The 111,498-nt window shown below is 43.8% G+C and carries 100 protein-coding genes, 1 other RNA gene and 1 pseudogene (1 of these 102 cut by a window edge); 79 read left to right on the forward strand and 23 right to left on the reverse strand.

Going from position 1 to position 111,498, the window contains the following annotated elements:
* Together EO132_RS05590 and EO132_RS05595 are read left to right on the forward strand one after the other, a co-directional pair.
* Positions 1-218, forward strand: the end of a protein-coding gene (locus tag EO132_RS05590) for a M48 family metallopeptidase (RefSeq protein WP_127136985.1). The gene continues 592 nt to the left of window position 1, outside the view; the window shows 218 of its 810 coding nt (coding positions 593-810); its start codon lies beyond the left edge, outside the window; the stop codon is at positions 216-218.
* A gap of 106 nt (positions 219-324) precedes the next feature.
* Entirely contained in the window at positions 325-1,656 is a 1,332-nt protein-coding gene (locus EO132_RS05595; protein ID WP_127136986.1) for an MFS transporter, read from the forward strand.
* 66 nt (positions 1,657-1,722) lie between these two features.
* Here EO132_RS05595 and EO132_RS05600 read toward each other — a convergent pair whose 3' ends face one another.
* From EO132_RS05600 to EO132_RS05615, 4 genes are read right to left on the reverse strand one after another with little or no spacing between them, the layout of a single operon-like run.
* Entirely contained in the window at positions 1,723-2,448 is a 726-nt protein-coding gene (locus tag EO132_RS05600; protein ID WP_127136987.1) for a head GIN domain-containing protein, read from the reverse strand.
* Between the two features lie 32 nt (positions 2,449-2,480).
* Positions 2,481-3,578, reverse strand: coding sequence for a DUF4097 family beta strand repeat-containing protein (locus EO132_RS05605; RefSeq protein ID WP_127137030.1), 1,098 nt, complete (start codon positions 3,576-3,578; stop codon positions 2,481-2,483).
* A complete protein-coding gene (locus EO132_RS05610; protein WP_127136988.1) occupies positions 3,559-4,119 on the reverse strand; it encodes a hypothetical protein in 561 nt (186 codons plus the stop codon). Before EO132_RS05610 ends, EO132_RS05605 begins: the two co-directional genes overlap by 20 nt.
* A gap of 2 nt (positions 4,120-4,121) precedes the next feature.
* Positions 4,122-4,679 carry an RNA polymerase sigma factor gene (locus tag EO132_RS05615; protein WP_127136989.1) on the reverse strand — a complete coding sequence of 186 codons (558 nt, stop codon included), beginning with the start codon at positions 4,677-4,679 and terminating at the stop codon, positions 4,122-4,124.
* Between the two features lie 217 nt (positions 4,680-4,896).
* Between EO132_RS05615 and lon the strand changes: the two genes are divergently transcribed.
* Both lon and cmk read left to right on the forward strand, forming a co-directional pair.
* Complete coding sequence (gene lon, locus EO132_RS05620) at positions 4,897-7,347, forward strand: endopeptidase La (RefSeq protein WP_127136990.1); 2,451 nt, start codon at positions 4,897-4,899, stop codon at positions 7,345-7,347.
* A gap of 49 nt (positions 7,348-7,396) precedes the next feature.
* Positions 7,397-8,101: a (d)CMP kinase gene (cmk, locus tag EO132_RS05625; protein WP_127136991.1), complete on the forward strand. Its 705-nt coding sequence runs from the start codon at positions 7,397-7,399 to the stop codon at positions 8,099-8,101.
* 5 nt (positions 8,102-8,106) lie between these two features.
* Here the strand turns inward: cmk and EO132_RS05630 are convergent, their stop codons facing one another.
* Together EO132_RS05630 and EO132_RS05635 are read right to left on the reverse strand one after the other, a co-directional pair.
* On the reverse strand, positions 8,107-9,210 hold the full coding sequence (locus EO132_RS05630; protein ID WP_127136992.1) for a serine hydrolase domain-containing protein: 1,104 nt from the start codon (positions 9,208-9,210) through the stop codon (positions 8,107-8,109).
* A gap of 185 nt (positions 9,211-9,395) precedes the next feature.
* Positions 9,396-9,776, reverse strand: coding sequence for a LysM peptidoglycan-binding domain-containing protein (locus tag EO132_RS05635; protein WP_127136993.1), 381 nt, complete (start codon positions 9,774-9,776; stop codon positions 9,396-9,398).
* A gap of 260 nt (positions 9,777-10,036) precedes the next feature.
* Between EO132_RS05635 and rpsA the strand changes: the two genes are divergently transcribed.
* The 8 genes from rpsA to ppk1 all read left to right on the forward strand — a co-directional run bounded on the left by rpsA (position 10,037) and on the right by ppk1 (position 17,991).
* Positions 10,037-11,872 carry a 30S ribosomal protein S1 gene (gene rpsA, locus EO132_RS05640; protein ID WP_127136994.1) on the forward strand — a complete coding sequence of 612 codons (1,836 nt, stop codon included), beginning with the start codon at positions 10,037-10,039 and terminating at the stop codon, positions 11,870-11,872.
* A gap of 116 nt (positions 11,873-11,988) precedes the next feature.
* Complete coding sequence (pyrR, locus tag EO132_RS05645) at positions 11,989-12,525, forward strand: bifunctional pyr operon transcriptional regulator/uracil phosphoribosyltransferase PyrR (protein WP_127136995.1); 537 nt, start codon at positions 11,989-11,991, stop codon at positions 12,523-12,525.
* 6 nt (positions 12,526-12,531) lie between these two features.
* Positions 12,532-13,458, forward strand: coding sequence for an aspartate carbamoyltransferase catalytic subunit (locus tag EO132_RS05650; protein WP_127136996.1), 927 nt, complete (start codon positions 12,532-12,534; stop codon positions 13,456-13,458).
* Positions 13,459-13,461: 3 nt separating this feature from the next.
* Positions 13,462-13,794, forward strand: coding sequence for a ribonuclease Z (locus EO132_RS05655; protein WP_127136997.1), 333 nt, complete (start codon positions 13,462-13,464; stop codon positions 13,792-13,794).
* Positions 13,791-14,702 carry a ribonuclease Z gene (locus EO132_RS05660; protein ID WP_127136998.1) on the forward strand — a complete coding sequence of 304 codons (912 nt, stop codon included), beginning with the start codon at positions 13,791-13,793 and terminating at the stop codon, positions 14,700-14,702. Before EO132_RS05655 ends, EO132_RS05660 begins: the two co-directional genes overlap by 4 nt.
* A gap of 65 nt (positions 14,703-14,767) precedes the next feature.
* Positions 14,768-15,415 (forward strand): pyridoxamine 5'-phosphate oxidase, encoded by a 648-nt coding sequence (gene pdxH / locus EO132_RS05665; protein WP_127136999.1) that lies wholly within the window; start codon positions 14,768-14,770, stop codon positions 15,413-15,415.
* A gap of 11 nt (positions 15,416-15,426) precedes the next feature.
* The gene (locus EO132_RS05670) at positions 15,427-15,915 is read left to right on the forward strand and encodes a SixA phosphatase family protein (RefSeq protein ID WP_127137000.1); all 489 of its coding nucleotides are present in this window, start codon (positions 15,427-15,429) and stop codon (positions 15,913-15,915) included.
* Positions 15,916-17,991: a polyphosphate kinase 1 gene (gene ppk1, locus EO132_RS05675; protein WP_127137001.1), complete on the forward strand. Its 2,076-nt coding sequence runs from the start codon at positions 15,916-15,918 to the stop codon at positions 17,989-17,991.
* A gap of 9 nt (positions 17,992-18,000) precedes the next feature.
* On the opposite strand, the gene EO132_RS05680 is transcribed toward ppk1, so the two are convergent.
* Entirely contained in the window at positions 18,001-18,582 is a 582-nt protein-coding gene (locus tag EO132_RS05680) for a MiaE family protein (protein WP_127137002.1), read from the reverse strand.
* A 95-nt stretch (positions 18,583-18,677) separates the two neighbouring features.
* Between EO132_RS05680 and EO132_RS05685 the strand changes: the two genes are divergently transcribed.
* The 7 genes from EO132_RS05685 to EO132_RS05715 are packed head-to-tail and all read left to right on the forward strand — an operon-like array spanning position 18,678 to position 25,427.
* Positions 18,678-19,523, forward strand: coding sequence for an EboA domain-containing protein (locus EO132_RS05685; protein ID WP_127137003.1), 846 nt, complete (start codon positions 18,678-18,680; stop codon positions 19,521-19,523).
* 4 nt (positions 19,524-19,527) lie between these two features.
* Positions 19,528-20,436, forward strand: coding sequence for a TatD family hydrolase (locus EO132_RS05690; protein WP_127137004.1), 909 nt, complete (start codon positions 19,528-19,530; stop codon positions 20,434-20,436).
* Positions 20,436-21,335, forward strand: coding sequence for a UbiA-like protein EboC (eboC, locus tag EO132_RS05695; protein ID WP_127137005.1), 900 nt, complete (start codon positions 20,436-20,438; stop codon positions 21,333-21,335). The genes EO132_RS05690 and eboC overlap by 1 nt, the downstream gene beginning before the upstream one ends.
* A 3-nt stretch (positions 21,336-21,338) precedes the next feature.
* Entirely contained in the window at positions 21,339-22,505 is a 1,167-nt protein-coding gene (locus tag EO132_RS05700) for a 3-dehydroquinate synthase (RefSeq protein ID WP_127137006.1), read from the forward strand.
* The gene (gene eboE / locus EO132_RS05705) at positions 22,502-23,689 is read left to right on the forward strand and encodes a metabolite traffic protein EboE (protein ID WP_127137007.1); all 1,188 of its coding nucleotides are present in this window, start codon (positions 22,502-22,504) and stop codon (positions 23,687-23,689) included. Before EO132_RS05700 ends, eboE begins: the two co-directional genes overlap by 4 nt.
* Positions 23,689-25,062 carry an alkaline phosphatase family protein gene (locus tag EO132_RS05710; RefSeq protein ID WP_127137008.1) on the forward strand — a complete coding sequence of 458 codons (1,374 nt, stop codon included), beginning with the start codon at positions 23,689-23,691 and terminating at the stop codon, positions 25,060-25,062. Before eboE ends, EO132_RS05710 begins: the two co-directional genes overlap by 1 nt.
* Positions 25,063-25,064: 2 nt before the next feature.
* Positions 25,065-25,427 carry a transmembrane 220 family protein gene (locus EO132_RS05715; RefSeq protein ID WP_127137009.1) on the forward strand — a complete coding sequence of 121 codons (363 nt, stop codon included), beginning with the start codon at positions 25,065-25,067 and terminating at the stop codon, positions 25,425-25,427.
* Here the strand turns inward: EO132_RS05715 and EO132_RS05720 are convergent.
* A pseudogene (locus tag EO132_RS05720) lies at positions 25,416-27,199 on the reverse strand (DNA polymerase III subunit gamma/tau). The gene EO132_RS05715 and the pseudogene EO132_RS05720 sit on opposite strands and share 12 nt — an antisense overlap.
* Before the next feature lie 107 nt (positions 27,200-27,306).
* On the opposite strand from EO132_RS05720, the gene rnpB reads away from it, so the two are divergent.
* Positions 27,307-27,630, forward strand: an RNA gene (gene rnpB / locus EO132_RS05725) — RNase P RNA component class A.
* Here rnpB and EO132_RS05730 read toward each other — a convergent pair.
* The 3 genes from EO132_RS05730 to EO132_RS05740 are packed head-to-tail and all read right to left on the reverse strand — an operon-like array spanning position 27,626 to position 29,719.
* Positions 27,626-28,165 carry an RsmD family RNA methyltransferase gene (locus EO132_RS05730; protein WP_127137010.1) on the reverse strand — a complete coding sequence of 180 codons (540 nt, stop codon included), beginning with the start codon at positions 28,163-28,165 and terminating at the stop codon, positions 27,626-27,628. The two genes, rnpB and EO132_RS05730, sit on opposite strands and share 5 nt — an antisense overlap.
* A 1-nt stretch (position 28,166) precedes the next feature.
* Positions 28,167-28,943: a DUF3822 family protein gene (locus EO132_RS05735; protein ID WP_235856388.1), complete on the reverse strand. Its 777-nt coding sequence runs from the start codon at positions 28,941-28,943 to the stop codon at positions 28,167-28,169.
* Between the two features lie 38 nt (positions 28,944-28,981).
* A complete protein-coding gene (locus EO132_RS05740) occupies positions 28,982-29,719 on the reverse strand; it encodes a hypothetical protein (protein ID WP_127137012.1) in 738 nt (245 codons plus the stop codon).
* A gap of 108 nt (positions 29,720-29,827) precedes the next feature.
* Between EO132_RS05740 and EO132_RS05745 the strand changes: the two genes are divergently transcribed.
* The 57 genes from EO132_RS05745 (at position 29,828) to EO132_RS06015 (ending at position 90,708) form a co-directional block, all read left to right on the forward strand.
* Positions 29,828-31,261: an ATP-dependent DNA helicase gene (locus EO132_RS05745; protein ID WP_127137013.1), complete on the forward strand. Its 1,434-nt coding sequence runs from the start codon at positions 29,828-29,830 to the stop codon at positions 31,259-31,261.
* A 24-nt stretch (positions 31,262-31,285) separates the two neighbouring features.
* Positions 31,286-31,858 (forward strand): DUF4126 domain-containing protein, encoded by a 573-nt coding sequence (locus EO132_RS05750; RefSeq protein ID WP_417935838.1) that lies wholly within the window; start codon positions 31,286-31,288, stop codon positions 31,856-31,858.
* Positions 31,859-31,898: 40 nt separating this feature from the next.
* Positions 31,899-32,612, forward strand: a complete 714-nt coding sequence (gene kdsB, locus EO132_RS05755; protein ID WP_205780321.1) for a 3-deoxy-manno-octulosonate cytidylyltransferase — start codon at positions 31,899-31,901, stop codon at positions 32,610-32,612.
* Entirely contained in the window at positions 32,603-33,307 is a 705-nt protein-coding gene (locus tag EO132_RS05760) for an HAD family hydrolase (protein ID WP_127137015.1), read from the forward strand. The genes kdsB and EO132_RS05760 overlap by 10 nt, the downstream gene beginning before the upstream one ends.
* Positions 33,307-34,434: an iron-containing alcohol dehydrogenase family protein gene (locus tag EO132_RS05765; RefSeq protein ID WP_127137016.1), complete on the forward strand. Its 1,128-nt coding sequence runs from the start codon at positions 33,307-33,309 to the stop codon at positions 34,432-34,434. Before EO132_RS05760 ends, EO132_RS05765 begins: the two co-directional genes overlap by 1 nt.
* A gap of 33 nt (positions 34,435-34,467) precedes the next feature.
* Positions 34,468-35,007, forward strand: coding sequence for a 1-acyl-sn-glycerol-3-phosphate acyltransferase (locus EO132_RS05770; RefSeq protein WP_127137017.1), 540 nt, complete (start codon positions 34,468-34,470; stop codon positions 35,005-35,007).
* A gap of 147 nt (positions 35,008-35,154) precedes the next feature.
* Complete coding sequence (locus EO132_RS05775; RefSeq protein WP_127137018.1) at positions 35,155-36,159, forward strand: amidohydrolase family protein; 1,005 nt, start codon at positions 35,155-35,157, stop codon at positions 36,157-36,159.
* 591 nt (positions 36,160-36,750) lie between these two features.
* The gene (locus tag EO132_RS05780; protein ID WP_036383457.1) at positions 36,751-37,080 is read left to right on the forward strand and encodes a hypothetical protein; all 330 of its coding nucleotides are present in this window, start codon (positions 36,751-36,753) and stop codon (positions 37,078-37,080) included.
* A 301-nt stretch (positions 37,081-37,381) separates the two neighbouring features.
* Positions 37,382-37,777 (forward strand): hypothetical protein, encoded by a 396-nt coding sequence (locus EO132_RS05785; protein WP_225604828.1) that lies wholly within the window; start codon positions 37,382-37,384, stop codon positions 37,775-37,777.
* Positions 37,778-37,895: 118 nt separating this feature from the next.
* Entirely contained in the window at positions 37,896-42,296 is a 4,401-nt protein-coding gene (locus EO132_RS05790) for a CusA/CzcA family heavy metal efflux RND transporter (protein WP_036383459.1), read from the forward strand.
* A gap of 18 nt (positions 42,297-42,314) precedes the next feature.
* Complete coding sequence (locus tag EO132_RS05795; protein ID WP_036383460.1) at positions 42,315-43,577, forward strand: efflux RND transporter periplasmic adaptor subunit; 1,263 nt, start codon at positions 42,315-42,317, stop codon at positions 43,575-43,577.
* A gap of 115 nt (positions 43,578-43,692) precedes the next feature.
* On the forward strand, positions 43,693-44,031 hold the full coding sequence (locus tag EO132_RS05800) for a P-II family nitrogen regulator (protein ID WP_036383461.1): 339 nt from the start codon (positions 43,693-43,695) through the stop codon (positions 44,029-44,031).
* 10 nt (positions 44,032-44,041) lie between these two features.
* Entirely contained in the window at positions 44,042-44,464 is a 423-nt protein-coding gene (locus EO132_RS05805) for a Fur family transcriptional regulator (protein WP_036383462.1), read from the forward strand.
* A 34-nt stretch (positions 44,465-44,498) separates the two neighbouring features.
* Positions 44,499-44,870 carry a SpoIIAA family protein gene (locus EO132_RS05810; protein WP_036383464.1) on the forward strand — a complete coding sequence of 124 codons (372 nt, stop codon included), beginning with the start codon at positions 44,499-44,501 and terminating at the stop codon, positions 44,868-44,870.
* A 27-nt stretch (positions 44,871-44,897) separates the two neighbouring features.
* Complete coding sequence (locus EO132_RS05815) at positions 44,898-45,116, forward strand: SHOCT domain-containing protein (RefSeq protein WP_036383466.1); 219 nt, start codon at positions 44,898-44,900, stop codon at positions 45,114-45,116.
* 42 nt (positions 45,117-45,158) lie between these two features.
* Positions 45,159-45,929, forward strand: a complete 771-nt coding sequence (locus EO132_RS05820; protein WP_127137019.1) for an AlbA family DNA-binding domain-containing protein — start codon at positions 45,159-45,161, stop codon at positions 45,927-45,929.
* A gap of 81 nt (positions 45,930-46,010) precedes the next feature.
* A complete protein-coding gene (locus EO132_RS05825) occupies positions 46,011-46,373 on the forward strand; it encodes a SpoIIAA family protein (RefSeq protein WP_036383471.1) in 363 nt (120 codons plus the stop codon).
* On the forward strand, positions 46,370-48,304 hold the full coding sequence (locus EO132_RS05830; protein WP_036383473.1) for a heavy metal translocating P-type ATPase: 1,935 nt from the start codon (positions 46,370-46,372) through the stop codon (positions 48,302-48,304). The genes EO132_RS05825 and EO132_RS05830 overlap by 4 nt, the downstream gene beginning before the upstream one ends.
* Before the next feature lie 79 nt (positions 48,305-48,383).
* Positions 48,384-50,372: a heavy metal translocating P-type ATPase gene (locus EO132_RS05835; protein ID WP_051947305.1), complete on the forward strand. Its 1,989-nt coding sequence runs from the start codon at positions 48,384-48,386 to the stop codon at positions 50,370-50,372.
* A 39-nt stretch (positions 50,373-50,411) separates the two neighbouring features.
* Complete coding sequence (locus tag EO132_RS05840) at positions 50,412-50,846, forward strand: Fur family transcriptional regulator (protein WP_036383475.1); 435 nt, start codon at positions 50,412-50,414, stop codon at positions 50,844-50,846.
* Positions 50,847-50,933: 87 nt separating this feature from the next.
* The gene (lpdA, locus tag EO132_RS05845) at positions 50,934-52,337 is read left to right on the forward strand and encodes a dihydrolipoyl dehydrogenase (RefSeq protein WP_036383477.1); all 1,404 of its coding nucleotides are present in this window, start codon (positions 50,934-50,936) and stop codon (positions 52,335-52,337) included.
* Positions 52,338-52,356: 19 nt separating this feature from the next.
* Positions 52,357-52,566: a hypothetical protein gene (locus EO132_RS05850; protein ID WP_036383480.1), complete on the forward strand. Its 210-nt coding sequence runs from the start codon at positions 52,357-52,359 to the stop codon at positions 52,564-52,566.
* A 43-nt stretch (positions 52,567-52,609) separates the two neighbouring features.
* Positions 52,610-53,410, forward strand: a complete 801-nt coding sequence (locus EO132_RS05855; RefSeq protein ID WP_036383482.1) for a cation efflux transmembrane domain-containing protein — start codon at positions 52,610-52,612, stop codon at positions 53,408-53,410.
* Positions 53,411-53,446: 36 nt separating this feature from the next.
* Entirely contained in the window at positions 53,447-54,358 is a 912-nt protein-coding gene (locus EO132_RS05860) for a cation diffusion facilitator family transporter (RefSeq protein ID WP_081894367.1), read from the forward strand.
* Positions 54,355-55,353 carry a sodium:calcium antiporter gene (locus tag EO132_RS05865; RefSeq protein ID WP_036383486.1) on the forward strand — a complete coding sequence of 333 codons (999 nt, stop codon included), beginning with the start codon at positions 54,355-54,357 and terminating at the stop codon, positions 55,351-55,353. The genes EO132_RS05860 and EO132_RS05865 overlap by 4 nt, the downstream gene beginning before the upstream one ends.
* 3 nt (positions 55,354-55,356) lie before the next feature.
* Positions 55,357-55,530, forward strand: a complete 174-nt coding sequence (locus EO132_RS19175; protein ID WP_164732281.1) for a hypothetical protein — start codon at positions 55,357-55,359, stop codon at positions 55,528-55,530.
* A 14-nt stretch (positions 55,531-55,544) separates the two neighbouring features.
* Entirely contained in the window at positions 55,545-55,721 is a 177-nt protein-coding gene (locus tag EO132_RS19180; RefSeq protein ID WP_162987829.1) for a hypothetical protein, read from the forward strand.
* A gap of 275 nt (positions 55,722-55,996) precedes the next feature.
* Positions 55,997-56,839, forward strand: coding sequence for a universal stress protein (locus EO132_RS05870; protein ID WP_036383490.1), 843 nt, complete (start codon positions 55,997-55,999; stop codon positions 56,837-56,839).
* A gap of 365 nt (positions 56,840-57,204) precedes the next feature.
* Entirely contained in the window at positions 57,205-58,275 is a 1,071-nt protein-coding gene (locus EO132_RS05875; RefSeq protein WP_051947306.1) for a di-heme oxidoredictase family protein, read from the forward strand.
* Positions 58,276-58,716, forward strand: a complete 441-nt coding sequence (locus tag EO132_RS05880; RefSeq protein ID WP_036383492.1) for a QcrA and Rieske domain-containing protein — start codon at positions 58,276-58,278, stop codon at positions 58,714-58,716.
* Positions 58,706-59,920 (forward strand): hypothetical protein, encoded by a 1,215-nt coding sequence (locus EO132_RS05885; protein WP_225604827.1) that lies wholly within the window; start codon positions 58,706-58,708, stop codon positions 59,918-59,920. Before EO132_RS05880 ends, EO132_RS05885 begins: the two co-directional genes overlap by 11 nt.
* Positions 59,921-60,127: 207 nt before the next feature.
* A complete protein-coding gene (locus tag EO132_RS05890; protein WP_203583825.1) occupies positions 60,128-60,286 on the forward strand; it encodes an ArsR/SmtB family transcription factor in 159 nt (52 codons plus the stop codon).
* Positions 60,273-61,754 (forward strand): efflux RND transporter periplasmic adaptor subunit, encoded by a 1,482-nt coding sequence (locus EO132_RS05895; protein WP_127137020.1) that lies wholly within the window; start codon positions 60,273-60,275, stop codon positions 61,752-61,754. Before EO132_RS05890 ends, EO132_RS05895 begins: the two co-directional genes overlap by 14 nt.
* A 25-nt stretch (positions 61,755-61,779) precedes the next feature.
* Positions 61,780-64,236 carry a multicopper oxidase domain-containing protein gene (locus tag EO132_RS05900; protein ID WP_127137032.1) on the forward strand — a complete coding sequence of 819 codons (2,457 nt, stop codon included), beginning with the start codon at positions 61,780-61,782 and terminating at the stop codon, positions 64,234-64,236.
* Positions 64,237-65,544 (forward strand): APC family permease, encoded by a 1,308-nt coding sequence (locus tag EO132_RS05905; RefSeq protein ID WP_036385867.1) that lies wholly within the window; start codon positions 64,237-64,239, stop codon positions 65,542-65,544.
* 131 nt (positions 65,545-65,675) lie between these two features.
* Positions 65,676-66,305, forward strand: coding sequence for a DUF3347 domain-containing protein (locus EO132_RS05910; protein ID WP_127137021.1), 630 nt, complete (start codon positions 65,676-65,678; stop codon positions 66,303-66,305).
* Positions 66,306-66,764, forward strand: a complete 459-nt coding sequence (locus EO132_RS05915; RefSeq protein WP_036385864.1) for a heme-binding domain-containing protein — start codon at positions 66,306-66,308, stop codon at positions 66,762-66,764.
* Between the two features lie 340 nt (positions 66,765-67,104).
* On the forward strand, positions 67,105-67,602 hold the full coding sequence (locus EO132_RS05920) for a YybH family protein (RefSeq protein WP_067035948.1): 498 nt from the start codon (positions 67,105-67,107) through the stop codon (positions 67,600-67,602).
* Entirely contained in the window at positions 67,602-68,303 is a 702-nt protein-coding gene (locus tag EO132_RS05925) for a PepSY domain-containing protein (RefSeq protein WP_067035945.1), read from the forward strand. The genes EO132_RS05920 and EO132_RS05925 overlap by 1 nt, the downstream gene beginning before the upstream one ends.
* 303 nt (positions 68,304-68,606) lie before the next feature.
* Entirely contained in the window at positions 68,607-69,164 is a 558-nt protein-coding gene (locus EO132_RS05930; protein WP_313790835.1) for a helix-turn-helix domain-containing protein, read from the forward strand.
* A gap of 204 nt (positions 69,165-69,368) precedes the next feature.
* Positions 69,369-69,593: a heavy-metal-associated domain-containing protein gene (locus EO132_RS19185; protein ID WP_161594393.1), complete on the forward strand. Its 225-nt coding sequence runs from the start codon at positions 69,369-69,371 to the stop codon at positions 69,591-69,593.
* 336 nt (positions 69,594-69,929) lie between these two features.
* Positions 69,930-70,268: a DUF305 domain-containing protein gene (locus tag EO132_RS19530; RefSeq protein ID WP_235855789.1), complete on the forward strand. Its 339-nt coding sequence runs from the start codon at positions 69,930-69,932 to the stop codon at positions 70,266-70,268.
* A 293-nt stretch (positions 70,269-70,561) separates the two neighbouring features.
* The gene (locus tag EO132_RS05945; protein ID WP_127137022.1) at positions 70,562-72,820 is read left to right on the forward strand and encodes a heavy metal translocating P-type ATPase; all 2,259 of its coding nucleotides are present in this window, start codon (positions 70,562-70,564) and stop codon (positions 72,818-72,820) included.
* A gap of 27 nt (positions 72,821-72,847) precedes the next feature.
* Entirely contained in the window at positions 72,848-73,057 is a 210-nt protein-coding gene (locus EO132_RS05950; RefSeq protein ID WP_051947607.1) for a heavy-metal-associated domain-containing protein, read from the forward strand.
* 25 nt (positions 73,058-73,082) lie between these two features.
* The gene (locus EO132_RS05955) at positions 73,083-73,352 is read left to right on the forward strand and encodes a DoxX family membrane protein (RefSeq protein ID WP_036383518.1); all 270 of its coding nucleotides are present in this window, start codon (positions 73,083-73,085) and stop codon (positions 73,350-73,352) included.
* Positions 73,353-73,962: 610 nt separating this feature from the next.
* The gene (locus EO132_RS05960) at positions 73,963-74,517 is read left to right on the forward strand and encodes an RNA polymerase sigma factor (RefSeq protein ID WP_036383520.1); all 555 of its coding nucleotides are present in this window, start codon (positions 73,963-73,965) and stop codon (positions 74,515-74,517) included.
* 155 nt (positions 74,518-74,672) lie between these two features.
* The gene (locus EO132_RS05965; protein ID WP_051947309.1) at positions 74,673-75,851 is read left to right on the forward strand and encodes a FecR family protein; all 1,179 of its coding nucleotides are present in this window, start codon (positions 74,673-74,675) and stop codon (positions 75,849-75,851) included.
* 65 nt (positions 75,852-75,916) lie between these two features.
* Positions 75,917-79,441, forward strand: coding sequence for a TonB-dependent receptor (locus EO132_RS05970; RefSeq protein WP_036383522.1), 3,525 nt, complete (start codon positions 75,917-75,919; stop codon positions 79,439-79,441).
* Positions 79,442-79,458: 17 nt separating this feature from the next.
* On the forward strand, positions 79,459-80,838 hold the full coding sequence (locus EO132_RS05975; protein ID WP_036386573.1) for a RagB/SusD family nutrient uptake outer membrane protein: 1,380 nt from the start codon (positions 79,459-79,461) through the stop codon (positions 80,836-80,838).
* Between the two features lie 205 nt (positions 80,839-81,043).
* Complete coding sequence (locus tag EO132_RS05980) at positions 81,044-81,931, forward strand: PIG-L deacetylase family protein (RefSeq protein ID WP_036383524.1); 888 nt, start codon at positions 81,044-81,046, stop codon at positions 81,929-81,931.
* Between the two features lie 47 nt (positions 81,932-81,978).
* Entirely contained in the window at positions 81,979-83,241 is a 1,263-nt protein-coding gene (locus EO132_RS05985; protein ID WP_036383526.1) for an MFS transporter, read from the forward strand.
* Positions 83,238-84,083, forward strand: a complete 846-nt coding sequence (locus EO132_RS05990) for an ROK family protein (RefSeq protein WP_225604830.1) — start codon at positions 83,238-83,240, stop codon at positions 84,081-84,083. The genes EO132_RS05985 and EO132_RS05990 overlap by 4 nt, the downstream gene beginning before the upstream one ends.
* Before the next feature lie 22 nt (positions 84,084-84,105).
* Positions 84,106-86,757, forward strand: a complete 2,652-nt coding sequence (locus EO132_RS05995) for an exo-rhamnogalacturonan lyase family protein (protein WP_036386577.1) — start codon at positions 84,106-84,108, stop codon at positions 86,755-86,757.
* Positions 86,758-86,843: 86 nt separating this feature from the next.
* Positions 86,844-88,274, forward strand: a complete 1,431-nt coding sequence (locus EO132_RS06000) for an SLC13 family permease (RefSeq protein WP_036383527.1) — start codon at positions 86,844-86,846, stop codon at positions 88,272-88,274.
* 200 nt (positions 88,275-88,474) lie between these two features.
* Positions 88,475-89,200, forward strand: a complete 726-nt coding sequence (locus EO132_RS06005) for a DUF6088 family protein (protein ID WP_036383530.1) — start codon at positions 88,475-88,477, stop codon at positions 89,198-89,200.
* Positions 89,197-90,171, forward strand: coding sequence for a nucleotidyl transferase AbiEii/AbiGii toxin family protein (locus EO132_RS06010; RefSeq protein ID WP_036383532.1), 975 nt, complete (start codon positions 89,197-89,199; stop codon positions 90,169-90,171). Before EO132_RS06005 ends, EO132_RS06010 begins: the two co-directional genes overlap by 4 nt.
* A gap of 162 nt (positions 90,172-90,333) precedes the next feature.
* A complete protein-coding gene (locus EO132_RS06015; protein ID WP_127137023.1) occupies positions 90,334-90,708 on the forward strand; it encodes a hypothetical protein in 375 nt (124 codons plus the stop codon).
* A gap of 297 nt (positions 90,709-91,005) precedes the next feature.
* Here EO132_RS06015 and ggt read toward each other — a convergent pair whose 3' ends face one another.
* The 10 genes from ggt to EO132_RS06065 all read right to left on the reverse strand — a co-directional run bounded on the left by ggt (position 91,006) and on the right by EO132_RS06065 (position 108,698).
* Positions 91,006-92,691 carry a gamma-glutamyltransferase gene (ggt, locus tag EO132_RS06020; protein ID WP_119647236.1) on the reverse strand — a complete coding sequence of 562 codons (1,686 nt, stop codon included), beginning with the start codon at positions 92,689-92,691 and terminating at the stop codon, positions 91,006-91,008.
* Between the two features lie 64 nt (positions 92,692-92,755).
* Positions 92,756-94,033 carry a M14 family metallopeptidase gene (locus EO132_RS06025; protein WP_119647237.1) on the reverse strand — a complete coding sequence of 426 codons (1,278 nt, stop codon included), beginning with the start codon at positions 94,031-94,033 and terminating at the stop codon, positions 92,756-92,758.
* A gap of 10 nt (positions 94,034-94,043) precedes the next feature.
* Positions 94,044-95,414 carry an alanine/glycine:cation symporter family protein gene (locus EO132_RS06030; RefSeq protein ID WP_119647238.1) on the reverse strand — a complete coding sequence of 457 codons (1,371 nt, stop codon included), beginning with the start codon at positions 95,412-95,414 and terminating at the stop codon, positions 94,044-94,046.
* A 4-nt stretch (positions 95,415-95,418) separates the two neighbouring features.
* Entirely contained in the window at positions 95,419-96,741 is a 1,323-nt protein-coding gene (locus tag EO132_RS06035; RefSeq protein ID WP_119647239.1) for an amidohydrolase family protein, read from the reverse strand.
* 12 nt (positions 96,742-96,753) lie between these two features.
* Complete coding sequence (locus EO132_RS06040; RefSeq protein ID WP_127137024.1) at positions 96,754-99,774, reverse strand: amidohydrolase family protein; 3,021 nt, start codon at positions 99,772-99,774, stop codon at positions 96,754-96,756.
* 28 nt (positions 99,775-99,802) lie between these two features.
* The gene (locus EO132_RS06045; protein ID WP_119647241.1) at positions 99,803-101,278 is read right to left on the reverse strand and encodes an aminotransferase class V-fold PLP-dependent enzyme; all 1,476 of its coding nucleotides are present in this window, start codon (positions 101,276-101,278) and stop codon (positions 99,803-99,805) included.
* A gap of 266 nt (positions 101,279-101,544) precedes the next feature.
* The gene (locus tag EO132_RS06050) at positions 101,545-102,462 is read right to left on the reverse strand and encodes an N-formylglutamate amidohydrolase (protein WP_127137025.1); all 918 of its coding nucleotides are present in this window, start codon (positions 102,460-102,462) and stop codon (positions 101,545-101,547) included.
* A gap of 65 nt (positions 102,463-102,527) precedes the next feature.
* Positions 102,528-103,925: a SusD/RagB family nutrient-binding outer membrane lipoprotein gene (locus EO132_RS06055; protein ID WP_119647243.1), complete on the reverse strand. Its 1,398-nt coding sequence runs from the start codon at positions 103,923-103,925 to the stop codon at positions 102,528-102,530.
* A gap of 12 nt (positions 103,926-103,937) precedes the next feature.
* Positions 103,938-107,441: a SusC/RagA family TonB-linked outer membrane protein gene (locus EO132_RS06060; RefSeq protein WP_119647244.1), complete on the reverse strand. Its 3,504-nt coding sequence runs from the start codon at positions 107,439-107,441 to the stop codon at positions 103,938-103,940.
* A 105-nt stretch (positions 107,442-107,546) separates the two neighbouring features.
* On the reverse strand, positions 107,547-108,698 hold the full coding sequence (locus tag EO132_RS06065) for a FecR family protein (RefSeq protein WP_119647245.1): 1,152 nt from the start codon (positions 108,696-108,698) through the stop codon (positions 107,547-107,549).
* A 115-nt stretch (positions 108,699-108,813) separates the two neighbouring features.
* On the opposite strand from EO132_RS06065, the gene EO132_RS06070 reads away from it, so the two are divergent.
* Positions 108,814-109,401: an RNA polymerase sigma factor gene (locus EO132_RS06070; RefSeq protein ID WP_119647246.1), complete on the forward strand. Its 588-nt coding sequence runs from the start codon at positions 108,814-108,816 to the stop codon at positions 109,399-109,401.
* 138 nt (positions 109,402-109,539) lie between these two features.
* Here the strand turns inward: EO132_RS06070 and EO132_RS06075 are convergent, their stop codons facing one another.
* Entirely contained in the window at positions 109,540-110,256 is a 717-nt protein-coding gene (locus tag EO132_RS06075) for a sulfite exporter TauE/SafE family protein (RefSeq protein WP_119647247.1), read from the reverse strand.
* Positions 110,257-110,376: 120 nt separating this feature from the next.
* On the opposite strand from EO132_RS06075, the gene EO132_RS06080 reads away from it, so the two are divergent.
* Positions 110,377-110,574 (forward strand): AsnC family protein, encoded by a 198-nt coding sequence (locus tag EO132_RS06080; RefSeq protein WP_127137026.1) that lies wholly within the window; start codon positions 110,377-110,379, stop codon positions 110,572-110,574.
* 2 nt (positions 110,575-110,576) lie between these two features.
* Here EO132_RS06080 and istB read toward each other — a convergent pair whose 3' ends face one another.
* Positions 110,577-111,308 (reverse strand): IS21-like element helper ATPase IstB, encoded by a 732-nt coding sequence (gene istB, locus EO132_RS06085; RefSeq protein WP_127136804.1) that lies wholly within the window; start codon positions 111,306-111,308, stop codon positions 110,577-110,579.
* Between the last annotated feature and the right edge of the window lie 190 nt (positions 111,309-111,498).

A 111,498-nucleotide genomic window follows, 5' to 3' on the forward strand; every position in this document is an offset into this window, starting at 1 on the left:
CGGACAGAATTGGATTGCAGATCATGGCCATAGCAGGATATGATCCGAGCGAAGCTGCTGAACTATGGAAACGTATGAAGGCAAACTCAGGAGGGCAGGCGCCACCTGAATTTTTAAGTACACACCCGTCCAACGATACAAGAATCAACAATTTGACGGCATGGGCCCCGGCTGCAAAACAAGAGGCACGTAAATTTGGGGTTACCTCTTTCAAATAGATCAATAAAACAATCAATGCATGTCACTTCGAGCCAAATGAGAAATCCAACCGATTAAAAGGGTTTTTCAAAAGGTTTCGAAGTGATATTTTTTTAAACGAACACTATGGTACAGACACTGGCCCTGAAAGGGAGCAAAAAACTGTTGAATGCATGGGCATTTTACGATTGGGCCAATTCAGTGTACAGCCTGGTCATATCCTCCGCGATTTTCCCTCTTTTTTACGGATTGCTGTTCAGGACGGCGGGCATTGAACAGGTCACGATTTTTGGTGGGGAAATTGCCCGGGCTCCTTTGATCAGTTATGTGACCTCTTTGGCGTTTGTTTTCATAGCCATAATAACACCGCTTATATCTGGGGTGGCGGATTATTTGGGGAACAAAAAAGTTTTCCTCAAGTTCTTCTGCTATTTGGGCGCCGCATCCTGCATCGGTCTGTATTGGTTCTCTTTGGAACATATTTATTTTGGACTTGCCTGTTATTTCTTTGGACTTGTAGGGTTTTGGGTCAGTTTTGCCATCAACAACTCCTATTTGCCAGATATCGCCTACCCAGAGCAGCAGGACGGTATAAGTGCCAAAGGATTTTCATTAGGGTATATCGGTAGTGTGATTTTATTGGTTTTCAATCTTTTTATGGTCATGGAGCCCGATTTCTTTGGAATAACCGATAGTGGGGGAGAAGTTGCAGAGATCAAGGCCATGAAGTATTCCTTTATCTCAGTAGGGATTTGGTGGGCCCTCTTCAGTCAGTATACCTTTAAACATTTACCCAAAGGGTACAAGCGGCAAGGAAAACGTCACCACATCATCCTAAATGGTTTCAGGGAATTGAGGTTGGTTTGGCATCAGCTGGGAGAGAATAGAAGGTTAAAGCGCTATTTGGGTGCTTTTTTTACCTACAGTATGGCCGTACAGACCATCATGTTGATCGCAACCTATTTTGGCGAGGAAGAAATTGTCTGGGGTTCCGATGATGAACGCACCATGGGATTGATCGTGAGTATTCTGCTGATTCAGATTGTGGCCATTTTAGGGGCAACGGTCACGGCCTGGGCCTCCAAAGCATTTGGTAATATAAGAACATTGGTCGTGATCAATGTCATTTGGGGGGTATTGTGCGTTTACGCCTACTTTCTGCAGACCCCTATGGACTTTTACATTGCCGCGGGATTCGTGGGGATTGTCATGGGGGGCATTCAGGCGTTATCACGTTCCACCTATTCCAAATTTTTGCCCGAGACCACGGATACCACTTCGTTTTTCAGTTTTTATGATGTCGCCGAAAAGATAGGCATCATCATAGGGACCTTTATGTACGGAATCATCTCCCAACTTACGGGAAGCATGCGCAATAGTACCATCTTTTTGGGACTGTTTTTTTTGATAGGCATTTGCTTGCTACTTCGCGTGAACAAAGTGAAAACATCCGGTTAACACATAAAAAAGCCCTGAGAATTTCAGGGCTTTTTCAGTCTTTGATTGATGATAAACTCAGTAATGTTATCCTTTGGTAATATCTCCAGAACCTGAAGATTTGGAATTGATTTTTTTAGGGTTGCCACGATAATGGATATCGCCGGAACCTGATACTCTCGCTTCGATGGACTGATTTGCGGTAACCTTGATATCCGCAGAACCGGAAACCGTTGCCTTTACAAAGTCCGCTTCAAGGTCATAGGCTTTAACATCGCCGGAACCGGAAACCGAAACCGTAAAGTCGGTAGCTCTGCCCGATAGGTTGATGTCGCCAGAACCGGATAACGAGGCATCCAATTCATCGGCCTCGATGGTCAGCGTTACATCTCCCGAACCTGACATGGCAGTGCTAAAGCGGTCAGCTCTTATGGTGGTTTTCCCCACAAGGTCGCCGGAACCGGAAAGACTTGCTCCATTGATGGATTCCACGGGCACGGTCACATGGATGCCATTTTTCCAGTTGGAAGGTCTAAGGTTCATGCCTTTTTCGACCTTGATGACCAGTTTACCGTTTTTTACTTCCGTTTTAATGTGCTCCAGCAAATTGGACTCTCCTTTTAGGGTAATTTCCCCTTCGGTACCGGATACAAGTTCCACATCGAACCACCCGGCCATGGCAACTTCGTCGTAGTCGCCTACGGAACGTTCAATGGTAACAACGTCGCCATTGCCTTTTACTTTTCTGCCCCATTGCGCGCAAGAAATGGTGATCATTCCCATTGCGAGGGTAAGCGTGATGAATTTTTTCATGATCTTGTGTTTAAATTGTTTTTGATTTGATGTTAATTCTGATAAAATGATATGCCCCCGTAGTCACTGGTAATGCTCACCCTGTTTCCAGAGTTTGCTTTTCCGTAGTAACCACTATAGTATTTTTCGGTTGATTTCTCCTTGCTGATATTGATTGCAAAATCATCTTTGCCACTTACCCCGGCATATTCGGTGGAAATCTCAAAGTCAAAATGGTAACCGGGATCGTAACCTATTTTGATTCCCGTATAATCCGTGCGAATCTCCACATTTCCGGCATCTGGCGCCAAACGGTCTATTTTTATGGAACCATAGTCGCTGGTAATGGCCACATTGCCATGTACATTGCCAAGCTTCACACCGATATAGTCTCCATTGCCATCTACGTTCTTTACGTTTTTCACATCAATGGAACCATAATCACTCGAATATTGAAGATTTTCCATTTCTTCCACTGTGGCATTGGTGTAGTCTGCCCTAATGTCTAGATTACCTGCTTTCTCAATGGTAAAGCCAGAGTAATCGGCAACGATTTCCGCACTGTTAATATAGTCAAAGGTGGACCTTGAGGTATAGTCAAACCGAAGCTCATTGTTGCGTCCGCGCAGTTCGCCTATTTCCAATTTACCGTAATCGCAGCTAATTTTGGCATGGCCGTCAACACGGTCCAGGATAATGCTTCCGTAGTCGTTGCTCAGGTTAACACTGTTCTTCACGGGCAATTTAATCGTATAATTTACCTGAACGCTTACTTTTTTGCGTTTTCCCCAGCTCCATCCCCAGCTGTTGCTGCGGTTTCCAAAATCCGTTCTGGCGGATACCATGCTGGAACTGTTCTCAAAATCAACATTGATTTCGTTCAATCGCTCCTTCACACGGTCTTCATCGTTGCCATTGGTTTTTACATGAACCTCTATCACCACGCGGTTTTCGTTCCAAGAAGTTATGTTCAGGTTCCCGTAGCTGTTATCGACTTTCAATAGGGCATCCGAGTTCACGTTGAACTCTTTTTTTATGGTTTTTTCCTTGGTATACCTGCCGTTCAGCTTGTCGCCGTCCACATGGGCGCTCGCAACAAGGGGAATCAAAGCCAAGGCGAAAAAGATGTATTTAAATGGTAAAGCTTTCATCATTCTGTGATTTTAAATTCTTAATGTTTTCTATTTGGCTCAAAACTTCTTTCAAAAGGTCGATTCGTGTTTGGAAATTGGTGATCATCGCACTCAAGATGATCTTGCTGTCTCCACCATTTACCAAATCTTGCTCAAGGGTTTGGTAATCTTTGTCCAACCGTTGTAGTTGTGTCAAGGTGTCATCCACCAATTGAGCGGTCTCAGGTGTTTTCTCTTCCTTGAGTACTTCTACCTGTTGCTCAATAAGGTTGGCGAAATAGAACTCGGTTTGGGAAACTTCCGGAGCTATTTTCACTACCTGTTGTTTAATGTTGGGCTGAGGTCCAAAGGCCTGATATCCCAAAATCGCCACCAAGGCTATGGATGCTGCAATGGACAAAGGTTTCCACCAAGAGGTTTTCTTTTTGTTCAGGGCAATGGTGCCCTGGCCTTGGTTCAATTTTTCCAAAAACCGTTCCTGGTGTCCGTTTTGTGGCTCCGCTACATCGAACTCCCCCTGGAGTCTCTCAAACAAACTATCTAAACTATCCTTGCTCATAACTAAACATTTACGGTCAACTTTTTTCTCAGGCTTTGTTTGGCCCTCGAAATCATGGTTCTACAATTAGCATAGCTAATGTTCATTATTTCACTTATTTCTTCGTAATCGTACCCTTCTATTAAATGTAAGGTCAAAGAAACTCTGTAATTGTCTTTCAAACTTTTCATGGTTTCCATCACTTTTTGAGCCTTCAGTTCTGAGTAACCATTTTGATCTGAAGCAACTCCATCATTATCTTCGACCTTGTACATTACATCATCCAAATCAGTAGCACGTTTTTTCTGCTGCTTTTTGTAATGATAGATACTGTTATTGATCACAATCCGCTTTAACCATGCTCCAAAGGCGACGTCTCCTTTAAAGGTGTGCAGTTTGGTAAATGCGCTCAGGAAGGATTCCTGCATCACATCCTCGGCCTCGGCAGTGTGTTTTACAATCCTAAAAGCGGTGTTGTACATTGCTTTGTAATACCGGTTGTAAATCTCTAGCTGCGCACTTTGTTTGCCCTGCATGCACGATTTGAGCAGTGTGTCAATATGTTCATTTTGTTGGCTCAAAAAATGAATGGTTTGTCTTATAGATTACCCAATTTACCATTTGTTACACTTTTTTCTTAAAATTTGATTTTTAATGGCACAGGAATTGCCAATTAATGGATGATAATAAGTCTTCAATTCGCTGTAAACACTGATTTTGAGGGTTTTTCGAAGGCTTGAATGTTGAATAAAAATATTGGTCCTTGGTCGATTCTGACAAAATGACCGAAAAGATGATATGGGAGAGATGAAAATTACCAAATTTGACAATATAGATCTACAGGGGCTTGATGAAGATGCGGAATTGATTCCGTTGTTGACCCCAGAGGACGAGGAACAGATGAACAGGGAGAGTTTGCCGGAAACCTTGCCGGTACTTCCCCTTCGCAATACGGTCTTGTTCCCTGGCGTAGTAATTCCGATTACTGCAGGGCGGGACAAATCCATTAACTTGATCAAGGATGCCAATAATGGTTCCAAGACCATTGGTGTGGTTTCCCAAAAGGATGAAAGTGTTGAAAATCCGGGACCAGAGGACATCAATACCATGGGAACCGTGGCACGTATTTTACGGGTGCTTCAAATGCCCGATGGGAACACTACCGTTATCATTCAAGGGAAGAAGCGGTTCAATATAGATGCCGTGCTTACCGAGAAGCCCTACATGACCGCCAAGGTCAGCGAAGCCAAGGAAGAGCGGCCAGATGAGAAGAGCAGTGAGTTTGAGGCCATCATCGATTCCATTAAGGAATTGGCCTTCAAGATCATCAAAGACAACCCGAACATTCCGAGCGAGGCCACTTTTGCCATCAAGAATATCCAGAGCAATTCGTTCCTGATCAATTTTGTATCGTCCAACCTAAATTTGGGGGTAAACGAAAAGCAACAACTTTTGGAAATGCCAAATCTTCAGGAAAGGGCTCTGGCCACCTTGAAGTACATGAACCAAGAGCTTCAAAAGTTGGAATTGCGCAACGATATACAGAGCAAGGTCCGTAGTGATATGGACCAACAGCAGCGTGAATATTTCCTACACCAACAAATGAAGACCATCCAAGAGGAACTGGGTGGACTGTCTTACGAGGAAGAGGTGGATGAAATGGCGGAAAAGGCCAAAAAGAAAAAGTGGAGCAAAAAAGTGCAGGAGCATTTCGAGAAGGAACTCTCCAAAATGCAGCGCATGAACCCACAAGTGGCCGAGTATTCCATCCAAAGAAATTATTTGGACCTGTTGTTGGATTTGCCATGGAATGAGTATTCCCAGGACAAATTCGATTTGAAACGAGCTCAAAAGATTTTGGATCGTGATCATTACGGACTGGAAGATGTAAAGCGCCGAATCATTGAATACTTGGCGGTCTTGAAATTGCGAAATGATATGAAATCGCCCATCCTATGTTTGTATGGACCTCCCGGTGTGGGTAAAACCTCCTTGGGGAAATCCGTGGCAGAGGCCTTGGGCAGGGAATATGTACGTATGTCCTTGGGAGGGCTTCGCGATGAGGCGGAAATCCGCGGACACCGAAAAACATATATTGGTGCCATGCCCGGTAGGATCATCCAGAGCTTGAAAAAGGCAGGGACCTCTAACCCGGTATTTATATTGGATGAGATCGATAAACTGGCCAGCAGCCATCAAGGAGATCCATCTTCGGCCATGTTGGAGGTGTTGGATCCTGAGCAGAACAGTGAGTTCCATGACAACTTTTTGGAGATGGGCTATGACCTATCCAAGGTCATGTTCATTGCCACTGCAAATAATTTATCCACCATACAGCCTGCTTTGCGAGACCGTATGGAAATCATCAATGTAACCGGCTACACCATCGAGGAGAAGGTAGAAATAGCCAAGCGTCACTTGTTGCCCAAACAGCTCGGGGAACACGGATTGGCCAAAAAGGATTTGAAAATCGGTAAACGCCAATTGGAAAAAATCGTTGAGGGATACACCCGTGAATCCGGAGTACGAAGTTTGGAAAAACAGATTGCCAAGGTGGTGCGCTACGCGGCCAAATCCATTGCGATGGAAGAGGAGTACAATGTAACCTTGACCAACGAGAATATTGAGGAGATTTTAGGCCCGGCTCGATTGGAGCGGGACAAATACGAAAACAACGATGTGGCCGGTGTGGTCACAGGCTTGGCCTGGACCAGTGTAGGCGGGGATATTTTGTTCATTGAATCCATTCTTTCCAAAGGAAAGGGAACCATGAACATTACCGGTAACCTTGGAAAGGTCATGAAGGAGTCGGCCACAATTGCCATGGAGTACATTAAATCCCATGCAGATGAATATGGCATCGATTCCAGCGTATTTGACAAGTACAATGTTCATATTCACGTGCCTGAAGGTGCAACGCCAAAAGACGGTCCAAGTGCAGGTATTACCATGCTGACCTCGTTGATATCACTCTTCACTCAGCGTAAAGTGAAAAAGAGCTTGGCCATGACGGGCGAGATTACCCTTCGTGGCAAAGTATTGCCCGTAGGTGGAATCAAGGAAAAAATCTTGGCGGCAAAAAGGGCACGCATCAAGGAAATCATCCTTTGTGCAGACAACAAAAAGGACATCGAGGAAATCAAGGCCGAATACCTTAAAGGGCTTACCTTCCATTATGTGACGGATATGAGCGAGGTAATCGATTTGGCCATTACCAAGCAAAAGGTAAAGAATGCAAAGTCACTTTAAATGATTCAGGTCATAACGGTGTAATACCTTTTCTGCCTATTTTTGGTGTATGGGAAAAATAACGATTGCAATTGACGGATATTCCTCTACGGGAAAAAGCACCATCGCCAAACGATTGGCTTCAACCTTGAATTATATTTATGTGGATACGGGTGCCATGTACCGTGCCGTAACCCTTTTTGCCCTGCAAGAAGGTGTCATTGATGAAAAAGGGGAATTGGACGAAGATGCGTTGGTAGAAAAGCTGTCCAAAATTCATCTCAAATTTGTACCCAACAAGGAAACTGGGCGTTCCGATATGTTTTTGAACGATGAAAACGTGGAACAAGAGATTCGGACCATGCGGGTTTCCGGTTATGTAAGCCGGGTGGCAGCAATCAAAGAAGTTCGTGAAAAGCTCGTCAAGATTCAGCAAGAAATGGGTAAGGACAAAGGTATTGTCATGGACGGCCGTGATATTGGCACCGTTGTTTTTCCAGATGCAGAGCTAAAACTGTTTATGACCGCTTCTCCCGAAACCCGAGCGACTCGACGCTACAAGGAATTATTGGATAAAGGGGAGGATGTTGCCTATGCCGAAGTGCTGCGTAATGTGGAGGAACGTGATCGTATCGATTCAACACGGACAATTTCGCCCTTGACCAAAGCCAAAGATGCCATTGAGTTTGACAACAGCGATATGGGATTGGAAGAACAGTTCGAACGTATTCATGATTTCTCACAAAGGGTGATTTCGAAGGTGAATAATGAATAGTATAGTTACAGAGTTTCCATAAGCCCAAAACAAAGTTGGTCAATATGTATCATGGGGTCGCCAAGTGCGGAAACGTTGGATAGTACAATGACCCCATTCTGGTTTTCTGTATTCATTACCAAGCAGGAGGTGTAACCACCTGTTCCACCATTGTGCCAAATCCAATTTTCGCCAGATGACCCTTTTCGCATGTGCCATCCCAAACCTATACTGGAAGTATCGCTCATAGTATGCGTCACGGTTCTGGTCAATGCCAAAGTTTTATTATCCTCCTGAAATTGCGCGATAACAAATTTGGATAGATCTTCTGCGGTGGAAATAATATCCCCTGCACCAGATAGCGAGGCCAAGTTCCAATTTTTCACAGGTCTTCCTTCAGAACTTTGTCCTTGGACTAAAAAAGTGGATACCTTGTCGCTCCCAATAGTGCTGTTGGACATATGGTACCTTGAAAAGATGTTTTCTTGAAACAATTGGAGTAAAGGTTTGTTGCCAATTTTTGATAAGGTATGGCCTAATAGTCCAGCTCCAACATTGGAATACTCGTATGCGCCATCTTCATCAAAAGACAATTCCATTTCATTGGCCAAATAGTATTCCAATTCGTCTACATCATAACTGGAAAATGGATCTTGGTTGGAGATATCGAAGACCAGGTTTGATGGCATCCTTGCAAGACCTGAGGTGTGGTTGGCCAATGTTTTAAAGGTAACTTCTTGCCCTTCATTAAACTCAAAATTGTAATATGGATTGATGGGGTTGTCCAGTTGTACTTTGTTTTCCAAAACAAAATCGGCAAGTAGCGTGGAAGTGAACACTTTTGTGATCGAGCCGATTTCGAAAGCATTTTGATGGTTTTGAATGGTAAAAATGGAATCGTTCCTTTTTTCTGCGCCGTAATACATCACATTGCCATTTTCTATAAAGGCGAATGCAAGTTGGGTATTGTTAGGGAACACCTTGGAATGATTAAAGATCAGTTCGGATTGGGCCTGTGTGATACTTTCTTTACCAACGGTTTGATTGTTGACCGTTTTATTGTTTTGCGAATTTCCACAGCCAAAAAACAAGAAAAGAATGAACGAAAGTAGTAAAATGGAGTTTTTCATGGTTTTTTCAGGTAAAGACCCGTGCTATTTTATGATTTTTGGAAAGTTTGATGATTCATTGGTTCGTTTGAAATATTGGTTCCTTACATTTTTGGACGATGGTTTTCAAAAAACAAAAAACGCCCGATCGGGCGTTTTTTATTCTATCAGTTGTATGTTCTCGACTACGCTCGAACTGACGACTGTTACAAATTCGGAATTACCAACACCTGATCAGGGTGAATCACGTTCGGATCCTTCAGGATATTGGTGTTCGCATCAAAAATCTTGGTGTACTTCATTGGGTCGCCGTAGTAATGCTTCGCGATCTTGCTCAACGATTCCCCACTCTTTACCGTATGTCTATGGTACACGGAATCATCTTCCACGGTAATGTTCGCTTTGATATCGGATGGTTTTTCCCCTCCGATCTCTTTGATTTTGTCCCAAAGGAGATTCTTTTCGTATTGGGTCTTGGTCATTCCCTTTATCTTTAAAACGTCGCCTTCAACGTTGACATCGCCGTTTTTCACTTCCAATTCCTCACCTAAGTCTAATACAGGTTGGTATTTTGCCTTTACACTCATAATACTATTATTTTACAGTTAACAATTAGAAGTTTCAAGATAGGCAATCTGCCCATAATTTGCCATTAAATAATTGTAATACTTTTTTTGCGTAAACCTTGTGTGTAGGCTTTGTATATCAATAATTTAATTGTATTTTTGCACCCCTTTTGGCAAGGAGGCAAGAGAAAAAGGGAATTTAGAAAATCAATTTAAAACCACTTCCGCGGTAATTGTTCAGCTCTTGTAAAACGTGGAATACAAATTTTAATCAGCAAAGCATGGCTGAAGAAAAACAAAACGTTGAGGTAGAAGAAACTGCCGCAGCACCAGTAGTAAAAGAAGCAAAACAGCCCGAACAAGACCCTCAGGAATTTCTTGAAAACTTTGATTGGGACAAGTACGAAGAAGGAATTGAGCGCGTTGACGACAACAAGCTCAAGGAATTCGAAACACTTGTAGAGGAAAACTTTGTGGACACTGCCGATGAGGAAGTAGTGGAAGGAGAAGTTGTTCACATGACAGACCGTGAGGCTATCATTGACATCAATGCCAAGTCCGAAGGTGTGATTTCCTTGAATGAGTTCCGTTACAATCCCGACCTAAAAGTTGGCGATAAGGTAGAGGTACTTATAGATATCCGTGAAGACAAGACCGGTCAGTTGGTATTGTCTCACAGAAAAGCAAGAACCATCAAGGCGTGGGAGCGTGTCAACAACGCACACGATAAAGAAGAAATCGTTACTGGATTCGTTAAATGTCGTACCAAAGGTGGTATGATCGTGGACGTATTCGGAATCGAGGCGTTCTTGCCAGGTTCTCAAATCGATGTGAAGCCTATCCGTGATTACGATCAGTATGTAGGTAAGACCATGGAGTTCAAAGTAGTGAAGATCAACCACGAGTTCAAGAACGTAGTGGTATCGCACAAAGCTTTGATCGAAGCGGACATCGAAGAACAGAAAAAAGAGATCATTGGCCAATTGGAAAAAGGTCAAGTATTGGAAGGTATCGTGAAGAACATTACATCTTACGGGGTATTTATCGACCTTGGAGGTGTGGATGGATTGGTTCACATTACCGACCTTTCTTGGAGCAGAATCAACCACCCGAACGAGGTTGTGGAGCTAGACCAGAAATTGAACGTGGTTATCTTGGACTTCGATGATAACAAGTCTAGAATCCAGTTGGGTCTTAAGCAATTGGAGAAACACCCATGGGATGCCCTTGGTGATGAGATCAAAGTAGGTGACAAAGTAAAAGGTAAGGTAGTTGTGATCGCTGATTACGGTGCATTTATCGAAGTTGCCGAAGGTGTTGAAGGTTTGATCCACGTTTCAGAAATGTCATGGTCTACGCACCTAAGGTCTGCACAGGACTTTGTTAACGTAGGTGACGAAGTTGAAGCCGTTGTATTGACCTTGGATAGAGAAGATCGTAAAATGTCGTTGGGTATCAAGCAATTGACTCCTGACCCATGGACCGATATCACATCCAAATATCCTGTTGGATCAAGACATAAAGGAATCGTTAGAAACTTTACCAACTTTGGTGTATTCGTAGAGTTGGAAGAAGGAATCGACGGTTTGATCTACATTTCCGACCTTTCTTGGACCAAGAAAATCAAACACCCATCCGAGTTTGTTACCGTAGGTGACACTTTGGAAGTGGAAGTATTGGAATTGGACGTAGAAGGACGTAAATTGAGCCTTGGTCACAAACAGACCACAGAGAACCCTTGGGACAAGTACTCCGAGGAGTTTGCTGAAGGTACAATCCACAAAGCTGCCATTGCAGAGGTTGTTGACAAAGGAGCTACTATCAACTTCAATGAGGATATCGTTGGATTTGTTCCACAACGTCACATGGAAAAAGAAGACGGCAAGAAACTTGTAAAAGGTGAAGAGGCCGAATTCAAGATCATCGAGTTCAATAAGGATTTCAAAAGAGTTGTGGCTAGCCACACTGCCATCTTTAGAGAGCAAGAAGATAGAAATGTGAAGGCTGCTGCCAAGAAAAGAGCTGCATCCAAAGATGAAGCTGCTCCGACCCTTGGGGATGCCAACTCAGCATTACAAGCATTGAAAGACAAAATGGAAGCCGATAAGAAAAAGTAATCGGACTTTTCAATGATACGAAGCCCCGCTGGAAACAGTCGGGGCTTTTTTTATGTCACGAACATTTTAAAGAATTGCTTACTTTTGTATTCAACCGAGTTGGACGCACACAGCATATGAGTCAAAAAGTTCTGCTTACTTCAAAGGAAATCAACATCATACTGCACCGGTTGGCCTGTCAGCTAATGGAAAATCATTTGGATTTCAAGGATACCGCACTAGTTGGTATTCAGCCCAGAGGCATTTTTTTGGCAGAACGATTGGTAAAGATTCTCAAAAAGGAATACAAGATCAAACATATTGACCTTGGTTCCTTGGACATCACATTTTTTAGGGACGATTTTGGACGGGGAGAAATCCTCAAGGCCAATTCCACACAAATGAATTTTTTGGTGGAGGACAAAAAAGTAGTGTTCATTGATGATGTGCTTTACACCGGAAGAAGTATCCGAGCGGCCCTGACCGCCATCCAATCCTTTGGAAGACCGAGCAATATAGAACTCTTGACCTTGATCGATAGACGTTTTAGTCGACATTTACCCATACAGCCTACCTACCGTGGTAGACAGGTGGATGCCATAAACGAGGAAAAGGTCAAGGTGATGTGGGAAGAAAACGAAGGGGAAGATAAAGTATATTTAGTAAGCAAATAAAAGATAATGAGCGAGTTAAGTGTAAATCACTTGTTGGGGATAAAGTATCTGAACAAAAAGGATATATCGCTCATTTTTGAAACGGCCGATCATTTCAAGGAAGTGATCAACCGTTCCATAAAAAAAGTGCCCACCCTTAGGGACATAACCATAGCCAATATCTTTTTTGAGAACAGTACCCGAACAAAACTATCTTTTGAGCTGGCGGAAAAACGACTTTCCGCCGATGTGGTGAACTTCTCGGCAGGGCAATCCTCCGTGAAGAAAGGGGAAACGCTTATCGATACAGTGAACAACATCCTGTCCATGAAAGTGGATATGGTGGTCATGCGACATCCTAACCCTGGAGCTGGTATTTTCTTGTCACAACATGTAAAGGCATCCATTGTAAATGCAGGGGATGGTGCACATGAGCACCCAACACAGGCCCTTTTGGACTCCTTTTCCATCCGTGAAAAATTGGGGGATGTTGGCGGAAAGAACGTGGTGATCGTAGGGGATATTCTGCACTCACGAGTGGCACTATCCAATATCTTCGCCCTAAAACTACAAGGGGCCAATGTTAAGGTCTGTGGTCCAAAAACCCTAATTCCCAAACATATTGAATCCTTGGGGGTGGGAGTGGAAACGAACCTCAGGAAAGCCTTGGAATGGTGCGATGTGGCCAATATGCTCCGTGTTCAGAACGAGCGGATGGATATCAGTTATTTTCCTTCCACACGAGAGTACACACAACAATTTGGTGTAAACAAGGAACTTTTGAACAGTCTGGACAAGCAGATAGTGATCATGCACCCGGGACCCATCAACCGGGGTGTGGAAATTACCAGCGATGTGGCCGATTCTGACCAGTCCATTATTTTGCATCAGGTAGAAAACGGTGTGGCCGTACGTATGGCCGTACTGTACCTATTGGCATCAAAAATTAAGTAAGAAATGATTTTCGACAAAGACGGAACAACGACCATAGTTTTCCAAGAGAACACGACCCTGTCCGGTTTTTTGGAGAACCTCAATAAGGCGTATCCAAAACTCAAGCATGACAATATTGTCATCAACCTTTTTTCTTTTGATCAACTGGGGATAGATGACATTTTGGAATTTCTGGATCTTTCCAATACCCATAAAACAGCAGGGCAATCCTTTGTTTTAGTGACCGATAAGTTGAGCTATGACGAAGTTCCTGATGAGATAAGTGTTGTGCCTACTATTCAAGAAGCCAAAGATCTTATCGAAATGGAGGAAATAGAACGCGACCTTGGAATATGAAATTGACCGTACTAGGTTGCTATGCCGCTACACCACGAACATTTACCAACCCTACTTCGCAGGTACTTGAAATCAAGAACCATCTTTTTTTGATTGATTGTGGTGAAGGGACCCAGGTGCAGCTTAGAAAATATAAGGTCAAGTTTTCCAGAATCAACCACATTTTTATATCACATCTGCATGGAGACCACTTTTTTGGTCTACCGGGGTTGATATCGACCTTTAGGTTGTTGGGCAGGGACAAGGAACTGCATATTTATGGCCCAAAGGGCATCAAACAAGCGATTACTTTATTCTTGAAGTTAGGGGATTCATGGACCAATTATCCGTTGATATTCCACGAATTGGAATCCAAGGAATCCGAACTTGTTTTTGAAGATGACAAGGTGACCGTACGAACGGTACCCTTGATTCATAGGGTGTACACCAATGGATATTTTTTTGAGGAAAAGGAAGCTCCCAGAACGTTGGATATAGCCGCCGCAAGAAAATTCGGTGTGGACAAGAGCCAGTTCAACAATATAAAGAAAGGCGTGGATGGAGTGGATCGATCAGGAACGGTAATTCCAAACAAAAAGCTTACGCTGGATCCTCCCGAACCCAAAAGCTATGCTTTTTGCAGCGATACCATCTACAACGAAGCCGTTTTACCCATCATAAGGAATGTTACCGTGCTGTACCACGAATCCACTTTTTTGGATTCCGAAGAGCATCTTTGTGAAAAAACAAAGCACTCCACTTCCAAACAAGCCGCACAAATCGCCAAAAAGGCCAATGCAAGCCTACTGATTTTGGGACATTATTCCACACGCTACAAATCCATAGAGCTTTTTAAAAAAGAAGCTGAGGAAGTTTTTCCAGTAGTGGAATTGGCCGATGATGGCAAGGTGTTCGATTTTGGAAGCTGAAAAATTACAATACTTTTACAAACTCCTTACTTTGAGGAGACCCTATTTTTGCCGAACTTCACATCATGCAAAAAGACCTTGGTGATTACAGAAAATCTTACGAGAAAAGCGAGTTGACCGAAGCATCGGTCAAAGAGAACCCCATGGAACAATTTCAAAAGTGGTTCCATGAGGTCGAGGCCTCTGACGGGGTGGACGAACCCAATGCCATGACGGTCTCTACCTTGGGATTGGATGGTTTTCCAAAAAGTCGCGTCGTACTGATGAAGAAGTTCACTTTTGAAGGCTTTATTTTCTACACCAATTACCAAAGTGAAAAGGGAAAGGCCATCGAAGCGAATCCTTCGGTTTGCCTGTCCTTTTTTTGGCCGAACATGGAGCGCCAGGTCATTATAAAGGGTACTGCGGAAAAAATCGCGGAAAACCTATCCGATGGTTATTTTGAATCCCGTCCGCATGGCAGTCAATTGGGTGCCGTGGTCTCCGAGCAGAGCGAAGTGGTTCCGTCCCGTGAACATTTGGAGGTCAAGTTGAAGGAACTTGAGCAAAAATATGAGGGAAAGGAAGTTCCAAGGCCTGAACATTGGGGAGGGTACTTGGTGCGGCCCGTTTCCATAGAGTTTTGGCAGGGACGCCCCAATAGACTGCATGACAGGCTTCGGTTCTCCCTACAGGAGGATTACGATTGGAAAATAGAACGTTTGGCACCATAAATCCCTAAAAGATGAAACAATTGATACTGATGAGACATGGGAAATCCTCTTGGGATTACGATGTCTCCGATAAAGACAGGCCGTTGAAGCAAAGAGGTATAAACGATGCCCATTTGGTGTCCAAGACCTTTGGACTGCATGCACCCCCCATCGACTTTATATTTTCCAGTCCTGCCAACCGTGCTTTGCACACCAGCATGATTTTTGTGAGAAACCTAGAGTTTGATATGTCCAAGTTCTTGATTAGCAATGCTCTTTACGACTTTTCGGGCAATAGTGTGGAGCAATTTGTGCAAAAGTTGGACAACGGTTTGGATACCGTTGCCATTTTTGGACATAACTATGCCTTTACGTCACTTGCAAATACTTGGGGAGATCAGTATATTGAGAACGTTCCCACAGCCGGACTTGTCCACATTACATTTGGTGTGGACGATTGGGCCAAAATAGCAGAGGGGACCACCAAGCAAATGGTCTTTCCAAAACACTTGAAAAAATAAATGGTAAAAACAACGAACGAATATATAAACAGGGAAATCAGCTGGCTGCAATTCAATGCCAGGGTATTGCAAGAAAGTAAAGACCATAGGGTTCCCCTGATTGACCGCTTACGGTTTCTAGGGATTTTCAGTAACAACTTGGATGAGTTTTTCAAAGTACGCTACGCTACAGTAAAACGTATTGTTGACGCGGGAAAAACAGGTAAAAGTGTATTGGGCGGCGAAAGGGCAAAAGATTTGCTGGAGGAGATTACCAAGATCGTGATCGACCAGCAAGCCCGTAGTTTGGAGATTTTCAAACAGATCGATAAAGAGCTTCGCCAAGAAAATATTTTCATTATAAGGGAAACCGAAGTCAACGAAAGTCAGGCTGAGTTTATTCGGGACTATTTTTTCAAAAAGGTAAATCAAGAGTTGATGACCATCATCTTGAACGACCTTGCCGAGTTTCCGTTGCTGAAGGACACCGCGGCTTATTTAGCTACAAAGATCGTGATGAAAAACGGGTCCGGAAAAGGAAAACACAACCGATATGCCCTTATTGAGATCCCAAAGGGAATAGACCGCTTTGTGGTATTGCCAAAGGAAGGTGACAAAAACTACGTTATCATACTGGATGATTTGATTCGTTTTTGCTTGGATAGCGTGTTTACCATGTTCGATTTTGAATCCATCTCCGCTCATATGATCAAGATTACACGTGATGCTGAATTGGATATCGACAATGATTTGAGCAAGAGCTTTATCGAGAAGATATCTTCCAGTGTGGAGCACAGAAAAATAAGTGATCCCGTGCGATTTGTATACGACAAGAGCATCGACAAGGACACGCTACAGTTCCTAAAGGAAAAAATGGACATCATGGATACGGATAGTGTGATTCCAGGTGGCCGTTATCACAATAGACGGGACTACATGGGCTTTCCAAGTTTGGGGCGCCAGGACCTCATGTACGATAAAATTGAACCGCTACCTGTAAAGGGCCTCAGTATGAAAGGGAGTTTGCTGGATATGATAGCCCATAAGGACTATATGATCTACGCCCCGTACCATACTTTTAGTTATGTGACCAAGTTTTTGCGGGAGGCCGCCTTGGATCCCCAGGTGCGTAGCATAAAAATTACCATTTACCGCTTGGCAAGCGATAGCCAGATAGCATCAGCCTTGGTCAACGCGGTTAAAAACGGAAAACAGGTCACCGTTCAAATCGAGTTGCAGGCAAGGTTCGATGAGCAGAACAACATCGAATACGCCAACTATCTTCAGGATGAGGGGGTCAACCTGATTTTTGGTGTCCCTGGTTTAAAGGTCCACAGTAAAATCTGTTTGGTGGAGCGCGAAGAGGATGATAGAATCAAACGATATGGTTTCATCAGTACCGGAAACTTTAACGAGTCGACCGCAAAGATTTATACCGATTACACCTTGTTCACGGCGCATCAAGGGATTTTAAAGGACATGAACAAAGTCTTTGGTTTCTTTGAGACCAATTACAAAATCAACAAATACAAACATCTGATCGTATCCCCACATTATACCAAATCGACTTTTATGAAGTTGATCGATAAGGAGATTGCTTTTGCCAAAGCGGGAAAGGAAGCTTATATCAAGATCAAGATGAATAGCCTTACTTCGTATAAGATGGTGGACAAGCTTTATGAAGCCAGTAGGGCAGGGGTGAAGGTTCAAATGATCGTAAGGGGTATTTGCTGTTTGATTCCCGGTGTGGAGGGGATGAGTGAGAATATCGAGGCCATTAGTGTGGTCGATAAATTCTTGGAACACCCAAGATTGTTCATTTTCGGCAATGATGGCGATGCTAAAATCTATATTTCATCAGCAGATTGGATGACACGTAACCTGGATTTTAGGGTAGAGGTAGGCTGTCCTGTTTACGACCCGGATATAAGACAGGAACTGCTCGATACCTTTGAGATTTCTTGGAAGGACAATTCCAAGGCCAGGGTGTTCTCCGCAAAACAAGACAATGCCTACAGAAAGAGAGCAAAAGGAACACCTGAATTAAGGTCCCAATTTGCCATGTACGATTATTATAAGGAGAAGCTTGAGGATTAAAAGTATGCACTAACCGTGCATGGTTTCTTTTTTTCCGAGTTCTTTCATCAATTGGGCTTCGTAGTCCAAAAGGTCGTTCCATTTTTGGTCCACTTCCTCTTTGTTGCCGTATTTACGGGCAAATTTCAGGAACATGGTATAGTGGTTGGCTTCGCTGACCATGAGGTTTCTGTAAAACTCGGAAAGTTCCTCATCGTCTATTTCCTCGGAAAGCAATCGGAAACGTTCGCAACTGCGTGCTTCAATCAAAGCTGCGTATAGGAGTTTGTGCACCAAATGCGTTTCCCTACTGCCACCCTTTGGGAAAAATTTCATCAATTGGATAACATATTCATCCTTACGCTCACGGCCCAAGACCCAGCCACGTTTGATGATTTTGTCATGTACCATGTTAAAATGACCCATTTCCTCACGTGCAAGAGCGGTCATTTCCTTGACCAATTCCGATTTCTCAGGGAACCCGATAATCAGGGAAATGGCCGTACTGGCAGCTTTTTGCTCACAGTAAGCATGGTCGGTCAAAATTTCTTCGATGTTCTTTTCAACGATATTGACCCATCTTGGGTCGGTAGGTAATTTAAGGCCTAACATGGTGCTTGTTTTTCCGCAAAGATAATCCGATAGGATTAAATAAATTCGTCTAAGCCCGCTATATTTGTAAATCAACAGTTTTTAGTGGATACCTTATGACCAAAACCCCAAAAGACTTTCTCTCCGATATTCTTGAATTAAACGTGCAAGGGCCCGAATTCCAATGGTTGACGGGCACTGCGGCAAAGATTTCGGAATCAAGGAGCAAAAAGGATTTATACATTTCATATAGCTTATGTACTTCTAAAATTCATGATGAGCCGATTTCTGATTTTGGCTCTCTCGATTTTGGATGGAAAGAGTATCTGGAAGTGCAACAGGCCTCTACCTTGGAGCTGTCCAGAATATTTCTCCTCTCTTCGGTGTTGGAGGCCACAGATGAGTTTTTGAAACCTGTGCAGCAATTGATTCAGATTGCGGACAAGACGGAGCTGGAGACATTTCTAAAATTTTTGGTCTTGTTGCCAAACCCGGATGATTTTAAGTTTGCTGCGGTGGAAGCGCTCAGGACCAATATTGCGACGGTTTTCAATGCCATTTCACAATACAACCCTTACCCTTCCCGATACTTTACCACCGCGGAGTGGAACCAAATGTACTTGAAGTCCGCTTTTATGGAACAGGATTTGAAAAAGATACCCGAAGTGGATGAAATGGCCAATAAGGATTTGGCACGGATCATTTCCGATTATGCGCATGAAAGATGGGCGGCATCAAGGGATATTGACCCCATGTTTTGGCGACCTGTATCCAATTTTTTGGAAGATAAGCTGGTGGATGACATAGAACGTCTGTTCAAAAGTGATAAGGAAAGAGAGCAAAAGGCAGCAACTTTGGTATGCTACCATTCCAATACTGATGAAGCCAAACAACTACTCGAAACATACGACACCTTTCTGCCAAAAGTGGAACAGGGAGATATAACCTGGAAAAATTTATAATACCATGGATGATAAACTAATGATAATAGACCCACACGTTCACATGACCTCCAGAACTACGGATGATTATGAGGCCATGGCTGCAGCTGGTGTGGTCGCTTTGATTGAACCGTCTTTTTGGTTGGGGCAGCCCCGGACACAAGTAGGTTCATTTCAAGATTATTTCAGCAGCCTTGTAGGCTGGGAGCCGTTCAGGGCTTCACAATTTGGAATAAAGCACTATTGTACCATTGGACTCAACTCCAAAGAGGCCAACAACGTGCCTTTAGCCGAGGAAGTAATGGAATTGCTGCCATTGTACCTTCATAAGGAAAATGTGGTGGCCATTGGGGAAATTGGTTACGATGACCAAACCGAGGCCGAAGACCGCTTTTTTAGAGAGCAATTGGAACTGGCCAAGGCATTCAATATGATGGTTCAGGTGCACACTCCACATAGGGACAAAAAGGCAGGGACCATCAAAAGTATGGAGGTATGTCTGGAACATGGCATTGACCCAGGTATGGTCGTGATTGACCATAATAACGAGGAAACCGTTAAAGATGTTTTGGACCGAGGATTTACAGCGGCATTTACCATCTACCCCAAAACTAAAATGGGCAACCAGCGAATGGTGGAAGTCGTCAAAAAATTCGGTAGTGATAATATTATTGTGGATAGTTCAGCGGATTGGGGCGTGAGTGACCCCTTGGCAGTGCCGAAAACAGCGAACTTGATGCTCCAGAACGGAGTGGCTCGGGAAGATGTGGTAAAGACATGCTACCAAAATGCTTTGGATTTTTTCGGCAGATCTGGAAAAATGAAAGAGGAACACTGGTTGACCCCAGAGGCCATTGACCAACGAAAACTGTTCAATGATAATAGTGTGCTACGTGGTCAAGAGCCAAAGGTGGAGGACAACAAAATCGTTTAATGAACCCACGCTTGAAGGCATATCTACAACTCTGCAGGCCTGCCAATCTGCCTACGGCCGCGGCCGATATCCTGGCAGGAATGTCGATATCTGGCCTGTTTGCCGGTTTGGGTGTTTTTGAATTGCCGATCGTGGACTTGCCGCCATTCTTCATGTTGATTATGGCTTCTGTGTTTTTATATGCGGGAGGTGTAGTGCTCAACGATGTGTTTGATGTGGAAATTGACAAAATAGAACGCCCGGAGCGACCTATTCCGAGTGGGGTAGTTCCGTTAAAAATGGCAGGTCTATTTGGTTCCATCTTACTTTTAGTTGGTATTTGTTTGGCTTTTTTGGTGAACAGGGACTGCGGTTTGATTTCCATTTTGTTGGCATTGGCCATTTTAAGTTATGATAAATTCGCAAAGCATCATGCATTTCTTGGACCTCTTAACATGGGAGTGTGCAGGGGATTGAACCTGCTGATGGGTATTTCCTTGTTGAACACTACCGAAAACTGGCCCTATGTGCTTGTCCCTATCGTGTTTATATTTGCCGTGACCATGATAAGTCGCGGAGAGGTACACGGAAAGAACAAGGGCAATATATTACTGGCCGGTCTACTCTATGTGGTAGTACTAATTGGCGTTTTTTATTTGCATCAAGTACATGCAAATGGCGACCTTTGGTATATGATGTTTTTGGGGCTCTTTGCTTTTATGGTTTTCAAACCTTTGATCAAGGCCTACCAAAGCAATACACCGGGAAATATTAAAAAGGCCGTTAAGTCTGGCGTTTTGTCCATTATTTTATTGGATGCTGCCCTAGCGGTTGCACATGCCAATATTATTCTGGGAATAGTAATGCTATTACTGTTGCCATTATCCATATTTCTGGCCAAACAATTTGCAGTTACCTAGTTTATGAACAAAAATTTACCCACCATACGGCAAGAGTTTCAGGTAAAGTATAGCTATCAGCTGCGTTTTACCCAGCATTTATTTGCGACAGAGAATCCAATGTTTAAAGATATATTGGCGGAATACCGTCCCAATCATCCTGTTAAATGTCTTTTTGTGATCGATCAAGGGGTGTTGGATCATCATCCGAACCTTGGAGAGCAAATAAAATCCTATTGCAACAACCATAAAGATCAGATTCAGTTTACTGATTTCATTGCGGTTCCCGGAGGGGAACAAAGCAAAAAGGACCAGTCCAGTGTGAATCAATGCCTAAAGGCCATCAACGATAATGCGATTTGCAGACATTCCTTTGTTGTCGCCATCGGTGGGGGCGCCGTAGTGGATATGGTCGGGTATGCCGCGACCATTGCCCACAGGGGTGTAAAGCTTATAAGGATACCGACTACCGTTTTAGCGCAAAATGATGCTGCGGTAGGAGTAAAGAACAGTGTGAATGCCTTTGACAAAAAGAACTTTCTCGGTACTTTTTCAGTTCCCCATGCCATTATTAACGATTTGGAGTTTTTAAAGACCTTGGATCAGCGTGATTGGGTGGCTGGGATTGCTGAGGCCATCAAAGTAGCTCTGATTAAAGACAAACATTTCTTTGAATATATTGAATCCAATGCAGAAGCTTTGGCGAACCGGGAAATGGAACCGATGGCTTATCTGATTCATCGCTGTGCGGAACTGCATATGGAGCATATCGCCGAAGGAGGGGATCCTTTTGAGAGCGGTTCATCCAGACCTTTGGATTTTGGCCATTGGTCTGCCCATAAACTGGAATATATGACCAATTATAGCTTACGTCATGGCGAAGCTGTGGCGATAGGAATGGGAATCGACATGGTCTATGCCGGTGTAACAGGTGTCTTGGAAGATGACTTGGACAGGGTTTTGAGCGTTATCAAAAAGGTAGGCTTCTCATTGGAAGTTCCATTTGAAAAGGATGAGGATATCAAAGAATTACTCAACGGAATTGAGGAGTTTCGTGAGCATTTGGGAGGAGAACTTACCATTCCATTGATTCCCAAAATCGGAACAAAAACCGATGTCCACAGCATCGATTATCCAAAAATGGAAAAAGCAGTCCGAAGCTTCATGTACAAACCGCAAAACTCTATATGAGGATTAAGCAAAAATATCAGCTGACCTATTGCACAAATATCCACGCAGGTGGCGATTGGGAAGAAACATTTACGAGTTTAAAGCAACATCTGCCAAAAATAAAACACTCCGTCTCTCCCGACCAAGCTTTTGGTCTAGGGTTACGATTGAGCAGTGCTGCTAGTTTGGAACTGGACGAAGGACAACTTCAGGGGTTCAAAGATTGGCTTGCGCAACAGGACTGCTATGTATTTACCATGAACGGGTTTCCTTATGGAAATTTCCATGGCGAGCCCGTTAAGGATCAAGTCCATGTGCCTGATTGGACCACAAACGAGCGGTTGAACTATACCCTAAGGCTATTCAAGCAATTGGATTTTTTAGCTCCTGAAGGCATGGAATGTGGCATTTCCACATCTCCCGTTTCCTATAAGCATTGGTTTGATAGTGAAGCGGAAAAGAAAGAAGCCTTTGCCAAGGGTGCGGACCAAATGGTTCGAGTAGCTTTGGAATTGTTCAAAATTGAAAGGGCATCCGGTAGGTACATGCACTTGGATGTGGAACCTGAGCCCGATGGTTTCTTGGAGAACACGCAAGAAGTACTCGATTATTATCAAGATTACTTGATACCAGAGGCTAAAAAGGCCTTTGAACCCTTTCAATTGGGTCCTGAAAAGGTAGAAGAGCTGCTCAAAAGATATATTACCGTCTGTTACGATGTATGTCATTTCGCATTGGCCTACGAAGAACCGGGTTGGACCTTTGAAAGGTTCAAGGCGACCAACATCAATGTTGGGAAAATTCAAGTCAGTGCAGCCCTGAAGATTATCTTCAACAAGGATAGGGAAGAGGAGCTTTGGGACACCTTGGCCGAATTCAATGAACCCGTTTATTTGCATCAGGTTACCGAAATGGAGGATGGAAAAGTAAAAACATACAATGACCTACCTGTTGTTTTGGAGAAGAAGGCGCCATTTCGTGAGTTGCGCTCCCATTTTCATGTGCCCATATTTTTGAAGGACTACGGACTGCTTCAATCCACACAAGACCAAATTGAAAAGGTGTTGGAGTATTTGGAAAGTAACTTTGTAAGCCATCATATTGAAGTGGAAACCTATACGTGGGACGTTTTGCCGAACGAACTGAAAGTACCGATTACAGAGTCCATTGCGAGGGAGCTGGAATGGATGAAATCAAGATTATAATGAAGAAGACCGTTGTTATCAACATTGTTGGGCTTACGAATAGATTGATAGGGGAGCATACACCCTTCATAAAATCATTTCTGGAAATGGGTAAGAATGGTGTTGTCAAGCCTGTGCTGCCTGCTGTTACCTGTTCTGCGCAAAGCACTTATTTAACAGGTAAATGGCCCACGGAACATGGTATTGTTGGCAATGGGTGGTTTTTTAAGGAGGAATTGGAAGTCAAGTTTTGGCGTCAGGGAAATCCTTTGGTACAATCCGATAAAATTTGGGACGAGTTGAAAAGCTTGGATTCAACCTTTACCTGTGCCAATATGTTCTGGTGGTACAACATGTACAATACGGTTGATTTTAGCGCTACTCCGAGACCTAACTATTTGGCCGACGGCAGAAAAATACCGGACATTTATACCTATCCTGCTCAACTAAGGGATAAGCTCCAGGCGAAGTTGGGGACCTTTCCCTTGTTCAAGTTCTGGGGCCCGAAAACCTCCATAGCGTCAAGTAGATGGATTGCAGATGCCACCATGGAAATGGACAAGGACCACGACCCGACCTTGACCTTGGTGTACTTACCCCACTTAGATTATAATACGCAACGCCATGGACTGAATTTCGATGTCCTGCGGAAGGATTTAAATGAAATTGATGTGGTGGTCAAAGATTTGGTGGAATATTACGAGGCGCAATCAGCAAATGTGATTTTGTTGTCGGAATATGGAATTACCAATGTATCCAATCCAATCCACATTAACAGGTACCTCAGAAAGAAAGGATATTTGGGAATTCGGGTAGAAAGAGGTTTGGAACTGTTGGATGCAGGTGCTAGTGACGCCTTTGCGGTGGCGGACCATCAAATTGCACATGTGTATGTCAAAACATCCACTGATTACCAAAAGCTACACGACTATTTGAATACGATTCCTGGGGTGGAAAAAGTCATTCCAAAGAATGAACTGGAAGCGAATCATTTGAACCACGAACGTGCTGGGGATTTTGTGCTTGTTGCTGACAAGGATAGTTGGTTTACGTATTATTTTTGGGAAGATGATGCCGTGGCGCCCGATTACGCAAGAATGGTGGATATCCACAAAAAACCGGGATATGATCCCGTGGAGATGTTTACCGATCCCAAGGATAAGCTCATTATGCTTAAGGTAATATGGAAACTCATGAAAAAGAAGTTGGGCTTCAGAACAGTGTTGGATATTATTCCGTTAAAGGCTGAGTTGGTAAAAGGGTCACATGGAAGAATACCTGAAGATAAGGAGGATTGGCCTATTCTGGCGACCAACAATACGGACGGATTGTCCAAAAAGGAGCTAGTGGCAACAGAAGTTTATGATGTACTTAAAAATCATGTAATTCAATAAATATGGAAACGTTCTTCAAAATTTTCGCGCTTGTTTTCACCCTCTTGTTCGGATATGCCATAGTGGTGCAGTTCAACGATCCAGATGCCTTAAAATGGATTCTCATTTATTTGGCTGCTGTGGTAGCATCAGTACTTTTTCTGCTGAAGAAACTTAAAACTATTGTATATTTTTTACTGACGATTTTCTTTTTGGTACTCTTCGTGGTCTATTGGCCCGAAACCTACGAAGGCGTACAATTGGACCATGGTATGAAAACCGTGAATATTGAAGAAGGGCGCGAGTCTTTGGGGTCTTTGATTGCGGCGGTGGTAATGTTGGTCTATGGATTGAGAACCCGTTTTGTGAACAGGTCAAAAATCTAAATCAAATTCTTGTCGCAGTAAATCCAGATTTGGGTTTTTCTCCCGTAGCTTTTCATACTTTTCCTCGGGGGTAAAGGCAAATTTTTTGGCAACCTCTTCATTTACCGTAATGTAAAGTGAAATGGAGTAGTTGTTCAGTTTTTGTTTCAGGTAATCGAGCATTAGGCTTTGTTCCCGTTCAATTTCCTTTTTCATGGTACCGTTGGGAAGCTCTATCCAAATGGTATTCTCATTTTTGAGTTTGGGCACATCCGTTTGGAGGTTACTTGCCAATATTTTTCGGCCTTGTTTTTCCAATTGGTGTACGAAATCGTCCCAATGCTGTTGCATTACTTTCTCTTCAAAGGCGTCTTTGGGCAAGTCTTTTTCATCAATGCTGGGAGACTTGGTGTTCTCATGGGCCTTTTTGACCTTGATACTCGATAGCGAAAGTCCAGATACCCTTTTTTCAGATCCTTTTATTTCAATCTTTTTGGGCTGGTACGATTCTTTAGGTTCGTTGATTCGTTCTTTTTCAGGCTCTTTTGTTTTCGGAGCAGCAATCTCTTGGGAAGATTGCGTTGCTGTAGCTGCTGGTATTATCGCCCCTTTTTCTTCGGTTGTAGGTAGTGTAGTCGCCGAATCTTTATTTTCAGGGGGTTCTGTGCCGTTTGTTGTGATGGTCTTTCCTTTGAAAAAGGAAGCGGGTATTATGAAATCAGCTTTTTTTTTTCTCCATCGAAAGTGATGGAGGCCAATTTCATAAGGGTAAGCTCTACGAGCAATCGTTGATTTTTGCTTGTCTTGTATTGCAGGTCGCACTCGTTGGCCAAGTCAATGGCCTTTAACAGAAATTGTTTTGATGCTTTTTTTGCCTGGTCTTGATATTGTTTGGTTACATCTTCACCTACCTCGAGCAAGTTTAAGGTATCAGGGTGTTGGCATACCATCAAATCCCTGAAGTGTGATGCCAAGCCAGTAATGAAATGATGACCATCAAAACCAAGGGATAGAGTTTTGTTGAACAGGATCAACAATTCGGGAATGTTGTTCTCCAGAATCAAATCGGTTGCCGAGAAGTAAATGTCGTAATCAAGAACGTTGAGGTTTTCCGTTACGGCTTTTCTTGTCAATTCTTTTCCCGAGAAGCTTACTACCCGGTCAAAAATAGAGAGGGCATCGCGCATGGCGCCATCCGCCTTTTGGGCTATAATGTGAAGTGCACTCTCTTCAGCTTCGATACCTTGTTGTTCGGCAATATGTTTTAGGTATTCCGAAGCATCCTTTACCGTGATGCGCTTAAAATCAAAAATTTGGCATCGGGATAGGATGGTGGGTATAATTTTATGCTTCTCCGTGGTGGCCAAGATAAAAATGGCATGTTTTGGAGGTTCTTCCAAGGTCTTCAAAAAAGCATTGAAGGCCGATTGTGAGAGCATATGGACCTCATCAATAATATAAACCTTGTACTTGCCTGCTTGCGGAGGAATGCGTACCTGATCTATCAAACTCCGGATATCGTCCACAGAGTTGTTGGAGGCCGCATCCAGCTCAAAAATATTGAAGGCAAAATCCTCATCTTCCCGTTCCGTCCCGTCTTGGTTGATCTTTTTGGCCAAAATACGGGCACAGGTGGTTTTGCCCACACCTCTTGGACCGCAGAACAACAGGGCCTGGGCCAAATGATTGTTCTCGATGGCATTGAGCAGGGTATTGGTAATGGAAGACTGGCCCACAACATCCTTGAATGTCTGGGGTCTATATTTTCTAGCTGATACTATAAAAGGTTCCAATACTCGGGAAAATAGAATTACTACAAATATAAAAATAGGAAGCGGCAAACTTGCCCAGAAGGGAACACTTAGGCCGTTTTTTATTAACAATTGGAGTACCTTTGTGCACAGCAGGCCACCTTATCGCTGCAAGTATGGACAACCATGCTTGAAGAGGAAAGTCCGGACACCAGAGTGCGGCATAGCGGGTAACGCCCGTCCGCCGTGAGGCGAGGACCAGTGCAACAGAAAGCAAGTACAGTTCGGCTGTAGTGAAATCAGGTAAACTCTATGCGGTGAAACGTCATGTAAACCAATGTTCGAGGGCTGCACGCCCGAGTTGGAGGGTAGGCGGTTGGAACACTTGGGCAACCATTTGTCTAGATAAATGATAAGGAGTTCCCAAAATTAATTTGGGATGCACAGAATCCGGCTTATGGCCTGCTTTTATTCTATTTCAAAAAAACTGAAAATACTTCCGCCATATTTCCGTTGTTCTGAAAATTTTGGATGTTCGGAAAGATCAGTGTGCTCGGAGTGCTCTATGATCAAAACGCCATCTTCCAGTAACAGTTCTTTTTCAAAGACAAGATTGGCGATTTCCAAAAATTGTTCGGTTTCAAAATCATAGGGCGGGTCGGCAAAAATAAGGTCGAATTTATCCGCACTGCCCTGCAAGTATTTGAATACCTCCGATTTGATCGTGTTGATGGAAAACCCCAGCTCTTGTGCCGTTTTTGAAATGTAACGAACGCATCCTTGAAAACCATCAACTGCTGTGATGTTTTCCACCCCGCGTGATGCAAACTCATAACTGATGTTCCCTGTTCCTGAAAAAAGGTCGAGTACTTTGATTTCATCAAAATAGAACCTATTGTTCAGAATATTGAACAGGGCTTCCTTTGCCATGTCCGTGGTGGGGCGTACGGGAAGCTTTTTTGGGGCAGTCAATCTTTTGCCCTTGTATTTTCCTGAAATGATTCGCATTCTAAAGAGCGCTTAAAATCGAGAAATCGATGCTTTCGTTTTCCAACTGTTCCAAAGGAAAGGAAGGGTTGCTGGGCACAAAAACAGCAATGTTTTTGATGTATTTGTAGCAAAGCTCATAAATCGGGTCGCCCTCTTCCACGGCACCAAAAAGTTTTAGGTGGACTTTTGCCAAGTCTACTTGCAATTGTTCCAAACTGAAAAGTAAATAATAAAGGAAATCCTCTTTGTTCTTGTACTCGAACTGATTGTAAAAGAGGAGCTTTTTATCGGATATGACCATCATCTCCATCTCCCGCTCGGATACTTGAACGTAACAAACGGATTCGGTCGTGGTTCTACTTTGATTCAATAAAGTGTTGATGAGAACGGTGCCGCTATGCTTGAACTCAAACTCTCCAAAAAGCTCGAAAATGTAGTTGTTTATATTGGTGTACGGGATGTACACATTTACGATTTCCTGATTGGGAATCTCATCGTAGGCGATAAGATCGTTTGCCATGATCTTGGCATTGAACTTTAAATAGTTTGGTAGTTCTTCTTTGTTGAAAAGTGGCTTGGGCACCAAACTGAACATATTGTTTTTGTGTATGACCAGGACTTCGGAGAAATTTCTGCCAATCTCCCCTTGCTTGCTCAACTTCTCCTTGAGTTCCTTGAGCATCAGGTAGGGGGTAAGTTGTGTTTTGAAATTTACCCGTTCAAAGGCAAGGATCTTGTTGGTAATGGTATCCAGTACACAAAAAGAAAGTCCATTCAAGCCAGCTTGAATGGACAATTTTCTATGAGTGCTATTTGATTCGTTCTGTGCTATAGCTAGTTCTTCTTTTTCCTATCGTAGATAGGTGGCCAGTTACCGTTTGTGCTAACTTCGGTCAAGGAACCAACTTTGATCTCATCTCCATTAACCTCTTCCACGCTCTGGTAAGCTTTCTCTTTTTCAAGCAAGTCTTCCGGCTGGTCGTAAAGAACAACATCTTTCTTCACTTTGGCCTCAAAAACAGGAGCATTGTAACCGCTCTTTTCAATAATGTCCGCCTTCATTTCAAAGGTTTCGTTATTCTGAGCGTATGGTACATTCATCATGGATTTGTATCGGTCATCAGCACCAAATAGGGAATCCTTCACCTTAACGGTCCCCAAAGTATCAATGATGATGGTGTCCTGTTGCATATCAATTTGATAAGCTCTATCATATCTCATAAACGAAGAATCGCGCTGAGTGGTAATCGTATAGTTGCCCGTGTCGATAAATTTGATCAAGCTTTCAAAATTGCCTGCGTATTTTCCGTTTACGGTTTTGTAAGCTTCTTGGGAATCCCTGATGTCCTTCAGTTTGTTGATTACTGCGGTGAATCTTTCGTTTCTTACTTTATTGAACTTGATAGGGGCATTGATGGAATCGTATATTTTATAACCAAGGTAAATACTCAAGATTCCGAATAAAATTACAAGAACTGGCTTTACTTTTTGAGGTAAAAATCTATCGATCAAGAAAACAAGCCCTATGGTCACAAGGCATATTAATACAACAATAAGAATTAAGTTTAACATATCTGATACTGTCTTTCAAAAGTTAATTTAGTGGTTACAGACAAATCTACAATATTTTTTTTATTGGAAAACTTTTTGCTTTAAAAAAGACCGCTATATTTAGTGCTCATGAAGGATTTTAACGCACCTGGATTTTTAAGGATTTTAACCGAAAAATTTCCCCATCAACCTACCGTAAAGCAGGGACTGGCACTTAATAAGCTGGCTAACTTTGTTTTAGAGGGCAAAAAGGACGATGTGTTCCTGCTCAAAGGGTTTGCTGGAACGGGAAAAACAACGCTCGTGGCCACTTTGGTGAGCAGTCTATGGAAAGTGAAAATGAGTTCCGTTTTGATGGCACCTACGGGCAGAGCGGCAAAAGTAATGTCCGTTTATTCGGGAAACAAGGCTTTTACGATTCACAAAAAGATATATTTTCCAAAGAAGCAATCGGGTGGGGGAATCCAATTTGTATTGGCCCCGAACAAGCATCGCAACACGGTTTTTATTGTGGACGAAGCTTCCATGATTCCTGATGCACCTTCGGATTCCAAACTGTTTGAAAACGGGTCTCTTTTGGACGATTTGATGTACTATGTCCACTCGGGCCATAATTGCAAATTGATTTTGATCGGCGATACCGCCCAGTTGCCACCGGTAAAATTGGAGTTGAGCCCGGCTTTGGATGAAAACCGTCTTTCCTTAAATTATAATAAGGAAGTGGAATGTTTGGAATTGGACGAAGTGATGCGGCAATCCGATGATTCCGGAATCCTCCATAATGCCACCAACCTTAGAGAGCAATTGCAATCGGAATTTTTCGATGACTTTAAATTTGACCTGCAGAGATATACCGACATTGTCCGTCTCATTGATGGCAACGAAATCCAAGAAGCCATTGATTCGTCCTACAGTGAAAACGGAAAGGAACAAACGGCCATCATTGTTCGGTCCAATAAAAGGGCCAACCTCTACAATCAAAATATAAGGGAGCGTATCCTTTTTCTGGACAACGAAATTTCCGTAGGCGATTATATGATGGTGGTCAAAAACAACTATTTCTGGCTGAAACCCAATTCCGAAGCGGGTTTTATTGCCAATGGCGACATTATAGAGGTATTGGAACTTTTTGCCATTAAAGAACTATACGGATTCAAATTTGCCGAGGTAAAGGTAAAAATGGTGGATTATCCCAATCAAAAGCCTTTTGAGACCGTATTGCTATTGGATACCATTACCGCTGAAACGCCTTCACTTTCCTATGAGGATGGGAACAAGCTCTACCAAGAGGTAATGAAGGATTACGCCCACGAAAAATCCAAGTACCGTAAGTTTTTGGGCGTGAAGAACAACCGCTTTTTTAATGCCCTACAGGTCAAGTTTTCATATGCCGTTACCTGCCACAAATCCCAAGGGGGTCAGTGGGACACGGTTTTTGTGGAACAGCCCTACTTGCCCAATGGTGTGGACAAGGATTATCTCAGATGGCTCTATACAGCAGTGACAAGGGCTGAGCGAAAACTCTATTTGATAGGTTTCAAGGATGATTTTTTTCTTGACTAGGAAAAACCTATTTTAGACATCAGCATGAATATTGAACCGGATACCATAATAAGTTTATTCCTCGGAATAGGACTGGCGGCCTCCACAGGTTTTCGCGTCTTTCTCCCGCTTTTTGCACTTAGCTTTGCGGCCTATATGGGAGTTTGGGACCTGAACGAAAACTGGCAGTGGATCGGTAGTCTCACTGCCTTGATCACCCTTGGGGTGGCAACCATCGTTGAGATTTTCGCCTACTTCATTCCTTGGGTGGATAATGCCTTGGATGGAATTGCACTTCCCTTGGCAGGAATCGCGGGTACTGCAGTGGTCGTGTCAACAGCGGCCAATCTAGATCCGGTAGTGACCTGGTCCTTGGCCATTATCGCAGGTGGAGGAACCGCAACAGCAATTAAAGGGGGAAATGCCGCAGGAAGGTTGGCTTCCACGGGAACGACCGGGGGATTGGCGAATCCTTTGGTGTCCACAGTGGAGACAGGTGCAGCCGTAGCGGTGAGCACGGCATCCATTTTGGTCCCGCCCATTGCTGCGATTCTGGTCATCATCATATTGCTGATCATATTCAGGATTTACAGAAAGATCAGGCCCAAGGCCAAATAGAAGTTTATCAACCAAAAAACGACAAGTGAAGATAATTTCCATGATTCCCGCCCGCTATCAAGCCTCTAGGTTTCCGGCAAAACTAATGCAGGACCTTGGCGGCAAGCCTGTGATTGTGCGCACCTACGAAGCGGCAGTGAACACAGGACTTTTTGATGAGGTGTACGTGGTAACCGACAGTCCCATAATTTCCGATGTGATTCAGGGAATAGATGGCAAGGTGATCATGAGCAAAAGAACCCATGAGAGTGGAAGTGATAGAATCGCCGAAGCCGTTGAGGATATGGATGTGGATGTGGTGATCAATGTGCAGGGCGATGAACCCTTTATCGATGCCGAAAGTTTGGGGAAAATCATTCAAGTTTTCAAAAATGATACCGGAAGGGAAATTGATCTTGGTTCCCTGATGACGCCAATTACCGATTGGGATGAAATAGCAAACCCCAACACGGTAAAAGTCATTGTGGACAACCAAGGCTTTGCACTTTATTTTTCGCGTTCCCCGATTCCTTATCCCCGTGACAAGGAAGTCGAAGCAACTTATTACAAGCATAAAGGGGTTTATGTGTTTAGAAAACGAGCACTGATGGACTTTCAAAAGTTACCGATGTTGCCCTTGGAGGCCAAAGAAAAAATTGAGGCGATACGCTTTTTGGAATACGGAAAAAAAATAAAAATGGTGGAAACCCACGTCACGGGCATCGAAATCGATACCCCTGAAGATTTGGAACGCGCAAGAAAAGTATGGAAGTAGATTTCTCCAACATAAAGACCATTGGCTTTGATGCGGATGATACCCTTTGGGTCAACGAAACCTATTTTAGGGATACCGAGGAAAAGTTCGCTGAGCTTTTGGAAGGTTATGAGACCAAGAACAAGATAGACCAAGAGCTCTTCAAAATGGAAATGGACAATTTGGAGACCTATGGTTATGGTATCAAAGGTTTTATGCTTTCCATGATAGAATCGGCTTTGGACCTTTCCAACAATAAGGTCCCGCAAGAGACCATAGGGGAAATATTGAACCTCGGCAAAAGGATGATTTCCCACCCAGTGGAACTATTGGAAGGAGTAGAGGAAGTCCTCTCCCAATTGATGGGCAAGTATCGATTGATCGTGCTCACAAAAGGTGATCTATTGGATCAAGAACGGAAACTGGAAAAGTCCGGATTGTCCCAGTATTTCCATCATGTGGAAGTTCTGAGCGATAAAAAAGAAAGTAATTACAAGAATTTGTTGGAGCATTTAAATATAGATGTCAATGAGTTTTTGATGATAGGAAATTCCTTAAAGTCGGATGTATTGCCTATCTTAAACATTGGGGCGAAAGCCGTGCATGTGCCGTTTCATACCACATGGGCCCATGAGATGGTTTCGGAAGACGAAGAGGTGAACAACCATCTTAAATTGAACAGCCTCAAGGATATTTTGAAGTATTTGGACAACTAATGAAGACAGACAATAATTTGAAGAAGCAAGAAACAACCTCAACCCATAAAACTACGTTCAAGAACTTTCCCATGGTGCCCAGAGTAATTTTTGGTGCCGGATGTTTCTCGCAACTAGGGGATATTTTGTTGCCCATGCGCAAGAGTTCGGAGGCGCCATTTATTTTTTTGGTGGACGATTTCTTCGAGAACGAGGAGTTTTTGGCAAAGGTACCGTTGATGTTCAACGATGAGGTCATTTTTATATCGGCGGAAGAAGAGCCAAAAACAGCTCAAGTGGATGCCCTGGTGGCCAAAATCAGGGAAAAATACAGCGAATTGCCCTCTGGGGTAATCGGTATTGGCGGTGGTACGCTGCTCGATTTGGCCAAGGCCGTTTCCATCCTTTTGAACAACAAGGGCTTGGCGAAGGATTATCAGGGTTGGGATTTGGTGAACAAACCGGCCTTGTATCATGTCGGGATTCCTACCATTAGTGGAACCGGAGCCGAGGTTTCCAGAACGACCGTACTTTTAGGACCGGAAAAAAAACTGGGCATCAATTCGGACTTTACACCTTTTGATCAGGTGCTGTTGGACCCTGATTTTAGTACAACTGTTCCCAAAGAACAATGGTTTTACACCGGAATGGACTGCTTTATACATTGTGTGGAGTCTTTGACCGGTACTTATCTGAACGCCTTTAGCCAAAGCTATGGCGAAAAGGCCATGGAGCTCTGCAAGCAGGTGTTCTTGGAAGATATAACTCCAGAAGAATCCAGGGATAAGTTAATGATGGCCTCTTGGCATGGAGGAATGAGCATTGCCTATTCCCAAGTGGGTGTGGCACACGCCATGAGCTACGGACTTTCCTATCTTTTGGGTATAAAGCATGGTATTGGAAATTGCTTGGTTTTTCAACATTTGGAAGAGTTTTACCCCGATGGAGTGGCACTTTTCAATAAAATGATGGAAAAGCACAATATAACATTGCCAAAAGGAATTTGTACCGATCTTACTCAAAACGACTTTGATATTATGGTGAATATCTCATTGGGTTTGAAGCCTTTATGGGAAAACGCCTTGGGCAAGGATTGGAAAACCATAATGACGCCAGAGCGTCTTCAAGCGTTGTATCAAAAAATATAAGATTCTTCCTGATCTATCAGGTTCGCAATAAAAATGCAATCGCTGGCCAAATTCATCTATTTTAAACTACTGGGGTGGAAACTCGTAGGTAGCTTTCCTGACTTGGATAAATGCGTGGTCATCGTGGTACCGCATACACATTGGTTGGATTTCTTCATGGGCCTGTTGATACGGAAGGTCATCAACAAGGAAATCAACTATATTGGCAAAAAGAGTCTTTTTAAACCACCCTTTGGTTGGTTTTTCAGGTGGACGGGAGGAGCGCCAGTAGATCGATCTAAAAAATCCAATACAGTGGACAGCATCGTCCAAATTTTCAATTCCCGAAACGTATTCCGGCTTGCCTTGGCACCCGAAGGAACAAGAAAAAAAGTGGAACAGCTCCGAACAGGTTTTTATCATATTGCCAAAAAGGCCCAAGTACCCATTGTGATGGTTGCTTTTGATTTTGGCCAAAAGGAAATCAAAATAGGGGAACCATTTTTCACAGTGGACAATCAAGAAAGTGACCTCCAGAAAATCAGGGATTTCTATAAAGGTGTAAAGGGCAAAGTTCCCGAATACAGTTATTAAGGAAGAATACCTGACCATTTTGAATTCCATAAAATTTCACAAAAAGACTGATTTCCAATGGTAAGAACAGTTGATTGCAATGGTGTTGGCAGTGTTTTATTTAGATAAATCCATTAAATTGACCCATTATTAACTAACAAACCACTTATGAAAAATTCAACCCAACAATTCATTGGAAAAGCTGCACTTGGCTGCCTTTTGTTATTTTCCTTTGTTTTTACTGCAAATGCACAAGAATCGAAGAAAAGATTGCCCATTATTGATGTACATGTGCATGCCATGGGAGGTAATCCGAATGCCTCTCCAATGTGCCCCTGGTTTTTGAAGGACATGCCCGGGAGTGGTCCTAACCAAGAACCACCGTCCTTTATGAACACTGATTGTATTTCGCCCTTGCAACCAGCTAGGAGCGATGCTGAAATGGATGCGGCCATACTCAGGGCAAATAAAGAATTGAACATCACTATGGTAGTTAGCGGTGATGCTAACGCAATTCACAGATGGCATAAAGCTGCTCCTGACCATATCATCCCGTCCTTGGGTATTAGCAATGCCGATCAGATGACTGTAGAGGCGTTCAGGGACTCCCTGTCCACAGGTTTTTACAAAGTAATGGGAGAGGTAGCTCCGCAATATCAAGGCATGTCCCCAAGCGATATGTCGTTGGATGAATATTTTGGTGTTGCTGAGGAATTGGGAATTCCGGTCGGAATACACATGGGAACTGGAGGTAATGGCATGGCCAACATTAATAGGCCCGAGTACAGGGCGTCTTTGGGGCAACCTTTTTTACTGGAAGATATGTTGGCAAGACATCCAAAATTGAAGATTTGGGTAATGCATGCCGGTTACCCAATGGCCGACCAAATGATAGCGCTCATGGGTGCCAATGCTTATGTATATGTGGATTTGGCTGGTTTTATCTGGTCGTATCCGTTGGAGGAAATCCATGCTTATCTAAAGCGATTGGTTCAGGCTGGTTTTGCCAAAAGAATCATGTATGGAACCGATTTGATGATTTGGCCTGAGCTATTGGAAACTTCCATTGAGGTTATTGAAAGCGCCAATTATCTATCCGAAGAGCAAAAACGGGATATTTTCTTTAACAATGCTGTTAGGTTTTTCAATTTGGATGCTTCAAAATTTGAATAAAAATATATTCAAGTAAATCATTGCCCAAGGAAAAAGGCTTGCTGTTCAGCAAGCCTTTTCTATATCAGGGAAGAAGATTGTTTATTCCTTCATGCTGTGGAATACGTTCTGTATATCGTCTATTTTATATTAAATAACTGATATTGATTTAACTGTATTTAATTATATTTTTATTAGTTCGATATTAGTTCGATTTCGAGAGGTAATTCTAATGAGTGATTACTTTATTCTCACCAATGATAATCAAAATTTCAAAGAGATTGAAGTAATGCGGGGCATTCATTTGCAAATATACACAGGGGAAAACCACAGTTTTTATGTGGATTTCCTGTAATGGGGTCTCAAATAAATTTTCTAAATTGGAAAACTCCCCCATTTTAAAAGCCACTCAAAATGAGGTGTGTGTATTTCTTACCCTAAAATTGGCTTCCCTAATTTTTTGAATATTTAAAAATTACCGAATATGAAAGCCACGTTCCACTCTTATTTCTCATTTTTTGCTTTTTTTCAGTACCAATTTCAGCTCAATATGGACGGTTTACAGAAGAAGAAAGACTTCGCGAACTCAGGAAAAATAGCGAACCATTACGTTTGCTTGTAGAGGATATCCGTAGGGCGGTTTACCCAAGCGAAAAGGACTTGGACGACTGTCTACCTCCTTTTACAAGTGGAACAATAACCCTTGAAGGGGCATCAGAAGGCGAGGCGGGAATTGAATTAAACCTAGTTCTGTTTAAAATAACATCAAAAAAGAACAAAGGGAAAATAAACAAATCTGTAATAACTTTTGTAAGGCACACGATTTGTAGTCCATTGATGGATAAAGTGAGAGATGGAAGCACGGAGAATTTTAATATTATTAGAAATCTTATTGTCTTATTGTTCAGCCTTTTCAGTTTATTAATTTTAGTGACTATTTGAAACCTTACCCTATTTTTGAAGTTCTTTTGTAACCCAGTCGCACGTAATCATTGTTATATTTGCAATTTGAAATTTTTGGCAATCATATTATAAATATATTTCTTGGCACTCAATTTTATGTCTGATATCTTACGATATAATATATATATATGACCTATCCTATGGAAAGCCTATTTCGCCCTCAAAAGATTTATGGATCTGCAGAATAACTAGTTTTTAGTGCTTCATGAAACCTTTTATCCCTGCTTTCAAGTTTTTGCACAACCTGTGCATCGATTAATTCTTACCTTTGTTGAAATTTATGAAAACACTTTTTTCCATATCAATGTCGCTATTATTCTTTTTTCAGGGAATTAGTATTGATATGGACTTTTGTGGACCCATTAAAGAAATTTCAAGCATCCTAATCCATTACCAAGACCATAAAGTTTATGGTGACTCTTTCCTTGAATATGTAGTTGAAGATTACTTTGGTAACGTAGCAAAAGCTGAAAGGCACCATAATGACTCTGGTAAGCAGAAAACACCAATCCATTCCCATCAGCAATGTTGCCACCCTTTAGTATTAATTATTGCGAACAACAATTCGGCTTTAATTAATCTATTAAAGTTTGAAGGGAAAGAACAGTTTAACTTATATAAAGTAAACTTCACTTCCAGATATTTGGAATCGCTTTTCCAACCACCTAAAGTATAATTCAGTTTTTTTAAGGATAGCTATATCCTTACGTGATGCTTTTCAAAATAAGCATCACATTATAAACGCATTGTATCTCATTGCATTGCGATGTTTAAACTGAATTAATACTTTTACTATGATTAACAAAATCATTTCATTTTCCATTAATAACAAGTTTATTATTGGGCTCTTCATAGTGGCACTGGTAGGTACGGGCATTTGGTCTATGGCCACTATAAATCTGGGTTCTGTCCCCGATATTACCAACAACCAAGTACAGGTTATTACAGTAGCCCCAAATTTAGGTACTGAGGATATTGAACAATTTGTTACCTATCCTGTAGAATTGGCAATGGCCAACCTTCCTGACGTTATCGAGCTGCGTTCGGTATCTCGTTTTGGGCTGTCCGTGGTTACCATTGTTTTTAAGGACGAAGCAGGCACCTATCTTCCCCGGCAATTGGTGCAAGAAAAATTGACCGAAGTCGCCGGGGAAATTCCCGAAGGTTTTGGTACGCCTTTTATGGCACCCATTACTACGGGTCTGGGCGAAATATTCCAATACACCTTAAAGGTAAAAGAAGGATACGAAGATAAATACGATGCAATGGAACTTCGTACCATTCAGGATTGGATTGTTAAACGCCAAATGGCATTAGTGCCCGGTGTGGTCGAGGTCAATGCTTTTGGGGGCTATGTGAAGCAGTACGAAGTGGCCATAAACCCTGACAAACTAAAAAGTTTTGGCATTACCATGGGGCAGGTTTTTGAAGCCCTTAAGGTGAACAATGCCAATACAGGCGGTGCCTATATTGAAAAAAACCATCAGGCCAACTTTATCCGTGGCGAAGGTTTGGCCAGTAGCCTTGAAGATTTGGAAAATACGGTGGTTACTACCCAAAATGGAACACCTGTTCTGGTACGTGATATCGCTCAGAAAGTGGGCTATGGGAATCAGGTACGTTATGGGGCGTTTACCCAAGATGGCCACGAATCCGTGGGAGGTCAGATTTTGATGTTAAAGGGAGAAAGCCCAAGTAATGTGATCAATAATGTAGAAAAACGAATTGACGAGATACAAAAATCGCTTCCCGAGGGCGTTTATATTGAACCGTTCTTAAGCCGTGCCGAACTTATAGCCAGGACCACAAGTACGGTAGAGAAGAACTTGATTGAAGGTTCATTGATTGTGATCTTTGTGCTTGTACTGCTCTTGGGGAGTTTACGTGGCGGATTGATTACCGCTTCGGTAATCCCGTTATCATTACTCTTCGCATTTATCCTGATGAAACAGTTCGGCGTATGGGCAAATTTAATGTCCCTTGGTGCCATCGATTTTGGGATTATCGTGGATGGTGCGGTCATTATCGTGGAAGGTATGGTATTGCATATCCATCAACGGATGAAAAAATCAAAAGCAGCGATAGGTCAGGCCGAAATGGACGAAATGGCATACGAATCGGGAAGTACGATGATGAACTCTGCCTTTTTCGGTCAGCTTATCATTCTTATCGTATTTACACCAATCCTTTTCCTTACCGGAGTTGAAGGAAAAATGTTCCGTCCCATGGCATTTACCTTTGGTTTTGCCGTACTTGGGGCGATTATCCTATGCCTTACCTACGTACCTATGGTTTCGGCCTTGTTCCTGAAACCTGCAAAAAACCAGGACCATTGGTTTGCCAAATTTGAAAATAGTATCGATAGGTTCAGTGATAAAATCATGGCAGGGTTGAACAAAGCCTATAAGCCATTGCTGTCGTTTGCATTGCGTTTTAAGGCTGGTATTGTTTTAGGGGCAGTTGCTTTACTGGCAATCGCAGGATTTATATTCAGCACTATGGGTGGTGAATTTATCCCAAAGCTGGATGAAGGCGATATTGCCATGCAGGCCCTGATAAAACCGGGCAGTAGCCTTACCGAATCCATTGAAGCTTCAAAAAAACTTCAGAACTTGATAAATGAATTTCCCGAAGTGAAGACCATGATCTCGAGGATCGGGGTGGCCGAAATCCCTACCGACCCCATGCCCATGGACATTGCCGATAGTTACATCATCCTTGAAAAGGATAAGAGCAAATGGACCAGTGCGGAGAGCAAGGAAGAACTCATAGAAAAAATAAAGGAAAAGATTTCGGTTATCCCGGGGGTGAACTTCGTGTTTACCCAACCCGTAGAGCTCCGTTTCAATGAACTGTTGACGGGTGTCCGGGAAGATGTTGCCATCAAGATCTATGGTGAGGACCTGGATGTTCTGGCCGAAAAGGCACAGGAAATGGCGGCAATCATACAAACCGTAGATGGCGCTGGTGATGTACGGGCGGAAGCGACCAGTGGCCTGCCACAGATGACCGTTGTCTATAACCGGGCAAAGATGGCGCAATACGGGGTTACCATTGACAAGCTCAACGATTATGTGAGTGCCGCCTTCGCAGGGGAATCGGCAAGTGTCATATTCGAGGGCGAAAAGCGCTTTGACGTGGTCATCCGTCTGGCCGAGGACTATCGAAAGGATATCAACAACCTTAAAAATCTGTATATAGACCTGCCCAGTGGTAACCAAGTGCCCCTAAAGGAATTGGCGGACATCAGCTATAAACCCGGGCCCATGCAGATTTCCAGGGACAATACCTACCGGCGAATCTATGTGGGGGTAAACGTTCGGGGCAGGGATGTCAAGTCCATGGTCGAGGAGGTTCAGCAAAAGCTCGATGCCCAGTTGAAACTGCCCCCGGGGTATTATATAACCTATGGCGGTTCTTTTGAGAACCTTCAAAGGGCGACCGACCGATTAATGATCGTAGTGCCTATTGCACTGTTCCTAATTTTCATATTGCTCTACTTTGCTTTGAGCTCGTTCTCACAGTCGGTAATGATTTATATGGCAGTACCCCTGGCAGCCATTGGTGGCGTGTTTGCCCTTTGGATACGGGGAATGCCATTCAGTATTTCCGCAGGAGTCGGATTTATCGTGCTTTTTGGTGTTGCAGTATTGAACGGACTGGTACTGATAAACAAATTCAATGATTTAAAAGAAAGTGGTATGACAAATTTAAAAGACAGGATCTACGAGGCAACCCACGAGCGCTTGCGCCCTATATTGCTTACGGCAACGGCGGCCATTATGGGCTTTATCCCAATGGCGATTTCTACTTCCGGTGGTGCAGAAGTGCAGCGACCATTGGCAACCGTTGTTATTGGTGGCTTGATTACGGCAACCTTTTTAACATTGGTGGTAGTCCCGGTACTTTATAGTTGGTTGGAATCCCGTAAGGAGCGTAGAAATAATGGTGACGATACGGGTTATATCAAAAAAAGCCAAGCCATCATTCCAGTTTTATTGTTGGTTGGAGGATTTTTATCATCTGGTAACCTATCGGCCCAAAACAATCCCATCGCTCAAACCTTGACTTTAGATGAAGCTATAGTAATGGCAAGGGAAAATTATCCCACCCTAAAGGAAGGACAAGCGTTCATAGACAGGGAACAGGCCTTGAAGGGCACCAGTTTTGACCTGGGCAGCACGTTTCTATATGCCGGCAGGGAAGACCAAGGCCTGAATCAGGGAAATCTGCGTACCTTCGGGGTACAACAGGGCAACATTGACCTGCTCTCCGGGTTTTCAAAATCCAGGTTCTATAAGGAACGCACCAAGCTGGGCGAGAAATTCTATGACCTTAGTGAGCAGCAGCTGGTACGGGATGTGATGCAGGCCTATTATGAGATTGCCTACAATAAGGCCCGCCTGAAGCTTGCCGAGCGGCTGGACAGCATTTATGCCGATTTTGAAAGCGCGGCCAAATTAAGGTACGATAGCGGTGAGACCGGAAAACTCGCCTATATTTCGGCTACCTCGGAGTACCAACAAATACAGGTGTTAAAGCAACAGTCCTATGATGATATCGAGATTGCCAAAAGGGCATTGAAGCAATATCTGGGAATCGATGGTTCCATTGATACGATGGATGGGCCTTATGGGATCATAAACCCAATATCGGTTGTGGACACTTTGGATATAAGCAATAACCCGTTGCTGCAATTCGACCTTCAGAACGCTGCAGTGGGCAAAGCGAACGTAAAGGTCGAAAAATCCCAGTTCCTGCCAAAGTTCAGCCTGAGCTATGACAATCTCAAGTATAATGATGTTACGGGGTTCAATGCCTATCAGGCGGGCATCAGCATCCCTTTGTGGTTCCTTCCGCAAAAAAATAGGGTAAGGGCGGCCAAGGCAGATGCCATGGTGGCCGAAAACCAGTATTTGACACAAAAGGCGACCACCGAGAGCCTGGTCTCCCAACTGTACAAAGCCCAGGACAAAACGTTGAAGTCGTTGAGGTACTATGAAGAAGCGGCACTGCCACTGGCAGAGGAACAGTTGACCACTGCCGAACTGGCAAACAAGGAAGGTGAGATAGACTACATTAGCTATATCACCATCCTCAACAGTGCCATCAACATCAAAATAAACCATTTGGATTTCATCAACCAATATAACCAACAGGCCATTGAGATACAATATCAATTGGGCAATCTATAATCTTAAAAAGAAAGAAAAATGAAGAATATACTATTAGTTAGTACCGTATTATTGACACTTATGTTTCTGAGCTGTAACGATGCCCCAAAATCCGAGCTTGGGCATAACGAAACGGAAGGCGTATCAAAAACCGAAGCACCTGGAGAAGATGCGCACGGAGAAGAGGGTCACGACGAAGAAGAAGGTGGCCACGAAGGGGAAGAAGGGGAAGAAGGTGTTGTTGAACTTACAAAACAACAGGCCGAAACCATCGGTCTGGAAACGAAACCTCTGGAGGAACGTAATTTAGGGAACAACATTAAGGTAACAGGAACACTCGAACTCTTCCCACAGGACAGGGCAAACATTAGTCCCTTTATTGGTGGAAATGTTAGCTCGATCAAGGTAGTACCGGGCAACATTGTGCGCAAGGGACAGGTGTTGGCCTATATAGAACACCCGGATATCATCGCCATGCAACAGGAATACCAGGAAAAGAATGACGAACTGGTATTTTTAAAGCAGGATTTTGAGCGCAAAAAGACCCTCTATGACAAAGGGGTTTCCTCTGGCAAGGAATTCCAAATGGCGCAATCCAAATTTCGTTCCACCACTTCCAGTGTAAACGGCCTAAAGTCCAAACTACGCTTGTTGGGACTGGACCCTTCCAAAGTGGCCGAAGGGGAGATCTATTCTGCCATCCCCATTATTACGCCCATTAGTGGCTATGTGGGCGAAGTAATGGTAAGCCTGGGCGATTATGTGGCCCCACAATCCAAAATGTTCTCGATAAGCGATAATTCGAAAATCTATGTCAATTTCAAAGTATATGAAAAGGACATCAAGCAGGTCAAGGAGGGACAACAGATTTATTTTTCAACAGCCTCAAAACCTAATGAATTGTTAAAGGCCACCGTGCGTTCCATAGGGCAGACGTTTGAGAGCGATCCGAAGGCCATAGAGGTATTGGCAGATATCGAGAATAAAGACAAGGACCTTTTGCCCGGAATGTATGTGGAGGGAAGAATTGTACAAGGAGAAAAATCAGGCTTTGCTGTTCCCGAGGAAGCTATTGTCCAGGAAGGTGAACAGTCTTATATCTTCATCATGGATGAGGATGAAGAACCTGTTGAAAATAAAATGAAATATAAACGCATCCCCGTGAGCACGGGGGTCAACGATCTGGGGTTTGTTGAAGTTAACCTGCCTGCAGGAACACCCGAAAATATCAAAATAGTAACAAATGGGGCCTATACTCTTTCTTCAGAAATGGTGAAAGGCGAATTGGAGCACGGACATTAATTCTCTAAAAATCAAGGATTTTGATTCCGAGTTTGTTTATCGACTTAATTTAGTTAGTTAAAAATTAAAGAACAGGCTCGGTTCAAAATCGATTAAAAATTTAAACATTTTAAAAATGAAAGAAATAAAAGCATTTGTTAAACCGAACAGGATACAAAGGGTCATCGAAGCCCTTAGCGATAAAGGTTTTAAAAGTATGACGCTTTCACAGGCGGAGGGTACTGGAGCATTCAAAGCAAAAGGCGCGAAGCCCTCATTGGATTTTCACGTAACCGATAGTCCGGTGGTAAAAGTGGAGCTGGTATGTCAAAATGAAGAAGCACAATCGGCAATCGATATTATTACGGAAAACGGTAAAACGCCCGACCCAGGGGACGGTATCATCTATTTATCGGATATTGAGGATGCCTTCCAGATCAAAACGGGGGAATCCTTAAAACGGTACGACCTCTGACCCATCGCACATGGAAAAAATCGTCAAAAAATTGGAGAGCAAGGGAATACGACCCACCCCGATGCGTCTGTTGACCTATAAAAAGTTACTGGAAAACGAGGTGGCCATCAGTTTGGGCGAATTGGAGAGTTTCTTCGAGAAGTCGGAAAGGAGTACCCTTTTCCGGACGATGAAAACATTTGAGGAAAAAGGCATCGTACATCAAATAGAGGACGGTACGGGCATTATGAAATATGCGCTCTGTGAGGAAGACTGTGAATGTGAGGTGGGCAACGACCTGCACCTGCATTTTCATTGCACCCGGTGCAACGAGACCGTTTGTTTGACCGACCGTAAAATCCCGCAGGTAAACCTGCCCCAAGGATATATGGCAGAGGATATCAATCTGGTCGTAACGGGAGTATGCAATAAATGCAATGGCAATTTGGAGTAACCTTTAAGGACAATAATATCAAAAGAATACGACGATGATAGCAATCTATAAAAAAGACCAAATCTTATATACCATCGCAGATCAAGAGCTGGATGCCGATGATGGGGCGACCTTAGTCAAGGCCCTGAATGAACATTTGAAAAGCAATGAACTGCCCGCTTGGTATATGGAAATGGAGCCTCGCAAAAAAGGAGTGAAGAAAAGCAGCGGTGAGAGGTTGGATATTTCCTTTCCCGAAGAAGCACGGCTTAAGAAAATAGCCTTGGTGGGCGAAAAAACATGGCAAGAACGGTTTACCGAATCGCTATTGCCGTTTAGTGAAGCCCACATAAAATATTTCGGACCTGAAGATGGAAACATGGCCAACAACTGGCTCGAACAAACAAGCAATAGCAATAGTAACTGAAACATGAATCTTTAAATCTAGAAAATTATGATGGACGATTGGTATTTTGGGGGAATGCACTGGATATGGTGGGGGTTATGGATAATCCTCATCTTCTGGATATTCCTGATTCCCTACCCCACACCGGGACAGAAAAACAGAAAGGACAGGGCAATGGAAGCCCTGAGGGAGCGGTACGCCCGCGGCGAAATCGACGAAGAGGAGTTTGAGAAACGCAAGACGTTCCTGTTAAAGGACAAAAAATAACAGTGTTTTGCTTTTGACCGAACGACCATAACACCGTTATCTATGCAAAGAAGAAAAATAGGGATATGGCTTTTGGCAGGCTTTGCCTTTGGGGTCTTTATACTGCAACCCTTGGGCCTATCCCTTTTTCTCTTTGACCGGTCGGGCGATTCCGGTCACTGGCCAAGCTATCTTGGCGAGGCTTTTGAAACCGTATGGGGTTTTACCGATGTTGACCAAGTCCTTAAAAACCTGTTGTTCGGAATATTGGGAAGCAGCCTTGCCTTGATGGTCTTTTTCAGAAAAAAGATTTTTCAACTGAACAGGAAACGGATCGATGGGCAAACCCTGCTGGAACTCATTAAAAAAGGCGAGAATGATTTGGTGGAGTTCAAATCAAGTCTGCGATGGGATTTACGTCAATCCAAAGTGAATAAACAGTTGGAATTTGTAATTATCAAGACCATAGCGGGTTTTATGAACACCAACGGTGGTAATTTGCTTATAGGAGTAGACGATAACGGCAACATCCTCGGTCTAAACCAGGATTTTGACACCTTGAAAAAACCGGGTACAGATGGTTTTGAGCAATACCTGATGCAGTTGATATCTTTAAAATTGGGAACCCATTTATGTACGGCTGTAAATGTATCTTTTTACAGATATGGAGAAAATGACGTGTGCTACATAGAAATAGACCCGGCCAAAACACCAGTCTATCTAAGTCAAGACGGGAGGTCACGGTTTTATATTAGAACGGGCAACGGAACGCGCGAACTCGATTTGCCCGAAGCCATCTTGCACTTAGGAAAAGAGAAGGCGCTTTATAATTAAGAAAAGTAAGTGTAGGCCAATGGATATTTGCACATACAACGCACTAATATTTTAAATAGATTAATATAAAGATATACAAATATGTTACAGATAATAAACTTAGAACAAGAACATCTTATTGCCGCTAAAATCAGCGGGAAACTTACGGAAAAGGATATGGAAAAGATGCATCCGCTTATCCACAACATCATAGAAAAAGGGCATAAAGTGGATTTCTATTTTGAAATGGAAGATTTAAAAGGCTATACCCTTAAAGGCTTTTGGGAAGACCTAAAGATTGATTCGGCTCATTTGGGAGATTATGGCAAGATGGCCTTTGTGGGCAATAAAAAATGGCAGGAATGGGCCGCGAAGGCAACTGATTTTTTCATAAAGTCTGAAGTTAAATTTTTTGATAGTAAAAATAAAGAGCAGGCAATGACCTGGGTCTCAACAAAAGGATGAAAAAGAAAAAACTACAGCTACGGGAGCTAAAAGGGAAACAGTCCACTGTAATTTCAGCAACCGAAAAAAAGCTCAAAACCTATTTACCGGCAATTTTCAGCTTTGTGATGCTCATAGTTGGTATTGCCATTGACTATTTCGATGCCTTTCCTTTCTTTAAGGGATGGGTCAGGATTGTGTGGTACACGGTGGCTTACATCCCTGTTGGCTTTCCCGTCATCAAGGAGGGATGGGAAAGTATTAAAAATGGCGATTTCTTTACAGAATTTTTCCTGATGTCCATCGCAACCTTGGGAGCATTTGCCATAGGCGAATATCCAGAGGGCGTTGCCGTGATGTTGTTCTATGCCGTGGGCGAACTGTTCCAAAATGCTGCCGTAAACCGTGCCAAAGGAAACATTAGGGCACTTCTGGATGCACGACCGGACGAGGCATTGGTCTATCGTAATGGGGACTTCGTTTCCGTCAATCCCGAAACGGTCAATATTGGCGAGAAGATACAGGTACGGGTGGGCGAAAAAATCCCATTGGATGGCAAACTGCTATCAAACAAAGCATCGCTCAATACAGCTGCCATTACTGGCGAAAGCAAACCCGACACCATAACACAGAACGAAAAAGTCTTTGCGGGAAGCATCAATCTCGACGGTGTCATCGAAGTAGAAACCACCAAGAAATTCAAGGACAGTTCCATCGCCCGTATTCTGGAGATGGTACAGAATGCCACGGCCCGGAAATCAAAGACCGAATTATTTATTAGGAAGTTTGCACGGATTTATACGCCCATCGTGGTTTTCCTTGCTATCGGACTCACTTTGTTACCATACTTTTTTGTCGATGAATATGTGTTTAGGGATTGGCTATACCGAGCTTTAATTTTCTTGGTGATTTCCTGCCCTTGTGCCTTGGTCATTTCCATTCCACTGGGCTATTTCGGCGGTCTGGGTGCGGCATCGCGCAACGGAATCCTGTTCAAAGGTGCATCCTTTCTCGATGCAATGACCAAAGTGAATACTGTGGTGATGGACAAAACCGGAACCGTTACCAAAGGGGTCTTTAAGATTAAGGAAGTGATAAATACATCCGCTTTTGCGGAAGTGGAATTTATGAAATACCTGATGGCGATGGAAGAACAATCTACCCACCCCATTGCAAAGGCAATTCTGGAATACAAAGCGGACGGTACTGATTTTAAGGCATCCGAAGTTTCTGAAGTTGCCGGTAAGGGATTAAAGGGCACAGTCAACCATAAGCAGGTCTTGGTCGGCAACAAAGCATTGATGACTTCCAATAGTGTTGATGTTCCACCTGAAACCGATGTGATAGTCGAATCTATAGTGATGGTCGCCATCGATGGAAAATTCGCAGGCTATGTGACCATTGCCGATGAACTTAAGGAAGACGCGCATCACACCATTCAACAGATTCGGGTGGCCGGAATAGCTAAAATCATAATGCTCTCTGGAGACAAGGATTCCATAACCCAACAAGTTGCCAAGGAACTGAATATTGATTGGGCCAAAGGCGGCTTGCTACCCGAAGATAAGCTCAACGAGGTCGAAAAGCTCAAGGAACAACCTGAATCCACGGTAGCATTTATGGGCGACGGCATCAACGATGCACCCGTGCTCGCAGCCAGTGATGTGGGTATTGCAATGGGTGGTTTGGGCAGCGATGTGGCCATAGAGACCGCAGACGTTATCATCCAGACCGACCAGCCGAGCAGGATGGCCCGAGGAATCCAAATTGGACGCTCAACACGCCGTATCGTATGGCAAAATATTGGTCTTACTTTTGGGGTAAAAGGGATTTTTCTCATTTTGGGTGCCATCGGTTTGGCTACGATGTGGGAGGCTGTGTTTGCCGATGTAGGTGTTTCGTTCGTTGCCATTCTCAATGCAATACGTTTGCAAAAAATGAATTGGAAATAGCAAAAATGTTAACCTTTAACAAATTACAAGCCCAAAACTGGATTAAATCTTAATTAACGATAACAAAACCATTAATAATATGAAAGACAAGGAAAAACACAGCAAAGACGATGGCCACAACCACGACCACGGCGGCATCTTCGGCAAAAACACCGAACTCTATTTTGCTATTTTAAGCGGGGTCACACTAATTACGGGTTTCCTATTGGAGAAATTTACCGGGGTTTCAGAAAACATTCCTTTTTGGCTCTATATTGCGGCCTACTTTTTCGGTGGCTATTTTACCTTGAAGGAGGCCATCGTCAAGATTTCCAAGGGCGGATTTGAAATCGATTTCCTGATGCTGGTCGCAGCTGCAGGAGCCGCCTATTTGGGCGAATGGGCAGAAGGTGCCTTGTTGCTGTTCCTGTTTAGTTTGGGTCACGCACTGGAAAACTATGCAATGGGCAAGGCCAAGAAATCCATTGCAGCGTTAACAGACCTTGCGCCTAAAACCGCACTATTAAAGAAGGATGACGATACCGTTGAAGTCGGTATAGAAGAGTTACAGATAGGTGATACTATCGTGGTACGCCCCAACAGTAAAATATCTGCTGATGGTGTTATTGTAAAGGGCAATAGTAGTATAGACCAGTCACCCATTACCGGGGAAAGCGTTCCAGTGGACAAAACACCAATAGAAAATCCCGATAAGGAATATACAGCAAAAAGCGATATTCCCGACGAGAACCGTGTATTTTCAGGAACTATCAATGGCAACAATACCCTCGAAATAAAGGTGATTAAAGAGGCAAAAGATTCTACCCTCAACCGCTTGGTCACTATGGTTCAAGAGGCCCAGGACCAAAAATCGCCCACACAATTATTGACAGACAAGTTTGAGCGGTACTACGTGCCATCGGTAATCTTATTGGTCATAGTATTAAATTTTGCTTTTTTGGTCATCGATGAAACGTGGAATGAAAGCCTGTACCGTTCCCTGGCGGTACTTGTGGCAGCCAGTCCTTGTGCCCTGGCCATTTCTACGCCATCTGCTGTATTGAGTGGTGTGGCAAGAGCAGCACGAGGCGGGGTTTTGATAAAAGGCGGTCGCCCCTTGGAAGACTTAGGGGTACTTACCGCTCTCGCTTTTGACAAAACGGGAACACTTACCGAAGGAAAACCAAAGCTTACCGACGTCGAAAGTTTTGGCAGTATAGATAAAAAGGAACTGTTGGAAATCGCGATTGCGGTTGAGGAACTGAGTGACCATCCCCTGGCAAAGGCTGTTGTAAGGGATGGGATGGAGCGGCTTGGGAAGGACACCAAAATTCCCGATGCCGATGATTTGGAAGCCGTACAGGGCAAGGGCATAAAGGCAAACTATCAAGGGAATTCCATTTACATAGGCAACCTTGAGCTTTTTGAGGATATTGATAAAGGTGTTCCCAGCGATGTATCAGAAAAGGTAAGAGCGCTTGAAGGGGAAGGAAAGACCACGATGCTAATAAAAAGGGGCAATGAATTTATAGGGATGCTGGGGCTAATGGACACGCCACGGGAAAAAGCCAAGGAAACCCTTGCCCAACTAAAGGAAATAGGCATCAAGAAAATGATAATGCTTACCGGCGACAACCAGAAAGTAGCCGACGCTGTAGCCGAGGAAATCGGTTTGACCGAAGCTCGCGGAAGTCTGCTTCCCGAAGAAAAAGTGGAGGCCATCAAAAAACTTGCGGAACAGGAAAATAAACTGGCAATGATAGGTGATGGGGTCAATGATGCCCCTGCTATGGCAAACAGTACCGTTGGTATTGCAATGGGTGCGGCGGGAAGCGACGTGGCTTTAGAGACCGCAGATATAGCACTAATGGCAGACAAACTGGAAACCTTGCCTTTTGCCATCGGTTTGAGCAGAAAAGCGAAGGCGATAATCAAGCAAAACTTATGGGTTAGCTTGGGGGTTGTTGCCCTTTTAATTCCTGCGACCATAATGAGCTGGGCAAGTATCGGCATAGCCGTGGCGGTTCACGAAGGCTCTACGTTGGTAGTGGTGGTCAATGCATTGCGTTTGCTCGCCTATAAAAAATAAATCCAATAAAGGAGATTGCCTTTGAATCAAGATTAAAAAATGAACAAAACGGAAAAAATATTGTCAAGTCACGGTATTCGCCCTACTCAAATGAGGTCCAAGATATACAGGTATCTGAGAAGGAAGCAAAGTGCCGTGTCCTTTTCCGATTTAAAAAAGGTCTTTGCCGAAAAGAGCGAAACCAATAAGACAGCAAACAGAACGACCTTTTATCGCAACCTTAAGATTTTTGAGGAGAAGGGACTTATTCATCAGATTAATGATGGAACCGGAGTGGCAAAATTTGCAATTTCTGATGAAAACGTTAAAGGTAAATATGGTTCGGATTTACATCTGCATTTTCATTGTACCGAATGTAAGAAAACAATCTGTTTGCCAAATAAAATACCGGAAGAAAGTTTACCAAGTGATTATAAAATAAACGATGTCAACTTGGTATTAAAAGGGATATGCGTGAAATGTAAGGAAAAATAACAGGTGGGAGTTCCAGAACTTTGAACCCTTGCGCCCAAGAGGCAAGTTCAAGGTTCTTCCACCTTATTTAACCAAAAAAATACAATTATGGAAAAATATGATATAACAATTATTGGTTCCGGTCCAGGTGGCTACATGTGTGCCATACGTGCTGCACAACTGGGCTTTAAAGTGGCCATAATCGAAAGGTACAGTACCCTTGGCGGCACTTGCCTTAACGTGGGTTGTATCCCTTCAAAAGCCTGGCTGGAAGCATCGGAACATTACCACAAGCTCAAACACCAATTCGAGGATTTCGGCATTGATGTCAAGGAGGCGAATGTAGATATTGTAAAAATGAACCAAAGGGTTCAAGACGTCGTGGGGGAAATCATCAACGGGGTAGCCTACCTGATGAAAAAGAACAAGGTTACCGTTTATGAAGGCCACGGAAACATCAAGGACAAAAACACCATTGAAATTAAGGGCGAGGACAAAACACAAACCATAGAAACCGATAAAATGGTCATCGCCACCGGGTCAAAACCTGCATCCTTGCCCAACATAGAAATAGATAAAAAAAGGATTATTTCCTCTACGGAAGCGCTTGCCCTTAAAGAAATCCCCAAACACTTGATGGTCGTTGGAGGTGGTGTCATTGGGGTCGAGATAGGTTCGGTTTTCGCCAGGTTAGGTTCAAAGGTTTCCATCGTAGAGTATTTTGATGGGCTTATTTATACAATGGACAAATCCGTAGGGCATCAATTGTACAGGTCCCTAAGAAAACAAGATATCGAGTTCTATCTGGAACACAAGGTCACAAAAGCTGTGGCAGCAGATGATAAAGTAACCCTTACGGCACAGAACAGGAAAGACGACAAGGAAATGCAGTTGGAAGGCGACTATTGCCTGATGGCCATTGGGAGAAAACCTTTTACATCAGGCTTGGGCCTTGCAAACGTGGGAGTGGAAACCAACGAAAAAGGACAAATAAAAGTAGACGATAACCTGGAAACCAATGTAAAAGGGGTCTATGCCATTGGAGATGTAGTCCGAGGTGCGATGCTCGCCCATAAGGCCAGTGAAGAAGGTGTTTTTGTGGCCGAACGCATTGCGGGACAAAAGCCGCACATCAATTATTCCCTCATACCAAACATTGTCTATACACAGCCCGAAGTAGCCGGCGTGGGACTTACCGAAGAGGAACTTAAAGAAGCAGGAAGGGCTATAAAAACGGGCACGTTTCCCTTTAAGGCCAATGCACGGGCCAAGATAAGTATGGACACCGATGGCTTTATAAAAGTGATTGCAGACAAGGAAACCGATGAAATTTTGGGCGTTCATATGATAGGTCCGCGCATAGCCGATAGTTATACGGAAGCTGTCGTGGCGATGGAATTCAGGGCAGCGGCAGAGGATATTGCCAGAATGTCCCACGGACACCCCACATTTTCAGAAACCTTTAAGGAAGCCTGCTTGGCTGCTACCGAAGACAGGGCGTTGCATATATAAAATTATAAAAAAAACGAAGATGAAGAAAATTCAAAAACTAACCCAAGAAATCAACGAATTGACCCTAAGGATTGAACACGAATATCCCGAACTCTATCGGTATTTGGATGAGAACCCCATAACGATTCCCGTAGATGATGAAGCAAAACCGACCATTAAATCGTTCGCTGATTATTTGGAGAGCTTAAAATCGATTTTGGAAAAATATATGGAATCCCATAGTAAGTAAAGATTTAAAAGACCAAACGTAGAATTTAATACAGATTATTTAAATGTCCACTATAAACAAAAGCACTTTTAAGGTAAGTCAAATGGATTGCCCTTCAGAAGAACAGATGATACGGATGAAACTGGAGTCAAATCCTCAAATCAAATATCTGGACTTTGACATTCCGAATAGGAAATTAGATGTGTACCATCAAGGGAATGCCCAAGAAATAAACGTGGAATTGGGTGCATTAAAGTTGGGGGAAAAACTTTTGGGAACAGAAAAGGCGGAAGCACCTAATACTGAAGATGAGACCAAACAAAAGAAGATACTCTGGTGGGTCTTGTACATCAATTTTGGTTTTTTTGTTATCGAAATGACTACGGGTTGGATTTCTTCCTCGATGGGTCTAATTGCCGATTCACTGGATATGCTGGCCGATTCCATTGTATATGCATTGAGCCTTTTTGCCGTAGGCGGCGCTATTTCCAGAAAAAAGAAAGTGGCGAAATTCAGTGGCTATTTTCAGATGGCGTTGGCCCTGCTGGGATTTTCGGAAGTCGTGAGAAGGTTTTTGAGTAGTAGCGAAACCCCTTTGTTCCAATGGATGATTATCGTTTCCATTTTCGCCCTTATCGGCAACCTCGTTTCCCTATGGTTGATAAACAAGGCCAAAAGCAAGGAAGCGCATATGCAGGCAAGTGCCATCTTTACCTCAAACGACATTATTGTGAACGGCGGGGTAATACTGGCAGGGGTGCTGGTTTATTTTTTAGACAGTAAATGGCCCGATTTGGTCATAGGCGGTATTGTATTTGCCTTTGTGATGCGTGGGGCCATTAGAATTTTAAAATTGTCCAAATAACGTATTGGGAAGAAAAGAAATAGCAAAAGAAAGATTTTGGAAAGGAATCCAAATGCCATATCCCGAATAGGACTCAAAACTACCCTCGTAGGTATTTTGATCAGTGCATTATTGGCATTGATCAAAGGTTTGGGCGGGGTGTTCGGGCATTCTTATGCCCTTATTGCCGATGCGATCGAATCCGGGGCGGATGTGCTGACATCCGCACTATTATGGGCCGGGTTGAGATGGTCGTCAAGGCCACCGGATGAAAACCATCCCTACGGACACGGTAAGATAGAGGCCCTGGTGGCGGTGGGTATTGCCATAGCCCTAACCATTGCAGGTGGTATAATCATAAGGGACAGCATCGACCATATTCTGGTACCCCACAAAACTCCTGCACCCTTCACACTCTTCATACTGGTATTTGTTGTCCTCACGAAAGAGGCGTTGTATCGCTATGTCATGAAAACAGGTGATGAAATCAATAGTTCGGCCGTCAAGGCCGATGCATTTCACCATAGGAGTGATGCCATTACGTCGATAGCCGCTTTTATAGGGATTTCCATAGCATTGATCGGTGGCGAAGGGTTTGAGATAGCGGATGATTTCGCGGCACTCATTGCAGCGGGCATTATTCTGTTCAATGCCTATAAAATAGCTAGGTCATCGGTAAGGGAGTTGCTGGACGAAGCTGTGGAGCCCGAATTTCGAAATGAGGTTATCCGACTGGCCGAAGCCGTTCCTGAAGTGGTAAGGGTAGAGCGCTGCCATTCCCGAAAGATGGGAACGGCCTTTCATATCGATATGCATATTTGGATCGATGGGGAATTAACTGTGACCGAGGGCCATGATATTGCACACAAAGTAAAGGAGAGATTGTTCAGGTCATATTCCGAGATACTTGACGTGCACATCCATATCGAACCTAGCAAAGAGAGAAATGTTAAAATGACAGAATTATGAACATATGGCCATGGGTACTCGTTTTGGGCCTAGCGGCCTGGGCAGCACACTGGGGTGCGGATCGATTGTTGACTCCTTTAAAGTTGCTCCGCAAGCAATGGGGGCTTACCGCATCCGCTGGAGCCGCTTTTCTTGCCCTTGTAACGGCCAGTCCTGAAGTTGCCATCAATATAACCAGTGCGGCACGGGACGTTTCCGATATTGGCCTGGGCAACTTATTGGGTTCCAATATTATTTCCATTCCCTTGATGGTGACCATAGCTTATTTTGCTTCCAGGAAACAATTCAAGAACAACAAGGAACATCAAGAACATCTTGATAAAAACATTCTGGCGTTGAACAAACGTTCGGTTTCCGTACTGTCCCTTCCTTATCTGGGCATTATCGCCCTTGTGGCCATTTTAACTCTGCCAAAGCCCTGGCGTGGCCTGCAACCTGTGGACGGGTGGATTATGCTGGCGGCCTATGCTGCGTTCTTGACCCACGCAATCATAAAAGGCAAGGAAAAGGGCAAAAAAGTAGAATGGAACAAAAAACAGGTCTGGTTATCGATTGCCGGGGCCTTTGCGATAGCAGTTGGCGCTTTTTTCATAGTGAAGGCGACCGAAAATATTGTTTCTGCCCTAAATATTTCTGAAATCGTGGGAGGCCTTTTCATCACGGGCATAATGACCACGGCACCGGAAATATTCAAGACCTGGAGCGTGGTAAAAGGGGGCGAGGTGACAGCGGGCACCACCAGTGTTATTGCAGACAATGCCGTAACGATGACGGTGGCATTTTTTCCGCTGGCTTTGGTAACCACCCCCATTGAGGACTTTGAACTGTTCTGGGTCAACCTGGCCTTTGTCGGGCTTATGCCACTGCTTTACACACTATTTGTGCATCAAAGCAAGGAACTGCACGGTTTCTCTCGTTGGCAGATTTTTGTATTTGATGCGGCATATATAGTTTATTTACTGGTCATGGTTTTTTACGTGTTAAAACTTTTTTGATAGATGAAAGACGAACTTTTTAAAGATTGCTCGATGAGGCTCAATATGCTGGATGAAAACATCCACAAATTGGCCGTAAAGTATGCTAAAGAATACTATACGACAAACCAATGCTCCAAGGAGGAAGCCCTTGAACGCGGCATTGTAAAAGCAGAGATGGAAGGGCGAAAGCTCTAAAAAAAGTATACAATATGGACTGGACATTTGAAGATTTCAAAACAAAACTTGATGGCCTACAGCCGTCAGTTCGGAAGAAGGCCCTCAAAATTGCACAAGAATTGGTAAAGGAGAATGGGTATTCTCGTGAGAAGGCCATTACGGAGGGAATCAAACGTGCAGAAGAATGGTTTTATGACCTTAGGGGATAGCATTGGTGCGTTGATTTTAGTAAAGCACAGTATAATATGTCACGGGAAAGAAGAAAGCGGAGACTAGAGGAAAAAAAGGGGAATTCAATAAACAGGAAAGTAAGAACCAGAAAGGAGAAAGGGTATTGCTTGTTGGTTTTTGTGGCAATGTTCCTTGCGGTGCTGACAATTGCCTTTTTAGATGCCATTCTATATGGTTTTTACCTGCTTTTCAATTGAATAATTAAACCTAAAAAGAAAGATTAATGAAGTCAAATCAATAAAAACAAAATGATATGAAAGATAAAGGAATTTTAATACCCGTAGATTTCACACAGGTTTCAGAAAATGCGGTGAGCTACGCAATTGGGCTAGCACAAAAATTGAAATCAAAACTGGTTTTTGTCCACGCCTATTCAGTGGCATATCCATCCGGTACGCCCATCGGGATGGCAACTATGGCACACAATGTAACAGATACCACAGCATCACAAGAAAAACTCAATAAAGAAAAATTGGATAAGTTTCTAAGAGGCTTTCCTGAACTGGACAAGTTGGAATTTCAAGCAATTGTCGGTTTCGGGGCAACGGTCGATGTGATTTCTGGCCTGGCTAAGGAAATGAATACCAGTCTTGTCGTTATGGGTACCAAGGGCACGGCTTCGGGATTTGATGAAATTTTTATTGGAACCGTTACCGAAAAGGTGACACAAAAGGCGCCTTGTCCAGTACTGGCCGTACCTGAAGATGCCAGCTATACTGCATATAAGCGTATCGGGGTCGCAGTGGATACGGATAGTATGGATAATAGAATAGATTTTGAAATATTGTCCAGATTATTGCAAAACTATAATGCACAGTTGCACTTTGTACATATAGCGGACAAACAGGAAAGAGTGCCGGAGAAAGCATTTATTCGTGAAAGATTTGGCAAACTTCTTGTACCTAAGCAATGGTTCTTTACAGTTATCGAGGAAGACAAACCCGAAGAGGGTATCGATGAATTTTTGACTGAAACCCCAATAGACCTATTGGTTTTGCTTTACAGGGAACACGGATTTTTTGAGGCACTTTTCAAAAAGGGGCTAAGAAAAAAAATGCTGTATGCCTCCAAGGCCCCACTGCTGATAGTTAAGTAGCTTTTCTACCTATGTGATACTCTAGTAAATATTAGGTATAGCTTACTATGCGAAATTATCGTGCTCATTCTGGGCGCAGGTGGATTGGCTACCATGTGGGAAGCAGTCTTTGCGGATGTGGGCGTGGCGTTATTGGCGATTTTTAATGCGGTGCGGTTGCAGCGGATGAAGTGGGCATAAGCCCATAGTAAATATCGAAATATAAATTTTCATTCTGGCCAACCGACATTTCCCACAGTACGGGATTTTCATAATTAAATCAACAAACCCTTTAAGGTTTAACCACTTCTTTATTGAAGAATTTTACATCTATATTTAGACTTATCTAAAAATATATTTTATTTGGAATAAATATCATTATAGTAATGTCTAAAATCATTCATTTCTTTATTGGCCTGTCTTTAATCGCTCTATTTGGCTGTGAAAATTTGGGTCCGGAAGAACCTATGGAATTTGAGCTGTTGGACGGGCCATTGGACGGATTGTCCTTAAGCGAGCAACAACTGTTTTTAGCAGGGGATATAGCTTTTAACGATGATGTTTTCACGGTTGAAAAAGGTCTTGGCCCCTTGTTTGTTGGCACCAGCTGTGCAAGTTGCCATTCAGGGGATGGCAAGGGTCATCCTTTCAATCAACTAATCAGATTCGGTAACAATGACTTGAACTTACCCTCGATGTTATCCTTCGGTGATGGCAGGAACCAAATTCAAAATAAAGCCATACCGGGTTTTGAACCGGAGACCGTGCCTGAAGGCTTCCCATTTTCCATTTTGGTCGCTCCGGCGGTAACGGGATTGGGTTTGTTGGATGCTGTCCCTGACGCGAATATTTTGGCTCTCGCAGACCCTTCTGATGCAAATCAAGACGGTATTAGTGGAAGACCTCACTACAATATTCCTCCTGAATTCACCAAGATTCGGAATAATAGTGTTCCCCAGGGCAACAATTATATCTTCAGGTTTGGAAAGAAAGCGGGTAGTTATGATTTGTTGCACCAAAGCGTCAGCGCATATAACCAGGACATAGGGATTACATCTCTTTATGACCCCATTGACCCGTTCAGTGGACTTGAAGAGGATCTTGAAATTAGTACCCAAACCTTGAACGATGTCGTTTTCTACCTTAAAACCTTAAAAGCACCAATTCCCAGAAATCAAACAGACCCCGATGTCATTGCTGGAAAAGAACTCTTTGAATCGGTACAATGTGCTGTCTGTCACACACCCACGTTGACCACAGGATTTTCCCCAATTGAATCGTTATCCTTTAAGGAATTTCATCCCTACTCGGATTTGTTGTTACATGATGGAAGGGCTTCGAGTATTGAGGAGGCCATTGAATTGCACGGCGGTGAGGCCGATAATTCAAAAGCCCAGTATTTGTCCCTGACCCCAAAAGAAAAATCACAACTGATAAAATTCATTAATTCCCTATAAGTGCATAGAAAAGATTTTATTAAACAATTTGGATATCTGATAGCAGTCCTGCCAGCTTCCTCCGCTTTACTCGGTAGTTGCGCAGGCCTGTATTATGCATCCTTCGTTGAAGAAGGGGGAGTGCTACGAGTTTCAAAGGGGGAGTTTCAACAGGTGAAAGGGGGAAAGCAGATTGAACGTGATTTTGTGGTCATCCAGAGCGATTCCATGCGATACCCCATCGGAATATTCAAAACACAAAACAGTAATTATCTGGCCAGTTTGATGCAATGTACCCATAGGGGCTGTGAACTCAACATTGGCGGCGGCATATTCAACTGTCCATGTCATGGCAGTGAGTTCGACCGTTCAGGCAGGGTTTTAGAAGGGCCGGCCGAAGAAAACCTAAAATCATTTGAAACAACCGCCGATAATGAAAATATCTATGTGCATGGTTCGTAAAATATATGCAGCCCTTGCTTTAATGAACATTTACGTTTTAACCCTTAGCTCGCAAACTAGCGACAGGGACAGTATTAAGGAATCGATGAATATGGATGCGGTTTATGACCGTCCTTTTCTAACTTTCGATAAATTTCCAGTCAATCTGGGCGGTTATCTAGAGGCGAACTCAATCTACAGTATTGAGGACGGATTGTCCGAGGGGCTTTCTTTTCAGGCCCGAAGATTGACCCTTTTTGTCTCGGCTTCTATTTCAAAGCGCATTAAGTTTTTGACCGAATTGGAATTTGAAAACGGGACAGAGGAAATTGCCATTGAATTCGCCTCCATGGACATTGCTTTGCACCCCTTGTTGAACCTTAGGGGAGGCATCGTACTGAATCCAATAGGTTCCTTTAATCAAAATCACGACGGACCAAAATGGGAGTTTGTCGAGCGGCCAGATGTCAGCACCAATTTGTTGCCCGCCACTTTCTCCAATGCCGGATTTGGGATATATGGAAAGGCATATAAGGAAGCTTGGACCTTGGGCTATGAAGCATACCTCACCAATGGCTTTGATACAAGCATTATAGATAAAGAGGGAGAAAGAACATTTTTGGCTTCGGTCAAGGAGAATTCCTCGCGATTCGAGGAGAATTTTAGCGGAAATGCGCTCCTCAATGGAAAGTTGGCCATTAAGCATAGAAAATTAGGGGAATTGGGCATTTCTTATATGGGTGGGGCCTACAATAGGAAAGAAGTTGACGGGCTTCAGGTTGATACACAATCAGGGAGGGTAGATGTTCTTGCCCTGGATTTAAATACTGCCATTAAAAAAACGGGGACAAGGTTTATCGGTGAAATGGCCTACATATGGGTCGATGTTCCGGACACTTTTACCCAGCAGTTTGGTGATCGGCAAGTTGGTTTTTTTGTGGATATTGTCCAACCGGTACTAAAGACCGAAGTATTGGACTGGGAAAATGCCGTACTCAACCTGTCGCTCAGAACGGATTATGTGGACTACAACATTGGCAGGTTTGCCCAGACCAATACGAATGTTGGGGATGATTTATTCGCAATTACACCTGCAATAAGCTTTAGGCCCGCACCACAGACCGTTCTAAGGATCAACTACAGATACCAGTGGCAACAGGATATTCTCAACAATCCTGCCTCAAGAACGGCCACATGGTATTTTGGATTCAGCACCTATTTTTAATAAAATATTTTACATAGCTACTTTGATTTAATATCGGGTAGAATGTATTTAAGTAAAGTGTAATTTTGGAAGAGCAATGGTGGAGAATATTATTTTAGTATTTGCTTAAATAATTATATTTTTTTCAAAAACAATACTATGGCACTTGAATTAAGTTGAGCACGCGACGAGGCCGACCAAAAGCAGCTAATACGTTGTCGCGAAACCTTGGGAACAAACTCAGAGACAATTGTCGAAATCAGCAAAGTGCTAGCCCTGGCCGGTAACGAAACTCGGTTAAAGATACTTTTCTGGTTGAACGAGGAAGGTGAGCTTTGTCCCTGTGATTTTGCCGATATACTTGAAATGAGCGGTGGAAGCGGATGAACGATCGATCTATTCCCAATCTTCCCATATTCCCGGGAGGGTGGAACGGCTAATGGTGAATTTTACAGGGGAGTACATCAAGCAGGGGCAGATCATCGCCTATATTTATTCCCCTGACCTGGTCACTGCACAAGAGGAACTTTTTGAAGCAAGAAAGGTGGCGGACACCCAACCGCAGTTTTTTAATGCCGCCAAGGAAAAATTAAAAAACTGGAAGCTTTCCGACAACCAAATCGCACAGATACTTCAATCCGGGACCGTTAAGGAGGAATTGCCGATACATGCCGATGTTTCAGGCTACGTTACCGAAAAAATGGTAAACCTTGGCGACTATGTCAACAAGGGCAAGGCATTATATCAAATTGCCAACCTGAACAGCGTTTGGGTATTGTTCGATATTTATGAGTCCGACATGCCCTGGGTAAGGAAAGGCGACGAAGTGGTCTTTACCATACCCTCCCTCCCGGGCGAAAATTTTAAAGGCAGGATTTCCTATATCGACCCGGTGATCAATCCCATGACTAGGGTTGCCAAGGCCAGAATCGAGATCGGGAACACCGGTTTAAGGTTAAAGCCGGAAATGTTCGCTTCCGGAACCGTGAAAGCAAAACAGCCCATTGCATCAGAAGCGATAACCATTCCTAAGTCGGCAGTGATGTGGACCGGGGAACGTTCTGTGGTATACATCAAGAATACCACGTCCAATGGGGTGAATTTTGTGTTGCGCGATGTCACCTTGGGACCATCGTTGGGAAATGGTTTCATTGTCAAGGAGGGTCTGCAAGAAGGGGATGAGATCGCGGTAAATGGGACCTTTAGTATCGACGCGGCGGCCCAATTGGCCGGGAAACCGAGCATGATGAATCCTGAAGGTGGGCCCGCCATGACGGGACATAACCACGGAGGAATGAAGATGGGGGATGACAAGGGTACAGGCGGTAGCGATCATTCGGATATGGATATGGGCGATGTCAAACAGGAAAGTAAAACGGACCATTCCGACATGGACCAGCGAATAGCGGCGACAGGGATATTTCAGAACCAATTGAAACAGGTGTTGAGCGCCTACTTGGAGTTAAAGGATGCGCTTGTCAATGATAATGCCGCCAAGTCCAATGCCGCTGCAAAAAAAGTGTTGTCGGCCTTGGAACATGTGGATATGAAACAATTGACGGACAAAAAGGCGCACGACCATTGGATGACGATCTCGAAGGAAATCTCCAATTCGGCGAATTCCATTTCAAAGAAATCGGATATCAAGGCGCAACGCGATCATTTTAAACATCTGTCCGCCCATCTATCCAAAGGTGTCAAGCTTTTTGGGGTCGATCAAAAGATATACGAACAATTTTGCCCGATGGCCGATAACAACAAAGGTGCCTATTGGTTGAGTACGACCAAAGAGATCAAAAACCCCTATTTCGGTGAGGCTATGTTGACCTGTGGTGAAATCACCGATGAAATGTAATTGAACAAATGTAAATGAATGAATGATGAAAATATTGAAATCTAAAATCTTGTTTTTTGTCCTAACTGCCTTGACGACCCATGTTTTTGGGCAAGTGGGGACAAATGGTGAGGACAGAAAAGAGGAAGGTAGACCCGTTCGGGAATACAATCTTGTACTGGAACAGAACAAATTGACCCTCGGTGGGGTCACTGCCGATGCAATGACCATCAATGGGAGTATTCCGGGACCGGTCTTGGAATTCAACGAGGGTGACCTCGCCCTGATCAACGTGACCAATAAGATGGATGTGGAAACCTCCGTACACTGGCATGGATTGATCTTGCCCAATTTTTATGACGGGGTTCCCTATTTGACCACACCGCCCATAGAACCTGGCACAACTTTCCAATATCGGATTCCGATCAACCAATCAGGTACCTATTGGTACCATTCCCACACCATGCTGCAAGAGCAAAAGGGGGTGTATGGCTCGATACTGATCCATCCCAAGGAAAAGACGTTGGACTACGATAAGGATTTGGTCGTGGTGCTCTCCGATTGGACGAACGAAAAGGCCATGAACGTGCTCCGAAACCTTAAACGGGGAAACGAGTGGTACCAGGTCAAAAAAGGGACCGCGGTGCCCTTGAGCAGGGTCATCAAGGAAGGTGCACTAGGTGCACAACTCAAATTTTGGCGAGATCGTATGGAAGGAGCGGATATTGCGGATATCTACTACCCCGCATTTTTGACCAATGGGAAAACATTGGCCGAATACCCTGATTTCAAACCAGGGGAAAAAGTGCGGCTCCGGTTCGTCAATGCCTCTGCCTCCACCTATTATTGGATGGATTTCGGTGGCGGTAACCCCATGGTGGTTTCCGGGGATGGTGTCGATGTGGAGCCTGTTTCCAAAAGTCGTTTTCTTTTTGGCATTGCCGAGACCTATGATGTCATCGTGACCGTTCCTGAAGGCACTTTGGAGGTAACGGCCACGGCACAGGACGGCTCCGGGCATACCTCGTTGCATTTAGGGCAGGGAACGCTTTTTCCCGCAACGACCATCGATAGGCCCGACAAAGTGGCGATGATGAAACAAATGGCCCAAATGGACATGAAAATGGGAGCTCCGGCAATGGCCGGCAACAAGAAGAAAAATACACCCGAATATTTGATGCAAAAGTATGGGATGCAGATGGACATGAAGGATGGCAGCATGGATATGGGTATGCACAATGGGATGTCGATGGATAAGACCGAAATGAGCGGTCAAAAGGATAAACCCATTGCGAAGATGGATGATAAAAGGCCTATGAATGCGAATGAAGATCATAGGCACATGGAGATGGATAAAAAGATGGGGGATATGGCAGGAATGGAAAAGGATTCAACGTCAATGAAATCCACCGGACATAAGGACAAGATGGAAAACCCTATGGTTCAGACTATGCCAATGATGCAGAAAGACACTTCAGCTTTTGATTACGATACCCGTAAAACGTATTTCAACTATGACTTCTTAAAAGCAAAGGAAAGTACTACCTATAATGCCGATCTGCCCGTCAATGACATTCTGTTGAACCTGACGGGAAATATGCAACGGTATATCTGGAGTATGAACGGTGTGCCACTTTCAGAAACCGATAAGATCAAGATCAAAGGTGGGGAAGTAACCCGGATCACCCTCAACAACCTGACCATGATGCACCATCCGATGCACCTCCATGGGCATTATTTCAGGGTCATCAATGAGAATGGTGAAAAGTCACCCTTGAAACATACGGTCAATGTGCCGCCCATGCAGAAAGTGGTCATCGAATTTTATAATGAAGAGTACGGGGATTGGTTTTTCCACTGTCATATCCTCTACCACATGATGGGGGGCATGGCCAGGGTTTTCAGTTATGATACCCCAAGGGATCTGAGGATGAAGGATTTTCCTGTTCAAAAGTTGGTAGATGAAACTGACCATTATTATGCTTGGGGTGCTGCCAGATTGGGTTCCAATTTTAATGAACTCTTCCTTGTTTCAAGTAATATCAGGAATGAATTTGGGGTACGGGCAGAATTTGACTACGACCAAAATGCCGAGGTGGAAGTCAATTATAACAGGTATCTCAATGACTGGGTACGGGTCTATGCAGGGGTGAACACGGAAACCTCCATCCCTGATTCCTATGACCGTTTCAATACAGTGGGACTGATAGGGGTCAAGTATTTTACCCCATACCGCTTTAATATGGATGTGAGTATGGACCACCAGCTGCGTCCAAGAATAAGGTTGGATAGGGAACTATTGCTTTTTCCCAGGATTTTCCTCGAGGGGGAATATGAATTTCGGGCCGATTTTGGATGGGTCAACGATTTGGGGAATTCATCCTATGAAAGTGAGACCCAATGGCTGGTAGGGGCCTCCTATATCCTTTCACGTAATTTTTCAATCCAGGCCAATTACAACAACCGATATGGTTGGGGCGGAGGCCTGCTAGCCCGTTTTTAAATGGCAGAATACAAAAAAAATAGCCTGAGTCTGACCAATACCATTGCTTTGGGAACCGGTGTGATGATCGGTGCGGGAATTTTTGCGCTCTTGGGTCAGGTTGCCGAACTCTCCGGCCAATGGTTTCCCTTTGCTTTTTTAATCGGGGCAGTCATCTCAGGTTTCAGTTCCTACACCTATGTCAAAATGTCCAATACCTACCCCTCTGCCGGGGGCATTGGCATGTACCTCAAAAAGGTTTACGGTAAAACGGCCTGGACCGCTACCGGTGCACTGCTGATGGCCCTTTCCATGGTCATCAATGAGAGTTTGGTGGCCCGGACGTTCGGGACCTACGTATTGGAGCTTTTTGATGTGGAGTCGAAAGGATTCTGGCCCCCGATCCTTGGGGTATTGTTGTTGATCACAGCCTTTATTGTCAATGTGATGGGAAACAAAGCTATCGGGGGATCGTCCTTGGTCATGGCCATACTAAAAATCGGCGGGATAGCGGTTTTTGCCATTGGTGGCCTTTGGGCAGCTGGATTTACCTTTGATCAGGTCGTTCCTTCCCAGTCCTTGACCGAGCATTCCCTGGTGGATTATTTGGGGGCATTGGCACTGTCGATATTGGCCTATAAGGGTTTTACCACCATTACCAATAGTGGGGATGAGATCGTCGATCCCAAACGTAACGTGGGACGGGCCATTGTCATTTCTTTGGTGATATGTACCCTGGTCTATCTCATGGTGGCATTTGCGGTCTCTTCCAATCTTTCCATCCAGGAAATCATTGCGGCCAAGGACTATTCGCTGGCCGAGGCATCCAGACCCGCTTTTGGAAAATATGGGGTCTGGTTCACCGTTGGTCTGGCGATCATATCCACCGTTTCCGGGGTCGTTGCCAGCATTTTTGCCGTTTCCCGGATGACCACCATGCTCACTGAAAAGGAATTGATACCACATCGACATTTTGGGATTCCCGGGGACATACAGAAACATATGTTGGTGTATACCGTGGTGATTGCCATAGGGCTCACCATGTTGTTCGATCTGAGCCGGATCGCTGCATTGGGGGCCATCTTTTATTTGATCATGGATATCGGGATCCATTGGGGGGTCCTAAACAATCTACGAAAGGAAATCGGTGCAAATCCCATTATCCTCATTACGGCCCTTGTGCTGGATGTACTGGTGTTGGGCGCCTTTATTTGGTCAAAGGCCGGTAGTGATCTTTTGGTGGTCATTGTTGCCCTGGTATTGATGGTGCTTATTTTTTTCGGGGAACGATTGTTTTTGGGGAAAAAGCGTACGGTCGAGGAAGAATAAGGGCTGAGTGCCTGCGTGGGAGAAATGGAAAATTAGATGAAAAAATTAAAATAGTAACAATAATAGGGGATAATACAAAAATGCTTACCCCGGGCAATCAAAACGAGGAATTAATCTTAAAATCAATTACAATGAAAAGAACAACAGTTACATTAAGTACAATTGCCATTGCGCTTTTGACCATTACCGTGATTTCCTGTAAGGACGGTAAGAAGGAAACAAATGACAAGGAAGGAGCCCATATGGAGATGGGAACGGAAGAGGGCCATCACCATGAGAGCTCTGCGGGGGAAATGGACCACGGGACCATGGACCATGATATGGGTTCGTCCGATGCACAGGGCACATCTGTGATCGATAGCTACCTCCAACTGAAGGATGCCCTGGTGGCGGACAATAAGGATGAAGCGGCCAAATCGGGCCAAGCCTTGGCCAGTGCCTTGGGCAGCTTTGATATCAGCGTATACGATGAACAGCAACAGAAGGAGCTGTCCGATATCATTGAAGTGGCCAAGGAACATGGGGAGCATATCGCCAAAAGTGATATCGGTCACCAACGGGAACACTTTGAGGGACTGGGCAAGGATATGGTCGATTTTATTGCCATAACCGGGACTTCCAAAACCTTGTACCAACAATTCTGCCCCATGTACAACAACAACCAAGGAGGAACGTGGCTCAGCGCAAGTAGCGAAATCCAGAATCCATTTTTTGGAAGTAAGATGTTGACCTGTGGTAAGGTGCAAAAGGAAATCAATTAAATGAAAGTACTGAAAATCATAGTATTGGTAGTGCTGTTGGGATTTGTGGGCATCCAGTTTGTGCCCACAGATCCCAACTTGAGCGATGTGGTTCCCGATACGGACTTCATGTCGGTGAACCAGGTTGCCAAGGATATCGAACACGATTTGCGGGTATCTTGCTATGATTGCCACAGTAACAACACCCAATACCCGTGGTACAATAAGGTCCAACCCATCGCCTGGTTTTTGGAAGAACACATAAAAGAGGGAAAGGAAGAACTCAATTTCAATGAATGGGGCGACTATTCGGATCGAAGAAAAAGGAGCAAACTAAAGTCCATCGCAAGTCAGATCGAAGACGATAAGATGCCCCTATCTTCCTATACCCTGATCCATAAGGATGCAAAATTATCGGTGGAAGAGAAAGAACGGATATTGACCTTGGTAAATGATCTAATGGAAGAATTGGATAATTGAAAATGACATGGAAATTACCCTAAAACCGGGACAAACGATATTGCTATTGTTGTTGGTCATGTCCGGTTACTATGAATGAGGAAATAAAGTCCTGAAAGGGAAGGGAACACCCAAAGTTGATTGGTTGGTGAGTTAGTTAGTTAATCGTTCCCTTCCCTTGTCAGGCACTAATGGAAAAAAAGGATGAAAGATTGTTGTCGTGACAATGGACCTGTGCAGCCGAAAAAGGCCATTTTAAAAAAATGGTTGGCCCATATCCTATATGGGATCGTCATTTCGATTGTCCTGGGAGCCTTTATCATACAATATATACTAACCTAAACAATGTTAAAACAAACCAATGAAACGTATTACTTTACAGATTTTTCTAATGGCCGTATTTCTCACAGGGACAAGCTTTGGCCAAACAAACCCTAACAAGGAAAACCTAGACCAGGACAGGGCCGCTGTGCTGCGGATAATGGAAAGCTACAAGGAGGCCCTGCAAAATTTGACCACGGAAGGCACCTTGGAGCTTTTTGCGAAAGATTCCGAAGTTTTTGAATCCGGGGGCGTGGAAGGCACCTATCAACATTATCTCGACCATCATATAGGTCCAGAACTTGGACATTTCAACAGTTTTAGGTTTTCGGATTATACCATTGAAGTGAAGGTGGAGCTACCCTTTGCCTTTACTACGGAAAGCTATGTCTATACCATTGGCCTAAAATCGGAAAATGGAGGTGAGGCCAAAACAATCAGCAGAAAAGGGGTTGCCACTGCCATCCTTAAAAAAACGGATGGGGAATGGAAAATTGTAAAGATGCATAACTCCTCACGGAACAACGGGAAGAACTAATGGTCGGAAGAAAAACATCGATGAAGGTCAGAAAGATACATAGATATCTTGGCCTATTTATTGGGATCCAGTTCCTAATGTGGACCATCAGTGGACTATATTTTAGTTGGACGGACATTGACGAGATCCATGGAGATCAATTCATCAAGGAGCATCCGGACCAGTCAGAATTTGGGAATTTAATTGCTCCCAATGGACACGGGAACGTTAAAATCAAATCTTTGGAAATGAGAAATATAGGGGGAAGTCCCTATTATTGGATCAATGGTGGGGTTTTGATGGATGCACAAACGGGGGAGATCAAAAAGGGTATCGATGAACAACAGGCCTTGGCCGTTGCTTCACAGTATATGTTGCCCGAACTTAAGGTCAAAAGTGTCGAAAGACTCACCCAAACAGGTGGGCAGCACGAGTATCGTGGACGTCCATTACCGGCCTATGTGATCACCTATGAAACGGATGAAAACCTTAAAGCGTATGTCTCAGAGACCGATGGGTCGTTTCAACGTGTAAGGTATCGGTCCTGGAGATGGTTCGATTTTTTGTGGATGACCCATACCATGGACTATGAGGGACGGGACGATTTTAACACCATGGTTTTACGGATTTTTTCCCTGATGGGATTGATTACCGTTTTGAGCGGATTCTTGTTGTGGTATGTCAGCTCACCAACGATCAGAAAATTATGGAAAAGGCGATAGTTCAAACACATTGACATACTTATTTGGCAAAGGACTCCTGTTAGGAGCAAATAGTTGACTATTGTGCCAGTTGAACCATTTTGGGAAAAATGAGCGAACTTAGGAGGCAAAGGCGAAAGAAAAAAAGGGGTCTGGCGAAAAAGAAACGGGATCCGGCCAAGAATAGAAAGGAAAAAAGAAAGAAAATCCTTGGCATATTGGCCTTGATATTGATCGTTATATTGGCAGTGGTCGTCATTTTTTTGAAGGCCCTGTGGAAATTCACTGCATGATATGGAAGTTGGGTCCAGTAAATCGAAAGATGTGTTGTACATCAAAAACATGGTCTGTCCGAGATGCATCATGGCCGTCAAAGGTATTTTGGACGATGAGGGCATTCCCTATATGAATGTGTCGTTGGGTGAAATAACCCTCAATGGGAAAATCACGCCTGAAAAACGGGAAGGTCTCAACGAACGACTTGAGAAAATTGGATTTACGATCATCAACGATCGTAAAGGTCAGTTGATAGAACAGATCAAAAACCTAGTGATTGAGGCGATACACTACACCGGACCCATGGAAAAGGTCAAATGGCCCGAATACCTTTCCGATGGATTGCATCTTGACTATAAGTATCTTAGTTCGCTGTTTTCCGCGGTGGAAAGCATTACCTTGGAGCAATATATCATCAACCAAAAGATTGAAAAGATCAAAGAGTTTCTTGTTTATGACGAATTGGGCTTAAAGGAAATAGCGTTTCAATTGGACTATAGCAGCGTTGCCTATTTAAGCAACCAATTTAAAAAAGTTACTGGAATGACACCTACACAATTTAAGAAAAGTGCCATACAAAATAGAATATCGCTTGATGATATTTAACCTCTACCATTAAGGGCGCAATACCTTTCCAAGGAACCAGCCTCCTAAACGCTATTTAAAAAACACCTTTCTTCGCAAATGGGTCAAGGTTTGTTTTTTTTCAAACAACGCCCTTATACAGAAAGTGTTACTTTTCCCATACGTGTTGGAACCAACATTGTTGATTCTAGGTGTAAAATTGTTAAAATAAAAAATGATCACAACATGAAAAGAAGATACCAAATAGAAGGAATGACTTGTGATGGCTGTAGGGGGCACGTTGAAGAAGCTCTTTTCAATGTGGCCGGTGTAGCCGATGTAGCGGTCGATCTAAAAAACGCAGAAGCTACAGTGGAGTCGCAATTTGAGGTCCCCCTTGAAAAGCTACAAAAGGCATTGGAAAATAAGGGGGGTCAATATAAAATACAAGCGATGAACAAAGCCAATTGAACCGATATACGATAACTGGAACAGGTAAATTGTCAGGCCTACAATTGGAATGGAACAATTCAATACTCGAAAGTCAAGGAATAATCACAATAACCAGATAAAATTTGCACAATGGAAGATAGTCAAAGGAAATCCAATAATTATTTAAAGTTTTTTGCGATGATTGGTACTTCAATGGTCGCCATGTTTTTTTTAATGTACACCCACTCATATCAAATCATTGATCATTTTTGGTATAGTGAGACTAGATTTTTCATGACTTTGATCATGGGGGGATCGATGATCATTATTATGCTACTATATATGCTACAGATGTATAAAGACCGACGCAAGAACATGTCAATATTAGCCTTGGGTGTTTTGTTGATTGCAGGTGGGATATGGCTGGTCAGGAGTCAGGTTACCGTTTCAGGAGTCGACTACATGGAAGGAATGATACCCCATCATTCCATTGCTATTTTGACCAGTGAACGTTCTCAAATAAAAGATGTCAGGGTACGGGAGCTTGCCAATGAAATTATCAAGGCACAACGCAGGGAGATAATGGAAATGCAGTGGTTGATAAACGACATCAAGGAAAATGGAATAGTGGAAACCGAAGCAGGAAAAGAAAAGCGGCCTATTCCTAAATTCGAGGGATCTCTTAGGGAAGAAACAAAGAATCTGGCCGAATGAGAGGCGATTATTTACTACCAATATTCTTGTTTTGCCCCAAGTTCACTACAATGGTTTGTCCTATCGAATATATTCTAAACTGATCGGGGCAAATTCTCCAAAAAAGATTGACGTGGGCGAACCTGATTTCATAGATGTTGCCGAATTCTATAAACCACTCACCAATTATAAGTACTTGACGAGGAAAGATAAAAGTTGATTTTTCGGAAAATTCTACAACTCTTTCAGTAAATAACGTAACAGTGCATTTTAGGTCTATTCTGAAATTTGTACCATACAAATCGGAGTAGAAAATGGATGCAATCGATATTATTGAGGACACCGAAAGGAAACCGAAGACGGTGTCAAAAAAATCTTTCCCGGTCACTGGAATGACCTGTGCTGCCTGTGCATCCAGCGTGGAATCCATGCTAGGCCATACGGAAGGGGTCTACAATGCCAGTGTCAACTTTGCCAATAGTACGGTCCTTGTGGAGTATGACAGTGCTATGGACCTAAGCGATCTTCAAAATGCGGTACGTCAAATCGGTTATGATATAATTGTGGATGCCGAGGATCCTACCGAAGTACAGGAAGAGCTTTCGAAAAAGCATTATGTATCCATAAAAAAGCGAACCCTTTGGTCCGCTATTTTGACACTTCCCATTTTCCTTCTGGGGATGTTTTTTATGGATTGGGTCCTGGGTAGGTGGATTTCGTTGGTACTTGCCGTTCCTATTCTGTTCTGGTTTGGCCGAAGTTTTTTCATAAATGCCCTCAAACAGGCCAGATTCGGTAAGGCCAATATGGATACCTTGGTCGCACTCAGTACGGGCATTGCCTTTTTGTTCAGTGCATTCAATACCTTTTTTCCTGAATTTTGGCTCAGTAAAGGCATGGAACCCCATGTATATTATGAGGCGGCCACAGTGATCATCACCTTTATTTCATTGGGGAAATTATTGGAAGAAAAGGCGAAATCAAATACATCCTCCGCCATAAAGAAATTGATAGGGTTGCAGCCCAAGACCTTAAAGGTGATAGCAGATGGGGAGGAAAGGGAAATCCCTATTTCTTCGGTCAAGGTAGGTCAAACGATATTGGTCAGACCGGGAGAGAAAATCCCTGTGGATGGAACGGTGTCCAAAGGAAGTTCCTATGTTGATGAAAGTATGATCACAGGCGAACCCGTCCCTGTAGAAAAGACAAAGGATGAAAAAGTTTTTGCCGGTACCGTAAACCAAAAAGGAAGCTTTCAGTTTGTAGCTGACCGGGTGGGAGGGGAGACCCTTTTGTCCCAGATCATCAAGATGGTGCAGGAAGCACAGGGGAGCAAGGCGCCCGTACAAAAATTGGTGGACAGGATTGCCGGTATTTTTGTTCCCGTGGTAATGACGATTTCACTGGTGACATTTATCACCTGGATGTTCCTGGGGGGTGAGGACGCTTTTACCCATGCACTGTTGACCGCAGTTGCCGTATTGGTAATAGCTTGTCCCTGTGCGCTGGGTTTGGCAACCCCCACGGCCATCATGGTGGGAATCGGCAAGGGGGCCGAACACAATATCCTCATCAAAGATGCGGAAAGTTTGGAGTTGGGTTACAAAGTAAATGCCATTGTCCTGGATAAAACGGGAACCATAACAGAAGGAAAGCCAATGGTGACCGATATGGTCTTTGCGGACCATGTGACCGATCACAGGGCCCTGGAGCAAATTTTATATGCCATGGAAGGGCAGTCCGAACATCCCTTGGCTGAAGCCGTGGTCTCCTTTTTAAAAAATAGAAAGGTAAATCCGGTCGAAATTTTGAACTTCAATAGTATTACAGGAAAAGGTGTTCGCGCTGAGGCATTGGATGGAACCCTATACCTTGTGGGCAATCATAAGTTGATGGTCGAAAAAGGAATCGCCATGGATGACAACCTGGGGCACATGGTCGAAGGGTTAGAGCAGGAGGCCAAAACGGTCATATACTTTGGCGGTGGAGGCAAGGTAAAGGCGATTTTGGCCATTATGGATAGCATAAAAAACTCCTCAAAGGAAGCCATACGGGAAATGCAGGGGAATGGTATGGAAGTTTACATGATGACCGGTGATAACAAGATGACAGCCGAAGCCGTATCACAACAGGTAGGTATCAAAAGCTATGAAGCCGAAGTGCTCCCATCAGAGAAAGCTGATTTTGTGAAAAGGCTTCAAGAAAGTGGAAAGGTGGTCGCTATGGTGGGCGATGGTATCAATGATTCGCAGGCACTTGCCCAAGCAGATGTCAGCATCGCCATGGGCAAAGGGTCCGACATAGCCATGGATGTCGCGAAAATGACCCTGATCACCTCTGATTTAAATGCGATTCCCAAAGCGCTGAAGCTCTCCCATAAGACCGTTATAGGTATAAGACAAAATCTTTTTTGGGCCTTTATATACAATATCATTGGAATTCCTATAGCTGCAGGGCTGCTGTATCCGATCAATGGATTTTTGTTGGATCCGATGATAGCTGGTGCCGCTATGGCCTTTAGCAGTGTATCGGTCGTATTGAACAGTTTGAGACTTAAAACAATTAAACTTTAATAATTCTCTAATTTAAAATTGATGAACATGAGTACATTACAATTCAAATCAAATATTAAGTGCAGTGGGTGTGCCAATACCGTAAAACCATTTTTGGATAAGGTGGATGGCGTGACCGATTGGTCGGTTGACTTTGCCTCCCAAGACAAATTATTGACCGTTCAGACTACAAGTGCCACGGAAGAGGAAATTACCTCTGCCGTTGAATCGGCTGGATATCATTTGACCAAGAAATAAAGGAATGTCCAGAAGAATATATTAAATGGTTCGAATAGGATTGGGGGTTACCTTAATCCTATTCGGGTTGGATATGTTTTTTGAACTTCTTCCGCACAACCAAGTGATGATCAAAGAATTTGTGTTCGCTTGCCATGGGCTGCTGACCAATGAATTTATAATGTCCATGGTAGGTGTTGTCGAACTTATATCCGGAATATGCTCGATTATTGGAAGATGGATAATCGTTGCACTATCGGTCATGGTCTCCATTGCTTTTGGAATCCTTGGTTTTAACTTTAAGGTTGATATATAGCCTTTTTATTGATATTTTATAACCATTGGGGTTGCCATATCCCAAACCTCTTTAGAAGACACGGCCGTAATTGCTTCGTCCCTATCTCATAACTTGCACACATGACGATATAGGTCGTGTTAAAAATCAAGCTGAACTCCCTTTAGGAAACCGATGTGTGTAAGCCATGATCAATCTTATTCCGGAGTTGTACATCCAAACACAATAGTAGGATTTAGTTCATCTACAATTCCAATGCTTTCGGTATAGGGTTACAGTAAGCTAATTGGTGAAATGGGTAATAGGGGAATCAAAGCTCCTCTTCATATTTTTTTAAAAAACAAATCATTTAAAGATTTTTTTATAATTTGTTAACGTTTTTTGGTATTTATTCTATTGGTCACTTCAGATCAAAGAATTGAAATAAGGAGCTTATACAGCTTCCCTTTATTAAAAATAGCCCAAGATTGTATTGGGGGATTTTTATGTAACGGCACTTTTTCGTTTGAGATAAAGGTAGTTCATGCCACTTTGCTTGAACTACCGCTACGTTAAGAGCGTGAGACAGGTATTGGTGATACAATGGAAGTATTCCCAATGGTCGCGCGCTGAATGACCAAGACGAAAATATATGGACCAAAAAAAATACAGTGATGAACATCTTCTTGTTGAGCAGCTGAAAGAAGGCTGCCAAGAAGCCTATGGATACCTTTTTGGGATATACCATAGAGAACTGTGCAATTACATGACGGTGGTCTCTGGCAGTACAAGGGTCGCCGAAGATATAGCCCAACAAACTTTTATTAGGTTATGGGACAACAGGGAACGGTTGGTTGTCCAAGAAAACAAACTAAAGCATTACATCTTCAAAATAGCCTACCACCTCTTTATAGACTCAAAACGGAAAAAGAAAAAGGAATTTGAGTTGTTGGAGAGTCTCAAACAAGAAGCGTATCTGGAAGTTGCAGATACCGATGCTTCACTTTTTGAGGAACGATTGAAAAGAGTGGAGACCGAAATAGAAAACCTCCCCGAACAGTGTAAGCGGGTCTTTATAATGAGTAAAAAGGAAGGCCTTAAATACCAAGAGATCTCCGAGAGACTTGATATATCCATCAAAACTGTTGAAGTGCATATGGGCAAAGCACTGAAAAGACTTAGGGCCCAACTGACCATTTTCTTCTAAAAACCTCTCTGTAGGTTCATTTTCCCTGAATTGTTCCTTCTAAAGTTTCAGGGCAAAAAAAGCATACTCCATAATTTTTGTGTTAAAAAAATAAATTCAGGTAAGGGTTTTTTGAAAAACTGCGTCTGTTTTATAAAAGAGATAAATTTTCACCGATGACCAAGTTCGATATAAGAAGAACTATTACAAGATACATCAACCAGGAAGCTACCCAAGAAGAATTGTCAATGTTGTATGAGTGGGTAAAAAAGGGGAACAACCAAGAAGTGTTCAAAAAGTATGTTCAGGCAGATTTCCTGATAAATTATCAGAACAGATCTTGGAAGTCTGAGGAAGCCTTCAAAAATTTCTTGGAAACCATAAAAGAGAATGACTCCAAAAAGGTAAGGTCATTGTTGGTACGCGGAGATATGTGGAAATATGCGGCTGCCATAGTGGTAATTGTATCCACATCCTTGTTTGCATTGCTATACAGTACTCCGCAAGAGGATATGACTCCTCGAGTGGACTTAAATATGATAACGTTGCAATTGGAGAATGGTGAAGTGTTGAATCTAGACCCAAGTGCCAATGGAACGATTAAAAGCAAAAAGGGAAATACTGTTTTTTCTTTGGTAGAAGGAGTACTCACCCAAAAGAATGGAACCAAAGGGAAGAAAGTGGAAAAAAACAATGTACTGAAGATCCCTTATGGGAAAAAGCTCTCGGTAACCCTACAAGATGGTACCGTGGTCATGTTGAATTCGGGGTCTACATTGAGCTATCCGGCTAGTTTTTCCGGGAAGGACAAAAGAGAGGTGTATTTGCAGGGAGAAGCCTTTTTTGAAGTGGCCAAGAACCCGGAACAACCGTTTTTTGTCAAAACCAATACAATATATACCCAAGTGTATGGTACAGTGTTCAATGTATCCGCTTATACAGAGGATGGAGTGGCGGAAGTGGTTTTGGTAGAAGGCTCGGTAGGAGTTGGGGAAGTTGATGTAAATACCTCCAAAACCCCACAAATGCTAAAGCCCTCACAAAAAGCTTCAAAGCTACTTGATGTGGAGAGTGGTTTTGTTGTGGAAGATGTGGATGTTTCTTCATATGTGTCGTGGACCAAAGGCATATTGACCTTTGAAAACGAGGCGATGTCCAACATTATAAAAAAGCTGGAGCGTCAGTATAACATACGGATTATAAACCAATTTGAAGAATTGGGTGAGCGAAGATTCACGGGAATGTTCGATGTGGAGGACATAGACCGGGTTTTGAAAACAATTCAGACCCATACCCGCTTCAGCTATCAAAAAGAAGGAAAAACAATAACAATAAAAGAACCTAACAAACAATAGTGCTTATGATTTGAAGAACCAGTAGACCAAAAAACGAATACTTAACTAACTAGACTAAAAGAATTATGAAAAAAACCAAAACTATCCATGCTTTGTCGCCAAAGGTCGGTAGAAGAATATTATGCTGTTTTTTCTTACTGTTTATATTCGGCCATTTGAAAGCGGCATCATGTACGCAAGAGGATATTGTTGCCATAAGCTTTGAGAATACGAAGCTAGGGGATGTATTTGAAATGATTACAGAATCAACCGGATACAAGTTTTTCTATGAAGCTTCCGATGTTGACCTGAACCATAAGGTATCCATATCCCGCAAAGACCTTTGTGTTGAAGATTTCATGAAAGAACTTTTCAAGGATACGGACCTGTACTTTGAGGTGATCGCAAGGCAAATTGTGGTGAAGCACAAAGACAAGGGGCCACTGCCCAATTTAGTTCCCCAGAAAAGAATTGATGCACCAAAGCCGCAGTCCAACCTTTCGGGTACGGTTCTGGACGAAGCAGGTATGCCCTTGCCGGGGGCAAGTATTGTGGCCAAAGGGACCACAGTGGGTACAACTACCGATTTTGACGGGAAATTTACCATTACATTGCCAGCAGGTGTTACCGAAATCCAAGTAACCTATATTGGGTATAGACCCAAAGAAGTGAATGTGGCAGGACAGACCTCCATCACGGTTTCCATGGAACAGGATGCCGCTGCCCTTGAAGAAGTTGTGGTAGTGGGGTATGGAACATTGGCCAAAACCAAGGTGACAGGTTCTGTAGTCTCCATTACCCCAGAAACCATTGTTGAGGTTCCCGCACTGACCCCGGAAGGTGCCCTGATCGGCCAAGTTTCCGGTGTGCAGGTACAGGAAGTCTCCGGTGAACCAGGAGCGGCCCCTAACATTAGGGTGCGTGGTTCAGGTTCTATTTCTGCGGGAAACGACCCATTGTTTGTTGTGGACGGAATCCCTATTTCGCGTAACCTTACCTCATCAAGTCAGTTGGGAGGTGTTGCCAATAGAAGGGCTACGTTCCAACCCCCGACCATTAATCCATTGGCTACGCTAAATCCAAATGATATTGAATCCATTCAAGTACTCAAGGATGCAAGTGCCGCAGCTATTTATGGATCTAGGGGAGGTAATGGGGTTCTTTTGATCACCACCAAGAAAGGGTCCAACTCTGAAGAAGGAGTATTTTCTTTTGATTCTTATGTGAGCATACAGTCCGTTGCCAATAAGTTGGATTTGATGAATGCCCAAGAATTGATAGACTATACTACGGATGCCAGGAACAACAATTATCTGGCCTCTGTTGATGGAGCTTCCATCAATGATCCCATAGGACCCGGAGATAGAGGGAATGCCAACTACGAACTACCGGAATCCTTTGTTAACTGGGATGGTACGGATACTGATTGGCAAGACCTTATCTTTAAGACCGGGATAGTTCAGAGTTACAATTTTTCATACGCATCACCGGTAAGGAACAAGACAAGTTTTTATGTATCCACGGGCTATTTTTCCCAAACCGGGGTTATAGATAAGGCGAAGTTTGAGCGGTACTCCGTACTGCTGAACCTAAATTCCCAACTTGCCAAAAAGTTGAACTTGGATGTAAGATTGGCCCCGACCGTTACCGAAAACCAACGGGTACCGGCATCTTCACCTTATTTTGCCACGCCTCCAGGTATCGTCTATTCAGCCATAGTGCATTCTCCAACAGTGAGTCCATACAATCCTGACGGTACCATAAACCAACTGAACAACCAATCCTATTTGGGAGGTGGGACCACAACGGCAAGTAATCCTTTGGCAATCATCGAAGCCGTGGATGACCAAATATTCCAATTTCAGACAAGGGGAAGCCTTGCATTGACTTACGATATTTTACCGGAGTTGAGTTTTAAGACCTTCGGAGGGGCATACATTAATTTGTACAATCAGGATTTTTACCGTGCCAACACATTGTTGTACAGAAATTCGGCGGATGGTAACCCGTATGGACAGGCATCATCTTCCACAGAGACCAATTGGCTTTGGGAGAATACCCTCAATTGGAAAAAGGAATTTGGAGACCATTACTTGGATGCTGTTTTGGGATATACCGCCCAAAAGGACAATTTGACATTGAAACAGGTATTGGCCAACAACTATCCGGATGATTTGGTTCCCACCATCAGTGGGGGACAGGTGTTTGGTGGCACCTCTGTAAAGGAACAGTGGTCGTTATTGTCCTCTCTATTCAGGGTCAACTACAGTTACAAGGACAAGTATTTGTTTACCGGTACGATTCGTTCCGATAAATCATCCAGATTCGGAAAGAATAACCAAACGGGATATTTTCCTTCTTTCTCGGTTGGATGGCGATTGAACGAAGAATCGTTCTTGGTCGGGTCAGAAACCGTTTCCGAGCTAAAACTTAGATTGAGTTGGGGGCAGACGGGTAACTTTGAGATTCCCAATTATGGGGCCGTTGGCCTATTATCCCCCCAAAACTATAACTTGGGAGGAAATGAAATCAACGGTTTGGTCCAGAGTACCATTCCCAATCCCAATCTGACTTGGGAGAAATCGGAACAGATTGATGCAGGTATTGAACTGGGATTGTTCAACAATCGAGTTTTTCTTTTGGCCGATTACTACGATACAAAAACCAGAGATTTGTTGTTGAATGTTGCCATTTCCTCGGTATCTGGGTTTGAAACTACGTTGAGAAATCTTGGTGAAGTACAAAACAGGGGATTTGAGATTGCGTTGAGCACCAAGAATTTTGTAGGAGATTTTACGTGGAATACGGATATCAATTTTTCAACCAATAAGAATGAAGTGCTTTCGCTCAATGAAGGAAACGAACCCATTTATTCTTCAGGTAGTGCCGGTGTACGCCACGTAACAAGGGTAGGAGACCCGATAGGAAGCTATTACGGATATGTAGTGGACGGTATATACCAATCACAGGCAGAAATAGATAGTGCTCCCCTGGATACCCAGGCTCCTGATCCAGGTGTCGGTGATTTCAAGTTCAAGGACATTGATGGGGACGGAGAGATCACTCCAGATGATAGAACGGTTACCGGGAGTTATTTTCCGGATTTTACCTGGGGGGTAAACAATAGGTTCAAGTACAAGAACATAGATTTGAGCTTCTTGATCCAAGGAGTCGAAGGGAATGAGATCTTGAACCTTACCTCAAGACATATGAAGAACGGGGAGGCCAATTTTAATTCCTATGCCATTTTCAATGAACGATGGAGGTCGCCTTCCGACCCTGGGAACGGGTCGATTCCACGGGCGGACAGAGAATCTGGAAATCATGGAAATAACAACAGACCGTCTTCTTTCCAAGTAGAGGATGGGTCGTATATCCGATTGAGGAATGTGACCTTGGGTTATACATTGCCAACCAATAATCTTTTTGGAAGCAACATCCAGAAACTTAGGTTCTATGTTACGGGAACAAATCTTTTTACGATTACCGATTACCTTGGTTACAACCCAGAGGTGAGTAGTATTACCACGAACAGTTTAACCCCGGGCGAGGATTATGGAGCATTTCCATTGACCAAATCCTTTACCCTAGGAGTAAACTTAAAGTTCTAACCTAAAAAATGGAAAACATGAAACGAGTTCTATATATAATACTATGCACGGTTCTATTCGCCGGATGTAGTGAAGACTTTACCGACCTTGCACCAGTATCCAATAGGAATGAAGCCGATTTCTATAATTCTGCGGATGATTTTGAAGTGGCCATCAATGCAAGTTATTCAGGGCTTCAAAGCACAGGAATTTATGGAAGGGGGTATTGGACCATGTTCGAGATGCGAAGCGATAATACCGATCAAGGTCCGGATGCCACAGGGTTGGCACGTCAATACACCGAAATCAATTCCTTTACCGAAGATGCGTTGAACGAGCAGATTACTTCCGCATGGAGTGAATCGTACAAGGTGATTGCCAATTGCAACGTGATTTTGGAACGGATACCTAATGTGGAAATGGATGCCTCCCTAAAGAACAGGGTCACAGGAGAAGCACTGTTCATTAGATCATTGGTGTACTATCATATGGCCATCGGTTTTGGAAACATCCCTTTACAGCTTACACCATATATCTCTGGGGAAGAGCTGACACAGGTCGACCAAAACACGATTTTGGGACAATTGGTCACGGACCTGACCGCGGCCGAAGATGCCTTACCGGTTTCTTACTCGGGCAGTGAAGTGGGAAAAGCAACAAAGGGAGCGGCTGCTACTCTTTTGGCCAAGGTATTGCTGACCTTGGGTGAAGATTCTGCTGCTGAAACGGTACTTCGGAGAATCATAGCCAATTATGGATATGAACTGCTTCCAGACTATGCCGATTTATGGGGTGTGGCCAATGAGAACAATGCGGAATCCATTTTTGAGGTGCAATACATCAGTGGGGGGATTGGACAAGGAAGCCTTTTTACCAACGATTTTTCACCCAGTACCGATTTGCAAACAGGCTCAGGATTTGGGCGAAACCGACCTACGGTTTCCATGTTGGAGGCATATGAGGACGGTGACCTTCGGTATGATATATCGATGGGGGATTCTTATGTGGATTTGGAAGGAGAGACCATAGAAGCTAGGTACATCAAAAAGTACCGATCTGATTTGGCAATTGAAAACGATTCCGATACCAACTTTGTGGTTTTTAGATATGCAGATGTACTTCTTATGCTGGCCGAAGCATTGGGGGAAACACCCGAAAGCTATGATTTGATCAATGAGATTAGGAATAGGGTAAATCTTCCCGATATTGATGCCTCCACTCCAGGAACCTTCGAAGAAAAACTATTGCAGGAAAGAAGAGTGGAGCTTGCTTTTGAGAACCATAGATGGCCAGATTTAAAACGCTTTGGTATGGTGGATAAAATCCAGGATGCTGAACCCTTCATCACCGGGACAAGGGAGTTTTTCTATATCCCACAACGTGAGATGGACATTAACCCAAATTTTGTACAGAACTAAGCAATGACTTTGATTACGTTATAATGTGTTTTCATTATTTAAGTTAGTTTGATTGGTAGCGCCCCAAAAGACCATGAATCCCTACTTATGATGCTATGGGTGCCATTGTCAAAAAGGACAGGGGTCCGTTTCATAAAGTTGCTTTAAAAGAATCGACCAAAATCACAATTATTAAATTTTTAAGGAACCTAATATAGATTATACGATGAGAAAATTAATGATGGCAATTTGCCTTTGCTTTGCCTTTGCAACCATCCAGGCACAAGAAAAAAAAGTACTCAATATTATAGCCATTGGGGCACACCCTGATGACTGTGACTCAAAATTCGGGGGTACTGCAGCACTCTTTGCAAAAATGGGCCACAATGTGAAATTTTTGGCGTTGACCAACGGAGACGCAGGCCACCAAAGCATGGGAGGAGGGCCATTGGCCAAAAAGCGCAGACAAGAGGCCAAGGATGCGGCCAAAGCTTTGGGTATTGCGGAATACGAAGTTCTGGATAACCATGATGGGGAGCTGTTTCCCACTTTGAACGTTCGACTGGAGGTAATCCGAAGAATACGTGGCTGGAACGCTGATATCGTTTTAGGGTTGAGACCCAATGATTATCATCCCGATCATAGAAATGCAGGTTCCGTTGTACAAGATGCAGCCTACATGAACATTGTGCCCAACGTAGCTCCGGACACACCACCCCTTAAAAAGAATCCAGTTTTTCTATACATGAGCGACCACTTTAAAAAGCCATACCCATTCCAAAAAGACATTGCGGTGATAGTGGATGATGTGATCGATACCAAAGTCAAAGGTTTGGCGGCCCACGATTCACAAATGTTCGAATGGTTGCCATGGACCAATGGAATGGACCTTGCCACCATTCCCAAAGGAGAAAAGGAAAGACTGGCATGGCTGAAGGACAGATGGATGAACAGAAAACCCGATGCCGGCACTTTGGAAGTCGTAAAGAAGTGGTATCCCAACGTGGATGTCTCCAAAGTAAAGCAGGTGGAGTTCTTTGAGATTTGCGAGTATGGAAAACAACCGACCGAAGAAGAAATCAAGGAATTGTTCCCCATGCTGGGTACAGAATAGGAGTGGACCAATATTTGGAACCCCAAGATTAAAATAACCAACCAAAAATGGAGCACAACAAGGCCACAACCAAAAGATATTTTCACATCATTGGGTTGGTAATGATCGTATTCTTTGTAATATCCTTCATCACCAACATACTGAACTCCATAATAGTGGATGTTAAGGGTAGTTTTGATCTAAGTCTGACTTTGACAGGCCTACTGCCATTTACATTCTTTATCGCATATGGGATCATGTCCATACCTGCAGGGTTCCTTTCCGAAAGGTTTAGTGAGAAGACCTTACTGTCCGTATCCTTTCTGGTAATGGCCATTGCCTCTATGGGCTTTGCCCTTACCCCACAGTACAGCGTGTTCAGTATTACACTATTTATACTGGGTTGTTGTATGGCGGTCCTTCAGGTCATTATTAATCCCATGTTACGCGTGGCCGGAGGTGAGGAACATTTTGCCTTCAACTCGGTACTGGCGCAATTGGTGTTTGGGTCAGCGTCTTTTTTAAGTCCTTATCTCTATAAATACTTGGTGAACAAGGAAGAGGTTTCCAACGATATGATTGCAGACATGTTGCGGGGATGGGTGCCTGAGGATTTGCCTTGGGCCTCGCTCTATATTGTGTTTGCCGGAATATCCCTTTTGTTGTTTTTCTATGTTTTTTTTACCAAATATCCAAAGTTTGAAAAGACTGAGGAGGAAAGGGCAGGGGACAAAAGCTCCTATTGGGATTTATTGAAAAACAAATGGACCTTACTGTATTTTATAGGGATGTTTTGTTATGTGGGTACGGAACAAGGTGTTGGAAATTGGATATCCCAATTCTTATCCGAATACCACGGACTTGACCCACAAACCACAGGAGCTGACACTGTATCCTATTTTTGGGCCATGTTGACGGTAGGATGTCTGCTGGGCCTTCTATTGTTGAAGTTTATGGATAGCCGGAAACTGTTGATTTTCGCAACATCCATAACCATAGTCTGTCTTATTTTGGCCTTGACAGGCTCATCCCAAATGGCATTGATAGGTTTTCCAATGGTAGGATTCTTTATTTCGGTAATGTATTCCATTATAGTTTCATTGGCGCTCAACTCGGTAAAGGAACACCATGGTTCGTTGTCCGGAATTTTATGTACCGGTATAGCAGGTGGGGCGGTCATTCCATTTATGGTAGGGGGGCTGGGTGAAATGTTGACCCTGAAATCTGGAATGTTTTTTCTGATACTGCCCTTGGCATTTATTCTTTCCATCGGCTTTTGGGCCAAACCCTTGGTAAATAATAAGACGATAAGCTTAAAGAAGGAACAGTGAAAGGGATTGGAGCAGAGGTTCTTGGGGTTGATATAGGTGGAACTAAGATCAAATCGGGCAGGGTGATGGGAAACAGAATAGTGGATACCCATCTCATTGAAGTAAATCGAGATGATTCAGAGGAAATTGCCCTCAATAAGGTGTTTGGGGCCATTGATGAGCTTATGACTGATTCAATTCGAGCCATAGGTATAGGTGTTCCCGCGGTAGTAGATCCAGATTCAGGAATGGTATATGATGTACAAAACATTCCATCTTGGACAAAAGTTCCTTTGAGAAGAAAAGTTCAAGATCGGTACAATGTGCCTGTCCATATTAACAACGATGCCAACTGTTTCGCGTTGGGCGAGAAGCATTTTGGGAAAGCCATGGGATATTCGAATTGTGTAGCGCTTTCATTGGGAACAGGATTGGGTATGGGCATTTTGGTGGATGGAAAGCTATACAATGGCGTACTGTGCGGAGCGGGGGAAGTAGGTATGATTCCTTATAAGGATGGGATTATGGAGCATTATGCAGGTAGTTTTTTCTTTGATGAAAAATACGGGGAGTCGGCCAAAGCCTTATTCAGGAAGGCCATGGATAAAGATAAGTTAGCTCTACAGGCGTACAAGGAATACGGAGTTCATCTAGGAGAAGCCATCAAGGCCATTCTTTATATGTATGCTCCCCAAGCCATAGTCCTTGGCGGATCCATAAGCAAGGCATATGCGTTTTTTAAAGAATCGATGCATGAAACCTTAATTTCATTTGCTTATCAAAAACAATTGGAACAAACAAAAATTGAAACATCAGACTTAATGGATGCTCCCATATTGGGCGCGGCTGCATTGTGTCTGTAAAATGTATAATCGTATTGCACAAATGAGAATACTAGCTTTAATATTACTTACATGTTTTTTGCTTAAATCCTGTGGGACCCCAGAAAAGGGCAAGCAGGTCAACATTACCATAGAGAACAATAAAGAAGGTGCACCAATAACCCTTGGAATTCCTTTTCCAAAAGGTACACTCCATTCGGTGGACCATCTACGTCTGTTGACATCCCGAGGTACTGAGATTCCTTGTCAAACCACAGAAGTGAGCAATTGGGGGCCAACCGACGAAAGTGTTAAATGGGTATGGGTTTTCTTTTTCTCCGAAAAAGACTCAGAATACATATTGGAATATGGTGATTCTGTAATACCCATACTTCCCAAAGAAAAGATTGTTTCCATGAACAACATGCGGCCCCAAGGTGGGATAGAGGTGAATACAGGGCCTTTGTCCTTCTCCATACATAAAAAAGGGAATGGTTTTTTGGATGAAGTGTTTTTGGATTCCAACAAAGATGGAAAGTTTGATAAGGAGGAGCTCATTGTTTCTTCACCAGGAAAAAATAGGGGTTCTTTTCTCGATCTTTTGGATGATGCCGGAATAGATACTTCGAAAGCGGTGATAAATGAGGTGTTCAGGGAGAAAGGATCTGGCCCGATGCACAGTATATTCCGGATAGAAGGAACCTATACCTATAGCAGATCGGATAACAATCTGTCCCCTTTTACCATTTGGTTGCACGCCTATGCGGGAAAAAGCTACATAAAAGTTTTGCATACCATGACCTATACAGGAATCCCGGACAAACATAAACCACAAGAAGGGGAACATGCCAATATTGCCACACAAAATAAGATAATCGTAACGGAGAACACTGAGAACGATATGGGTTGGACTCAGCCCAATGATCAAATTGCAGCCTGTGGGCTTCAGCTTAAATACCATCTGGATAATGAAGTAAATGTTTCAATGCCTCTATATGAAGGAAGCTGGAAAGAAGACAAAGCCAATACTTTTCTGGAGGAAATCGCTGCCAATGGGGAATCCCCAGTTCAACTTTTACAACAAGGCCCGGCAAGGAGAAAGAGCACCAGTTTAAGAAGTTTGTACCTCAACGGTTTCAAAAAGGAGGACGATGGGAACAATCCCGATACGGCTTTGGAATTTAGGGCCACTGTTTCAGAAGGGGAAGAAAGTAAAGCAATAGTGGAAAGGGCTAAAGGATGGCTCAACGTTACCGACGGAAAACGAGGAGTAGGCGTTGGGATTAAAAACTTTATGAAGGAATATCCCAAAGGGATTGAGGTCGATCCTGCCAATGGAACTCTTTTGGGCAGTGTTTGGCCCAAGGAAAACGGTCCCATGAACTTTGCTAGACATAATACCGAACCGGATGGGGGCATGTTGGGCAATTTTGCCCAAGGGATTACCAAGACCACAGAGTTTGTCTATTACTTCCACAACAACGATGCTATGGATAAAGTAGGGAAAAAGATGGATTATATCATCGAAAACCCAGTGGCGCATGCCACACCTGAGTGGTATACCCAATCCAAGGCATACGGTAATATGGCCCCTTTTTCATCCAAGCATCCGGAATTTGAGAACGCCCTGCAATATAAATACCAATGGTGGGCCTATAACCAAAAGCATGAGCCGTGGTATGGGATTTTCAACTATGGGGATGGGAAAAGTTACTACTTTAATGGAAAATGGGTACAATGGACCAATAATGAACCCACAGTGGACTTCATGCTCTGGACCAACTTTATGCGGACAGGAGACTCCAAATATTATAATTTGGCCCAAGCCATGAGTAGGCATACCATGGATGTGGACAATGTGCATTGGCCCAAAAAAAGAACCTATTATGGGGAGATAAATGATGCCATAGACTTCTGGAACTATGAGGATGAACCCAAGTCCACCCCCTATTTGGGCATAGGAAGAAGGCATGCCAATGAACACTGGTATGCTCTTTTGAGTGCCCATGTATGGATACAAGGTTGGATTGCATCATATTACCTTTCTGCCGACCATAGGGCCCTCGAAGTGGCCAGAATGACTGGGGATACTTATATCAACAGAATATGGGGGGAGCATGATCTAAGGGGAAGAAGGTTATATCTATCCGTTTTAAACCTTGTTGAACTGTACGATGCCACCAAGCTCCAAAAGTATAAGGACGAACTGGACGATAGGGTCAAGTTAATGTTGGAATTCCAGGAACGTCAGGGAGGAAACCTACTCTTGGATAGATATGGGTATAGTCAGACCTATGTTGCCCAAGGACTTTATAAGTACCAACAGATAACCGGTGATGAAACCGTGAGACAAGCTCTTTTGAAACATGCTCGCTGGGTCAGGGATGTGCCTCCCTTGAACCATGAGATGGAATCATATTTGGCGACCATATATCCATTGTTGATAGGATATGAGTTCAGTGGGGAAAAAGTGTATCTGAATGAAGCTCTTGAGAGAGCCAAAGTACTAATGATCGGAGAACTGCCCAAAGAACCAGCGTCCTATGAAAATGCGGAAGCTTTTAGCGAAGATCTGGTCAAGATTTCCTATTTGCCAAAAAGTAAAAAGAGCTTTACCAATTGGGAAACCAATCAAGGACTTCGCGTATTTGGATGGACCCATGCCTATAACATTCCTTACCTGTTGTACTGGATGGACAAGGAACATATGAATTAAATCTTGTAATCTTTGCGAAAAGAGGCGGTTCGATCATAGATCAACGCCTCTTTTTTATATAACCATACCAAATCAATTCAAAAAACATGTCATATAAACGTATGGGCCTTTTACTTGGTCCGATTCTGTTTCTTCTCATTCATTTCTTTTTTAGCGGGGAGGGTCTCTCCTCCCAAGGAAGGGATATCTTGGCCGTTACCTTATGGATAGGTGTTTGGTGGATTTTGGAGGTGCTTCCGATAGCTGCCACGGCGCTGCTTCCCATTGTTTTGTTTCCCATGTTGGGGGCACTGGGCCTAGAGGAAACCACAGCTAACTATGGCCATAAATATGTTTTCTTGTACATGGGTGGGTTTATGTTGGCAATGGCCATAGAAAAATGGAACCTGCACAAGAGAATCGCATTGCATATCATAAGGGCCATTGGTACCAATATGTATACCATTGTATTAGGATTTATGGTGGCTACTGCGTTTCTTTCCATGTGGATATCGAACACGGCCACTGCAGTGATGGTAATGCCGATGGCCATATCCATTGTAAAACAGTTAAAGGACAATCCACGGACCGCCAAGGACGAAAATGCTGTTTTTGGCAAGTTGCTGATGCTTTCCATCGCATATTCGGCATCCATTGGAGGGATAGCAACATTGATAGGTACCCCACCCAATCTGGTTTTCGCCGGTTTTGTACAGAAGGCCTATGGGTTGGATATCAGTTTTTGGCAATGGATGAAGTTTGGACTTCCGATATCGATTCTACTGTTGATTTTGGCATGGCTATACCTTACGCGGATTGCCTACCCGTTGCGGCAAGGAAGATTTCCTGGGGGAAGGGAAGAGATCCATAGGCTTATACAGGAACTGGGACCTATGAAAAGGGAAGAAAAGATTGTTATGGCCGTTTTTGTTCTTACCGCACTCTGTTGGATAACACGGTCGTTCTTATTACAAAAGATTGTTCCTGGGATAGATGATACCATAATAGCCATTGGAGCGGCACTTGTTTTGTTCATTTTGCCTGCTGGAAAGGGTAGGAAGATGATAAAATGGGAAGAAGCTGTTCAGATTCCTTGGGGGATAATTCTGTTGTTTGGTGGAGGAATGGCCATCGCTAGTGGTTTTGAGACTAGTGGGTTGGCAATTTATCTGGGTTCACAAATGACATTCTTTGATGGATTACCCTTGCTTACGTTGATATTATTGGTCATAACCTGCATAAATTTTTTGACGGAAGTCACCTCGAATTTGGCCACTACGGCCATGATGTTGCCTGTTTTGGCACCATTGGCGGTGACCTTGGATGTTGATCCGTTCGTGTTGATGGTTGCCTGTACCACTGCCGCTTCCTGTGCTTTTATGCTTCCAGTGGCAACGCCCCCAAATGCGGTGGTCTTTGGATCGGGCTACCTTAGAATCCCCGATATGGTACGTACTGGTTTTTTAATGAATTTAATTTCCATTCTTGTGTTGGCCATTGCGGTGTATTTCCTATTGCCTCTATTTTTGAAAATATAAGGGATGGTGGAGGAATGTATGTTCACATCAAAGAGAAATTTCTAGTAACATATTGAGTGGTTTGTTAAAAACCTATACCAATAATATCTTGTGACTAATTAATATCAAGGCGGATCATCGAATAATCTTTTTAATCAATATGTCAAGTTTTTTGCGCATAAAACTTGACATGTAATTTATTTGGATATCTTTGCATTGTAATGACAATTGCGAAAAAAATAGCGGATAAAATAGCGGAACTCCCGAAGGACAGTACTTTTGGTTATGCCGATTTACCTATTCGGTCAGAAGAATATGTAACCGCTGCAAAGGCCTTGGAACGACTACAAAAAAAAGGAATTATAAGAAAATTGTCCAAAGGCATTTTTTACAAACCCAATGTAACGGTTTTTGGAGAACTAAAGCCAAGGGAAGAGGATATTCTAAGACCATATTTATACGAAGATGGTAAGCGAATAGCCTATATAACCGGAACCTCTTTGTACAATCAGTTGAACCTGACTACCCAAATACCGTCACTATACAAAATAGCAAGTGCCGAAAAGCGCATATATATTAATAGAGGCGGCATCAAAGCAAAGCCCGTAAAGAGCTACGCACCCGTTACTGATAAAAATTATAGGATGTTGGGTTTTTTGGATGCCATGAAAGACCTTAATAGCATTCCGGATGTTGATAAAAAATCCGCTATTCTTATTTTTTTAAGACGTTTAGGGAAAATGACACCCAAAGAATTGGATGTACTCATCAAGTATGCTCTCTTGTACCCACCACGGGTAAGGGCTTTGTTGGGAGCACTATTAGAACAACTTGATGTGGCAATCGATATAAAAGAATTGAAAAACTCACTTAATCCACTTACTATCTATAGATATAATTTGCGTGATACCACATTGACAACACAACCAAATTGGAATATCGTATGAATCTGCACACTAATAGTGAACTCTTTGCTGAGGCGATAAGGGCAACTGCCCAACGTATGGATATTCTAGAAATTTACGTGGAAAAGGATTATTGGATATGCTATGCCCTAAAGCTCATTTATGAAAGTGCAAACAAAGATGAGGCCATATTTAAGGGGGGTACAGCTTTGTCAAAGTGTTTTAAATACATTGACCGTTTTAGTGAAGATATTGATTTGGTAGTATTGCGCAGGGAAGAAGAGACGGGGAGCCAATTAAAGAACAAGCTTAAAAGAATAACCAAGGAAATAGTAGAACCATTCGAGGAGGTGGATATTGATGGAATCACCAATAAAATGGGAATGATAAGAAAGATTGCCTATAACTATCCCAAAATCTTTGAGGGCGATTTTGGACAAGTAAGGGATACTATCATTGTTGAAGCTACGTGGTTAGGTCACTTTGAACCATATATTAAGAAGGTCGTCAATACGTATATCTATGAAATGATGGTTGACTCAAACCAAACCAAACTAGCAGAGACTTATGGATTATTACCCTTTGAAGTACTTGTGTTGGATGTCAAAAGAACACTTTGCGAAAAAATAATGAGTTTGGTCCGGTTTTCCCATACTAAAAACCCAATTGAGGATTTGAACAACAAAATTAGGCATGTATACGATATTCATCAATTATTAAAGGATGAAACGGTTCTAGGATTTTTCAATTCGGGTGCATTTGATAAAATGCTCCTAAGGGTAGCCCATGATGATACGCAAAGTTTTAAGAACAACAATGATTGGTTAAAGTACCACCCAAAACAAGCATTGATTTTCAAAGAACCTGAAAAAACATGGAACCAACTTAAAGATACCTATCGCAATGAGTTTGAGTATTTGGTTTATGGAAAATTGCCAAAAGAGGAAAGCATTTTGGAAATAATTCTGTCCATATCAAATAGACTCACAAAAATAAAATGGGAGAATGTATAATGTAGATCAAATAGTAGACCAAAACAAGGACACGAAATGCAAATCTTTAATCTACTTATCTCTACCTACCCACTATCCAGCAGAGGAAATCACTTCTGCCGTTGAATCGGTTGGATATCATTTTACCAAGAAATAAAAGGAATGTCCAGAAGAATAGATTAAATGGTTCAAATAGGATTGGGGGTTACCTTGATCCTATTCGGATTGTATAAGTTTTTTGGATTTCTGCCTCACGACCGTGTGATGACCGAGGAGTCCATTGCTGTTTACAAAGGACTATTGGCCAATAAATTTATAATGCCAACAGTGGGTGTGGTGGAACTGTTACCAGTTATACTTTTGGTCGTTGGTAGATGGATAATTGTTGCATTGTTAGCTATGATTCCTATTGCTTTTGGAATCATGGGTTTTCACTTTGCGGTGGATATACAGGGCATTTTTTGGGGAATTTTGATAGCTTTTGGGCTTGTTTACCTTCTTTCAATGCATTTTTCTAACGTTGGATACCTAATCAAGGAAGTGGATACCATTGGTTGAATATCGTGATTTTCCATAAACCGCAACCAATAATTGAATTTATTGGTTTTTGAAAATTCCTTTACTATAATATGTAAAGTTCAATTTTTTGTTTGTAATCGCCCCAAGGTGTCTTTGGCTTTTAAATTAAAGGGATATCAATCAGGAATATAAAGGGTAAGCGATATTTGAGGAAGAACGTTTCAATCTTTCATGGGTAAATTCCCTTACCTTGAAGGTGTATAGGATACGTAAAGTCAATGGTCTCAAAAATCATCAGTATGCGTTTTACCAAGTAGGGTTTGGTTCTCTGGGTGGTCAATATCCCGCAGCGGTATCGTCCCCTCGTTTGTCCGCCCCGCCCTCAAGTCTGCCGTCTTCCAGCACTCGGATGGCGTCTACCTTTCCTATGATCCGGGTCCTGCCCTCATTGATTTGGTAGCCTTTTGCCTTTAGGGTTTCAATGGTTTCCAAAGGAAAGCCTTCGGGTTCGAACACGACTACATCGGGCATCCATTGGTGGTGGAACCGCGGAGCGTTCACGGCATCCTGCATGCTGAGATTGAACTCGTGGACATTGAGTATGGTCTGGGCCACGGCCGTGATGATCGTGGAACCTCCAGGGGTGCCGACGACCATGTAAAGCTCGCCGTCCCTTTCCACTACGGTCGGTGACATACTGCTCAACATTCGTTTCTCGGGTGCAATACTGTTGGCCTCGGAGCCAGGAAGACCGAACATATTGGGAACACCGGGCTTGGTACTGAAATCATCCATTTCATTGTTCAGGAAAAATCCCAAGGCATCAATATAAAGTTTGGAACCGTATCCACCGTTCAGGGTCGTGGTCGCACTGATGGCATTGCCCTCCGCATCGATAATGGAGTAGTGGGTGGTCTCGCTGCTTTCCACAATTTCCACCGTTCCATGGCCTACTTCCGAGGACAAGGTGGCCCTATCAAAAGTAAAATCGGCCATTCTGCACTTTAAGTAGTCAACGTCCATGAGCCCCTTATAGGGAATGTCCACGAAATCGGGATCACCAAGGTAATGGTTCCGATCCGCATAGGCTCTTCTGGAAGCTTCGGTGAACAATTGGATGGCCCTTGTCGAATTGTGGCCATAGCTAGCTATTTCATAGGGTGCTATCATGGTAAAGATCTGATCCATGGTCATACCACCACTGCTGGGGGGACCCATTGAGATGATCTTGATGTCCTTGTAGTCAAATACAATGGGCGATCTCCACTTGGCCTCATACCTAGCGAGATCCTCCTCCGTGATCACACCTCCCTTTGCCTGTACATAGGCCGCTATTTTTTGGGCTACCTCCCCTTTGTAGAACCCATCACGTCCCTCGTTCATGATCTTTTCCAAGGTGGTGGCCAATGCCGGGTATTTGATGGTATCACCAGCTTTGTACACGGTCGCGAACTTGGTGCTGTCACTATTAGCTTCAATGAATCGTTTTCGGGTACCTTCTAATCTTTTGGCCTGTTTTTCGGTCACCACGACCCCTTTTCTCGCCAAGGCAATGATGGGTTCCATGATTTTGTTGAGGGGCAGTTTTCCGAATTTCTTGTGGACTTCCAGAACCCCGGCCACGGTACCTGGGACACCTACGGCGGTTCCCCCAGATGTGCTCAGCCCAGGTATGACATTGCCCAGGGAGTCGAGATACATGTCCCTATGGGCGGCCAATGGAGCCTTTTCCCTGTAATCGATACTTCCCACTTCACCATTACTCTTGCGATAGACCATAAATCCCCCGCCCCCGAGGTTTCCCGCAAAAGGGTAGGCCACCGCTAGGGAAAGTTCGGTGGCTACCATGGCATCGAAAACATTCCCGCCTTTTTTCATGATTTCAACGCCTATCTCCGAAGCTTCCCTACGTGCAGAGACGACCATGGCATTTTCCGTGACCAAACCTGTCGGTTCGGCAGGTAACTCACGGGTACATTGGGTAAATAGTAGTAAGGGAAGAAAATATAGCATTCTTTTCATGGGTTTATTTTTAAGGTACTTAATGTTGCTTTTCTGGATTCCGGGTTTTGCTCTTTTGTCCGGGTCAGGGAATGTCCTTGATACGCTCCAACATGATCTCCATAAGTGCTTCGGCGCCCTTCTCCGCCTTTTCCTTTAAAAAATCCCTTGGGGTATTGTCCCCGACCTCAAAGACCAAGGCCTCGGCACCATGTTTTACGAAGAAATAGTTCCTTGATACCGTGGTAGGGACCAAATCCCCATTAGGCTTGATATTGGGATCATATCCCTCGATGCGCTTCTTTAGGCCATCCAGCCAGGTGGAGACCAAATTGGGCATGTTTCCATGGAGTTCCGGATCCACGGTATAGTAAATATCATCCCAAGTGGAATGGAAATCTATGCCGAAATAGAACTTCCCTTGGGTCTTCTCGACCATCCCTTCCATGAAATCCTTGACCGCAGAGGTTTCCGGTTGGTTAAAATTGGCCCAATCCCGGTTGAGGTCTATTCCACCGGTATTATGTCTCCAAAACCCATTGTCGACCCCGTCAGGGTTCATCAAGGGGACCACATAGATGGTAAATTCCTTTCGGAACTTTTTGGCCAATTTGGTATTCGAGGAAAGGGTCTCCACAAAGGATTTCATAGTCAGGTACCCTGTTACCTCAGGGGGATGCTGTCTGGAAATGATCATAATCATATTTTTGGAGTCCGTATCGCCAATGCTGAGCAAATTGAGGTTCCGGCCCTCACGGCTCTTTCCAATGGTGTTCTTGGTCACGAACTTTTTCTGGGAAATACTGTCCATCCAGGCATTTACCCGGGCCGAATTTTCCAATTCTTGTCCAGCGACCCAGAGTGTATCCGGGCCCACTTCCAATCGCATTTTGACCTTTTCAGGCAAGGAGCCGGGGCCAAAGGCCTTTTCTCCCTTACCAATCTCAACATAACGAAGGGAATCCAATGCGGTCCAGTGCACTCCGTCATGGCTGAGCTTTGGATAGTACCTGTGTTTGTTGTCCGCTTGATAGGTCAGCCATACATCAATGGTCATAGGACGCTTTCCCCAAACCTTGAACGCATACCACGGACTGGTATTGATCGGAGTGTTCTCCGAAGTGATCAATAGGGTATAGGTACTGTCATTGTTCTGGACCAAGCCGTTCAACCGGGCACCGTCGAACTCATTGGAGAAGGTTATACCTTGATCCGGAAAGGCAAACTGTCCCTTCCATTGCTTTTGGACCGGTTTGGAATCCGTTGGTACGGCATTCACAGGGGGTTGGCCCTGGAACCGTTGTTCTTGGCCAAATAGGTTCGCTATGGCCAACAGGCTTAGGAGTACAAAGATTTTTTTCATAATAGGATTTTTAAGCTAGTTGTTTTTGCAGTTCAATTTTCTTGAAATAGGATGCGTTGGCCGCATTGATGCGCGGTGCCAATAAAATCGCCGAAACCATGGTGGGGATGGACATTAGGGCAAAGCTGATATCGATGATGCCCACGACACCGGCCAAGGAGGAAACCGAGCCAAGGAATATGCCCGCGATATACAGGTAGTTATAGATGTTCCGATATTTGGCTCCAAACAGGAATACCACACATTTCGATCCATAATAGGAATAGGTGAACAAAGAGGTCAATGCGAATATGGCCACGATAAAGATCAACAACGGGGCACCTATTACAGGCATGGCAGAAACGAAAGCTTCCAAAGTAATGGACACACCACTGAGGTCCGAACGCTGCCAACTTCCCGTGACCAAGATGGCAATGGCGGTCAAGGTACATACCACTATGGTGTCGATAAAGGGCCCCAACATCGCTACCAGTCCTTCCTTGATCGGTTCGGTGTTCTTTGAGGCACCATGTGCCAAGGGAGCGGTGCCGATACCTGCCTCATTCGAAAAGGCGGCCCTTCGTACCCCCATAATGATGATGGCACCCAGACTTCCCCCCAACACCGCATCGCCGGTCATGGCATCCCTAAATACGTCCATTAGGACCGGAATGATCCTACCATGGTTGACCACCAAAATATAGCTAACAGATAAAAAATACAAAGTGACCATAAAAGGGACCAGTCGACTGGCCAGGTTTGCTATGCGCCTGATTCCCCCAAATATGACCAGACCCACCAAAAAGCAGATTACGATCGCCACCATTGAAAGGGTCAGGTCCTTGGATGGTCCCATAAACGAGAGGGGCATCACTTCCACGACGACCTGGGTCAACTGGTTTGCCGTAAAAATGGGAAGTGAGCCAAAGATCCCTGCCATTGAAAAGAAAATGGCCAGGGGTTTCCATGGTTTGCCTAGACCATTGACGATGACATACATGGGCCCCCCTTGAGATTCCCCCGAATCATCGGTACCCCTGTACATGACGGAAAGGGAACAGGTATAATATTTGGTCGCCATCCCGATCAAGGCACTGATCCACATCCAGAAAAGGGCACCAGGCCCACCCATCGTAATGGCAAGGGCCACCCCTGAAATATTGCCCATGCCCAAGGTGGAGGACAAGGCTGTGGTCAATGCCTTGAAAGCACTGATCTGTCCAACATTCGAGGCCGTCTCGTACTTTCCCCTGATGACCTGAAGGGCATGCCAGAAATGCTTGAACGGCAATAACCTGGAATACACCAAAAGATATATTCCGCCACCCACCAACAGCAATAATAGGGGAAATCCCCAAATCCAGTCACTGATTCCGGTTATCGTTGCTTCAATTTTTCCCATCTATCTATTCGTTCTGGCCTAATTTGGAGGAATAGCGTTTGTAGTCCAATTGTTGTGGTCCTTCCAAATCGATCTGCTTGCCGCCAATAAATGCCAAGGTCAACGCATTGGTCTGTATATCGAGTGCATCCCCCTTGGACACAAATAGACTGGCTGTCTTGCCCATGGCAATGGACCCCAGCTTATCGTCAATTCCCAGAATTTTTGCGGGATGCAAAGTAATGGTTTTCAGGGCTTCCTCCTTTTTCATCCCAAATGCCACCGATGTTCCCGCATAAAAGGGCAGATTGATGGAGTTGGACAACGATCCCACATGGTACATGGATACCTCGATGCCCATCCGTTGCAATTTTGTTGGCAAACCATAAAAGGCATCATAGTCCATATCATCGTTTCTGGGGAGGTTGTAGGTAGGCGGTACAATCACCGGAACTTGGTTTTCCTTGAGAAAATCGACAACTTCCAGGGAACCCTCAGAGGCCACCAAGGAGATTTGGTCAATGCCAAAGGACTTGGCAAAGGTGATGCTCTGTATGATTTCCTTGGGTTCATTCGCATGGATGACAAGTACCCTTTCTTTTTGGAACAGATTCGTTAAGGCCTCCAACTTCAAATTGGTTTGGGCAGTGGGCATTTGTTCGTATTGCTTGGCATCGGAGAACAATTTTTCCAGTTCACCGGTAATCTTTTCGTAAGAAGTATTGGGGCGGAGCATCCTGCTGTTCGTCTCGGCATCATAATAACTCGATAGGGCAGAGGGCCAATCGAGGTGTATGGCCGCAGCCCTTTTGAATACGGCTTCCTCCCAGTTCCAGCCATCCAAGGACATTACCGATGAGGTGCCTGGAATGACACCTCTTGATCGAATCGATTCAATGTAAAGAACCCCATTGAACCGCAAAGGTGGAAGAAAAGTTGATGTCATATCAAAGGCGTAGACTGTTTGTAGGTTGGGAAGATAATCCCCTTCCTCCAAGGTATCATTGGTATGCGGAACGCCACTGATTTCGTTGATACCGATAATGGAATTCAAAAGGATAAAACCCGGATATACCTGTTGTCCGGTTATGTCTATGATCTTATAATCGATCCCATTGGCGTCCAGATCAGAGGCTTTGCCCAAGAAGGTAATGGTCCCCTTGTCAAATCCGACCGCGGTGTCCTCCAGTACCCGGCCATCTCCGGTATGGACGGTCCCCCCAACCAAAAGGATGGGAGTTTCCTGCTCCTTGGCAACCATCGGAAGAATCTGGGCATCCAATCCTTCCAAAAGGCTCGAAAGGATCAGTATCATGGTCAATATCGTATACAATGTCTTGTTTTTCATGTTCTTGATTATTTAGTACTGCATCTCCAAGGACTCACAATGGAATTCCAACCGTTCCAAGGATATTCTGGTTGATACGTTCTCGGTGCCTTCCAACCCTTCCATTTTTTTGAGGAGTCTGGCACGCTCTTTTGAATTCTCCCTGCGCAACTGCGCATCCTTGGCCAGATCAAAATAAATGGCCCCTTCAATGATGGTCTTTTCAGGTTTGGAATAAAGCGACAGTGGATCTCCTGTCCAAAGGACAACATCCGCGGATTTACCGACTTTGATACTTCCCATGGTATCGTCCAGGTGCAAGAGCCTTGCCGGGTTCAAGGTGACCATTTTAAGGGCTTCCTCTGGTGTGAGCCCCCCATATCTGACCATCTTTGCTGCCTCATGGTTCAAGTGTCGCATTGTTTCACCGCTATCGGAGTTCAATGCAGTGACCACACCTTCACGGTCCATGATGGGGGCATTGTACGGGGTCCCGTTCCTAGCCTCCCATTTATAGTTCCAACGATCGGAAAATGTGCTGCCCCCGACCCCGTGTTCCTTCATTCGGTCCGCGATCCGATAGCCCTCCAATGCATGGGTGAACGTGTTCAGGGCAAAACCAAACCGCTCCGCGACCTCCATCAACATCAACATTTCCTTATCCTGGTAGGAGTGGGCCGTAATGAACCGTTTTTTCTCCAAGATTTCCAACATGGTCTCATGAAGAATGTTTTTACGGGGTTCCACTGCGGTCCTTTTTTCCTTTGTGCCCAAGCTTCTATAGGCATCCCATTCCTTTTTGTAATCCAAGGCCTCAGTGAAGGCATTGGAATAAAATTGTTCCACGCCCATCAAGGACCTTGGAAATCGTATGGATACGTTGTTTTTTGAACGTTTCACGTTCTCTCCAAGGGCAAATTTTATGAAGGGGTCAGCGCCCTGGATCAACAATCCCTTGGCATCCTCCCCCCATTTGAATTTTACTAGGGCGGACTGGCCCCCAATGGGATCCGAAGATCCATGTAGGAGCTGCGCCGCAACGACGCCCCCGGCCAAAGCCCTATAAATGCCCGGGTCATCGGGGTCGATCACGTCCTGCATCCGGACCATTCCCGAATTTGGTGCCATTTCATTGATACCGCCCAAGGCAATATGGGAATGCTCATCAATGATTCCAGGGGTCAGGTGCTTGCCCGTACCGTCCAATACCAAGGCATCCTTGGCACTGAGATCGGTCCCGATCTTGGCAATCTTGCCATTTTCAAGAAGCACGTCCGTGTCCATGAGGATTCCTTCATCTTCGTTCGTCCAAACGGTGACATCGGTGATTAAAATGGATCGGGATGCAATCTTTTCCGGACTGCCAAAGGCCAAGAATGGATAGAATACCTCACCCAAGTCGACAGGACCCTTATCCTGTATCTTTTGAGCTCCCAAGGTGCCCCTTCCTTTTTCTTTCATCCGGGCGGTCCAAGGTTGGTCCTCCCCAAAGTTCAGGGTGCCAGTACCGTTAAGCACGGTCATTCCCTTTTCTTGTTTGGTCCAACCTTTCAGATTGTATTGGCTTCCCTTGACCGTGAATTTAAGGACAGGAAGATCCCCGTCCATTTTAAATTCCACCTTTTCCTTTGATCCATCGGTCAATGTCAATTCGGCTTGGTACTTAGGGCCTTTTCCGATAATGGACAATACGGCCTTTAAGCCACCTACGGATAAATCGTATTCCCCAAGGATGGATTCGGAAATGGGTTCGTTTACCACATAGGGTTTCCCTTCGATCCAGTTGTCCATAATTTGAGTGCCCGGTTCAAAAAGATCACCGTCCGTAACGATGAAGTTGGCCATTTTACCGGCTTCCAAAGTGCCCATATCCTGGTCAACGCCCAACCATTTGGCCGGAACGGTGGTCAAAGAGGAGAGTGCAGCCGTTTTGCTCAGGCCATACGCCACTGATTTTCTCAGATTTTTCAAGAAGTCAGGAAGATTTTCAGGTGGAAAGGAGGTGATGGCAAAGGGTATGCTGTTCTTTTCCAAAGATGCCGGGTTTGTAGGGGCCAGTTCCCAATGCTTAAGATCGGCCAAGGTGATTTTCTTGGTGATGTAGGGGTCACTCACATCATAGGCCTTGGGAAAGTCGATCGGAATGATCATCGGAGCTTTCATGTCCTTCACTTCCATAATCCGTTGATATTCGTCTCCGCCTCCCTTTATAATGAACTCGAACCCGAATTCATCCGCTATTTTATCGGCTCTTAAGGCGGTCAACCAACCATCGGCCTCCATGATTTTGGGCAGGTTCCCATTGACCAGCATGGCATCCAACGACAGGTCCGAAAAAGGGCTGTCGGTTTGTGCCCCATACCACTTGGCATCGTAAAAGGTCTGACGCAAAAGGGCAATGGTCCCCATAGCGGAAATGGGATAGTCCTGGGTCGAGGTGCCCTTGTCAAAAGAGTAATGGTCGGCCACCTTGGAATTGATGACCAAATTGTTTTCCGTATCCTCGCCTAGGGCTACTAGGGCAGCGGTTCCCCGTGCAATTCCATCCCTTCTGATGGACGCTACGGCACCAAATCCTTGGGCCCTCCATTTGGAGGCAAGCTTTTTGTCCACGGTAAAGTTTTCGGAACTGTTGTATTGCGATTTTATGGCCTCGTTGGCATTGTAGGGTCCCTTGGTATTGGACTGTATCTGTTCCCTACTGAGAACAGGGTTCCTGAATGGGGGACGTTTTACCTCGGGTTGCCCATATTCCCCAAACATGTCTATAAAAGAGGGATAGATATAACGTCCGCTGAGATCGATTTCCAGATAGCCGTTGGGTACCTGGTTCCCCGCTTGTACCGAAACGACCTTACCGTCTTGGATGACCAACATCGCATTCTCCAAAACTTGCGTTGGGGCTGTGACGATGGTCGCATGGGTGAGGGCCACCCTGTCCGGGCGCGCATCGAGGACATCGTTTTTGGGAAAGGTCTCCTGTGCGAAGGAACTCCCCATGGATAGCATGATACCTAACAAAAAGAGGTATCCAAAGGTTTTTTTTATCTTCATTGTTGGTGATTTTATGATTTATTTGGTTTTAGATTTCAAACCATTGGTCTAGGTCCAGTCTTTGGTTGGATTCGGACTTGTGGTAAAAGGTATTGCTCATTGGATCGTAATCATATGCTTTGGCCATTTCAGCACCATGCTCCGCTATTTCGCGAAGTGCATCCAGTATAAGGTCCAGTTCCCCATCCGTCATAGTGGGATGGAGTGAGAGACGGACCCACCCAGGTTTGTCCTTAAGGTTCCCGTGCTCGATCTGGTCGGTAATGTGCCGTGATCGTTCTTGGGTGACCTCCAATAGTATGTGTCCATAGGTGCCGGCACAGGAACAGCCGCCCCGGACCTGGATTCCATAGTGGTCGTTCAATAATCGGACCACCAGATTGTAATGGAGATGTTCCACATAAAAGGAAAAGACTCCTAAGCGGTACCTGACTTCCGGTGCGAATACATGCAAGCCCTTGATCTTGGGCAACTCCTCGAAACATTTTCTGGTAAGTTCATTTTCCCGTTGCCGGATCTGCTCTATGCCCATTTTTTCCTTCAGAGCGATCGATAGGGCTGTCCTTATGGTCTGTAGGAATCCAGGCGTTCCACCATCTTCCCGGGCCTCAATACTTTCAAAAAAACTGTGCCCCCCCCAAGGATTCGTCCATTTTACCGTTCCACCACCTGGATTGTCCGGAATCCGGTTCTTGTAAAGCGCCTTGTCGAAAACCAAAACGCCTGAACTGCCAGGCCCCCCTAAAAACTTATGTGGGGAGAAAAAAATGGCATCCAATTTCCTTGCCTTGTTCTCCGGGTGCATATCAATCTGGACGTAGGGTGCTGATGCGGCAAAATCCACAAAACAGTACCCGTCGTGTTCATGCATGATTTCAGCCAACTCATAATAGGGGGTTCCCACCCCCGTGACATTGGAACAGGCCGTAAAGGAACCGATCTTGAGTTTTCGGTCCCCATATTTACGAAGTTCCCTGCGCAATTGGCGTGTATCGACGAACAGGTCTTCTGTAGGCTGTAACAATACGACATCGGCCATGGTCTCCAACCAGGTCGTCTGATTGGAATGGTGTTCCATATGGGTCAAAAAAACGACAGGTCTTTCGGTCTCTGGAATCGAGAGGGAATTCTTGAACTTTTCTGGGAGCTTTAGCCCCAAAATACGCTGAAACTTGCAGAGCACCCCGGTCATACCGGTGTCAGTGGTAATAATGACATCTTCCTCGGAGGCATTGACATGTTCCTTGATCCGGTGTTTAGCCTCCTCGTAAAGATTGGTCATCAATTTCCCGGTAAAAGTGGTCTCGGAATGGGTGTTCCCGACAAAGGGACCGATTTTTTTTTTCATGATATCCTCTATGGGGCCATATAACCTACCGCTCGCGATCCAATCCGCATAGACGATCTTTTTGGTCCCAAAAGGGGTTTCGATATTTTCGTCGATACCGATAATATTTCTTCGAAAGGAATTGAAGTACGATTCCAATGATGTTTCTTTTTTCAAGATTATTATTATGAAAAGCTACCCTTTATCCAATCCAACTCAACAAACTACTAATTCAAATATTTATGGCAATGTGTTGAAGACCCCATACGATAAGGCCTAAGTTTCTATTTTTACTTGTTTTGAATTGATAGATAAGGGCAGCTTTATTGATTAATTAATTTTCACAGAATGCGATATTCTGTAAACCCTATTGTACTGGATTCTTCCCGGCTTATCGGTCAGTTATTGCCTCTAGGGAAAAATCCCGGGCACTGAATTTTGTTTCAGTCCATATAGGATTCCACAAAGTCCAAATAAGTAGTGATGGATTCCGCAAAGGCTTTGGAAAAGTTTTTCCGGTTCTCCTCACTGTCACGGACCCCTTGGAAATTGGCCTCTATCTGCATCCCGAAAACTTTGGGGTGGTCGTAAGCGGTATATCTTCTAGTGTTATATCCTCCGTTGAAGTAGGGCTCGCCCTCCTTGGGATAGGGGTCGCCTTGGCTTGGAACCGCAGGGAAACCGGCTCGTTCCATAAGGGTTCCGAAAGCGTTTTCCCCGGTCAAGAGTTGGTTGAGTCCCAATTGTGGGTTACCCTTTAATAGGTTCCGTACCGAAGTGTTTCCGCCAATTTCAGACTCGGAACTTTCCCCTTCCCTTAGTTCCTTGAGGGCAGGTGTCCTAAGTAGGTACCCCAACTCCAAACGTTTTACTTTATGGCTTTGGCCGTGAAGGTCGATGTACATCGCATATCCGTATTTTTTGATGGCCGCATCCAAGGCCTCCTCGATATGCTTGTGATATTGTCTCCAGGTATACTCCATTTGTGGGTTTCCACAGGTGGCCTCCTCCAGGTCCCGGTTAAAATCGATCTTACTCCTTGCCAATCGGGCAATGACCAGGTATGGTTTTTTGCCATGGACCTTGAACGCATTCTCTATTTCCAGTGCGAGCTCGACCGTATTGTTGTCCATTACCTTCGCGCCACAATCCCTGTCCTTGATCTCCTCAGGAGATATGGTGCCCCCATGTGGGGCACTGATAACCAAAGGGATGTTGCCCTTGACGGTTTCCAGCCAGCTGTCCTCGAATATTTTCCGTCCTTCGGACAAAGCCTTTTTGTCCGAACCGTCCGATGTGCTTTTGCCACCAGCGCACTGCACTTGAAGAAGTGCAGTGGCAACTAGAAGGCAAATGAGCATGTTTTTCCCAATCTTTCCTTGAAAAAATAGATCCCTATGCATTTTTCGGTGACTTAATTTTTCAATTATTGATTGACTTTGGTAGGTTCATATAAACCAGGATCTGCCGGGGCCGCAGGATTTGACAAGACCTCGTCCTGGGGATACAACATACGCTCCACGTTTTGTGTACTGGTCGGTACGTTCAAAGGAAAAGGCACCGCTACGTCCGAATCATTCTTTCGGAGTCTGCGCGCATCATCGAATGGCATATAGGTGGTAAAGCCAGAAACATATCGTTCTTCGATGATTTCCCTGAGCAAGGCAGTATTCGGGTCTGTCCCGTCTATATTTTCCATGCCACCGGAATTGAAATCCCCGGCCACATAGGCTTCATATAAATAGGGTTCGGCGGAAAAATTCGCATTTAGGAAACTTCCGGTATTCAGATAGGCACGCAACTCGTTCAAATGTCCCAAACCAATTTCGAAACTTTGGGTACGGGCACCCGCTTCCGCCAATATGAGCATATTCTCCTGAAATGTGATCATTGGCTGTGGTTCAAGTTCCTGTGCTACACCCAGATTTCCGTCCGCATCCGATTGGTCGATGACATAGTACTGGCGCCTGGCCGTTTCATCGGTCTTGGCATTGTTTCGGGAGATTCCACTGGTATCGTCCAATAGCTGCATCAAATAACTGTCCCCGGTCCCTGTGTTCGGGCTACCGGCCAAAACAATGTAGTATTTGTTTTTGGTGGCGTTTTGCCCCGTAACGTCAAGGGGATTGAACATCATGTTGTTATCACTAGTGGAAATCCCGTTCAAGGCTGCACTATAAGCTTCGCCATATGCTTTGGTATGCATAAAGTAACGAGCTTTAAGGGTCCATGCGGATTCGAGCCATTTGTCGCGGTCTCCTTGGAAGATGTAATCCTCCAGAACGCCAAAACCGGCAGCACCCTCTAAATCGGCGATGGCACTGTCCAACAGTATCTGTAACTGTTCAAAAACATAGAGTTGGTCATCGAATTCAGGGTTTTCTATATCACCCAATGCCTGAGAATATGGGATATCGCCGAACAAGGAAGCATAAGTACCCACCAAATGAGCTTCTACTACCTTGGAGATACCCAATAATAGGGGGTTGTCCACAGCTCTGTCCTGTATTTGCCGCACTGGCGTCAAAACATTTTGGTAGCCATCCCAATCAAAGGTATTGTTGGCGACATTGTATTGATATCTTTCCAGTTCCACTTGTTCAAAACCGGTCAGTTGTCCGGACCAATAACCCGCCATTCTACTATAGGCCCCCAATTGGATGCCGATGTTTGAAAGCTCCGCGCCGTTTAGGAAAAGACCTGCGTCAATATCTGTTAAAGTTAATTGGTTCGGATTTTCGTTGAGATCTTCGACCATTTTTTCACAACCAAAAAAAACGAAAGCCGTGAAAATCAAAAGAATTTGTATATATGTTGATTTCATGATTATTAGGTTTTAGAAATTGGCTTGAAGGTTAAACAAAATCGAACGTGTTCCGGGATTGTTGAAGTAATTCATTCCGAAGGCATTGCTGACACCATAGTTATTGGTCTCTGGGTCCACATCCTTGATACCGGTCCATAGAATCAAATCCCGTCCCGTCACCGATATCCGGAACGAATCCAATGCCAGTTTTTTACTCAACTTAAGGCCTGAAAATGTATACCCAAGGGTCACGTTACGGAGCTTGGTCCACGTGGCATCCTCGATGAACAGGTCATTGGTCTTGTTGAAACCAAGGCCACCTCCGATACCGCGATACCAAGATTCATCCAATAGAACATCCCCACCACCAAAGTCGGCAATGTTCCCCCTTACCGTGGTTCCGGCTAGGATTACATCTCCATTGACATTGACAAGGTCCTCTGTTAGGGTAACCTCCTGGGCTACATCCTTGTGTACGCCAAACCCATATAATACCACTCGTGTTCTATTAATGAAATCGCCACCTTGGGAATGTTCGAACAAGAAGCTGAAGTCAAGACCTTTAAAGTTTAGTTGCATGCCGATGCCTCCCCTCCAATCGGGATTTGGATCTCCGAGTACGCGGCTTTCCGTATCCAATTGTGGAAAACCGTTGGCATCCAAAGCCAAACTATTGTCCTCATTTCTTAGGGTTCCTGGCAAGAAAAAGGAACTCATCGGATATCCCTTGACGGCTTTTGATGTTCCTCCAATATCCACGGTTTCGGCTCCAGCAATATCCACAACCATATTTTCGTTGTTGTTGTAATTGGTGTTGATCGAAAGTTTGAGGTCATCGGTTTCGATCAACTTGCCAGTAAGATCGACTTCAAGACCTTTGTTCTCGATGACCGCGGCGTTCTTATAGTTAAAGTTGAAACCGGAACTCGGATTGGCTTTGACGGCAAAGAGGATGTCCTTGGTTTCATTTCTATAATAGGTAAACCCTAATCCCACTCGGTCTTTAAAGAACCGTAAATCGGTACCAACTTCCCACTCTGTCTTAATCTCTGGTTTCAGATTTGGATTTCCTTTTTCCGAATCGACCATAAAACTTCCTCCGAAGTTTGAAAATCCTGTTGTGGCCAAAGTCTCGAATTTATAGGGAGCCGGTTGAATCCCTACCTTTCCCCAAGCTGCCCTAAGCTTTCCAAAACTCAGGAAATCAGAGGAACCGACCAGATCACTGAACTGCCAGGCAAGGTCTACTGAAGGATAGAAAAAACTCCCTTTTATGGTTGAAGAGGCTTCCAAGGCTCCTGAAAAATTGAAAAACAATTGACCATAAAGATTTATTCCCAAAATACCATAACCACGGTTTGAGCGAATATGCTGAAGATTACGATTCCAAGAACTGGCCGCTTGATCTGGATTGAGATCTGGTGTGGGTAACCTTGAATCAACGGCAAAAGGACTTATTGTATTTGTATTGATAACTCTTTTCCGATCATTGAAGTTAACACCGAACGTGGCGGATACCCCTAAATCATTGCTAAAGTCATGTGTAGCAACTATAATTCCATCTAAATTGAACTCCTTGCTGTTAATATCCGTCTGACTCCAATACCCGCTACTTCGAAGGCCACTAGCCGAACCGATTGGATAAAATTGACTTCTTGCATCCGTATAATAATCCAGACCGCCCCTTAAAATGACTTTTAGCCAATTGACAGGGTCAATGGTCAACTCGGGATTGATGATGAAACGGTTGACATCATTGGGTGCTTTTTGTTCGTTTAAAGTCCATAAGGGATTGTTGTAAATGGGATTTTCAGATTCTCCCAATTGGCGTCTATAGGACCTTTGTCGATTTGTGATGATGTCTCCGTTGGATGCCGTGTAGGTTCCGATATAGTCTGTAATATCAAAATCAGGTGCGGTCCTTAAAAGCCCTAAAAGGATACCGTTGGTTGTTTCCCCGGCCTGTTCAATACGATTCGATCTAGTGTTGGTAAAGGATACTCTATTGTTCCAACTCAACCAATCTGTCATTTGGAACTTGGTGTTCAACCTAACATTTTGTCTTTTGTAATCATAATTTTTGATGATTCCTTTTTGATCCAAATTCTCATAACTAAAAAAGTAAGAGGCTCTTTGCCCTCCGCCATTTACGGATACATTGTGTTGTGAAAAGGTTCCAATACGAAAAACCTTGTCATAATTACTATCAGTAAATGTTTCTCTTGAGTTTTTTGAAATTACGGGATAATATCGATTGCCGGTTGTGCTTGACAAAAAAGATGCTCCGGATGTATCCAAGTCATCGGGCTCACCTGAGCGGTCTGTGATTTTGTCGCCCCAGGATTCTGCAAAAGAAGTACTAAAAACTCCATTACGTCCTTGTCCAAAGGAGTTCTGAAGAGGAGTTCTTACATTGATATAATCATAGGATTGTGAAAAAGTATATTGTATGGTTGGCTTTTGACCCAATTGACCACTTTTTGTAGTAATCACAATAACCCCATTTGCAGCACGGGAACCCCAAAGGGCAGCAGCTGATGCACCTTTCAAAATCTGAACTGAGGCGATATCCTTTGGATTGATGTCGTCCAATCGCGATTGTTGGCTGAGGGTGACGCCTCCAATATTGTCATTGCTCACGGGAATACCATCCAAAATGATCAAAGGCTGACTGGCACCTTGAATGGTGTTCGCACCGCGGATCTGTATGGAAGATCCAGCCCCTGGGTCACCATTGGATTTGCCGATCCGTACCCCTGATGCCTTACCTGCCAATGCATTGATAACCCCGGCTTCCCCAGATTTGGCAATGTTCTCGGATTGGATAGTGGAACTTGTGGAACCTGATTCATCCTTTAGTTGCTTGGTACCAATGGCCGTTACGATAACTTCATCCAAATTACTGACACTGGGGACCATGGTCACATTGACGACGGGATTGTTCCCTACGGTTATTTCCTTGGTTTGGTAACCAATATAGGAGTATACCAAAATGTCTCCTTGGGAGGCATCGATGGCATAGTTTCCATCGAAATCGGAGGAGACCCCCTTTATTGTCCCCTTAATGACAATACTGACCCCAGGTAGGGGGGAGTTGTTCTCATCAGTAACGGTTCCTGTGATGTTAATGAAATTTGGCTTCGATGCCTTTTCTGATTGGGTGCTGATCTTTTCCGGTTCATTTTCCTTTTCTACAAGGACGATCAACTTTCTCCTGATTTCATAAGAAATATTGCTTTCGGCAAGGATAATGTCCATCAGGACATCGATTTTAACTTTTTCCACATCCACCGAAATCCTTTTGTTCAAATCCAATGTGGAATTTTTGTATAGGATATTGTAATCGGTACTCTCCTCAATTTTTTCGAAAACGGATGCTATGGATGCATTTTCCATTTTCATCGAAACGAATTTTTGAGAATATGAATTATTGGCATTGAGTTGGAACAGTGCAACCAATAAAAACAGGGCGGAAATTTTCATTTTCAAATCTATTTTAGCACTAAAATAGCTTTTGCATAGTGTGTTTTTCATACTTTTGATATGGTTTAAAAATTGGTCATTCAGTTTTTGAATTGTTTGAAAACCAGGGATTGTTCCCGCAATTCCTGGTTCTTTTTTAGGTTTAGTTCATAGGCGTTAGTTGTTTTTCTGAGTTAGTATTATTTTATCGTTGGTTATCTTATAGGCAAAATCCTTGATTCTTTGGAATCCTTGTAGGACCTCTTCAATAGTTTCCGTTTTGAAGCGACCCGTGTACCGTTCACTTTTAAGAAGGTCCCCCCTTATTTCGATGGCCACATTGTAGTGCCTCTCCAATTTTTTGGTAATGTGGATGAAATCTTCGTTTTTGAAATACAGGATGCCTTCCTTCCAGGCAATGTACCTGCTGACATCCACATCGGTCAGTTGAAGTTCTTTATGACCATTGGAATAGAATGCCATTTGGTTCGGTTTTAAAAGGAGATGTGATGCTTCGAAACCATTGCTCCTTTTGACCGAGAGACTGCCTTCCACCAAGACCACTTGAACGGTTTCGTCATCGGGATAGCTGGATAGGTTAAATTGAGTGCCCAAAACTTTAGTGTCCAACTCCCTTGTTTTGACCCTGAAAGGGCGCAAGGAATCGGATTCTACGGTGAAATATGCTTCCCCTGTCAATTCCACATCCCTTGGTCCCGAAGCATAAAATGCCGTGGGATAGGTCAAGGAAGAACCGGAATTGAGATAGACCTGGGTTCCATCGGAAAGCACAATCTCGAATTTCTTCCCATAGGGTACGTTGAGGGTATTGTATACCAAGGGTTCGCCCAAATCATCGTTCTCAATGCTAACTTTTTTGTATACAATCTTAGATCCATCCTGTTCAGCAATGATATTGTTTGAACGCGTGACAATTGAGGCATCCTTGTTCGATAGTTCCTTGGTCGTACCATTGTCCAGGACAATGGTGACTTCCTGTTGGCCAACGGTCTTTGGGCTATTGTTTCTTAACAAAAGCAATGTTGATATTCCGATAAGCCCGATAAAAATTGCAGCATACCGCAACCAAGCCTGTCTTCTTTTTCTTTTGGACCTGACTAAAAGGTCAAATTTTGACAGTAATTCCTTTTTGTACTGTTCGGCATTTTCCTGACCTAGGGACCGTGTTATCAAATAGTGAAGCTCGGCCGATTCCTTAAAGGAAGAAGGATTGTCCTTGACCCATTGGGCCAATTGCTCAATTTCATCCGGGTTTGAAGGGTTTTCAAAGAAATTGAAAATAATTTTTTTGATATGTTTATTTTTCATTATCGTTAAATGCGGATTACCAAAATGTTATTTGTTAAACGATCTGAAATTGACAAACCCTTGGTTTTAATCAAAAAATATTGATAATATTGATCGGACTTAGAAGATAGGTGCAATGGATTCCAATGATATCGGGGAAAATATTGATTTAATCGCAATCCAAAAGGGCAGTCGAAAGGAATTCGAGAAGGTTGTTGAGCTTTATTACAACGAACTCTTTTTTTATGCCAAAAGTTTATGTAGGGACGAATTGTTGGCCAAGGATTTGGTCCAAGAAGCTTTTTTTGGACTATGGCAAAAAAGGGAAACTTTGAATGCAAAAACGGTTCTTAGGGGGTGGCTTTATCTTTCATTGAAGAATAAATTCCTGGATCATGTAAAAAAGTACAGAAAGGAAACCTATTTTTTCGAGAGGACCTATTCGGAGACCATGGAAACCCTTTCACAACAGGATCACCAAGAAAACCTATCCAGAAAGATTGAATTGATGGATAGGGAGATTGACTTGTTGCCCAAGAAATGTCAACAAGTATTGGTCTTGAGCAAAAAGGAAGGTTTGACCAATGCGGAAATTTCAGATTATCTCAACATTTCCATCAAAACCGTGGAAGGCCATCTTTCCAATGCATATAAAATCCTCAAGGAAAAGTTGTATGAGAAATTTCAAATTTTGTTCACTGTAATCGGTTTCAGATCAAAGTGATGACGAATCGTTCTAGGTTCAATCCTTCATAGACCCCGATAGGGTTATAGTTGATTCAAATTTTTGCCAATCCTACCGTTAGTTGTTAATGGATTTCTTCCATCATTTTTTTACAGGACATGAATTTTGTTCTTTATACTAGAATAATAATGAAAGTCCTGAAACCATTAGCAAAAACAGGATGCTCTTTTTATAATGGGCCTTTCCTGATTTTTTGAACGTTTTTCTTCCCAAAAACTGGGCGGAAAGGAAAATGGGAAAAATAATCGCGGCGTATTTACATTGCTCAAAATTTAAAATGCCATTTAAGGCCAAGGTTGGTATTCTGGTAAGGGTAACAAGTCCTAAAATGCCAATCATCGTGGCCCTTATGGTATTGATTTCCTTGATCCTATTCTCCACGCAGATGATATACAATGGTCCCCCAGTGGAGAATATCCCAGAGAAAAAACCTGCCAAAATACCAAGACCTAAAATACTGGTATTCCCCAGATTCGATTCTCGCTTACCTAGAAGGGAATACAACACGTATGCGAGTATAAAGGCACCAAGCATTTTTTTTAAAAAGAATGGCTTGGAATATGAGAGGACCAAAACCCCTAAAACAACCCCTACAATTGATGTTATGGAAAGGTCAAGGATTGTTTTTTTATCAATGAAAACCCATTCCCTGTAAATTAGGAAAATACTTGAAAATACATAGAATAGGGAAATGTAGGCAATGGCCTCCGGTAATTGAAACTTCAATAATAAGATGGGAAGTGCAATGAGAGAACCTGCAAATCCCATGGCACTTTGAACATAAAACCCTGCAAAAATACCTATGGTCAAAGTAATAAGTGAAAATAAATCCATGTTCCAGAAATTGAACGGCTAAGCTAGTGGGTTGTAAAATGGTTTAAAAATTGAAAAATTGGAGAAAACAGGTATATTTAATTGAATATGCGTTATTTTGACAAAAAATATGTTGAAAAGATGGTTGATGGAATAGATAACCGAATAATTGGTCTTCTGAGAAAGAATTCTAGGTATTCATTTGCCGAAATCGGCAGAATCATTTCACTTTCGCCTTCATCTGTGAGGGTGGATAGGGCGGTCAATGTATACCACCTGCGGCGGATGAAAGTGAGCAGTGCAAATCAAGTGCACGAGATCGACTCATTTTGGTGCTGAAGTTAACGTTTATTTTTAATTTTTTTTCTCATTGATTCCCCTTTTATGTCCACCCTGTGAGCCGAGTGCACCAGCCGGTCAAGGATGGCGTCGGCGATCGTTTTTTCACCGATGACATCGTGCCATGCCTCCACGGGCAGTTGTGAGGCTATAATGGTGGACCTTTTGCCGTGCCTGTCCTCTATGATCTCCATCAAAGAGTGCCTGTTGATGTTGTCCAATGGTTTTAGGCCAAAGTCATCCAGTATGAGCAGGTCCTGTTTTTCAAGTTTTCCAATGAATTTTAGATAGGACCCGTCCGCCTTTGAGGTTTTGAGCAAGGTAAAGAGTTTGGCCGTGTTGAAGTACATGGTCCTGTGCCCCATTGAGCAGGCCTGGTGCCCGATGGCGGAGGCCAGATAGCTCTTGCCGACCCCGGTGCTCCCGGTAATGAGCATATTTTCACCCTTGCGTATAAATCCACAGGAGGCGTAGCGCTGTATCCTGTTCCTGTCGATGTTCCTTCCAGGGCCGTAATCGATGGCCTCCATAACGGCACCGTACCTGAACCTTGCGGCCTTTGTCAGGCGCTCGATCTTGCGGTTGTGCCTATCGTCCCATTCGGACTGTACCAGATAGGCCACCAGTTCATCGTTGGTATAGTCCATGCTCTCGGGCGAGAGGCTGGTGTCAAAGGCCCTGAGCATCCCGTGGAGCCTGAGCTGTTTCATCTGTTCCAATGTCTTTGTGTTCATGTTGTCTGTTTTAATGTTTGTCATTTATAATAGTTTCCTCCCCTGATGTTATCGTGGTCCGGGACCTCGGAGGTATCCTCCGGGTCGTCCTCCAGGGTGTCCCACCCTTTTTTCAGTATCCGCTCCACCATGCTGTAATTATAGGCCCCATAGTCCGATGCCCGCCTGCAGGCATTGTCCAGCCGTTGGT

It is taken from the genome of Flagellimonas oceanensis, from assembly GCF_003992595.1.
Classification (GTDB): domain Bacteria; phylum Bacteroidota; class Bacteroidia; order Flavobacteriales; family Flavobacteriaceae; genus Flagellimonas; species Flagellimonas oceanensis.

Excerpts from the sequence above, each read along its gene's own strand:
- EO132_RS05595 (WP_127136986.1), top strand. The coding sequence starts at position 325 with ATGGTACAGACACTGGCCCTGAAAGGGAGCAAAAAACTGTTGAATGCA.
- EO132_RS05600 (WP_127136987.1), bottom strand. The coding sequence starts at position 2,448 with ATGAAAAAATTCATCACGCTTACCCTCGCAATGGGAATGATCACCATT.
- EO132_RS05605 (WP_127137030.1), bottom strand. The coding sequence starts at position 3,578 with ATGAAAGCTTTACCATTTAAATACATCTTTTTCGCCTTGGCTTTGATT.
- EO132_RS05610 (WP_127136988.1), bottom strand. The coding sequence starts at position 4,119 with ATGAGCAAGGATAGTTTAGATAGTTTGTTTGAGAGACTCCAGGGGGAG.
- lon (WP_127136990.1), top strand. The coding sequence starts at position 4,897 with ATGGGAGAGATGAAAATTACCAAATTTGACAATATAGATCTACAGGGG.
- cmk (WP_127136991.1), top strand. The coding sequence starts at position 7,397 with ATGGGAAAAATAACGATTGCAATTGACGGATATTCCTCTACGGGAAAA.
- EO132_RS05630 (WP_127136992.1), bottom strand. The coding sequence starts at position 9,210 with ATGAAAAACTCCATTTTACTACTTTCGTTCATTCTTTTCTTGTTTTTT.
- EO132_RS05635 (WP_127136993.1), bottom strand. The coding sequence starts at position 9,776 with ATGAGTGTAAAGGCAAAATACCAACCTGTATTAGACTTAGGTGAGGAA.
- rpsA (WP_127136994.1), top strand. The coding sequence starts at position 10,037 with ATGGCTGAAGAAAAACAAAACGTTGAGGTAGAAGAAACTGCCGCAGCA.
- pyrR (WP_127136995.1), top strand. The coding sequence starts at position 11,989 with ATGAGTCAAAAAGTTCTGCTTACTTCAAAGGAAATCAACATCATACTG.
- EO132_RS05650 (WP_127136996.1), top strand. The coding sequence starts at position 12,532 with ATGAGCGAGTTAAGTGTAAATCACTTGTTGGGGATAAAGTATCTGAAC.
- EO132_RS05655 (WP_127136997.1), top strand. The coding sequence starts at position 13,462 with ATGATTTTCGACAAAGACGGAACAACGACCATAGTTTTCCAAGAGAAC.
- EO132_RS05660 (WP_127136998.1), top strand. The coding sequence starts at position 13,791 with ATGAAATTGACCGTACTAGGTTGCTATGCCGCTACACCACGAACATTT.
- pdxH (WP_127136999.1), top strand. The coding sequence starts at position 14,768 with ATGCAAAAAGACCTTGGTGATTACAGAAAATCTTACGAGAAAAGCGAG.
- EO132_RS05670 (WP_127137000.1), top strand. The coding sequence starts at position 15,427 with ATGAAACAATTGATACTGATGAGACATGGGAAATCCTCTTGGGATTAC.
- ppk1 (WP_127137001.1), top strand. The coding sequence starts at position 15,916 with ATGGTAAAAACAACGAACGAATATATAAACAGGGAAATCAGCTGGCTG.
- EO132_RS05680 (WP_127137002.1), bottom strand. The coding sequence starts at position 18,582 with ATGTTAGGCCTTAAATTACCTACCGACCCAAGATGGGTCAATATCGTT.
- EO132_RS05685 (WP_127137003.1), top strand. The coding sequence starts at position 18,678 with ATGACCAAAACCCCAAAAGACTTTCTCTCCGATATTCTTGAATTAAAC.
- EO132_RS05690 (WP_127137004.1), top strand. The coding sequence starts at position 19,528 with ATGGATGATAAACTAATGATAATAGACCCACACGTTCACATGACCTCC.
- eboC (WP_127137005.1), top strand. The coding sequence starts at position 20,436 with ATGAACCCACGCTTGAAGGCATATCTACAACTCTGCAGGCCTGCCAAT.
- EO132_RS05700 (WP_127137006.1), top strand. The coding sequence starts at position 21,339 with ATGAACAAAAATTTACCCACCATACGGCAAGAGTTTCAGGTAAAGTAT.
- eboE (WP_127137007.1), top strand. The coding sequence starts at position 22,502 with ATGAGGATTAAGCAAAAATATCAGCTGACCTATTGCACAAATATCCAC.
- EO132_RS05710 (WP_127137008.1), top strand. The coding sequence starts at position 23,689 with ATGAAGAAGACCGTTGTTATCAACATTGTTGGGCTTACGAATAGATTG.
- EO132_RS05715 (WP_127137009.1), top strand. The coding sequence starts at position 25,065 with ATGGAAACGTTCTTCAAAATTTTCGCGCTTGTTTTCACCCTCTTGTTC.
- EO132_RS05730 (WP_127137010.1), bottom strand. The coding sequence starts at position 28,165 with ATGCGAATCATTTCAGGAAAATACAAGGGCAAAAGATTGACTGCCCCA.
- EO132_RS05740 (WP_127137012.1), bottom strand. The coding sequence starts at position 29,719 with ATGTTAAACTTAATTCTTATTGTTGTATTAATATGCCTTGTGACCATA.
- EO132_RS05745 (WP_127137013.1), top strand. The coding sequence starts at position 29,828 with ATGAAGGATTTTAACGCACCTGGATTTTTAAGGATTTTAACCGAAAAA.
- EO132_RS05750 (WP_417935838.1), top strand. The coding sequence starts at position 31,286 with ATGAATATTGAACCGGATACCATAATAAGTTTATTCCTCGGAATAGGA.
- kdsB (WP_205780321.1), top strand. The coding sequence starts at position 31,899 with ATGATTCCCGCCCGCTATCAAGCCTCTAGGTTTCCGGCAAAACTAATG.
- EO132_RS05760 (WP_127137015.1), top strand. The coding sequence starts at position 32,603 with ATGGAAGTAGATTTCTCCAACATAAAGACCATTGGCTTTGATGCGGAT.
- EO132_RS05765 (WP_127137016.1), top strand. The coding sequence starts at position 33,307 with ATGAAGACAGACAATAATTTGAAGAAGCAAGAAACAACCTCAACCCAT.
- EO132_RS05770 (WP_127137017.1), top strand. The coding sequence starts at position 34,468 with ATGCAATCGCTGGCCAAATTCATCTATTTTAAACTACTGGGGTGGAAA.
- EO132_RS05775 (WP_127137018.1), top strand. The coding sequence starts at position 35,155 with ATGAAAAATTCAACCCAACAATTCATTGGAAAAGCTGCACTTGGCTGC.
- EO132_RS05785 (WP_225604828.1), top strand. The coding sequence starts at position 37,382 with ATGAAAACACTTTTTTCCATATCAATGTCGCTATTATTCTTTTTTCAG.
- EO132_RS05790 (WP_036383459.1), top strand. The coding sequence starts at position 37,896 with ATGATTAACAAAATCATTTCATTTTCCATTAATAACAAGTTTATTATT.
- EO132_RS05795 (WP_036383460.1), top strand. The coding sequence starts at position 42,315 with ATGAAGAATATACTATTAGTTAGTACCGTATTATTGACACTTATGTTT.
- EO132_RS05800 (WP_036383461.1), top strand. The coding sequence starts at position 43,693 with ATGAAAGAAATAAAAGCATTTGTTAAACCGAACAGGATACAAAGGGTC.
- EO132_RS05805 (WP_036383462.1), top strand. The coding sequence starts at position 44,042 with ATGGAAAAAATCGTCAAAAAATTGGAGAGCAAGGGAATACGACCCACC.
- EO132_RS05810 (WP_036383464.1), top strand. The coding sequence starts at position 44,499 with ATGATAGCAATCTATAAAAAAGACCAAATCTTATATACCATCGCAGAT.
- EO132_RS05815 (WP_036383466.1), top strand. The coding sequence starts at position 44,898 with ATGATGGACGATTGGTATTTTGGGGGAATGCACTGGATATGGTGGGGG.
- EO132_RS05820 (WP_127137019.1), top strand. The coding sequence starts at position 45,159 with ATGCAAAGAAGAAAAATAGGGATATGGCTTTTGGCAGGCTTTGCCTTT.
- EO132_RS05825 (WP_036383471.1), top strand. The coding sequence starts at position 46,011 with ATGTTACAGATAATAAACTTAGAACAAGAACATCTTATTGCCGCTAAA.
- EO132_RS05830 (WP_036383473.1), top strand. The coding sequence starts at position 46,370 with ATGAAAAAGAAAAAACTACAGCTACGGGAGCTAAAAGGGAAACAGTCC.
- EO132_RS05835 (WP_051947305.1), top strand. The coding sequence starts at position 48,384 with ATGAAAGACAAGGAAAAACACAGCAAAGACGATGGCCACAACCACGAC.
- EO132_RS05840 (WP_036383475.1), top strand. The coding sequence starts at position 50,412 with ATGAACAAAACGGAAAAAATATTGTCAAGTCACGGTATTCGCCCTACT.
- lpdA (WP_036383477.1), top strand. The coding sequence starts at position 50,934 with ATGGAAAAATATGATATAACAATTATTGGTTCCGGTCCAGGTGGCTAC.
- EO132_RS05850 (WP_036383480.1), top strand. The coding sequence starts at position 52,357 with ATGAAGAAAATTCAAAAACTAACCCAAGAAATCAACGAATTGACCCTA.
- EO132_RS05855 (WP_036383482.1), top strand. The coding sequence starts at position 52,610 with ATGTCCACTATAAACAAAAGCACTTTTAAGGTAAGTCAAATGGATTGC.
- EO132_RS05865 (WP_036383486.1), top strand. The coding sequence starts at position 54,355 with ATGAACATATGGCCATGGGTACTCGTTTTGGGCCTAGCGGCCTGGGCA.
- EO132_RS19175 (WP_164732281.1), top strand. The coding sequence starts at position 55,357 with ATGAAAGACGAACTTTTTAAAGATTGCTCGATGAGGCTCAATATGCTG.
- EO132_RS19180 (WP_162987829.1), top strand. The coding sequence starts at position 55,545 with ATGGACTGGACATTTGAAGATTTCAAAACAAAACTTGATGGCCTACAG.
- EO132_RS05870 (WP_036383490.1), top strand. The coding sequence starts at position 55,997 with ATGAAAGATAAAGGAATTTTAATACCCGTAGATTTCACACAGGTTTCA.
- EO132_RS05875 (WP_051947306.1), top strand. The coding sequence starts at position 57,205 with ATGTCTAAAATCATTCATTTCTTTATTGGCCTGTCTTTAATCGCTCTA.
- EO132_RS05885 (WP_225604827.1), top strand. The coding sequence starts at position 58,706 with ATGGTTCGTAAAATATATGCAGCCCTTGCTTTAATGAACATTTACGTT.
- EO132_RS05900 (WP_127137032.1), top strand. The coding sequence starts at position 61,780 with ATGAAAATATTGAAATCTAAAATCTTGTTTTTTGTCCTAACTGCCTTG.
- EO132_RS05905 (WP_036385867.1), top strand. The coding sequence starts at position 64,237 with ATGGCAGAATACAAAAAAAATAGCCTGAGTCTGACCAATACCATTGCT.
- EO132_RS05910 (WP_127137021.1), top strand. The coding sequence starts at position 65,676 with ATGAAAAGAACAACAGTTACATTAAGTACAATTGCCATTGCGCTTTTG.
- EO132_RS05915 (WP_036385864.1), top strand. The coding sequence starts at position 66,306 with ATGAAAGTACTGAAAATCATAGTATTGGTAGTGCTGTTGGGATTTGTG.
- EO132_RS05920 (WP_067035948.1), top strand. The coding sequence starts at position 67,105 with ATGAAACGTATTACTTTACAGATTTTTCTAATGGCCGTATTTCTCACA.
- EO132_RS05925 (WP_067035945.1), top strand. The coding sequence starts at position 67,602 with ATGGTCGGAAGAAAAACATCGATGAAGGTCAGAAAGATACATAGATAT.
- EO132_RS19185 (WP_161594393.1), top strand. The coding sequence starts at position 69,369 with ATGAAAAGAAGATACCAAATAGAAGGAATGACTTGTGATGGCTGTAGG.
- EO132_RS19530 (WP_235855789.1), top strand. The coding sequence starts at position 69,930 with ATGTCAATATTAGCCTTGGGTGTTTTGTTGATTGCAGGTGGGATATGG.
- EO132_RS05945 (WP_127137022.1), top strand. The coding sequence starts at position 70,562 with ATGGATGCAATCGATATTATTGAGGACACCGAAAGGAAACCGAAGACG.
- EO132_RS05950 (WP_051947607.1), top strand. The coding sequence starts at position 72,848 with ATGAGTACATTACAATTCAAATCAAATATTAAGTGCAGTGGGTGTGCC.
- EO132_RS05955 (WP_036383518.1), top strand. The coding sequence starts at position 73,083 with ATGGTTCGAATAGGATTGGGGGTTACCTTAATCCTATTCGGGTTGGAT.
- EO132_RS05960 (WP_036383520.1), top strand. The coding sequence starts at position 73,963 with ATGGACCAAAAAAAATACAGTGATGAACATCTTCTTGTTGAGCAGCTG.
- EO132_RS05965 (WP_051947309.1), top strand. The coding sequence starts at position 74,673 with ATGACCAAGTTCGATATAAGAAGAACTATTACAAGATACATCAACCAG.
- EO132_RS05970 (WP_036383522.1), top strand. The coding sequence starts at position 75,917 with ATGAAAAAAACCAAAACTATCCATGCTTTGTCGCCAAAGGTCGGTAGA.
- EO132_RS05975 (WP_036386573.1), top strand. The coding sequence starts at position 79,459 with ATGAAACGAGTTCTATATATAATACTATGCACGGTTCTATTCGCCGGA.
- EO132_RS05980 (WP_036383524.1), top strand. The coding sequence starts at position 81,044 with ATGAGAAAATTAATGATGGCAATTTGCCTTTGCTTTGCCTTTGCAACC.
- EO132_RS05985 (WP_036383526.1), top strand. The coding sequence starts at position 81,979 with ATGGAGCACAACAAGGCCACAACCAAAAGATATTTTCACATCATTGGG.
- EO132_RS05995 (WP_036386577.1), top strand. The coding sequence starts at position 84,106 with ATGAGAATACTAGCTTTAATATTACTTACATGTTTTTTGCTTAAATCC.
- EO132_RS06000 (WP_036383527.1), top strand. The coding sequence starts at position 86,844 with ATGTCATATAAACGTATGGGCCTTTTACTTGGTCCGATTCTGTTTCTT.
- EO132_RS06005 (WP_036383530.1), top strand. The coding sequence starts at position 88,475 with ATGACAATTGCGAAAAAAATAGCGGATAAAATAGCGGAACTCCCGAAG.
- EO132_RS06010 (WP_036383532.1), top strand. The coding sequence starts at position 89,197 with ATGAATCTGCACACTAATAGTGAACTCTTTGCTGAGGCGATAAGGGCA.
- EO132_RS06015 (WP_127137023.1), top strand. The coding sequence starts at position 90,334 with ATGGTTCAAATAGGATTGGGGGTTACCTTGATCCTATTCGGATTGTAT.
- ggt (WP_119647236.1), bottom strand. The coding sequence starts at position 92,691 with ATGAAAAGAATGCTATATTTTCTTCCCTTACTACTATTTACCCAATGT.
- EO132_RS06025 (WP_119647237.1), bottom strand. The coding sequence starts at position 94,033 with ATGAAAAAAATCTTTGTACTCCTAAGCCTGTTGGCCATAGCGAACCTA.
- EO132_RS06030 (WP_119647238.1), bottom strand. The coding sequence starts at position 95,414 with ATGGGAAAAATTGAAGCAACGATAACCGGAATCAGTGACTGGATTTGG.
- EO132_RS06035 (WP_119647239.1), bottom strand. The coding sequence starts at position 96,741 with ATGAAAAACAAGACATTGTATACGATATTGACCATGATACTGATCCTT.
- EO132_RS06040 (WP_127137024.1), bottom strand. The coding sequence starts at position 99,774 with ATGAAGATAAAAAAAACCTTTGGATACCTCTTTTTGTTAGGTATCATG.
- EO132_RS06050 (WP_127137025.1), bottom strand. The coding sequence starts at position 102,462 with ATGCTCATTTGCCTTCTAGTTGCCACTGCACTTCTTCAAGTGCAGTGC.
- EO132_RS06055 (WP_119647243.1), bottom strand. The coding sequence starts at position 103,925 with ATGAAATCAACATATATACAAATTCTTTTGATTTTCACGGCTTTCGTT.
- EO132_RS06060 (WP_119647244.1), bottom strand. The coding sequence starts at position 107,441 with ATGAAAAACACACTATGCAAAAGCTATTTTAGTGCTAAAATAGATTTG.
- EO132_RS06065 (WP_119647245.1), bottom strand. The coding sequence starts at position 108,698 with ATGAAAAATAAACATATCAAAAAAATTATTTTCAATTTCTTTGAAAAC.
- EO132_RS06070 (WP_119647246.1), top strand. The coding sequence starts at position 108,814 with ATGGATTCCAATGATATCGGGGAAAATATTGATTTAATCGCAATCCAA.
- EO132_RS06075 (WP_119647247.1), bottom strand. The coding sequence starts at position 110,256 with ATGGATTTATTTTCACTTATTACTTTGACCATAGGTATTTTTGCAGGG.
- EO132_RS06080 (WP_127137026.1), top strand. The coding sequence starts at position 110,377 with ATGGTTGATGGAATAGATAACCGAATAATTGGTCTTCTGAGAAAGAAT.
- istB (WP_127136804.1), bottom strand. The coding sequence starts at position 111,308 with ATGAACACAAAGACATTGGAACAGATGAAACAGCTCAGGCTCCACGGG.